Here is a 115,343-nt window from a genome sequence, read left to right as displayed (position 1 = left end):
GTTTTATAACATCGCCATTTATTACATCTGACAACAAATAAGCTCCTGTAATTGATCCTAAAACTCCCGGAATCAACAAATGCTTTACCAGTTTTTTATTGATATTCCCAAATCTATGATGCGAAATCGCAGATGCTCCGGTTGTAAACATTTCTGCAACGTGAACTCCCGTACTACTAATTACCGGTGGTACTCCGTAAGCCAACAAAAAAGAAGTTGAAGTCGCTCCGTAACCCATTCCTAATGTTCCGTCTACCAACTGTGCAAAAACACCAATAAAGAAAAAAACTAAAAACTCCTGATTAAATCCTGAAACAAAATTGTTCCATGAAAATTCAGCATGATGATTATAGACTAATACAGTCAATAAACCTACCAACAAAACAACAGGTATAATAACCCATAGTCTTTCTTTTAATGACGTATCAGACTTAACATCAACACTATTTATTTTTAATTCCTTTTCCATATTTCTACTATTCTTTTTTATAAAAATCCATTACCCTATCGGCTTAGTAGATTACTTTGCAAAAATACTATTTATTTCTAAATATCAAAACAATATTTTTATTTTTTTAACCCTCTAAGAATCCTTTAATTACATCTTAGAGAGATCTTTAAGGCTTTAGCGGATTATTTTAACAAATAATACTTTATTTCGATGTATTCAAACAATAAATACGCAAAGAATATTTGGTTTTTAAATACATTTTTTAAAGTCTACCATTTCCATAGGATAATTATAAAATTGTTGTTATTTTTACGGCAAATTTTTATTATGGATTTTCAAATCGGTCTTGTTATAGCGGGTTTACTCGTTGGTTTTGTAGTGGGGTTGACAGGTGTTGGCGGTGGTTCTTTAATGACACCCATTTTATTGTGGTTTGGTATCCCTCCGACAACAGCCGTTGGTACCGATTTATTATATGCGGCTTTTACTAAAATGGGAGGCGTATTTGTACATCATAAAAAAAGTAATATCAATTGGCAGATAACGGGCTGGCTTACTTTAGGGAGTGTTCCTGCTGCTTTACTTACTTTATGGATTTTACATAGCATTAAAACAGATATTTCTACTATAAATGCCGTAATCAAATACAGTTTAGGCTGGGCACTTCTTTTTACATCAATAGCTATTTTGTTTAAAAAGAAGCTTTTAGTGTTTTCTCAAAAACATGCGGGAGATAAATTTCATAGCGAAAGCCACACTCAAAATATGTTGACTATCGGAATTGGCGTATTGTTAGGAGCAACAGTAACACTTACTTCTATTGGTGCAGGCGCGTTAGGAACCGTTACTTTATTTTTCCTTTATCCGCTTTTACCAACGCCACGTTTGGTTGGGACAGAGATTGCTCATGCCGTACCTCTAACTCTTGTTGCCGGAATAGGGCACGCCTCTATGGGAAATTTAGATTTAGGATTATTAGGCCAATTATTAATGGGATCACTTCCCGGGATTTTTATAGGAAGTATGTTAAGCGGAAAAGTTCCTGATTTATTATTAAGAAACGCTATTGCAGTAATGTTATTTTTGGCCGGATATAAATTGGTTTTTTAGAAGAAAGAATCCATTAAAATATAAAAAAAAGACCTTTTCGATTTCATGATAGTCTTTTTTTATGATTTATTTGGAACAGAATTACTTAAAAAGCAATATCTGCCAAAGAATTACTCTCAAGAATTTTAAGGGTATTATCACGAACCTCAGTCATTAAACGTCTTGCGGCACAGGTTGATTCATCGTCGCAATCATCACATTTTTCATAAAAATTATGACTGGCACAAGGCAAAAGTGCTATTGGCCCTTCGAGAATTCGGTACACTTTGGCCATGCTGATATCTTTTGGATCTTTGATCAGATAATAGCCACCGCCTTTTCCTTTTTTTGCTCCCAGAAAACCAGAGTTCCGAAGTAGCAATAAAATACTTTCCAGAAATTTAATCGAAATATGTTCGCTTTTGGCAATTTCAGCAATTTGTACAGGTTCGTTATTTTCGCGTCTGGCCAAATAAGTTAAAGCTTTAATTCCGTATTTTGTTTTCTTTGAAAGCACGTTTTAAATATTTTAGATTTTAGAATGTAGATTTTAGATTTCTGAAACATACATTCTAGATATTTTTCTGCCACAAAAATATGCTTTTTGAACGAGAAAATAATATAATGAGTAACTATATTCTACTAAATTAGTATAGTTTAACTTAATTCGGTTTCCGGAACACCAATTAAATTGAAATCATGAAACGATTTTACACTTTCATCCAATCCTTTTTTACTTACAACATAGGTATCAGAAATAGAATCATGCCAACCTCTTGAACCTCCTAAAAAAGTAAAGGCATCAAAAGGGATGTAACGACATAAGCTTCTTTTAAAAATTGTTCCAAAGCTAGGTTTTTCTCCATTTTCATCTACAACAACAGAGCCTGTAATAAATTTGCCTACAGACCGGCCAAACAATCCTTCCATAATAGTATAATAAATTATGGACACAGTGATAGCTACAACATTCCATCCCAAATCACCCAAACCGTCGACCCAAAGACCGAGCGCAGTCATTCCTAATAAATTTGTTAAAATTCCTAATACTGCTCCAATTGCAATTAAGACAACAAAAAAAGAGACAAGATCAATAATGTAATTCAAAAAACGTGTTCCACTGGATACCAATAATGTATCATCTAAAATGTAAGTAGAATTGCTCATAAGCGGTTAAGGTTATTTTTAAGGTTAAGAATATTTTTTGATTTCGTTACAAACAAAAATATACTTTTTACTGAAACAATTATTAAATAAAATAACGATTTTCAACAGTAAAATTACAGTCAAAAATCGTTATTCTAAGTATTTATAAGTTGATTTGAGATAGTCTAAAATCTAAAATCAACAATCTGAAATTAAGAAAGTGCCTGATCTAAATCGGCAATAATATCTTTTACTGTTTCTAAACCTACAGAAACACGTACTAAACCTTCTGTAATTCCTACTGCCAGCTTTTCTTCAACAGACAATTTACTATGTGTTGTTGAGGCCGGATGCGTTACAATTGTTTTTACATCCCCAATATTTGCTGAAAGTGAACATAATTTAATTTTATCTAAAAATTTTCGACCTGCTTCAAGACCGCCTTTAATTTCGATTGCAATAATGTTACCGCCTAAAAGCATTTGTTTTTTGGCAATCTCATACTTTGGGTGTGATTTTAAAAACGGGTATTTCACACTATTTACATTTGGATGATTTTCTAAAAACTCAGCCACTTTTAGAGCATTTTCACAATGTCTGTCAACACGAACAGCCAAAGTCTCTAAACTTTTTGACAAAACCCACGCATTAAATGGTGACATTGCCGGACCTGTATTTCTTGAAAACAAATATATTTTGCGAATTAGCTCCGCTTCTCCAACTGCAACTCCTCCCAAAACACGACCTTGTCCATCCATTAATTTTGTTGCTGAATGAATTACTATATGGGCACCATATTTAATAGGTTGTTGAATGTAAGGCGTCGCAAAACAATTATCAATTATTAATATCAAATTATGCTTTTTTGCAATCGCGCCTAACAATTCTAAATCCACTACATCTACACCTGGATTTGTCGGTGTTTCTGCGTATAAAATTTTAGTGTTTGGTTTTATAAAACTTTCAATAGTTTCCGGTTTATTGATATCAAAATAGCTTGTTTCAATTTTCCATTTTGGGAAATAAGTCATGAACAGCGCATGCGTCGATCCGAAAACGCTTCCTGCAGAAACAATGTGATCTCCAGATTCTAACAATGCAGCAAACGTAGAGTATATCGCAGCCATACCGGTTGCAAAGGCATAACCAGCTTCAGCACCTTCCATCGCGCAAACTTTGTCAACAAATTCTGTTGTATTTGGATTGCTAAAACGAGAATAAATATTACGTACTTTTTCTTCTGTAAAAGACGCTCTCATATCTTCTGCATCTTCAAATACAAAACTTGATGATAAATACAACGGAGTTGAATGTTCCTGAAATTGTGTTTTTTCTAAATGTGTACGGATGGCCTGGGTTTCAAAACCAAATTCTTGTTCGTTCATTTTAATTTTTGTTTTTTTTTTGTTTCAAGTTTCAGGTTTCAGGTTTATACGTGAGCAAAAACATGATTTGAAACTTAAACAAGTGAATCTTTTTAGCCAATTTAAAAATTATCTAATTCTCTAATTGACTCATTTTCTAATTTATAGTATTTCGTTGTTCAAGACAACTTTATACTTAATTGTAGCTGTTGGCTCTACAGTTTTGGCAACTGAGCAATATTTCTCGAAAGAAAGTTGTGCTGCTCTTTGTGCTTTTTCTGGATTGATGTCGCCTTCTAAATAGAAAACCACATTAATTTCCTTAAAAGGTTTTGCCTCTTCAATCTGAACACGCTCGCCTTCAACCTCAGCATTAAATGAGGTGATTTCCTGACGTTGTTTCTTTAGAATCGAAATCATATCGATAGCACTGCATCCTGCAACGCCCATCAATACTAATTCCATTGGACTTGCACCTAAATCGCTTCCACCAAATTCGGCTCTGCTATCAACATCAACTACATGACCTCTTTCATTTTTTAGTTTGAAATGAAACGCGTCGTTTACTCTGTTTAAGGTTACTTTCATTTTTTTTGTTTATTGAACGCTGATGACGCGGATTTTCAAACGCGGATCTCAACTGTTTTTTTGTTTTTTGTTTTTGTGGTTCGAGTTCAACAATCTAAAATCAGAACTCTAAAATCTAAAATTATTTTATCCTTTATCCGACAATCTCAAAATATCTCCAAAAACGCCTCTTGCAGTAACTGCAGAACCTGCACCGGCTCCCTGAATTACAATTGGACGATCTCCATAAGATTCTGTATAAATTTCGAAGAAAGAATCAGAACCTTTCAATCCGCCTAGCGCCGTATCTGAAGGGACAGAAACTAATTTTACTTCAAGAATTCCTTTGTCATTCTGCAAATCTCCAGACAATTCTCCAATGTATCTTAATACATGATTTGGCTTTTGATCTGCTTTTATTTTCTCGTAAATTGGATCGAATTCTTTTAGTTTCGTTAAGAAATCAGACACATTTCCGTCACGTAAATGTTCCGGAATTAAATTCTGAATGGAGATCTCTTCAAATTCATTCTGTAAATCTAATTCTCTTGCTAAAATCAATAATTTTCTTCCCACATCATTTCCGCATAAATCCTCACGCGGATCTGGTTCTGTATATCCGTTGTCAATTGCTTCTTTCAAAATTTCGCTAAACGGAACCTCTTTAGCAGAAAAATTATTAAATAAATAACTCAAAGTTCCAGAGAAAACACCTTTTATTTTAGTAATATTTTCTCCTGAAAGGTGTAATAATTTTATAGTATCAATTAATGGTAAGCCAGCACCAACATTGGTTTCATACAAATAATTCTTTTGATTATCTGCCAAAGCTTTTCTTAATTCTTTATAAAAACCATAACTCAATGTATTAGCTACTTTATTCGAAGAAATCAAATCGAAACTACTTTCTACAAGCGGAATATAGTTTTCTACGAAAGTCGCACTTGCGGTATTGTCGATCGCAATTAAATTCTCTAAATGATATTCATTTGCGTAGTCAATAATCTCTTTTATTGTATATCCTTCACCTTTACTGGTAATATCATTTTTCCAGTCTGAAGCTACTCCGTTTTTATTTAAAAGCAGTTTTTTAGAATTCGCAATTGCAAAAACATTCAGCTTAACACCTTTACGTTTTTCAATAGCCGAAGCCGATTCTAAAATCTGGTTGATTAAAGTTCCTCCAACTAACCCGTGTCCGAAAATAGCAATGTTGATTTTTTTAGAAACTCCAAAAATCTCTCCGTGAATTACGTTTAAGGCTTTGTTTAGTTCTTCTTTCTTAACAACTAAACTCACGTTTTTACCCGTTACAGTGTTGTTAAATAAAATTGGAACTATTTTATTTCTGATTAAGGCGGTATAGGGTTTATGGAAAGTACTCAAATCCTGACCAATAATCGAAATTACCGATACATTATCTGTCACCGTAATTTGATTTACATCCTTAGAATAAAAGTCGTTTTCAAACTCTTTTTCTAATTCGACCATTGCAGTTGTTGCTTTTTCAGTTGCCACAACAAGCCCAATTCCTCTTTCTGAAGAACCTTGCGAAATGATACTCACACTGATATTATGATCGCCCATAACTTTGAAAATTCGGGCATCAACTCCGGCTTTTCCAAGCAAACCTCGACCTTCAAGATTTACCAAAGAAACATTTTCTAAAACTGATAAGGTTTTAATTCCTTCTTTAGCAGAATCTGAGGTAATTAAGGTTCCGCGATTTTCATGATTGAACGTATTTAAAATACGAAGCGGTATATTTTTTTCCAATAACGGAATAATGGTTTTTGCATGAAGAATTGTTGCACCAAAATTAGCCAACTCGTTTGCTTCATTAAAAGACAAATATTCGATTTTTTTGGCATCAGCAACTAAATCAGGGTTTGCAGTGTAAATTCCGTCAACGTGTGTAAAGTTTTGAAGTTCTTCGGCATCTAAATAATTTGCAATTAATGATGCTGTGTAATTACTTCCGTTTCTTCCTAAAGTGGTTGTGTCGTTGTTATTATTTGATCCGATGAAACCTGTAACGATATTCACAGTTGAGCCGTTATGAAGCTTGAAATAATTGATTACGTTTTTCTTAGAAAGCTGTTCTAATGGCTGTGCATCACCAAATTTTGAATCGGTTTTAAGTAATTCTCTTGTGTCTACAAAATTTGCCGGAATTCCTTTTCCAACTAAAATTGAAGTCAGTAATTTAGCAGAAAGCAATTCGCCTTTAGACAAAATCTGATCTTTAATTTTATTGCTGTAATCACCAATTAAGCTTACACCTTCAAAAAGCTTATCTAAAATATTAAACTCTTCTGATAAATCGACTTCCGGATAATCTGAAGTCTGATACGCTTTAAAACTTTCTAATAAAGGTTTGTAGTTTCCGTTTTTCGCTGCAATTCTTAAAATATCTTCTAATTCATCTGTAGCATTTCCTCGGGCCGAAACTACAACGGCAATTTTTTCTCCTTGATTTACTTTATCAGAAATGATTGAAACTACTTTGTTTAGTCCTTCTCCGTTTGATAACGATTTACCTCCAAATTTTAATATTTTCATTTTATTTTTCTATTGTTTCTGCCTTAAAAATATCGGCAAGTAAATGATCTAATTGTTTGTACTCGATTAAAAAAGCGTCATGTCCGTGAACCGAATCTATTTCGCTGTAAAAAACATTGTCTTTAAACTTCTTTAACTCCTGAAAGGTTTCCAGGTTTTCTTTTGGTGTAAAAAACAAATCCGAATTGATTCCGATAATATGAATCGATGCATTTGTTTTAGATATTAAAGCTTCGAAATCAGCGCTATTTCGAGTAATGTCTATTGTTTTGAGCAATTGGTTCATCAATTTATAAGATGATAACTGATACCGTTGCTGTAGCTTTTTGCCGTGATGCGCCAACCAGCTTTCTATGTTAAAAATTAAAAGATCCTGATTGATCGTACGCTTAAATTTTTCTTTGAATGATTCTGGAGAGCGATAACACAACATTGCATGAATTCTGGCATCTTCAATTGGTTTTGATGAATTGTTCAGAATTTGTTCCTGGAGATAACAGTTCGCAATCATCCAGTCGGTCGATTTCCAATCAGTTGCAATCGGAATTAAATTTTCGGTAATATTGGGTTCTAATGCCAGGATTTCCCAGGCAATTCCTCCACCAACAGAACCTCCAATAATCGCATAAACCTGCTCAATTTTCAAAGCTTCAATTCCCTTTATAAATATTCGGGCAATATCTCTGGTGGTAAAATCCTGATAGTTTTCAATTATAAATGAATCGTTTCCGTTTCCCGGAACATTAAATGCCAAAACAGTGTATTTTTTGGTGTCAATTGTTTTTTCATCGCCAATTAAATCGTTCCACCAACCATTTTCACCCGTTACCTGTGCATTTCCAGTCAAAGCATGATTGACTAAAACAATAGGCGCAGTATGCAATGGTAAGCCAGAAAGTGTAAAACTTAAGGGTAATGACGGATACGATGCACCACTTTCTGTGATGAAATCCTGAATTATGATGGGGTTTGGTACATTTTCCAATTTCAAATCTGTTGTATTATTGATTTGTATCTGGAAATATTAGAAAGAAAAGCCTAGAGTGAAACTAGAAAAATTCTTGTTGTTATCTTTCCACGTTTGGGCGTGGTAGAATGCAGCACCTTCTTCGCTTTACCGAAGGGTTGCTAAGGATTCATCGGGTCTAATCCCTCGTCCTTTCTTTATAACATTTCAATACGTTTTTGAACTTAAAGGTGCAAATTAACTACTATTTTCTTAAACAAACAAATTTTATCGAAACTGATTCCTCAATTTCATAAATATAATTCAAAACAAAACTAGTATACGCAAAAAATTACCGAACAAATTGCCCAGTAAAATTAAGCAGGTATTCCCCTATTTTATGATACTTTTAGATTTAAATAAAAAGCGTTTCATTTTCTTTTGAATACATCAAAAACAATAAAGAGTTTGGTTCTTTTTTATCTGCTTTTTGATCCGTTTCTGTTATTCCGAATCTTGGATGGATCAATTCGTTTTTTGGAGGAGGATTATTTTTTTTCTTCCTGTTTTTCAATGTTGAAAATGTCCTTGATAAGTAGTTCAATGTGCTCATGATATTTAAGTTTAGTTTAGTTTGTGTATTTATCTTTATTATTCGTTTATTTTAATGTTAACCCAGCTGTATGAAATAAAAAAACCCTTTTGGATCAGGATGCCAAAAGGGTTTAAGTTTTTAAACTCATATATTCTTTTGGAATCAACAGACGCGTACGCAAATAAATGCGACAGTGAACATCTTGTTCATCTGTAGGGATTTATTCATCTGTGATTTATTTATTAATTTAAATTCTTGCATTTTCATATAAAATTAAAAAGCCTCCTAAAATTATTGGGAGGCTTTGCATATAATATTGTTGTTTTCTTACAATTTAAGCAAAAGACTTCCCAACGGTATTAACCGAAATGGCGCAAAACATTTTATAGACATTTAAGTTCATTGATTCAGTAGCTTTTGGGTTTAACAAATATGCAAATATTATTTTAATTACACAAATAAAAAATAATAAATTAATACGAAAATCCGACAAAAAACTACTTTTTTAAGATATAAAACATCTTACAAAACTTTTGTTTTATATAACCAAGGTAAAAAACTTACAAAAACTTGCTTTTACTTAAAATATCTCCACAAATCAGTTTATCAAAGAACTTCACAAAGTCATTTAGACATTGGTTTTTAAAGCCAGACTGCTTCCTTATTTTTAATTTTTTCAGCCACTTTCAAAATATCTGTAATAATTCCTCTTGAAATCGCTTGTTTACAAGGAGACGCGCCCTGAATAACAATTGGAACATTAGCATACGATTGCGTATAAATTTCGAAAATAGCATCAGAACCTTTTAATTGACCAATGGCAGAGGTAATGGGTTCCGAAATTAATTTAACTTCTAATAAATTTCGCTCCACATCAAATTCTCCTACATATCGTAAAACATGATTATCAGCCTGAGTGATTTTTGCAATTTTGAAGGATCTGTCGACTGCCTCTCTATTTAAGATTCCGTTTTTCTCTAAATACTCCTCCTTAATAAGAGAATTGATTTTTATATCTGAAAACTCGAAATCCTTCCCAATTTCTCTTGTCAAAATCAGTAATTTTCTTGCGGTATCATTTCCGGATAAATCTTCCTTAAAAGTAGACCGCATTAATCCTAACAGACTCGCATCTTTTAAGATTGATGAAAAAGAAGATTCTTCAGTAGAAAATCGATTAAAGACATAACTCAGATTGTCTGAGAAAACACCTCTAATTTTTGTGATTTTCTCTCCCGAATAATATAAATCTCTCAGGGTTTGCAAAACCGGAAAACCAGTATCAACCGAAGTTTCATACAAAAACTCTTTATCATACTTTTTAAGATTCTCCCTGATTTCTTTATAAAGATCAATTGGCAGTGTATTGGCTTTTTTATTTACCGCTACAATATTAAATCCGTTTTGTATCAATGTATTATAGTGCCCAATCAATTCGTCGCTGGCCGTAGCATCAACCGCAATCAGATTCTCGAATTCATTTTCTTTAGCAAATTCTACAATATCTTCTATTTTAAAAGGAACAGCCAATTGTCTAAAATTGGTTTCCCAAGCATATCCGACTCCTTCTTTCTCAAAAAAGGCAACTGTAGAATTGGTGATAATCGGGAAATGAAAATCAATATTTTTACTCTGAAGAAAAAATTCCTGGCTTTCAATAATCTGATTAATCAAAGTGCTTCCGATATTTCCAATTCCGAAAAGGATGATGTTTATTTTAAGCTTTGACATAATTTTTATTTATTGAGGTTAATTGAACCATATAAGTCATATAAATGAATTTATATTATCAACTTTGAATATGAGACGCACTGCTGTGCGTCTCTACTTATGGTGAAAATTTATGCTGAATTTCTTTTCATAAAAAATCACCTCTAGCAACACCACATTGCTAAAGGCAATTTTTCAAACAAAAAACAAAAAAACCTAATTCTTATTGATGGTATATTGTGATTGCGTAACGCTTTCGAAAACGGTTTGCAAATCAGCAATAAGATCTTCTATATCTTCAATTCCAACAGAAAGTCGGATCAAATCTTTTGAAACTCCTGTTTCTAACTGTTCGTCATCAGACAATTGCTGATGGGTTGTACTTGCAGGATGAATAATTAACGATTTTGTATCGCCAATATTCGCCAAAAGCGAGAACAATTTAGTTTGATCTACAACCTTTTTAGCTGCTTCAAAACCACCTTTTAATCCAAAAGTGATGATTCCACTTTGTCCTTCCGGCAAATATTGCTGTGCTAAATCATAATATTTATTCGATTTCAAACCTGGATAATTTACCCAAACTACTTCTTCCTGTTTCTCTAACCATTCGGCTAAAGCCAAAGCATTTTCGCTGTGTTTTTTGATTCGGATTGGCAAAGTTTCCAATCCCTGAATAATTTGAAAAGCATTAAACGGACTTAAGGCTGCACCAAAATCACGCAAACCTTCAATTCGCGCTTTCGCAATAAAGGCTGCATTTCCTAAAGCTTCGTGATACACTAATCCGTGATATCCTGCAGAAGGTTCTGTAAATTCAGGGAATTTTCCGTTAGACCAGTCAAAAGTTCCGGCATCGATAATAGCTCCTCCTAATGAAGTTCCGTTTCCGGCAATATATTTCGTTAAGGAATGAATAACGATATTGGCTCCGTACTCAATTGGTTTTAGTAAATAAGAAGTAGCTACCGTATTATCTACAATAAATGGCACTTTGAAATTTTTGGCTTCCGCCGAAATTCCCTTCAAATCCAAAACATCTAATTTCGGATTTCCTAAAGATTCTACAAAGAAAGCACGCGTATTTTCCTTCGCCGCTTTTGTGAAATTTTCCGGTTTTGAAGGATCTACAAAAGTGGTTGTAATCCCTAATCTTGGTAAAGTTACTTTCAGAAGGTTGTAAGTTCCTCCATATAAACTATTCGAAGCCACGATATGATCTCCTGCTTTTAGCAAGGTTAAAAAAGTTGTTGCTATAGCTGAAGCTCCAGATGCCGTCACAACAGCCGCAAGTCCGCCTTCAAGCGCTGCAAGCCGTTGTTCTAAAACATCATTTGTTGGATTATTTAATCTGGTGTAGATAAACCCGGCTTCGGCAAGGCCAAATAAATTGGCAGCGTGATCTGCATTGTTAAAAACATACGAAGATGTTTGATAGATTGGCACTGCTCTTGTGCTTCCGTTTTTTGTTACATCGTGTCCTGCGTGTAATGCGTTTGTTGCAAATTTTTGTGTGCTCATGATTTCTTAATTTTAGGTATTGTTAGTACTATTATATATTGTTATTGAAATTGTTTCGTTGAAATTGAATATTGAGATTCCCTAAACATATAGATCTTCTTCTTCAAGATTATACATATGAAATAATAAAGATTTTTGACCTTTTATATATTGTGCAGGATCATACTTTATAGCCTCATTTGCTGGTTCTTCAGATTTATTATTGTTTTTTTGAGAATCTGTTCTCAATAAGTACTGAAATGCGATTGTATTTATATCTAATGTATTCATGATTTAAAATTTAAAATGTTGAAATGAAAAAGCCCTTCCGGATGGCGACCAAAAGGGCTTATAGTTTAACTATAACAAAGATTCTATCTTTTACTTTTGGCAACAGCAAGATTGGATGCACATTTGCATCATACTACAGCACATCATATTTGTTCTTGCTATTGTTTTCATTTTCATTTTATTTAAAATTAATTCTTTTTTAAATTCTACTAATTTGATAGAGTAAATGTAATAAGTATTTTTCGAACTACCAAATCAAATATTGATATTTAACATTAAAAAATTTATCATTTTAATAATACCATCAATTAGCCAATAAAATTTTGGTTTCATTTCATTTTTTGAACAAAAAAAAACCTCTGCGATGTGCAGAGGTTCTATATATGATGTTTGAAAATAAACTACAATAGCGTCTCTGCGGAAGGCTCCGGCATCATACAAGACATATTGCAAATTGTTAATTTCATTTTTTCTTTTATTTTGATGAGGCAAATGTGCGAACTATTTTTTAATCGACCAAACAAAAATCAAATTAATTTCTATTACCCTATCAATGTAGTATGTTTATGTTAAATTTATGCTTATAAAAATAAAAAAAGTTGAAGTTTAATTTGCAAATCAAAATGGTTTCATACCTTTGCACGCGAATACAGAGGAAAAATTTGAACTGATTGCAACCTCTTCATAATGAAATGGTTCATTATGAATGCTGAAGATTTGATTTCAGTATTAAAAAATGCTAAAGCAGGAATTCTCCTTTAGCCTTTTCAGCAATTATTTCTCCTCGCTTAATTTTAATTTAATAAATTATTATGGCTTATTTATTTACGTCAGAATCTGTTAGTGAAGGGCATCCAGACAAAGTTGCAGATCAAATTTCGGATGCATTAATTGATAACTTTTTGGCATTTGACGCTGACTCAAAAGTAGCTTGTGAAACTCTTGTTACTACAGGTCAGGTAATTTTAGCAGGTGAAGTAAAATCGAATACTTATCTTGATGTGCAGCAAATTGCCCGCGATGTAATCCGTAAAATCGGTTATACAAAAAGCGAGTATATGTTTGAAGCAAATTCTTGTGGAATTTTATCAGCAATTCACGAGCAATCAGCTGATATTAATCAGGGTGTTGACAGAGCTAAGCCAGAAGAGCAAGGTGCAGGTGACCAGGGAATGATGTTTGGTTACGCAACTAACGAAACTGAAAATTACATGCCTTTGGCACTAGATTTATCTCATAAATTATTACAGGAATTAGCAATTCTTAGACGTGAAAACAAAGAAATCACTTATTTACGTCCGGATGCTAAATCTCAGGTAACTTTAGAATATAGCGACGATAACAAACCAACTCGTATTGATGCGATTGTAATCTCAACGCAACACGATGATTTTGATGAAGAAGCTACCATGTTGGCTAAAATCAAAAAAGATATTATCGAAATCCTTATTCCAAGAATTATCGCTAAAAATCCAGCTCACGCTCATTTATTTAATGATAAAATCAACTACCATATTAACCCAACAGGAAAATTCGTTATTGGAGGACCTCACGGAGATACTGGTTTGACAGGAAGAAAAATTATCGTTGATACTTACGGTGGAAAAGGGGCTCACGGTGGTGGTGCTTTCTCTGGAAAAGATCCAAGTAAAGTAGACAGAAGTGCGGCTTATGCTACACGTCATATCGCTAAAAACTTAGTTGCTGCAGGTGTTGCTGACGAAATCTTAGTACAGGTTTCTTACGCAATTGGAGTTGCTGAGCCAATGGGTATTTTTATTGATACTTACGGAACTTCTAAAGTAAACTTAACAAACGGTGAAATCGCTAAAAAAGTAGAAGCTATCTTTGATATGCGTCCTTACTTTATTGAACAACGTTTGAAATTAAGAAACCCAATTTACAGTGAAACTGCTGCTTACGGACATATGGGACGTAAACCAGAAGTAGTAACTAAAACTTTTTCTGCTCCGGGAGGAAATGTAAAAACGGTTACCGTTGAATTGTTTACATGGGAAAAACTTGATTTCGTTGACAAAGTAAAATCAGAATTTGGATTGTAATTCAATCTGAAACATTTATATACAAAAAGAGGCTGTCTAAAATTTTAGACAGCCTCTTTTTATTTTGCGCAAATTTGATTGTTTTTTAAATTAAAAGGAATCCGTTTTAATCCGCGTTTTTACGAAGTAAATCCGTTTAATCCGCGTTCAATAGACTCTATCGCTCTAATTGTACATTCGGCAATGTTTTAGGTCGACCTGCATCATTAGATAAAATCCATCCTGTACGATACATCCACTCGGTCATTTTACGCAGTTTTACGTAATCGATATTCTCCGCTTCATCCATTGGCGTATGGTATTGACTGTGTAAAACACTGGTAAAAAACACCGACGGAATTCCTTTACGGGCGTAAGGCAAATGATCTGAACGAAAGTAAAAATATTCCGGATGTTCTGGTCTGTCCCAAAGTTTATCCAAATCAAATTTTGGTCCTTCATCATTTGCTTTTTTAGCAATAGCCACCAAATCAGAAGAATTTTCATGAGGCGAACTTGAACCTAATAAAGCGGCCTGATTCACGTTATTTCTTCCGATCATGTCTCCGTTTAAAACTGCTACTATATCTTTTTCACGAACCGTAGGATGCGCTGCATACCATCTTGAACCTAACAAACCTCTCTCTTCAGAACCATGAAATACGAACAAAGCCGTTCTTTTTCCTGGTTGTTTTTTATACGCTCTTGCAATGGCCAACATCGCCACACAGGTACTTGCGTTATCATCAGCCCCGTTATAAATTGAATCTTTGCCATATTTTTGTCTTACACCATCATGATCCTGATGGCCGCTGAAAAGCACATATTCGTTTTTTAATTTCGGATCTGTTCCTGCAATAGTTCCCACCACATTTACTGACGGGTATTTATAGGTTTCCGAAACCACTTCTGCAGATAAAATATCTTTCGTATTTTTTAAATAGTCTAATTGATCACCATGTACCCAAAAAACCGGCATTGTTGCACCAATTTTATCACGGAAACCTTCAATTCCATAAATTCCTCTTGTCATTTGTGGTTCGACCTGAGACCAGCTTTGTTCTGCTAATTCATCAGCCACCATAATAAGTGCTACAGCTCCTTTTTTAACTACAAGATCGTAATATTTGTTTCTTACCAATCCGGGATAACGTCTGTCAAAAAGCGAAATATCATCTGCAATTCCTTCTTTTGAAGCCAATAAAACAACTACTTTTCCTTTAACATCGGCTTTCTCGATTTCTTCTTTTGTTGCCGCACCCAGATATACTAAAGAGCCTTCTACTTTTATATTGGTTGTTTCTGCTACCAAAACTTCCTTCCAAAGTTTGTATTCTTTTTGTCCAATTTTAAATTTAGTATTAGGAGTTACCTGATGCCTGAATAGATCAAAAAACTGAAAATAAGTTCCGTCATCTCCTGCCGGAGCCATTCCAGCTTCTTTTGCTTTATTAGCCAGCCACATCGATACTTTTAACTCATCTAATGTTCCTGCCTCACGACCGTTAAAATGGTCACCAGCCATCTCGTACATATCAGTTCTAAGGTCCTTATCAGTTATCGCCGCAACTAAAGGTTTTTTGATTGTTTGCGAAAAAGCAAGTCCTCCACAAATAAGCAAACCTAAGATCATTTTATTTTTCATAAGTTTTAATTTAGTCTTCCAAACTTACTAATTTATCTACAAAAAACGGTCTTTTTAAATTTGAAAGATCCCTAAAGAAAACTATTCTTCTTATAATTAAATAAAAACCCGACAGATTAAAAATGTGTCGGGTTTACTTTTTATGTAATAACAGAAATCTAGTACGTTCCGTCTTGCATCTTAGTTAAGGTCTCATGGATTTCAGTAGCTGTTTCCTGCTCTATCTCAGTGCTTAAATATTTTACTGCCAGTGTTTGAGTTTCGATCGCTTTTTGTTTTTGTCCGTCCTTGTAATATAGCTGAGCCAAAGTATCTAAATAATAAGGATTGTTTTTAGTAACTACCAAACTATATTCAGACCAGGTAATTGCCGACTTTAAAAAGTTAGCATTAGCAGGTTTCAAAACTACAGTCCAGGCAGCAGAATTACATAAATTGGAATGGTATTCTTTAAACACGTTCCATCCATTATAAGAGTAATCAGAAATTGGGTCTAAAGTTGCATACATTTCATCTAATCGTTCAATGGCACTTCCTTTATCCATTGCTAAATTGGCATTGAAATAACTGCTAAATTCCTTTAAGTAACTCGTATTCGAACCATCCTTATCTTCGACTTCACCTAAATAGGCAAAGTAATTTTTATAACATTCAAAGTTTCCTTTCCCGGCAGTAATTAGTTTTTTATAAACTGATATTGTTTTGTCTTTATTTGCTTGTCCGGAAATTCCATCTGCTTCAATATAGGTATTTTGTTGCAGTGCCACAGTAATTTCAGCAATTACATTACCAACCAAATGTATTTCTCCTTCTTTTTCATTAAAAGCTACTCTTTGAGTTTCTATAGCATCAGCATGTTTTATCAAATAATCAATGGCCAGAAAATCAGTATCTGTCAATACTTTATCTTCATTAAAAAATTGCTTGTAAAAACCTTGATTCTTAATTTCTTTCAGAATCGTCTCTACCAAATACATATTTGGTTTTGCATCTTTTTGATGTGCTTCAATTAATTTTTTCCAGGTTTGAGAAACTGTTTTTTTGTCCAGCGCTACTTTTACAAGTTTAAAATCCTCAGGATTCTCCGTACCTGTTTCAGCATAATCATAATCGTAAGGCATTTCGAGAACCGCTGCTTTATTAAAAGCCTTTATCAAATCGACATCCGTAGCTTTTTTATTTTTAATCACTTTATCAAAAAACAGAAGAGCATTTACTCGCTGCGCTTTTTTATAAAATCCGTCATAATAATTAAACTGAGCTTGTTTGTCTTTCAAGTTAGATTTCGAAGTTGCTAAAATATCTCCATTTTCATTTAAAACAACTATACCTGGATTGTCTGTAATTTTATTCGTTTTCAACCATTTTTTATCTTCGGCGGAAGCCAAATAATAATTAAAAAGATCGTATTCAGCATGATAAGCATCATACATAGTATATCCTACTTGCGCTTCCTGATCTTTTATAAAAGTATCAAAATCAGTTTTTGCTGAAGGACTTTTACTATCGACATACACAACCAAAAGCTTGTTTTTAGTGGCTGAAATAGCATTTTTTAAATTGTTTTCAATCTTAAATTTAAAATCAAATTTAGTTGAAGGATAAGAATCTATAGCAACGTTAGCACTATCAACCGTAGCATCTGCACCAAAATTATCACTTATTAGTGCTTCCTTTCCCGGATAAGTCCAGTTCGAAATAGTTTGACTTTCAACTGGAATAACTTTTGAAACTGCAGCCTGAGGGACATCTTTTTCATTTAAAAAAACTAATGGGTTCTTTCCTTTTTGCTCAGAAATTCTCAACTCATTTGTTTTTTGATCAAAAAAACCAGCAAGTTTTAGATCACCTAAAGCGGCTAATTCATAATTAATAGTCACTTCAGAGACATCTTTTGGCAAAGCAAATTTTGACAATTTACTTTCGCCATTGTAATCTTCATAAACCAAATACAAATAATCTGCTTTATCTATTTCAAATTCTAAATTGGTCTGTACAAAATCCGGATCAACTTTAGTTCTAATATCATTGATTTTTTGATACTGAACAGGATCATTTGAATTTTGTGTTCCGATATAGAACGAATAGTAGGAAGGCTCTAAAAACTTAATTTTAATTTTTTGCGCTTTTTTATCAGTTGCAAAAGCAACATCAAAAGCATTTTCTGATTTTACTTTTTGAGTGAATAAAAGTGAATCCCCTTTAATCTCATAATCTCCGGAATAAAAAACCAGCTCGTATTTATTATTCTCTAATAAATTTAATTTGATTTTTTCTCCTTTATTTGCAGAAAGATAAGTTCCTTTTTGAATGCCTTTTGTTTGAGAAAACGAAACAAATGTTACACAAAAAAACAATAAGAAACTCCATTTAAAATTACGCATACTTAAAATTTTTGGCTGTTAATATCATGCGTAAAGATATTGCATTCCTGATTAAACAAATCACAAAAAAGAATCTTTGTAATTAAAATACTATAAATTATACTTCATCGAAAAGATAATGTAACGTGGCTGAACCGTGTATTGTGAAACTCGTGTAGAAAACTGCGAGAAACTGTCATCATTAAGATATCTCGTGTTTAAAAGATTAGTGGCGGCAACTTTATATTCCCATTTACTATCCTTTTTTTGATAAATCAAACTGGCACTTAAAAAATCATATTCATTGTCAACCGTTTTATCAGTATTATAATAATGATAAAATTCATACTCTGAAACAAACGAGAAACTATTCCAAAAGTAATAATCTAATCTTGCAAAAGGTTTGTCTGTATAATAAGTCGAACCACTGTATTGATTGATTAAGGCGTTATATCCTACCTCCAGATTTGGAAAATTTTTATAATTTGTTGATGCCTTTACAGTGTAACTTTGAGTAAAACTTTCCGTCGTGGCCAATGCATTATTTTGAATATTATTGAATTTTGACCAATTGAAACTTGCCACTGCAGATGCTTTATAGTTCTTTAAAAAAGAGCGCCCGTAACTTCCCATTCCTGAAAAAGTTTCATCGGCTAAATTTGAATTGTAAGGAACTGATGATTGATTAATTCCATCGAAATCAGCTTTGGTTTTAATTGCATCTACTTTTTTGGTGTACGTTGCATTGGCAAAAATGTTCTCAAAATTGAACATATTGTATTTGAAATAACGCAGCGAATGGACTTGTGAAGTGGCATTTTCTAAGAAACGATTTCCTCTAAACAAACTACTGTAATCTGATAAAACATAACCAGCTGCCAACTGATTTATATCTGTAAAATCATTCGATAAGGAGAAATTATAAGTCAATGTCTCTGATTTCTTGATTTGATATAAAGCAAAAAAATCAGGCAATATCTTTGTGAAATTTTGAGAATAATCTGTTTCTAACTGTGTGTTTGTCATTGAATAGGAATGCAAAATTACTCCCGGTGTCAATGTAAATTTACCAGACAAAATCTTATAATGAAAGCCTAAAAAAGTATCATTAAAATTATATTTTACCTGATTATTATTTTGAGTATCATTCAAATCATTTCGATCTCCATTATCCAACATCTGAAAAATATGCGAGTTGAAATCCTGATAAGAATAGGTATTTCCTAAAGTGATATTAATATTGCTTTTTGGCGTTACCATATAATAGTAATCCAGTTTTGCATCGAGTTTGTTTGTTTTTACAAAACGATCCTGATTAAGATCGTTTCTATTTTGTTTTGGATCTGTGATATAACCTGACAAATCAAAAGGTAATGTTCTTAAATTGGCATTGTAAAACGGATTTTCATCCTGATACAAATGTTGTATCTCAAAAGCAAAAATATTCTTATCCCTTTGCGTGTAATACAAACTCAAATTTTGGTTTATTGATGTGGGATTTTGCTTTTTATTTGTGAAGATTGTTTCAATTGAAGTTACATTACTTTCTACAGCTTCACGTAATAATTCTGTATCCTCATCTTGTTTGGATAATTTGGTTAAAATATCATAATCAAACTGAAACTTATCATTTGGTTTATACGTTGAACTCAATTTAAAAAGTCCCAAATTATTTTTTTGATGTGTTGATTCGTCTCTTTTTTGCTGATCTCCCGAATCTAAAATAGTCGTTTGGGATTTCGTTTCTAAATCTGTTTTTGAAGCAGATAATATTCCGAAACCACTAATATTCCAGGCTTTTGTAACTGAATAAGCAAAATTGGTTGCTCCAAATTTTGTTTCGATTTCTTTAGCGCGATTATTTCTTAATAGTGAAATTCCAATATCATTTGACGAAACATTAAAATTGCTTCCGCCCTTTTTCATCATATTTTTAAATCCTCCTGTGAATTTAAAATAATCCTGAGCTGTCAAGGGCAATTCTCCAATATTATTAAAATTGGTAATTAAATTAATGGAATATTTTGGACTGTAATAAAATAATTTCGGATTAATTATATAACGGCTGTCGAGTTCTGCGACGCCAATTCCGGCCGTTGCATCACCAAACCAAAAGTTCTTTTTCCCTTCTTTCAGTTTAATATTCATCGCTACATTATCCTGATCGTTTTCTAAACCTTTTAAGGCGCCAACTTCATTATAATTTCGCAAAACCTGAATTTTATCAATCGCATCTGCAGGAATATTTTTAACGCCGAGTTTGGTATCTCCATCAAAGAAATCTTTTCCTTCCACCATCAATTTGCTGACTTTTTTTCCTTCAACTTCAATTTCACCGTCGGCATTTACCTCAACTCCGGGTAATTTTTTTAAGACATCTTCCAGTTTTTTTTCTGTTCCGGACTTAAAAGAATCGGCATTATACACAATTGTATCCCCTTTTATGGAAACTGGCATTTCACGAACAATTTCGACACCTTCGAGTTCAATTCCGGTGCCGTCCATCACAATATTCTGAACTATATTTTCAGTATTCGTTGAGACAGCAATTTCTTTTGATTTCATTCCTAGATAGCTCACCTTAACTGTATACGAAGTATTAGGCTTTAAAGTCAGCTGAAACTTTCCTTTATCATTTGTAATTCCGTATGAATCCATTGCTTTTGTTCCGTTGTTCACGGCCATTATATTAGCCATCTCCAACGGATTTTTCTGTTCGTCCTGAATAACACCATCAAAACGTACAGTTTGGGCAAAGGCTATAGACGTCATTAATAAAATAACGAAGAGAAGTATATTTTTCATGGGAAAAATCTAAAGGATGATGTAGTTAAATTAACGTCTGATCATTACTGGACCTCCACCAGGTCCACCCTCGCGGCCACGGTTCATTTCTCGAAACTCTTCCATTTTTTTAATTACGGTTTCATCGTAATCTTTTTGAGAAATCACTTTGCCTTTTGTAGGTGCTTTTATTTCAGCTTTATCTTTCGCATTCAAAACAATTTTTGAACATAGGATTGTTGTTCTTCCATCATTAACTTCTAAAATCAAGCCGGGCAAACCCCAATAATTTTCAGGTCCCTGATTTACCGGAATCTCCGGAGAATACCAAGCTGTTATGATAATCTCTTTTGGAATTTCAAAATTGTCTGCAAAATTAGTTTTTGTTTCTCCTGAAGTTTTCTTTGTATCTTCTTTTTTATCTTCAGACTTTTTGTCGTTATCATTTTTAGGTCTGAAATTTCTAAAATCGGTTTTACTCGCTTCCTTTACAGCTGTTGCTTTATAACAAGTATAACCTCCAATTTGCTTGGTTTCAGATTCCATTTTCCAGTTTAATTTCGGCAGAGAATCTATAACCAAGAACTCTTTTCCCATAAATTCTTTGTCAACTGTATATGATTTAGTTTTTACATCCTTATAAAAAGTGCCACCGCCACCCATAAAAGAATTCATCATAATACGCATTCCGCCGCCTTGCTGCCCCGGAGTTTCTAATTTTTCTTCTTCTTTATAAATAGAAGCCGATTTATCAAAATTTAAAATAAAGGTTTTCTCCAGCATTTTTTTCATGCGCTCTTCCATATTTTTCTGCATTTCAGGCGTAATATCTCTATTCGCACGCATTCCATCCATTTTAGGAGCCTGCGTTTTTGACTCATAAACAGCCATTCCCTGAAAATCCTTTTGTGCACGCATTTGAGTAAATACAAGCATTAAAGACATATATAAGAATATTTTTTTCATTACATTTTTTTTTAAATTGAGTAAATCAATAAAACTTACTCTCTCAAATGTATTATTAATTTTAAAATACTAAAAATTAAATATATCAATATCAATAACCTATCGACGAAATCAGCTGTTAATTAGACTGTTGCAATTCTGAAACGTTTTAAAGAAAAAATCCAACTTAATAGACTATTTAAACCATTTCGTACATAGTTTTTTGTAATTTGGCTCTTTTGAAACCTAATTTACTATGAACAAAGCAGTGCGCAAAATTTTAATTCTACTTTTTATCGCCTGTTCATTATCAGCTGTTTCGGCACAAAATCAAAAAATAAACGCAACTTTAATCTCACAATTTAATACTGATATTGATGATTTCTTAGGATATGATTCTTTTGGATTCTCTTATTATATTAAAAATAATGTTTTTAGAAAAACTAAAGAAAATGAGGTTTTTGAGTACAAAAATGTTTCATTGGGAAATATTACCAAAGTTGACATTCTAAATCCTCTTAAAATAGTTTTGTTTTATGAAGATTTCAATACCGTTATTTTATTAGACAATCAATTAAATAAAATGACAGAAATTAATTTTTCTCAAAACAGTACTCCTATTGTTGTACCGGCAATTGGAATGTCGACTCAAAATCAGTTGTGGATTTTCAATACCTTAAATCAACAAATTGGTCTATTTGATTATTTAAAAAATGAATATAAAACGGTTTCTACGCCTTTAACAGAAGGTATAAAATATTACCAGACTGACTTTAACACTTTTTATTGGATTGATAAAAAAAACAATTTCTTTTCTTGTGATATTTTTGGAAAAACCACTGCTTTAGGAAAAGTACCTGACTTTGACCAAATCGAAATTATAAATCCAAATTCTTACATTTTCAGGAAAGCTAATCTGCTGTATTTTAAAGACAAAACAAGTGCTGCCTTGGATACCTTTTCTGAAATTGAAATTTTGCAAAAAAGCTTTGATAAATTCTGCTACAAAGACCAAATTTTATCTATTTTTACAGCTAAAGAAATCACCAATTATAAAATCGTAACACCGTAATGCACATAGCAATAGCAGGAAACATAGGCGCTGGAAAAACAACTTTGACTAAATTATTGGCCAAACATTTTAAATGGGAACCCCATTATGAAGATGTTGTTGATAATCCGTACTTAGATGATTTTTACCACCAAATGGAGCGTTGGTCATTTAATTTGCAGATTTACTTCTTAAACAGCAGGTTTCGTCAGGTGCAACAAATACGCGAAAGCGGAAAAAAAATCATTCAGGACAGAACGATTTATGAAGATGCCTATATTTTTGCTCCCAACTTATATTCAATGGGATTAATGACTAGTCGTGATTTCGAAAATTACACTTCTCTTTTTGAATTGATGGAATCGTTGGTAAAAGCTCCTGACTTATTGATTTATTTAAGAAGTTCTATTCCGAATTTAGTAGGACAGATTCACAAACGTGGACGCGAATATGAAAACTCTATTTCTATTGATTATCTAAGCCGATTAAACGAAAGATACGAAGCCTGGGTTCAGACTTATACTAAAGGAAAGCTATTGATTATTGATGTTGACAATATAAACTTTGTTGATAATCCTGAAGACTTAGGAAATATCATTAATAGAATTGATGCTGAATTAAACGGATTGTTTTAGAAACACAAATTCCACGAATTTACACTAAAACAAAAAATGCCTCTAAAATTTTAGAGGCATTTTTTGTTTTTAAAACCTTTGTAAAAGTTTAAAACTTTGAAAGGTATCAGTCATTCTTTATTTCGCAGCTTCAATTTTTGCTTTCACTTCGTCTTCAGTTCCTTCGTAAACTTCAGTCGTTGTTTTTCCATTTTCAGTTTTGGTTACCGTTCCAACTGTAACTCCATTTGTGGTAGACAAATTAACCTCAACTCTATTTTTACTGTATTTGGTTGTATCAAAACAATCTGTTTTTTGATGTATATATTTTCCGTTTGCATCATAATGAGCCAGACATTTTGCTGTTTCATCAGCGGTACATCCTTTTTCTTTGCACATTTTAATACATTCTTCTTTTGTCATTCCGGACAAATCTCCGCATTTAGATACACCACCTGCATGCATCTCCATTTTACAGCAAGAACCTTTTTCGGCCATAGTTGAAGACGAATGGCCTTCTCCTAAAATTGGAGCAATTACCAATCCAATCAAACAAGTTAGTTTAATCAAAATGTTCATTGAAGGTCCCGAAGTATCTTTAAACGGATCTCCAACAGTATCTCCAGTTACAGCAGCTTTGTGTGCATCAGAACCTTTGTATGTCATTTCTCCGTTGATCATAACTCCGGCTTCAAAAGATTTTTTAGCATTATCCCACGCACCTCCTGCATTATTTTGAAAAACTGCCCAAAGCACACCTGAAACTGTAACTCCTGCCATATATCCTCCTAACATTTCAGCAATTAACTGATTGTTATCTCCATAAACCAATTTACCTAATAACACAATTGCAATCGGGAAACCAATTGTCAAAATTCCAGGCAGCATCATTTCGCGTAAAGCGGCTTTAGTAGAAATTTCAACACATTTTCCGTATTCTGGTTTTCCGGTTCCTTCCATAATTCCCGGAATTTCCTTAAACTGGCGACGTACTTCGTACACCATATCCATCGCTGCTTTTCCAACAGAATTCATAGCCAAAGCTGAGAAAACTACCGGAATCATTCCACCGACAAATAACATCGCTAAAACTGGTGCTTTAAAAATATTAATTCCGTCAATTCCTGTAAAAGTTACGTAAGCTGCAAACAATGCTAATGAAGTAAGCGCTGCAGATGCAATTGCAAAACCTTTTCCGGTTGCAGCTGTTGTATTTCCAACTGAATCTAAAATATCTGTTCTGGTACGCACTTCTTTCGGCAATTCACTCATTTCGGCAATTCCTCCGGCATTGTCAGAGATTGGCCCAAAAGCATCAATTGCTAATTGCATGGCTGTAGTTGCCATCATTGCTGAAGCCGCCAGCGCCACTCCGTAAAAACCGGCTAAAGCATAAGAAATCCAGATTGCTGCAGCGAATAATAAAACGGTTGGAAAAGTAGAAATCATTCCTGTTGCCAAACCTGCAATAACGTTTGTTCCAGCTCCAGTTGATGATTTTTGTACAATTGCCATTACTGGTTTTGTACCTAATCCTGTATAATATTCTGTTACTGATGAAATAGCTCCGCCAACAACTAATCCTACCAAAGTCGCATAAAAAACGCGCATTGATGAAATATCTTTAGAACCTTCTCCAAAGAAACTCATTTGCATTGTTTCCGGCAACATATGTTGTACCAGGAAGAAACAAGCAATTGCAGTTAAAGCAATTGAAACCCAGTTTCCTATATTTAATGCTTTTTGTACTTGTGCTTCTTTGGCATTATCATCAGAGATTTTTACCAACATAGTTCCAATAATCGAAAATAAAATTCCGAAACCGGCAATTGCCATTGGTAGTAAAATTGGACCAATTCCTCCAAAAGCATCCTGAATAGAACCGCCCATATCTTTGATCACATAATTCCCTAAAACCATTGCAGCCAAGACAGTTGCAACATATGAACCAAATAAATCGGCTCCCATTCCGGCAACATCTCCCACATTATCACCCACGTTATCAGCAATCGTAGCTGGATTACGAGGGTCATCTTCCGGAATTCCTGCTTCTACTTTACCTACTAAATCGGCACCAACATCAGCTGCTTTCGTGTAAATTCCACCTCCAACTCTCGCAAATAATGCAATAGATTCTGCACCAAGTGAAAATCCGGCTAAAGTCTCTAAAACCTTTGTCATATCTTCAGATGATGTCCAGGTACCGTTCATGAATATTTGAAAGAAAACGATAAAGAAACCCGTTAATCCTAAAACTGCAAGACCTGCAACGCCTAAACCCATTACGGTTCCGCCTCCAAAAGAAACTTTCAAAGCCTGAGGCAAACTTGTACGCGCAGCCTGAGTTGTTCTGACATTCGTTTTAGTTGCTATTTTCATTCCCATATTTCCAGCTAAGGCTGAGAAAAAGGCACCAAAAATAAATGCTACTACTATTAATATATGTGTGGTAGGAACGACAAAAGAAACTCCTGCTAATACTATACTGGCACCAATTACGAAAAAAGTCAATAATCGATATTCAGCTTTTAAAAATGCGAGGGCACCTTCATAAATGTGATCTGAAATTTCTTTCATTTTACCGTCTCCGGCGTCTTGTTTTAAAACCCAAGTCCTTTTTATTCCCATGAAAAGTAATCCTAAAATTGCCATAACAATTGGCAAGTAAATCATAAATGCATTCATAATATAGTAATGGTTTTGGTTAATAGTAAATAAACTAACAAAACGAATTTAAACAAAAAAGCAATACTCCTAACGGAGTATTGCTTTTTTTATAATAGAATAGGGTAAAAATTATTTAATACTAAATAATCCCTCTGGTTTATTTTCGATATCGTCAAAACGCTTTGTACACTCAGCAATAATTGCAAATGCTTCGTTTACATCTCCCCAACCTTCAACATCCACTTTTTTGTTTTCAAGGTCTTTGTAAACCTGGAAGAAATGCTCGATTTCTTTCAATAAGTGTCCGTTAATATCTGAAAGGTCATTTAATGAATTCCAGATTGGATCTGAAACTGGTACACAAATGATTTTTTCGTCTGGTCCTTTATCATCTGCCATGTGGAAAACACCAATTGGCTTTACTTCTATAACACATCCAGGGAAAGTTGGTTCATTTATCAAAACCAATACATCAAGAGGGTCACCGTCAAGAGCTAAAGTTTCCGGAATAAATCCGTAATCAGCCGGGTACATCATTGAAGAGAATAACATTCTGTCAAAACGCATTCTTTTGATCTCAAAATCGTATTCGTATTTATTTCTGCTTCCTCTTGGTATTTCGATTAATACATCGAAAGTCGTTAGTTTGTCTGCGGTCATTTTCGTTTTTTATTATTTCTATAAATTCGATTGCAAAAGTAACCTAAAGAATCCTTTTTTACAATGAAAAAAGTACATTAATCAATGGATTTTATTGATAAATTAATATACTTTCCTTTTATATAACAGATAGTTAATACGTAATTTTTCGATTTCGTTTATTTAAGTAATAATGCCACAATAAATAGGTTGCGTAAGAGCGATAAGGACTCCATTGTTCAGCATGAATTTCCATTTCGTTTTTGTCGTGAATATCTAATAATTCTTTGATTGTATTGACCACTGCAATATCTCCTAGCGGAATCAAATCCGGCTCCTGCAAACAAAACATTAAGTAAATATCAATCGTCCAATTACCGATTCCTTTTAACTTTATGAGTTCTTCCCGAACTTGTTTTGCCGATTTTACAGCTAAACTTTCGATATCCAGTTCTTTATTCAAAACGGCTTCCGAAAGTATTTTGATATATTTTGTTTTTTGTCGACTTACACCTAATGCACGAAATTCTTCATCAGATAAAGCAAACATGTTTTCAGGATTGCAAGTTGTATAGGCTTTGATTTTTAAAAATGTGGCTTTCGCCGAATCTATAGAGACTTGTTGTTCAAGTATCAGCAATACCAACGTTTCAAAACCCTGAGGACGTTTCGGAATTGGCGGCAAACCATATTTCTCAATAATTTCCTGAAATATTGGATTTTTAGTTGATAGAAAATCGATTGCTTCTTGCATTTCTTTGGCTTTAAGTCTATTTCAAAATTAAATAAAAAAAGAATCTCGCAAAGGCGCCAAGTCGCTAAGTTTTAAATTCTTTGCGCCTCTGCGGCTTTGCGAGATTATTAAATTGCAAGCTTTCGCTTTATATTTTAAAAATAAAATCCAAAAGATCCTTTTACTGCAAATTTATTAGCATCCGGAGCGTTTAAATAACTTCCTCTCCAGGAGAAATCAATTCGGAAAACTTTGAAAATATTCCCGATTCCGGCGTTATATTCCCAGTATACATTTTCTGGTGCATTATAAGGCTGATCTGAAGCATTGATTGCTCTGTTAGCATCGGAAATGGTTCCGTAAACTCCTTTTACACCTACAAATTCCCTCCAGTTTAATTTTCTCATAAATGGAATTCTGGCAAATAACCTTCCTCCAAAATCATGATTCCATTGCAAAGTAGTATATTGGTCTGTTATGAACTCGTAGAAATTCAGGTTACTAAACGTATTCTCAATTGTAAAATAAGTCTGGTTACCCGGAATTACACTCATTAATCCTAACGGAATTGTACCAAAAGTTTTACCGGTTTCCAAAATAATATTCGATCTTCCCAGAGCACCAATAATAATAGGTTGTTTGTAGTAAATCTGTATTTTTTCATAAGCAAAATCACTATTGAAAACTCCTTTTAAACCATAGCTAAAATTCACAAAGAAATGACTAAACGGGCTATCAACAAGATCACGTTCTACTCCAAAACCAATAGTTTTTCGGTTTGGCATAAACTCAAACTGAATATTAGCTTCAGATTGTGTTACCCCACTTGCAATAACTCCCGCAGGATTTGAAGGACTTGGTAAAGTAGTATAATAATCTAAACTAAAAGTAGTCGAAGCCGATTCTAAAGTTCTATAGGAAAGACCCGCCTGAACAACAAAATTCTTCATGGGTTCCATTTCAAAGGAAATGTTACTCAAATTAATATTGGTTAATTTTCCGTTACTTCCTGTTGTAAACAACGCAGAAGACGCAAAACTTCGTCCTAAAATATCGTTTGTTGTGGTTAAGCTAGCTCCAATTTGTTCGATGTCGCGCCTGTTTCCTCCAGAAATAATAAATCGCTTTTTCTTATCAAGCATCCATTTTCCGGAAACACCATATTTAAATTTACTGTCATCAAAACCATAGGCCGTATAAGCTTGTACACGCCACGGATCATTTGGTCCAAAATACGTTCTTCCTCCTACGCGAACTCTTAAACCTTCGACTTCATTGTATCCAAATGTGGAGAAAATAGGACCATAATCAAAGTTTTTAAACTCGACGTAACCGCTTCCTAGAATAGAAACTAAACTGTAAAGTTGTTTGAATCGCTTGACAGTTTGCAAGGTGTCTAACATTTTGTAAATACCTTGTTCATCTTTATTTAATTTCTCGAAACGGTTTTCATCCCAAAATTCATCCGGTCGGTCGTAAACGGCATTGTCTATAAAGTTGACTTCTTCTTTATAAAACTTCTCCGGTTTTTGAATGTTGAATTTATGATTTCGATATAAAGTCGTTCGTTTTCCGTAGACTCCTTTTGATTTTTCCTTTTTATTCAAGGCAAAATCAGACATCATATAATCACGGGTCAAAAGGAAAACAGAATCATTTTCTACATCAAATTCCTGTTCGATATAAATATCTTTAACCCAGTTAATATTGGCGCTTTTAGTAACACCCATATTAATTTTCTTGATGGCAAAAGTGGTATCGTTAACCCAGAAATCTCCTTTAAAAGTCAACTCGTTTTTACGTCTTGGATAAAAAACAATATTAAAACACCATTTTTTATCAATATAGGCACTGTCTTTTAAGACATAATTATAGACATCAATTCCGGTTTTTGAAAGCGGACTTGTAAAACTTTTATCAAAAAACGTAAGGTGATTGTCGTAAATATTATAATCTGAATAAAGATCTTTTACAAAAGATAAAATCTGTTGATTTCCATTGAAACCAGAAGTTTTGCTTCCTTTAATATTCTCCTTTACTTTCTTTAATTTATTGTCGCCATAAACGTCATAAACTGATTCATTGATAAAGATTGGCAGATACGTTTTTCCGGTAACATCAGAAGTATCCACATGATCAAACACAAACTCCATTCCTTTAAAGAGCTTATTTTTCATAAAAGCACTATCGATCGTGTTCATGTCAAACTCGACTTTTTCGTACTTCTGCATTTCATACTGATTGAATTGGTACAAACCGTTTTTACGTTTTCTTTCCCAAATTTTCCTCAAAATATCTAATGCCGGGTTATTCTTTTTAGATGTTTTTCCGGTAAAAATTACAACTTCGTTTAAAGCTTCTGCTTCACCTAAAACTATTTTAAAATTATAATTTACAGCTTTTTCTAATGGAATTTCCTTATCCGAAAATCCAGCAGATGTAACTAATAAAGCGGTATAAGTATTGGGTGATTCTAAATAAAAACGACCATCTTCATTGGAAACTATTCCAGTATTTGAACCTTTAAAAACAATATTTGCAAACGGAATAGGTTGATTTAGTTTATCCAAAACAATTCCGCTCACTTTAGTTTGTGCAGTAGCAATATTCGCAAGTGCAAATACAAAAAATAGGCTGAGTAAAATTATTTTCTTCATCATCTGGCAAAAAAAAACTTCATCAATTAATATGACTGATGAAGTTTTATAAGTATTGTTTGTTTGATTATTTGTACATTACTTTCTTTACTGCTTTTACTACATCAGCTGCATTTGGCAACCAGTCTTTTAGTAAAACAGGAGAGTAAGGCGCAGGAGTATCTGCAGTTGTAATACGTTGAATTGGCGCATCTAGAAAATCAAAAGCTTGCTCCTGAACGATATAAGTGATTTCAGATGAAATACTTGCAAATGGCCACGCTTCTTCTAAAATTACCAAACGATTTGTTTTCTTAACTGATTTTAAGATTGCTTCGTTATCCATTGGACGAACTGTTCTTAAATCGATAATCTCACATGAAATTCCTTCTTTAGCTAATTCATCAGCAGCAATAAAAGCTTCTTTGATAATTTTTCCAAAAGAAACGATAGTAACATCTGTTCCTTCACGTTTAACATCAGCAACTCCTAATGGAATTGTATATTCTCCGTCTGGCACTTCTCCTTTGTCACCATACATTTGCTCAGATTCCATAAAAATTACAGGATCATTATCGCGAATAGCCGATTTCAAAAGTCCTTTTGCATCATAAGGAGTAGAAGGTACAATAACTTTAAGACCCGGAGTATTTGCAAACCAGTTTTCTAAAGCCTGAGAGTGAGTAGCTCCTAATTGACCTGCAGAAGCAGTTGGTCCACGAAAAACGATAGGCACATTAAATTGCCCTCCTGTCATTTGACGCATTTTAGCAGCGTTATTTATAATTTGATCAATACCAACTAAACAGAAGTTGAAAGTCATGTACTCAACAATAGGACGACAGCCGTTCATAGCTGATCCTACTGCAATTCCTGTAAAACCAAGCTCAGCAATTGGAGTATCGATTACTCTTTTTTCGCCAAATTCAGCAAGCATTCCTTTTGAAGCTTTGTATGCTCCGTTGTATTCTGCAACTTCTTCGCCCATTAAATATATGGATTCATCGTGACGCATTTCTTCGCTCATCGCTTCGCAAATGGCCTCTCTAAATTGTATTGTTCTCATATTTATATTGTATGTTGAATTTTCTGAAGAGCAAAAATAAATATTTTAAATAACTTAAAAGCATAAATTGAATTTAAAATCACACGAACATCCTCCTCTTCGCTGCTTTTAACTTTTAAAATTTTATTGTGATATTTACGAAATCGATATAATTGTGGTTATTCCGTACATAAAAACATTTTTCAGACAAACTCTGGCTTATTTGTTTAATTCTGATTTCAGCAAATTCCATCGTAATAACGAAATAAATCAAAAAGTAGTATAAATTGCCTTTAAGTTTAACAGTTGTTCAATGAAACACTATTGCAAAATTCCTAAGAATCAGACTAAATAACTGAATTTTCAATTTCATATTCCAACAAAAGCACTTTCAAATTCCATAATCTTCGAAAACGTAATAGTTTTTAAAAAATATTATGCATGCATAGTATATTATTCCGATTTTAATTTCTAAATTTGTCAAAGCATATTATAAATATCAAAATATATACTTATGAAAATATTAGTTTGCATCAGCCATGTGCCTGATACTACTTCAAAAATTAACTTCTCCAATGGTGATTCAGAATTCGATACCAATGGTGTACAATATGTAATTAATCCTAATGATGAGTTTGGTTTAACACGTGCAATTTGGTTTCAGGAACAACAAGGAGCAACTGTAACTGTTGTGAATGTTGGAGGTCCTGATACAGAACCAACTTTGCGTAAAGCATTGGCAATTGGTGCAAACGAAGCTATTCGTGTAAATGCTAATCCAACTGATGGTTTTTTTGTTGCAAAACAATTAGCCGAAGTAATTAAAAACGGAGGTTACGATCTTGTAATTGCCGGAAAAGAATCTTTAGATTATAATGGCGGAATGGTTCCTGGAATGATTGCAGGAATTTTAGGTTCTAACTTTTTAAACTCTTGTACTTCATTAACAGTTGACGGAAGCAATGTAAAAGCAGTTCGTGAAATCGATGGTGGAAAAGAAACTGTTAGTACTACTCTGCCTTTAATTATTGGTGGACAAAAAGGTCTTGTCGAAGAAAAAGATTTGCGTATTCCAAACATGAGAGGAATTATGACAGCAAGAACAAAAGCCCTGACTATTCTTGAGCCAGTTGACGCTCCTGTAAATACAAAAGCAGTGAAATTTGAAAAACCAGCTCCTAAATCAGCAGTGAAATTAGTTTCTCCTGATAATTTAGATGAGTTAGTTAATTTATTACACAACGAGGCTAAAGTGATTTAAGATTGTAGAGTTTAGATTTTAGATTGCATTCGGCAAGGTAAAATCTAAATTAAACATTTGATTCACTTCAAATCTAATCAATAATCTTTTTAGGTTTCATTTTCAAAAAATCTGAAATCTAAAATCTAAAATCTAAAATTATCATGTCAATATTAATATATGCAGAATCTGCAGAAGGAAAATTTAAAAAAGTAGCTTTTGAATTAGCTTCTTACGCTAAAAAAGTAGCAGAATCATTAGGAACAACCGTAACGGCTTTAACTGTAAACACGAGCGATGTAAGTGAATTGTCAAAATACGGAGTTGATAAAGTTCTAAAAGTAAACAACGATAAATTAGCAGGTTTTACAGCTAAGGCTTACGCCGATGTTATAAAACAAGCTGCTGAAAAAGAAGGAACAAAATTAGTATTACTTTCTTCTACAACAGATAGTATTTATCTTTCATCATTAGTTGCAGTGGCGCTAAATGCAGGTTTTGCTTCAAATGTTGTTGGATTGCCAGTTAGCACTTCTCCATTCCAAGTAAAAAGAAATGCTTTCTCAAACAAAGCTTTCAATATTACTGAAATCAGTACAGATGTAAAAGTTCTTGGTTTAGCTAAAAACTCTTATGGAATTTTCGAAAGCGCAGGATCTGCAACTGAAGAAGATTTTAATCCATCTATTGGAGACAATGACTTTGGTGTAAAAGTAGAATCTGTAGAAAAAGTAAGCGGAAAAGTTTCTATCGCTGATGCAGATGTAGTAGTTTCTGGTGGTCGTGGATTAAAAGGTCCTGAAAACTGGGGATTAATCGAAGATTTAGCGGCTGTATTAGGTGCTGCAACAGCATGTTCTAAACCAGTTTCTGATTTGGGATGGAGACCTCACAGCGAGCACGTTGGACAAACAGGAAAACCAGTTGCAACAAACTTATATATTGCAGTTGGAATTTCAGGAGCCATCCAGCATATTGCCGGAATCAACTCTTCAAAAGTAAAAGTAGTAATCAATAGTGATCCTGAAGCACCTTTCTTTAAAGTGGCTGATTATGGTGTTGTGGGAGATGCATTCGAAATTGTACCAAAATTAATTGAGAAATTAAAAGCTTTTAAAGCTCAACATTCTTAATTTAAAATTCTCTATAAAAATATAGCTGCCTAAAAACAAGATAATCGTATCTTTGTTTTAGGTAGCTTTTTTGTTCCATATTTTTTGATTAAAATTGCACCTTTATTTTTCAATCAAAAAAAGTATTAAAATGCGGCATTAATTGCCCTTTTTTACCCACATATATGAGTCTAGTAAAATTGTCCATAAAAGGAATTTCATACAGTCAAACTCAAAATGGCGCTTATGCTCTAATTTTGAATGAAGTTGATGGTGAAAGAAAATTACCAATTGTTATTGGTGCTTTTGAAGCCCAGTCGATTGCTATTGCCTTAGAAAAAGAAATTAAACCTCCTCGTCCATTAACGCACGATCTATTCAAAAACTTCGCTGAAAGATTTGATATTGTTGTAAAACAAGTCATCATTCACAAATTGGTTGACGGTGTTTTTTATTCAAGTCTAATCTGCGAAAGAGATAAAATCGAAGAAATTATTGACGCCAGAACTTCTGACGCAATTGCTTTGGCACTCCGATTTAATGCTCCGATTTTCACTTACAAAAACATTTTGGACAAAGCGGGAATTTACTTAAAATCGAATACTGCTGACACCGATTCCGGCGCTCAGGAAATTGACGACGTTCTTTCTAACCCGGAGACTTTTGGTCATGAAGAAGAAAGCAATCAATCTGGTGATGTGTATGCAAAACATACTTTACAGGAACTAAATGAGCTTTTAGATCAGGCCGTTTCTCAGGAAGATTATGAAAAAGCAGCAAAAATTAGAGACGAAATATCGAAAAGATAATTTTAAGGCTATACGCCGTAAGCTTTAGGCTGTAAGCGTAAAGCGTAAAACATAAAAAACAAGCTACAAGCAATTAGGAAAAAGCCTAAAGCTTATAGCCTAAAGCTTAAAGCAATCATGAAGCAATACTTAGATTTAGTAAAACATGTTTTAGAAACCGGTTGCCAAAAAGGAGACCGAACAGGAACAGGAACAAAAAGTGTTTTTGGTTACCAAATGCGTTTTGATTTAAGTGAAGGTTTCCCAATGGTTACGACCAAAAAACTGCATTTAAAATCTATCATTTACGAATTGCTTTGGTTCTTAAAAGGCGATACCAATATTAAATACCTTCAGGAAAACGGAGTGAAAATTTGGGATGCCTGGGCAGATTCAAATGGAGATTTAGGTCCTGTTTATGGTCATCAATGGCGCAATTGGAATAGCGAAGAAATTGATCAGATTTCTGAGTTGATTACAGAACTAAAAACAAATCCAAATAGCAGAAGAATGCTGGTTTCAGCCTGGAACCCATCTGTTTTGCCGGATACAAAAAAATCATTTGAAGAAAACGTAGCCAATAACAAGGCAGCTTTACCTCCTTGTCATGCCTTTTTTCAATTTTATGTTTCGAGTCCCGATGTTGAAAAAGGTGAGATAAAAGGCAAACTTTCTTGTCAGTTATACCAACGAAGTGCTGATATATTTTTAGGAGTTCCCTTTAATATTGCTTCTTATGCATTGCTAACTATGATGATCGCTCAGGTTTGTGATTTAGAGGCAGGCGAATTCATTCACACCTTTGGAGATGCACATATTTACAACAATCACATTGAGCAATTAGAGCTGCAATTAAGCCGTGAGCCAAAACCATTACCAAAAATGATTTTAAATCCAGAGATTAAAAATATCTTTAATTTTGATTATAACGACTTCACACTTTTAGACTATGAACCACATGCGGGCATAAAAGGAAGTGTTGCTGTATAAATAAAAAAAATCCGCTCACATTAAGCAGATTTTTTATACAACTAAAACACTATTTTCGCTTCCGGCAAAGTCATTCCATTTATAAGAATCAGCTTCGGGATCATTTACATACAATCCGTCAATTACATATTTGAACTCATAAATCGCATCTTTCACTAAGTCATAAGTTGCTTTAAAAGTTCCGTTTTTTAACTTGCTTAAAGTCCCTTCTTCCGGATTCCAATTGTTAAAATCTCCAACTACAGCAGCTGAATTTGCATCTTTAGCTTCCACAGAAAATGTAACTTTACACACTGGTTTTGTTTTGATAAATTGTTTCTTTAGAGACATAACTATTTAGTTTTTAGATTTATACACCTAAATTACAGAAAATCAACTGAACATTCAATAGCCACCTTACCGATTTATGATAATAGCAAAAACAACTATTTTTTTTAGGCTTATTAATAATTTAAACCCCCTAAAATTTTGTGTTTCTCATTTATCATTCACCTGAATACAAATATTCTACACTCAAAAATACTATGATTTCAAAATAAATTCTAACTTTATAACCTTATTATTCATTAATTGTCTTATGGAAAAAGAAGTGCACGAACAATACGAATACGCCCGAAGAAGACTTAGACAAAAAAAAATTCTATATTTCCATTTTGTACTTTTTCTATTAGGCAGTTTATTTTTATTTATTGCGAACAGATTTTTTGGTTTTGGCGCTAACACAGATCAAAATTGGTGTATTTGGGGTATCACAATATGGTTTTTCATCTTCATTCTACACTTTATAAAAGTCTATATTACAGACCGTTTCATGAATAAAAAATGGGAAAGAGAACAAATTGACAGACTTGTTGCTTTACAGCAAAAAAGAATTAGTCAATTAGAGTCCAGAGTAAATGAGGATACTGATAATAAAATTTAGTTAGAATACCATGATTATAATGATAGCGGCTGTTGCCGAAAATAATGCTCTTGGGAAAAATAATGAATTAGTATGGCATTTGCCAAATGATTTCAAAAGATTCAAATCGCTTACAACAAATCATCATATTATTATGGGAAGAAAAACTTTTGAAAGCTTCCCAAAACCATTACCAAACAGAGTTCATGTTGTAATAACACGACAAAAAGATTACAATCCGGAAGGTTGTATTGTTGTTGATAGTATAGAAAAAGCGATTGCTGTTTGCCCTGAAAATGAAGATTCATACATCATTGGCGGAGGGGAAATTTACAATTTAGGAATGGAGCATGCGGATATATTAGAAATAACCAAAGTACACCATAGCTTTGATGCTGATGCTTATTTTCCTGAAATTGATAAAACCGATTGGCAATTAGTGGAATCTGAAGAAAATTTCAAAGATGAAAAACATCTTTATGATTACACTTACGAAACTTACATTCGACGATAAATAAAAAAACATCCTCTTTTGAAGGATGTTTTTTAAAAATGATTGATTTTTTTAGATCTGACTCTTTCAGGAAGTAGTTTTTGTAAAAATCACAAATGTCTAAACATTTGAATTAACTGAATAACATTTAAAGTTATTTGAGAATAAATCTCAAAAAGAGCCTTTAATAACAAATACCACTAAGATATTAAAGGCAAGAAAATTAAAATTTCCAAAAACAAATTTAATCCTAAGAACGTATTTTGCACTAATTTTAAAAAAACAGTATTGTGGTTTAAGACAACACTTTCAAAACTACTTACAAGAACAAATGAAATTACCAGTGCAAGAAAGTATTCATTTGATTTAAGTCATTTTATTCTACCAATCATTAAAATTTTCATCATTTTATCTTTAACAAAAGTGGCCATAAATCAAGAATTGCACAATACCCACTTTTAGTGATTTTTTGAAAATACCTACTTTTAGTGAGAAGCAAAAACACAACTCGGGTGTTTTCTAAAAAGCTTATTCTAAAACATTTGATTTACAAATTAAAAAACGCAATTACAGTTAACACAGTTTGTATTATATTTGCGTAAATAAAAAAAATGTCTGAAAAAATAACCCCATATAAAGACTCTTCTTTAGGTAAAAAAGAACAGGTTGCCCAAATGTTTGATAACATCTCTGGGAATTACGACAATTTGAATCGCGTAATTTCATTTGGGATCGACATTAAATGGCGAAAAAAAGTATTAAAAATCGTATCGGACACTAATCCGAAAATTATTCTTGATATTGCAACAGGAACTGGCGATTTAGCTATTTTAATGGCTCAGACTAAGGCTAAAAAAATCATTGGTTTGGATATTTCGGCAGGAATGCTTGAAGTTGGTAAGAAGAAAGTTGAAGATAAAAACCTTTCTAATATTATAGATTTAGTTTTAGGTGATTCTGAAAATATTCCTTTTGAAGACAATTACTTTGATGCCATTACTGTTGGTTTTGGAGTACGGAATTTTGAAAACTTAGAAAAAGGTTTTTCTGAAATCTTAAGAGTTTTAAAACCAGGCGGCGTATTTGTTATTTTAGAAACTTCAGTTCCGGATAAAACTCCATATAAACAAGGTTATAGATTTTACAGCAAAAATATACTTCCAATAATCGGAAAATTATTTTCAAAAGATAATTCGGCTTACGGCTATTTATCAGAATCTGCAGCCGCTTTTCCTTACGGAGAAGCCTTAAACAATATTTTGAGAAAAATTGGGTTTATAGATGTTGTGGCAATGCCTCAAACTTTTGGAGTTGCAACCATTTATTCTGCTTCTAAAAAATAGTATGAAAAAAACAGTAATCTTACTTTTATTAGTCTTATCGACAAAAGGATATTCGCAATTTGCTAAAAGTATGTTTAGCAAAGACCCTATAATCAATCTTGAAAACTGGCAAAAACAACGCCTGTATTTTGGTTATTATTTAGGTTTTAATAGTTTTGATTTTAAATTTGACTACAAAAATCCCGGTCCTGATATTCAGGTAAAAAAGACTACTGGTTTTAATGTCGGCGTTGTTGCCGATTTAAGATTGCATGAATATATTAATTTACGTTTTGAACCAGGTTTGTATTATACAAAACGTGATTTGTATTATCAAAATATGGCCTCAGAGCAAGATTACTTAAGAGAAGTAAACAGTACTTATATTCACTTTCCTTTGTTATTGAAATTCTCAGCCTTAAGAACTGGGAATATTCGTCCTTATTTAGTTGGCGGAATGTCTACTACATTAAATTTATCAAGCAATTCAAAATCGCAAGATGATAATTTTGAAGGAAAATTTAGAGTTAAACCCTGGACTTCAGCTTATGAAATAGGTTTTGGGATTGATATCTTCTCGGAATATTTTATTTTCTCTCCTTCTATCAGAGGTATGTTTGGAATTACTGACGAATTAATTCGTGATAACCCTGCAAAAGGGCCAAGTCCATGGACAGATAATATCGACTCCATGAAATCACGGGCAATTTTAATTAATTTCACTTTTCATTAAAACAAATTCTTAACTATTTCGTTTAAATTCACTAAGAATAATTGCTGTTGCGGTAGCTACATTTAAACTTTCCGTTTTTTGTAGTTCTCCAAACCTTGGAATTGAGATTCGGCTGGTTACTATTTTTTCAATTTCTGCTGAAATACCATTGGCTTCATTACCCATAATAATGATTCCGTTTTGAGGCAAACCTAATTGATAGATGTTATCACCGTCCATAAAAGTTCCAAAAATCGGTAATTTTGTTTGTGTGATAAAAGTTTTTAAATCAATATAGTTAACATTTACTCTGGCAATAGACCCCATTGTGGCCTGGACTACCTTTGGATTATAAATATCTACTGTTTCTTTAGAGCAAATGATTTGTTTGATACCAAACCAATCACAAAGACGTAAAATTGTTCCCAAATTTCCGGGATCTCTAATATCGTCTAGCGCAATGATTAATCCTGACTCGATTATTTTATTTTCGGCAGGGATTTTGAATACAGCCAAACAAGAATTTGGAGTTGCCAAAGCACTTATTTTTTTAAGTTCCTGCTCATTAACAAGAGTGCGCTTTGAAGACTGAACAGTCTCAAAATCATTTAAAGTCGTGTATAAATGCTCTAATTCAAAATTGGATTGCAACAATTCCTGAATTACTTTTACTCCTTCGGCAAAAAATAATTGATTGGCAAAACGTTGCTTTTTTTGATGCAAACCTGTTATAAGCTTTATTTGGTTTTTACTAACCATAAAATAATGTACTTTTGAATTAAATATTTTAGAACACTTGAAAAATAATTCCACAAAAATAATAGCATTTATTCTAATAGCAATATTTATTTGCGCTTGTGATGCTGTAAAAAGAGTTCCTGATGGAAAAAAGCTTCTTGTAAAAAATAATATTCTTGTTAATGGAAAGAATACCAATGATGAAACTGCATCAAATCAGATGTATCAAAAACCAAATGGTACTCTGTTAGGGTATAAATTGCGTTTAAATTTGTACAATTTAGCCAATTTAAATCCAGATTCTACTTATCAGGCAAAATTTAAAAATCATCCCGGTTTGTACGAGCGTCAGGCAAAATTTTTATCTGCAAAACAAGTGGACCGACTTGGACAATCATTTTTTTACAAAGGTTTCCATGAATTCTTAAAAAACACAGGTGAACCGCCAGTTATTATTGATACTACAAAAACAAAAAAATCTTTATTACGTTTGAAATTCTATTATTTCAATAATGGCTATTTTAATGTAAAAACTGATTACACAATTGATAGCATAGCGCCAAAAAAAGCGAGAATAAATTACAATATTATTACTGGTCCCGGCTACACTTTAGATTCTATCAGAACAACCATTTTAACTCCGGCTTTAGATTCCTTATATAAAACAAATCCGGAACCTTCAGTTTTAAAATCCGGAAAGCAATATAAAACTTCAGATTTTGAAGAAGAAAAAAATCGTATAACCACTTATTTCAGAAATCATGGTGCTTATTTCTTCCAGCCAACTTATATTACTTTTGATATAGATACAATTGGAAAAAAAAATAAGGCAGACATTAATTTAAAAATTAACAATAATAATATTCAGGAAAGAGATTCAAGCAGAACGGAACCATTTAAATTGTACAAAATAAGTGACGTCAATATTTATACTGATTATTCAGCGGCTAATGCAAAAAACAAAATAAACGATAGTACGACTTATAAAAACTTTAATTTGTACAGTTACAAAAAATTAAAATATAAACCGCGTGCCATTACTGATGCCATTTTTATTAATAAAGGAAGCACCTATTCTGACACAAGAACAACACTTTCATCACGTTATTTAAACAACCTGAAGATTTTCAATTATCCATCTATACAATATGAAGTTGATAAACGAGATTCAACAGCTCAGTCATTAATAGCGAATGTTTATCTGACACCAAGGAAAAAATATAGTTTCGGTGCCACCTTTGATCTTACACACTCCAACATTCAGGATTTTGGAATTGGAGCAAGTATTTCAGAAACGATCAGAAATGTCTTCAACAGAGCTGAAACATTAGAGATTTCAGCACGTGTAAATGTCGGATCATCTAAAGACATGGCCAATCCGAATGATAATTTCTTTAATGTTTCGGAATACGGAATTGACACAAAACTTAATTTTCCAAGGATCTTAATGCCTTTTGGGACAGAAAAAATTATTCCGAAAAGAATGATTCCTTCGACCACTATCGCTGCAGGTTTTTCAAAGCAGCGGAATATTGGTTTGGACAAAGAGAATTTTACTGGTGGATTATCTTACAACTGGTCTCCAAAGCGTTTAAATACTGCAAAGCTAGAAGTATTGAATGCACAATTTGTGCGTAACTTAAATCCGGATAATTACTTTAATGTTTATACTTCTTCTTATGATGAACTAAATAACATTGGTAAAGGCTATAATAACAACCCTCTCAACTGGGGAGATGTACCAGAAGAACAAGATAAAAAAAATCTAACTATTCCGAAGGGAACTACTGGCTTTACTAATGATGTTTTAACAGAACAGACAGCCTTAACACCAGCAGATGAGCAATATCAAGACGTAAAGAGTATAGAAGAACGAAGAGTTCGTTTAACTGAAAATGACTTCATTTTGGCTTCAAGCTATACGTTTACCAAAACAACAAAAAAAGATCTTGCAGACAATACTTTTTATCAATTTAAAGCCAAAATAGAATCAGCTGGAACTTTATTATCTGCTGTTTCGAATATAGCAAATCTTCAAAAAAACGTAAATGGCAATTATGAAATATTCAATTTGGAATATTCAGAATATCTTAAAACGGAGTTCGATTATATCAAACACTGGGATTTCGGAAAAGAGAAAGTTTTAGCAGTTCGAAGTTTTTTCGGAATTGCGATTCCTTTTGGCAATTCAGATTATATTCCGTTTTCACGAAGTTATTATTCCGGAGGCTCAAATGATAATCGTGCGTGGCAACCTTACTCATTAGGTCCGGGAAGTACTGATGCTTTGGATGATTTTAATGAGGCAAATATGAAAATTGCACTGAGTGCCGAATTCCGATTCAAAGTTTTCGGAGATGTTAAGGGAGCTATCTTTGCAGACGCCGGAAATATCTGGAATGTGCTCGATAATGTCACCGATGAGAAGGCAAAATTCTCCAACGTAAACGATTTAGCTGAAATTGCTTTAGGTACAGGATTCGGATTACGATACGATTTAAGCTTTTTTGTAATTCGATTAGATTTAGGCTTCAAGACTTATAATCCGGCACATGAGAAGGGAGACCGCTGGTTCAAAGAGTACAATTTTGGCCACTCGGTTTTAAATTTTGGTATAAATTATCCTTTCTAATGCTAATTAATTCTTATTTTTGCAACCTAAAAACCTAAAAACAACTAAAAAAAATTACAATGGCACACAATATTAAACCAGGAGTAGCTACAGGAGATCAGGTACAAGAGATTTTTAATTATGCGAAAGAAAAAGGATTTGCACTTCCAGCAGTAAATGTTACGGGGTCAAGCACAATTAATGGAGTTCTTGAAACTGCAGCGAAACTTAATGCGCCAGTTATCATTCAATTTTCAAACGGAGGAGCACAATTTAACGCAGGAAAAGGATTGTCTAACGCAGGTGAAAAATCAGCAATTGCTGGTGGAATCGCAGGAGCAAAACATATTCACGCATTGGCAGAAGCTTACGGAGCAACTGTAATTTTACACACTGACCACTGTGCAAAAAAATTATTACCTTGGATTGATGGCTTGTTAGATGCATCTGAAAAACATTTTGCAGAAACAGGGAAACCATTATTCAGTTCACATATGATCGATTTGTCTGAGGAGCCAATCGAAGAAAATATTGAGATCTGTAAAGAGTATTTAGCCAGAATGAGTAAAATGGGTATGACATTAGAAATCGAGCTAGGTATTACAGGTGGTGAAGAAGATGGTGTTGACAACTCTGATGTTGACAGTTCAAAATTATACACACAACCAGAAGAAGTAGCTTATGCTTACGAAGAATTATCTAAAGTAAGTCCTAAATTTACAATTGCAGCTGCTTTTGGAAACGTTCACGGGGTTTACAAACCAGGAAACGTAAAATTAACTCCAAAAATCTTAAAAAATTCTCAGGATTTCGTTCAAAACAAATTCAACACTGGACATAACCCGGTAGATTTCGTTTTCCACGGAGGTTCAGGTTCTACACTTGAAGAAATCAGAGAAGGAATCAGCTACGGAGTTATCAAAATGAACATTGATACAGATTTACAATTTGCCTATACTGAAGGAATTCGTGATTATATGGTTAAAAACATTGACTATTTAAAATCTCAAATTGGTAACCCGGAAGGTGCTGATGTTCCTAACAAAAAATATTATGACCCAAGAAGATGGGTTCGTGAAAGCGAAGTGACATTCAATGCAAGACTTGAGCAAGCTTTTGCAGACTTGAATAACGTAAATACACTTTAAATTTTAGATTTTTGAATTTAGATTTCAGACTTCTAAAAAGCCTGGAATCTAAGTTTTAAATCAGATTGAAAAATCTAAACTTTAAAATCTACATTCTAAAATTAAAAAAATGGCTTGGTTTAAAAGACAGGAAAAAGGGATTACAACCGCTACAGAAGACAAAATGGACGTTCCGAAAGGATTGTGGTACAAATCTCCTACCGGAAAAATTATTGATGCTGACGAATTAGCCAGAAACTTATTTGTTAGTCCAGAAGATGATTTTCACGTTCGAATTGGAAGCGCAACCTATTTTGAAATTTTATTCGACAATAATGAATTTGTTGAATTAGATAAAAACATGACATCAAAAGATCCTTTGCATTTTGTGGATACAAAAAAATATGCAGAAAGATTGAAAGATGTAATGGAAAAAACGCACCTTAAAGACGCTGTACGTACGGGAGTTGGAAAATCTAAAGGAAAAGAGCTTGTAATTTGCTGTATGGATTTTGCCTTTATTGGAGGATCTATGGGAGCTGTTGTTGGAGAAAAAATTGCAAGAGGTATTGATCACGCGATCAAAAACAAATTACCTTTTGTTATGATTTCTAAATCAGGTGGAGCTCGTATGATGGAAGCTGCTTATTCGTTAATGCAATTAGCAAAAACATCAGTAAAACTAGCTCAGTTAGCCGAAGCTAAATTACCTTATATTTCTCTTTGTACTGACCCAACAACTGGAGGAACAACTGCATCATATGCTATGTTAGGAGATATTAATATTTCTGAACCCGGTGCTTTGATTGGTTTTGCCGGACCACGTGTTGTTCGTGACACAACTGGTAAAGATTTACCAGAAGGTTTCCAGACTGCTGAATTTCTTTTAGAGCACGGTTTCCTAGACTTTATCACGCCTAGAAAAGAATTGAAAGACAAGATTAACTTGTATATCGATTTGATTCAAAATAATACGATTAGATAGTTTTAAACTTCTAAAAACATAAAAAAAATCCCAGAAAATATTTTCTGGGATTTTTTTTATGTTTTGTCATCTCAAAATCTAAGCCGCACTATTTTTTGGTCTGTTATTTTTTAATTCTTTTTCAGCTAGTTTAAAAGCTAGTTTCTCGCGCCATATCGCATAACGTTCTCTAAAAACTATTTTTATAGCACTATCTACTGCTCCATGCATGAATAAACTCCATACGCTGGCCATTTTTCGGATTATCGATCGATCCCATGCACGAAGACTCAGGGAAAAAGAACCGTCTACATAACGCATCCAATGCCACATTCCGGTTGGCATAAATAAGGTATCTCCGTGTTCCAGAAAAACCTCATAACCTTCGACACCTTTTAAAGCGGGGAATTTTTCAAAATCAGGATTGGCAACATCATAATCTTCTAAGGCATAAGTAGTATTTGGAACGCAATAAAGTCTTTTCTTCCATTTATAATCAAATAATATAATATGTTTTTTTCCTCCAAAGTGCGTGTGAAAAAGATGAGGTAAATCGATGTCATAATGCAAAAAGGTAAAAGCACTTGAGCCTCCAAAAAACATGGCGGGCATACTTTCTATAAAACCGCCCATTAATTCCTTAGGGATTTTCACGTCATTAATTAATTCGGGTCTGTGTTTAAAAAGATTGAAGAAAAAAATGCGTAATTGTGTTGGTTCTCTTTTTATTAAATCAAGGTAATCACCAAATTTCATAGTGGCTATAGAAGCATTAATTATTTTTGTAGGATCTGCTTTGGAATTATCAACTAGTTTCACCTCAATATCTCCTGCAATTTGCTTAAAATAATCCGTTGACCATTTTTCTCTTGCAGGCCAGTCTTTTGTTAATCCTTTTATAATTAAAGGTTTTCTCTTGTCTAAATAGTTTTTTTTAAAATCTTCTCTAGAAATAGACTCAACGGTATCGACGGGTTTCAAGTTAAAGCTCATTTATTTATTGATTTAAATTGCATACCTGCCAGGTAGGTATTTAATTATCTAGTCCTTTAAAAAAAATCACAATTAATAACACAAAAACAATGTACTACATTCCAGTTCGAATTGCCTCAACCGGATCCAAATTGGCTGCAGAAATTGCCGGAAGAATTCCGGATATTAATCCAATAATAGCTGCTAATGTAGTTCCTAAAATTATATTCCCAAAGCTTAAAACAAATTCGAAGTCAAGCACTTTCGTTAAAATCAATGCAATCCCCCAAACCATTAAAAGTCCGATTATTCCCCCAATTACTGAAAGGATTATGGCTTCAAATAAAAACTGAAATAATATAAAACGATTTTTAGCTCCGAGTGATTTTTGAATTCCAATTAAGTTTGTTCGCTCTTTAACCGAAACAAACATAATATTCGCAATTCCGAACCCTCCTACTAAAAGAGAAAATCCACTGATAATCCATCCAACAACATTCATCTGACCTAGAATCCCGTCAATAAAATCTGTAAATCCAGAAAGTACATTAACAAAGAAATTATCAATTTCACCGGCTTTCATACCACGAATAGCTCTTAATTTCTGTGCAACTTCAGCCTTGTAAGCATCCATATCGATTCCTTTCACAGGTTTTAATACAATTACCGGTGTCATCGCATCACTATCACCGTACATCCTACGCAAAAAATTGGCCGGCAAATAAACAGAGGTGTCATTACTATCTCCAAAAAAACCAGCTCCTTGTTTTGTCATAACGCCAATAACAGAAAAACGTTGTCCGTATAAGCGAATACTTTTTCCGATAGGATCATCAGAGCCAAAAAGTCCGTTTGCAATTTCATATCCTAAAACAATTACCGGCGATCCCGAATTCGATTCAGATTCGGTATAAAATCTTCCTTTATCAAAACTCAATCCGTCAATATCAACCATTTCATAAGAAGAAGGAACAATATTTACATCTGCAACAGTTTTCGAATCATACTTTAAACTTTCTCTATTTACAAAAAGCTGATACCCTACCTGTTCTGTATTATTTAAGGAGTTTTTCAAAGCGATATATTCATCATATTTCACATTTGGAAATTGTTCTCTTTTCCATTGTGGAATTTCAGAAGGCCCAAAGCAAAATTTCATTAAATAAATTGTATTTTTATCTAAGCTGCTCAAATCTTTAGAAATTTTACGATCGAGAGAATCAACGGCAGCCAAAACGGCAATAATCGAAAAAATACCAATTGTAACCCCTAACAACGATAATAATGTACGCAATTTGTTATTTCGCAAAGCATTTATGGCAAAGCTCAGACTTTCCTTTAATAATCTTAAATAAAGTAGCATATTTTCGTATTTTTCAATAAAGTAAAATTCAATAAATTAAAATCAAAAACCTAATAAAAGTTAACTTACTCATCAGTAGTTTTTTTTAAGATAATGTTACATTAATTTTCTTTAAAATAATATTTAAAAAAACTACTTTTGCAGTCTGAAAAACATAACTACACAATGAGCACAACAAAAAAAATTCAATCAGCATTAATATCTGTTTTTTCGAAAGATGGACTAGAGCCAATCGTTAGAAAATTGCACGAACAAAACGTAACATTATATTCGACTGGAGGAACTGAAGATTTTATAAAAAACCTTGGAATTCCTGTAGTTCCTGTAGAAGATATTACTTCATTTCCTGAAATTCTTGGAGGAAGAGTAAAAACTTTACACCCGAAAATTTTTGGAGGAATTTTAAATCGTCAGGATAATGAAAGTGATGTTCAGCAAATGAAAGAATTTGATATTCCTCAGATTGATTTGGTAATTGTTGATTTATATCCTTTTGAAAAAACGGTTGCATCAGGTGCAAGCGAACAAGATATTATTGAAAAAATTGATATTGGCGGAATTTCATTAATTCGTGCCGGTGCAAAAAACTTCAAAGACACGGTAATTGTAGCTTCAGTAAATGAGTACAGTTTACTTTTAGATTTGATTACAGAACAAAATGGAGCAACAACATTAGAAAACAGAAGATTGCTTGCTACAAAAGCATTCCATGTTTCTTCTCATTACGATGGTGCTATATTTAATTATTTTAATACTGACGAAACTATTTACAAAGAAAGCATTGCAGGTGGCCAAGTTTTAAGATATGGAGAAAACCCTCATCAAAAAGGATTTTTCTTTGGAGATTTTGACGCAATGTTCAAAAAAGTTCATGGAAAAGAATTGTCCTATAACAATTTGTTAGATGTTGATGCTGCGGTAAATTTAATTAATGAATTTAAAACTGACGGACCAACATTCGCTATTTTAAAACATAATAACGCTTGTGGTTTAGCTTCAAGAAAAACAATTAGCGAAGCTTATTTAGCTGCTTTGGCTTGCGACCCAACATCAGCATTTGGCGGAGTTTTAATTGCAAACACTAAAATCGACTTAGCTACAGCACAGGAAATCAATAAATTATTTTGTGAGGTTGTAATTGCACCAGGTTATGATGACGATGCAATCGCTGTTTTACAAGAAAAGAAAAACAGAATTATATTAATTCAAAATGAAGTTGAATTGCCTTCAAGACAAGTGAGAACATGTCTTAATGGTTTGTTAATTCAGGATAGAAATACTATTACAGATACTAAAGAGCATTTAAAAACCGTTACAACAACAGAGCCAACTGCTCAAGAGATAGAGGATTTGATTTTTGCTTCGAAGATTTGTAAAAACACAAAATCAAATACAATCGTATTTGCTAAAAACGGAACTTTAATTTCATCAGGAACTGGTCAGACATCAAGAGTTGATGCTTTGATGCAGGCTGTTGACAAAGCAAAAGCTTTCGGATTTGATTTAACAGGAGCTTCAATGGCGAGTGACGCATTTTTCCCTTTCCCGGATTGTGTAGAATTAGCTAAAAAAGCAGGAATTACCGCTGTAATTCAGCCTGGTGGATCAATAAAAGATGAATTAAGCATCAATTATTGCAACGAAAATAATCTTGCAATGGTATTTACAGGAACACGTCATTTTAAACATTAATTTGTTTAACTTTGTTCGATAATTATTTATAACATTTTAAACCCCTAAAAAACTTATGGGATTTTTTGATTTCATGACCGAGGATATTGCGATAGACCTTGGTACCGCAAACACTTTAATCATTCATAATGATAAAGTTGTTATTGATAGTCCGTCAATCGTTGCACGTGACAGAATATCAGGCAAAATCATTGCTGTTGGTAAGGAAGCCAACATGATGCAAGGTAAAACGCATGAAAACATCAAGACCATAAGGCCTTTGAAAGATGGTGTAATTGCCGATTTTGATGCTTCAGAAAAAATGATCAATATGTTCATTAAAAGTATTCCGGCATTGAAAAAAAGAATGTTTACTCCAGCTTTACGCATGGTAGTATGTATTCCGTCTGGAATTACTGAGGTTGAAATGAGAGCTGTAAAAGAATCTTGTGAGAGAGTAAACGGAAAAGAAGTTTACTTAATTCATGAGCCGATGGCAGCAGCAATTGGTATTGGCATCGATATCATGCAACCAAAAGGAAACATGATTGTTGATATTGGAGGTGGTACAACTGAAATTGCTGTTATTGCATTAGGTGGAATTGTATGTGATAAATCTGTAAAAATCGCAGGTGACGTTTTCACAAACGATATTGTTTATTACATGCGTACACAACACAACCTTTTTGTGGGAGAAAGTACTGCTGAGAAAATAAAAATTCAGATTGGGGCTGCTATCGAAGATTTAGATGGACCTCCGGAAGATATGTCAGTTCAGGGTAGAGATTTACTAACCGGAAAACCAAAACAAGTAGATGTTTCATATCGTGAAATTGCAAAAGCATTAGATAAATCAATTCAACGTATTGAGGATGCTGTAATGGAGACTTTATCTCAAACTCCTCCTGAATTAGCTGCCGATATTTACAACACAGGTATTTATTTAGCTGGTGGTGGATCTATGTTAAGAGGTCTTGACAAACGTATTTCACTAAAAACAGACTTACCTGTTTACATTGCCGAAGATCCTTTAAGAGCAGTAGTTCGTGGAACCGGAATGGCATTAAAAAACATTGCGAAATTTAAAAGTATCTTAATTAAATAAGATTCAAAATAATAACTAATATTTTTTTCATGAGAGTCAATGATCAAATTTGACTCTCATAAAATTTGAACCCATAAAGCATATCCTGAAACAAAATAACCAAACAAGAAATGCAGCAAATTTTTAATTTCATTATAAGAAACAGTAACCGATTGCTGTTTTTGCTGCTTTTAGGTATTTCGTTGGTTCTCAGCATTCAATCTCATTCCTATCACAGAAGCAAAGTAATCAGTTCAGCTAATTTTTTAAGCGGAGGTGTTTATGAGAAAATTAATCATATTAATGAATATTTGAATCTAAGAACTGAAAACGACGAACTTGTACTTGAAAACGCCAGATTAAAAAGTCTTCTTTTTAACAAAGAGGACACTACTAAAGTACCGCTGGCGGATAGCGTAAAAGGAGTAAAACCTGCTGATATTATTGTTTCAAAAGTAATTCATAACTCTTATAACAGACACGAAAACTATATTACGTTAAATTCCGGATCAAATGACGGCATTAAACCAGACATGGGAGTAATCAATAGTTTAGGAATTATTGGGGTTATAGACAATACATCACCAAGATATTCAACAGTGATAAGTATTTTGAATATGAAATCGCAAATCAACGCGAAGCTAAAAAAATCAAATCACTTTGGCTCATTGACCTGGAATGGAAAAAGTACAGGATTTGTTCAGTTAGAAGATGTTCCCAGGTTAGCTTCTGTAAAAAAAGGAGATACAATCGTTACAGGAGGACAGTCTGTAATTTTTCCTGAAGGAATTAATATTGGAACGGTAGATATTGTATACAAAAAAGAAGGTACAAGTTATTATGTTATAAAAGTTAAGTTATTCAATGATATGACAAATCTTGGACACGTATATATCATTAAAAGCAAGGACAGAGAAGAACTTATTAATTTAGAAAACAAGGAAAAAGATGAATAGCGCATTGTTAGTCAATATTTTTCGATTTATTATGTTACTGACAATTCAGATTGTTATTTTTAATAATATGAATTTTTTAGGATACATAAGTCCTTTTCCGTACATTCTATATATCATTCTTTATCCTGTAAACAGCAATCGATCCGGGTTGATAATTTCAAGCTTTTTACTTGGTCTTACTATGGATATGTTTTGTAATTCGGGAGGTATCCATGCTACTGCGTGTGTTATTCTCGCCTACTACAGACCTTATATTTTTAAATTTTCATTTGGACTGAGTTACGAATATCAGACGATAAAACTAAACGAATCCCTCACACCTGAACGCTTTTCGTTCATTCTGGTCTCTGTATTATTGCATCACATAATATTATTTATACTAGAAGCTTTTCAGTTTAAATTTATTTGGGATATTTTACTCAGAACTCTGTTTAGTACCATTTTTACCATAATTATTTCAATCATAATAATCTATCTTATTAAGCCCAATAAACGATGAGAAAAGTTTTGCTGCCCTCTTTAATTATTATCGCAGCATCTTTGCTGCTGATCAGGGTATTTTATTTGCAAGTTATTGATGATTCATTTAAATTAAAATCAGAAAATAACGCAATAAAAAAACAGTATGACTATCCTGAAAGAGGTTATATTTATGACAGAAATGGTAAATTATTAGTCGCCAATCAGGCTTCTTATGACATCATGGTTATTCCCCGCGACATTAAGAAAGACCTTAATGTTGATGAATTCTGTACTTTACTTAACATTACTAAAGAAGATTACGAAAAAAGAGTTGCTAAAGCGAGAGTATACAGCCCTCGTTTACCTTCTGTATTTTTATCACAATTAAACAAAAGTGAATTTGCTGCTTTTCAGGAGAAAATCAGAAAGTTCGAAGGATTTTATTTCCAAAAAAGATCACTCCGTGATTATGAAGTAGATTATGGCGCTAATATTTTTGGATTTATCACTCAGGTAAACGAAAAATTAATTGCGAAGAACCCTTATTACAATAGTGGGGATTTAATTGGAAAACAAGGTGTCGAAGAAAGCTACGAAGAAATCTTACGCGGTATAAAAGGTGTAAAATACATCCAAAAAGATAAATACAACCGAGAAATAGGTTCCTATAAAAATGGAAAATATGATACGATCGCTGTTGCCGGAGAAGACATAAATTTAACCATTGATTCTGAACTTCAAAAATACGGAGAGGAATTGATGATTAATAAAAGAGGTGGAATTGTTGCTATTGAACCTAAATCTGGTGAAATTTTAGCATTAGTTACTGCGCCATCTTATGATCCTGGTATTTTGGTAGGAAGACAACGATCTAAAAACTATACCCTTTTATATCACGATTCGATTGCAAAACCCTTATATGACAGAGGACTTCTGGCAGAATATCCTCCTGGTTCTCCATTTAAAATCTTAACAGGTTTGGTGGCGCTTCAGGAAGGCGTAATTAATGAGCAAACGACTTTCATGTGTCATCATGGATTTAGTTATGGTAGAGGCCGTTTTATGAAATGCCACGGTTTTGGTCCGCATCAATTGCATAATGGTATTTACAATTCATGTAATACCTATTTTGCAAATGCATACATGCTAACGATTAATAAATATTCAAATCCGGGCAAAGCTGTTGATGTGTGGAGTGATCACGTAAAGAGTTTTGGTTTAGGTCAGTTTATGGGATATGATTTACCAACAGGTAAAAAAGGAAATGTCCCAACATCTAAAACCTACAAGAAAATTTATCCTAATGGAGGTTGGAGAAGCACAACAATTATATCCAATTCTATTGGTCAGGGAGAAGTTTTAATGACGCCTATTCAATTAGCAAATATGATGGCAACAGTTGCCAATCAGGGTTATTATTATACACCTCATATCATTAAAAAGATTGAAGGAAAAAAAATTGATGCTAAGTTCACGACTAAACACGTTACAACAATTGATCAAAAATACTTTCCTCCTGTAATAAGCGGTTTATTTGATGTGTACAACAAAGGAACAGCTTACGCCCTTAGAGTAGAAGGTATTGATATTTGTGGAAAAACAGGAACGGCAGAAAACTTTGCTAAAATAAACGGAAAAAGAACTCAGCTTAAAGATCACTCTATATTTGTGGCTTTTGCTCCAAAAGACAATCCAAAAATAGCTATAGCTATTATGATTGAAAACGGAGGATTTGGTGCAACTGTCGCTGGTCCGATTGCCAGTTTGATGATCGAAAAATATTTGAGAAAGAAAATCACAAGAAATGATTTAGAAATTCGTGTTTTAAACAAAAGCCTTTTAAGCGAGTATGCTAAGGTTGGTGGTATAACGGCAGCGAGTGCAATTGAATCTACTCCAAAAGATTCTGTTATGAGAGCTAAAATTGTAAAACCGAAAGTAGAAGTCAAAAATATACCTGTAGACACCACTAAAGAAAACTAACAAAGATTATTTCAAATGAAAAATCAAAGTGTAAAAAATAACCTGGACTGGATAAGCGTTTTTATCTATATTGCCTTGGTGACATTAGGGTGGCTAAATATTTATTCATCATCACTATTATCGACTGAAGGAACCTATCAAAAGCAATTAATTTTCATTGGTTGTACTATACCTTTAATATTCGTTGTTCTTTTTGTTGATGGAAAATTCTACGAAAAATACGCCAGTATTATTTTCGGAGTTTCATTATTATCATTGGCAGGATTATTTGTATTCGGAAAAACGATTGCCGGACAAAGATGCTGGTATGCAATTGGAAGTTTCACATTACAGCCTTCTGAGTTTGCAAAAGCTGCAACTTCATTGGCATTGGCCAAATATTTAAGTGACACCCAAATAAATCTAAAAGACGTAAACAGGCAAGTTCAGGCTTTAGCAATCGTGTTTTTACCTGTATTATTAATTTTACCTCAGCCCGATCCTGGAAGCGCCCTTATCTACAGTATTTTTATTATCGTATTATATAGAGAAGGTCTGCCGTCATGGTATGTATGGACAGGTTTTATTACCATTTTATTGTTTGTCCTGACACTTGTTTTAGAACCTTATGTAGTTATACTAATCGCTTTAGGAGTATTAATGATTATTCATTTTAAAGGTAGAGTTGTAGACAGAAACATAATTTTAAGCGGATTAATATTAGTTGGGATTTCGGCTTTTGTTTTATCTGTAGATTACGTTTTTGATAACGTTTTTAAACAACACCATAGAGATCGTTTTAATATTTTATTAGGTAAAACAGTCGATATGAAGGGTATCGGATACAATACAAATCAGTCAGAAATTGCTATTGGATCAGGTGGCTGGGTTGGAAAAGGTTTTCTCGAAGGAACCCAAACCAAAGGTGGTTTTGTACCTGAACAGCATACCGATTACATTTTTACAACAGTTGGTGAAGAATGGGGATTTGCCGGGTCGTTTGTGGTAATTGCACTTTTTGTAGGTCTGTTTTTACGTGTAATATACTTAGCTGAGAGACAAAAAACAAAATTCAGCAGGGTCTATGGGTATTGTGTTGCTGCCATTTTATTCACACACTTTTTTGTGAATATTGCAATGGTTATCGGGATTTTTCCAACAATTGGAGTTCCATTACCTTTCTTTTCTTATGGAGGTTCCGGACTCTGGGGCTTTACTATTTTACTGTTTATATTCTTAAAAATGGATGCCAATAAAGTAAATGAATGGTAACAATTAAAAAAATTAATGTTTTCAACTGTGAGATATAATTTCGATTATGATCCCCACGGTTGAAACCGTGGGCTATAATTTAAATACTTTACATAAAATCGACTTGAGAAACTGTAGAGTCCCGCTTTAAGTTTCTTAAACATAAAAAAATCCTAAGTTTTATGAACTTAGGATTTTTTTATACTTGAATTTGTATTTTATATCTTTTCTATTGGTCTTTTCTTTAATAGCTTAAGCAAAACAGGAAAAGTAGATATAATAATTATAATTATGATAATATATTCTATATGTTCTTTTAGATCTATCCCATGCTCTAAAAAGACGCCGTATAAATAATGTCCTGAAAAAATTAATATAAAAGACCATAAAAAAGAGCTCAAAATATTATAGAACATAAATTTCTTTTTATCCATAGAAACAATACCGGCTATAATTGGAGCAAAAGTTCTAAAAATCGGTAAAAAACGAGCGTAAATTATTGCTTTTCCACCGTATTTTTCAAAGAAATCTTTTGATTGTAATAAGTACTTCTTTTTAAACCAAAAACTATCTTCTTTCTTAAATAAATAATAACCGCTTTTAGCACCGAACCAATAACCTGTCATGTTTCCTAAAACACCCATGATGGCCACTAGTGTTGAAAGTAAAAAAACATTTAAAAAATCATTAGGAATATAAAACACATTTTGAATTAAGTCACGACTGTAAATACCTGCTAAAAAAAGTAAACTGTCTCCGGGAAGAAAAAAACCAGCAAAAAGTCCTGTTTCAGCAAAAACGATAAACAGCACTATGTATAAACCAATTTGAAAACCACCGATACTTAAAGTTATATAAAATTCAGGGTTGACTAATTGAGTCCAATCAAAATTATTCATAAAATGAGTTTGGTTACATTTATAAGTTTGTGAAAGTAAGAATAATTTAGTTTAACCACAATAAATTACGGCATTTTAAAGATAAATTAACGATAAAGAAAGCCAAGCATTGGCTTGGCTTTCTAAAAAATATTAGTCTCTTTCGTACTTACAACACGTATGTAAATTATCGTAATCTGTTTGGGTTGCTTTTACCTCTTTTGTATCATGCCCTACTTTCGCAATGGCTTTGTTCAAATCCTCCGGTGAACTTTTTTCTTCATTCAAAATAACCGTCAACTGATGCGAACTAATATCCCAACTGGCAGTCTTAACTCCAGGTACACTAAATGCCGCTTTTTCGATACGCTTTTTACACTGTTCACAGTTACCGTTAACTTCAGTAGTATATTTTAAATTCTTATTTTTTTTAGTTTGAGCCTGAACTGAAAATCCTAAAAAAGCGATCATTGCAATTAAAATTAAATTCTTCATTTTATTATTTATTTAATGTTAGTGATATTGTTATTGTATTTTTATTTTATCTTGAACCGTAACCCTGCATAATACATTTGTCCAAATATTGGGGCATAAGCTACAGAGGCATCAAAGTTGGGACCAAAAGGATCATTGGCTCCTAAAATTGCTTTTTCCTGTTTATAATTTCCAATGTTTTCTCCTCCAATGTACACTTCAAAAACAGGTGAAAAAACTCTGGTAACCTGAAGATTCATCACAGCATATGAAGGTGAAAAATCCGGAAATTGATCTTCTACCGGATTTGATGCGGTATAGGGCAATTGCTGTTTTCCGGACCAATTAAAAGTATAATCAAACTTCCATTGTTTATCATTATTTAATGGAGTCTCATATTCTAAATTTCCTAAAAAACGGTGTTTGGCCTGAAGAGGACGCTGAAAAGTTCCTCTTAAATAATCTGTTTGGATATCATAATATTTGTAGGCCGTTCTCAAATTCAAATTATGAATTAACTCGTAATTGAATTCCAGTTGAAAGCTATTCGCAAATGAACTTCCTTTTAAATTATAAAACAAAACATCCTGTGGACTTTGCATCAAATCGACAACAGCCTGATTTTGGAAATCAGTTCTGTAAAAATCAAAACCAGCTTCGGCATTTTTATTAAAAAGTCTAAATTTCTGCGAAAAACTTACTCCATAATTCCATGCGATTTCAGGATTCAAACCATAAATTTTACCATTATTATCTAGTATTGTAAACGTTCTGGAACTAGCAAAAAGTTGTTGATTTTCGGCAAAAATGTTAGCTGAACGTTTTCCTCTTCCGGCAGAAAAGCGAATCACCCCGTTTTCCCATGGGTTATATCTCATGTGCAAGCGAGGTGTTACAAAAAAACCTAATCGATTATGATTGTCCACTCTTCCACCTAATATTAAACTGAAATTATCTGTATTATCATAAGTGTATTCAAAGAAGACTCCAATTGAGTTGTCAATTCGGCTATAGTCTGTTACGTTTACAAATTCCTGATATTGATCATAACTGAAATTTAAACCTGTTGTAAATTTGTGCTTCGTATTATTTATAATCGAATTGAAAATTAAATTCGAATAAAAACTATTCTGCTTAATATTATACAGATTCAAACCAAAATAAGAGTTCTGATTATGACTGTTAAAAGCATTTTGAAAACCAATACTCTGGTAAGGCATATCTTTAAAAACATACCCAATTTTAGTCGACACATCAAAACGTTCAGTATTAATTTCTGAACCCCAATGATTGGTTGTTCCCCGATCTCTATCTTTATCAAAATCAACTTCTCCGGTTTGTTTTTTATCATTCATATATCTGAAATTGATAAAACTCACCAAACCACTTTCGGGATTATAATATTGATATCGGTTTAAAACATTAATTTGTTTTCCTAATGGATTATCAAGAAATCCATCATTATTCATATCGTTTTTGGCTACACGAGTGTTTCCGTGAACGAATAAACTTGTCGCCCACTTATCAGATATTTTTTTATTGAAATGTGTATTCAATTCAAAACGGGCATCGGTAGATCCGTAAGCATTCAGAAAAAACGGAATATCGCTTAAGGGCTTTAAAAGCTCAGTGTTTATTTGTCCCGAAATACTTTCATAACCATTAATAACACTACCGGCTCCTTTGGTAATCTGAACACTTTCGATCCAGGTTCCGGGTGTAAAAGATAATCCATAAGCCTGAGAAGCTCCACGAACTGACGGAATGTTTTCTTCCGTAATCATTAAATACGGACTTGTTAAACCTAACATTTTTATTTGTTTGGTTCCTGTTAAAGCATCCGAAAAATTGACATCTATTGACGGGTTTGTTTCGAAACTTTCGGCCAGGTTACAACAAGCCGCTTTTAGTAATTCTTTACTTGTAATTACGGTTGTATTGGCAGTAAGTGTATAGGATTTTTTTATTCCTTTTTGCTTTTTAGTCACTTTTACTTCCTGTAAATCTTCTTGTGAAAAAACAGATACTGAAAGCAAAATCATACTAAAAAACATGATATTTTTTTGCATAAAAATGATTTTAATAGTAATTAGAAAACTGTTTAGAGAAACTAAAACAGTGCACTTCAAGCCACAAAAAGACTTGACTCTAAAACATTAAAATCAGGAGTAGAAAATATATTGGTTGTATAATTTGAATAAGGGGGGCGCATTCGCATCAGAGTAATACGAAGTGATTTGATTGCTTTTGAAATTTGGAACAGATAAAAACGCAATTGGTTTATACTCTTGAATTACTGGTGGAAAAGCAATTTGAAAAAAGAACATTTTAAAAGTAGCATTATCCGATTTCTTTTCGATATGCACTACTTTATCTTTACAACAAGATGATTTTTTCTCAGAAGATCCGCAGCAACTCTTTTCTGGAGATGCCGAAACAGACGTATTTAATGAGACAGAGGCAATTTCTCCTCCGCAATAATGCACATCAAAAGCAAACCCAATGTTGGAAACCAACAATAGGAACGCTAAAAATAATCCTGTGCACTTTTTTAAATTCATACTGCAAAACTATTTAAAAAACCGCAGAAAAGATTAAATGAAATGTTATTTTTTAAAATTTACTTGCTGATAATAAAATGCAGGAATGAAAAGCAAAACAAATATCGGTTGAATAATAAACCGTCGCACATAAAAAAGAAGCCAATTCCCGTTAGGGAAATAATTCAGAATCACAAAAAACAACACTAAGAGTAGTCCTAAAAAAAACACATAAAGAAAAGTAGTGAACTTTAAAATCTCCTTATCGCGAAATAGTGCGTAAATAAGTATCAACGATAAAATAGTGTTTAAAAAATACCGAAAGAAAAGTCCGCAAAAAAGCTTAAAAACAGCAACTTGAGGGAATGGTAAATTTTTGAAATCCGACTCGAAATAATCCAGAAATGGATCATAAAACAATTGACTTTCAAAAGTTCTTATCAATCCAAAACACATTACAATAAATATTGCGATTAGAATTTTAATCTTATGTTCCCATAATTTACTTAGCATATTTTGAAAATGTATTAACCCAAAATACCCATAAGATAAAAACTAATCCATAAATAATTAAAGGAAATAAAACGCCATGTAAAATATGTTCATTTTCAGGAAACGAAAATAGCAGAACAGTTAAAATTGCAATGCGAAGCACATTTAAAATATAAATTAAAACACTTCCTGCTATTATGAACAATAAAGTTGTTTTAAATTTTCCGGAAAAAGCAATTACAAAAGAGACAAATAGAATAATAACACTTATTGCATTGCAACCTTCTATAATTCTAATCGTAAATTTTCCATTATACCACACTTCAAAATAAGGATGTAATACACTTTTCTGAATAATGCTATCACAATTAAATAACTGCATTACCTGTTCTACATTATGACTAACAATAGTAGTTATTCCATCAACATCATTGGCAGCAAAGCTGTTTAAATAAAATTTATAAAGTAAGGTCAGCACAATATAAGCCGAAAAGAAAGTGCCTATAAAAATCAAGAAAGGCTTAAATTGTACTAAATATTTTTTCAAGAGAATTTTTTTTCAAATTTATGTATTTTTTGATATTAGCTTTAAATACTTTTGTATAAAATTTTTATATCATGACATTTCAGGAATTACAACCAAAAATAAGCGCTATTGTTGCTGATAATAATAACGTTAGAGACGAAAAATTATTGGCAATATGCCAGTTATTAAACAAAAATGTAGAATACTATAACTGGGTTGGCTTTTATTTTGCGAATCATGAAAATAAAACCTTACATCTTGGTCCTTATGTAGGTGCAGAAACAGATCATACTGTAATTCCTTTTGGAAAAGGTATTTGTGGGCAAGTTGCTGAAAGCAATGCCAATTTTGTTGTTCCTGACGTTGCTGCGCAAGACAATTATATTGCTTGTAGTTTTACAGTAAAATCTGAAATTGTAGTTCCTTTATTTGTGAATGGAGTAAATATTGGCCAAATTGATATTGACAGCCATGTTATTGACCCGTTTACTGAAGCTGATGAACGCTTTTTAGAATTTGTAAATCAGGAAGTTGCTAAATTATTTTAATACCCCTTTTAGCTGTTTTTAAACCTACTTCAATCAATTTATGAAAAACTATTCTTTAGTTATACTCCTATTATTAGTCCCTATTTTTCTTTTCTCTCAAAACGCAACAGATAAAGTTGTTTATTTTGATTCTATTTGGAAAGAAACCACAAAAGAAAATCACAAGTTTTACAGAATCATAAAAGATTATTACGCTAACAAAGAATTCTATAAAGTATTTGATTACTATAAATCTGGTGTTTTGCAAATGCAAGGAACGTCAAAAACAAATAATGGAAATTCAAGAGAAGGGGAATTTATTTACTATTATGAAAACGGAAATAAAAAAATAGCAGAGAATTATTCTAAATCCAGAATAAGTGGAAAATTTTTTGAATGGTACGAAAATGGAAATCCAAAATTAGAGGGTGAACATATAGAATCTGAAAAAGGTTTAAATTCTGACATTAAAATTTATCAGTATTGGGATTCTAAAAACAAACATCTTGTAATAGACGGCAACGGTGATTTTGAAGAAAATGAAGAGGACCGAATTGTAAGAGGAAAAGTAAAAAACGGAGTTAAAGATGGTATATGGACTGGAGTTAATAACAAATACAAGTATAAATATACTGACGTTTACAAAAAAGGTGAATTTATTAACGGGAAGAGTACAGACTCTTCCGGGGTTGAACGCGAATATAATGTTCTCGAATTAAGAGCAGTCCCTAAAAGAGGAATTCAGGACTTCTATAATTATGTAGGTAAAAATTTCACAAAGACCCCAGAGGCAATCCAAAATAAAATAACTGGTAAATTAATTATTTCCTTTATAATTGATAAAGAAGGAAAAATTGTTGAACCTAAAATCCTTAAGTCTTTAGGATACGGACTTGATGAAGAAGCTATAAGAGTAATTAATGGTTATGAAAACTGGATTCCAGGACAACAACGAGGAGTTACTGTTCGGGTACTCTACTCTATACCTATTACTGTTACTTTATAAAAAGCTCTTTTTTGGGTATTTTAAAAATGGCAAAAAAGCAGTAATCGCAGTTTTAGTCTCTTTTTTTCAGATTCTTTTATTTTTGTTTGATTCTTTTGTTTTTTTAAACTAATTTTGCACCCGTCTTACAAAAGTTGTAAAGACATACATAAAAATCATTAAATAATATTGGAATGTATTTAACTAAGGAAAAGAAAGAAGAGATTTTCGCTCAACACGGTGCTGCAACAAACACTGGAAGCGCAGAAGGTCAGATTGCATTGTTCACTTACAGAATTTCACACTTAACTGAGCACTTGAAAAAAAATCGTCACGATTACAACACTGAGCGTTCACTTGTACTATTAGTAGGTAAAAGAAGAGCTTTGTTGGATTACTTGAAAAAGAAAGAGATCAACAGATATCGTGAGATTATCAAAGTATTGAATATCAGAAAATAATCAATATAGAAAAGAGGTGCGAGAGTGCCTCTTTTTGTTTTTACATTACAAGCATTTTAAGAAAAAAAGTTTGGTTTTTCATTGGGTTTTAGAAACAACAACTACACACAACAACTACAACACAACTAAAACCCATTGTATAACCAATAAGGAAAAATTATGATTCCACAATTATTTGTAGAAAAAATCGATTTAGGTGATGGCAGAAGCATCACAATCGAGACAGGACGTTTAGCCAAACAAGCTGATGGTTCTGTAGTAGTAAGAATTGGTAAAACTGTCATTTTAGGAACAGTGGTATCATCAAGAAAAGCAAGCCCAGGTATCGATTTTTTACCATTGACGGTAGATTATCGCGAAAAATTTGCAGCAGCAGGTCGTTTTCCTGGAGGTTTCTTTAAAAGAGAAGCTCGCCCTAGTGATAGCGAAGTATTAACAATGAGATTAGTTGACCGTGTTTTACGTCCACTTTTCCCAAGTGATTATCACGCAGAAGTTCAGGTTATGATTCAATTAATGTCTCATGATGATGAAGTTATGCCAGATGCACTAGCAGGATTGGCAGCTTCGGCAGCACTTGCTTTGTCTGACATTCCTTTTGAAACTTTAATTTCTGAAGCTAGAGTTGGAAGAATTGACGGTCAATTTATCATCAATCCATCTCGTGCACAATTAGAATTATCTGATATTGATATGATGATTGGAGCTTCGACTGATTCTATCGCAATGGTAGAAGGAGAAATGAAAGAAATCTCAGAAGCAGAAATGTTAGAAGCAATTAAATTTGCTCACGAACATATTAAAGTACAAATTGCAGCGCAGGAAAGATTAGCTGCTGCTTTTGGAAAAAAAGAAGTTCGTACTTATGAAACTGAAAAAACAGACGATGCCATTTACGCAAAAGTAAAAGCAGCGGCTTATGATAAGATTTACGCCATTGCAAGCAAAGGTTCAGCTAAACATGAACGTTCTGCTGCATTTGATGCTGTAAAAGAAGAAGTAAAAGCATTATTTACGGAAGAAGAATTGGCAGAAAACGGAGATTTAGTTTCTAAATACTTCTATAAAACTAATAAAGAAGCTGTTCGTAATGTAACTTTAGATTTAGGAACTCGTCTTGACGGAAGAAAGACTACAGAAATCAGACCAATCTGGTGTGAAGTAGATTATTTACCATCTGTTCACGGTTCAGCATTATTTACGCGTGGAGAAACTCAAGCTTTGGCAACAGCAACTTTAGGAACGTCTAGAGAAGCAAACCAAATTGATTCACCATCTGAACAAGGAGAAGAAAAATTTTATTTGCATTATAACTTCCCACCATTTTCTACAGGAGAAGCTCGTCCGTTAAGAGGAACTTCAAGAAGAGAAGTTGGACATGGTAATTTAGCTCAAAGAGCTTTGAAAAACATGATTCCTGTTGAAAATCCATATACAATCAGAGTTGTCTCTGAAGTATTGGAATCAAATGGTTCATCTTCTATGGCAACAGTTTGTGCTGGAACATTAGCATTAATGGATGCTGGTATTCAAATGATTCGTCCAGTTTCTGGAATTGCGATGGGATTGATTACTGATGGTGAGCGTTTTGCAGTTTTATCTGATATTTTAGGTGATGAAGATCATTTAGGAGATATGGATTTCAAGGTAACTGGAACTTCAGAAGGTATTACAGCTTGTCAAATGGACATCAAAATTGACGGATTGAAATACGAAATCATGGAGCAGGCTTTAGCTCAGGCTCGTGATGGACGTTTGCATATTTTAGGAAAATTACTTGAAACTCTTGCAAAACCAAATGCAGATGTTAAAGCACATTCTCCTAAAATCATTACCAGAACTATTCCTGGAAACTTTATTGGAGCATTAATTGGACCTGGAGGAAAAGTAATTCAGGAATTACAAAAAGCTACTGGAACAACTATTGTAATCAACGAAGTAAACGAAGAAGGTGTTATCGAAATCTTAGGTACAGATCCTGCTGGAATTGAAGCAGTATTGGCTAAAATTAAGTCAATCACTTTTAAACCACAAATGGGAGAAGCTTACGAAGTTAAAGTAATTAAAATGCTAGATTTTGGAGCTGTAGTAGAATATACTGCTGCACCAGGAAATGAAGTTTTATTACACGTATCTGAGTTAGCTTGGGAACGTACTGAAAATGTTACTGATGTAGTTAACATGGGTGACGTTTTTGAAGTGAAATATTTAGGTGTTGATCCTAAAACGAAAAAAGAAAAAGTGTCAAGAAAAGCGCTTTTACAAAGACCTCCACGTGAGGAGAAAAAAGAGTAATCAGATCTTAGTTTACTAAAGGTTTATTCATAGAAAACCCCAATTCATTCATTTGAATTGGGGTTTTTCGTTTTAAAAACATATATATTATATTACAATTTAACACTTATACGTGAAATTTATAACATTTTTTTGATACTTTTGAAATTACTAAAACAATTCATCAAAAGCTACAGAATCCTTTGAAAAATTATCAAAAAAAATCGATTTCCCTTACTTTATTTGGATTATTCTTGAATATTTCAATAATTTACAGTCAAACAAACAACGATATCTCTATTTATAATTGGTTTGACAAAATAGTAGGAAAAGAGAATCTGGATATTATTAATGGCATACCCCATACGAATCCTTACAGAGCAATTAACAACAACCATTTGTATTATATCAATCAATACGAATTAGGAAATCTTACCTACGAAGGACTAAATTATTATAATGTAAAGCTGAAATATGACATTTACAGAGACGTGTTAGTTATAAGCCCTTTAAACGAATCCGAAAATTTTGGTGTTAATATTACTACTTACAAGGTTAAATCTTTTTCAATTAAAGATAAAAATTTTGTTAATATTGATAAAAAAGATTCACTAGTTCCTCAATTCGCAACAGGATATTACGAAGAAAACAAAATTGCAACTAATGCCATTTTTTATATTAAACATCGCAAAAATCAACAAAAAGTTATTAATGAAGGTATGCTCTCTTATCTTTTTAAAGAGAATAACTTATATTATCTTAATTTAAAAAATAAAATATATCCAATTAAAAATAAAAACAATCTAATAAAATCTCTTCCAGATCAAAAAAAACAAATCAATGAGTTTTATTTAATGAATAGGGAACTTAGAAAATCTGACGAAAATCAATTTATGAGAAATTTGATGAAGTACATTAGTAATTCTCTTTCTATTGAACCTAAATAAGACAAATGAAAAAATTTATACTCGTCTGGGCAATTTTATTCTCATTTCAATTATCTATTGCCCAAAATTCGAATGAGAGAATATCTATTACATTCAAAGATGATACTTTAGAAAGCGCATTAAAGGCAATTGAAGTAAAAACATCAAACAAATTTTATTTTGATCCTATCTGGTTCAGCTCAAATAAAACTTTGATAAATGAAACTTATACCGATATTAAAATCGATGAGTTACTGGATAAAATTTTAAATCAAACTGATTTAAATTTTATCATTTTAAAAAACAAGATAATCCTGACATTAAACAGGACTATTCACGATGATTTACCTTCCAATTATTTCAGTGATGCTCCAATTGAAACCTTGAGTAATAACAGTAGCGATAATCCTGTTTTTTATCAGCAATATGATTCATTAAACAGTTATAGCGTAACGAAAAAAGCATCAATTGTTTTTATTGGTAAAGAGAATAAAAATATTGCCAAGAATAATTATACTATATCAGGTTCAATAAAAAATGCCGAAACTGGTAAACCTGAAGCCAACATTTACATTAAAGTAAGAAAAAAAAACATCAGTACTTCTAGTGATTCTGATGGAAATTATACTTTACAACTTCCAAGAGGAATTAATGTTATCGAAATACAGTCATTAAATCATAAAGAAGTAACAAAGACTTTAATGGTTTATGATGATGGTACTTTTGATATTAATGTTAACGATAAATCAAATCAGTTAGATGAAGTTGTAATTAATAAAAAAGGGAAAAAACAAATCGAAACCACTGTTTCTGGATTAGTTTCTATTGATATTGAAGGAATAAAAAATGTTCCGTTAATTCTTGGTGAAAGAGACATTTTAAAAGTTGCAACTACTTTTCCAGGTATTAAAACTACCGGCGAAGGATCGGCAGGGTTCAATGTTAGAGGTGGAAAAGATGATCAAAATTTAATACTTTTAGACAATGCAGTACTTTACAACCCACAACACTTTTTAGGTTTTTTCTCATCTATAAATCCGTATACCGTTAAAAAAGCAGACATTTATAAAGGAAGTATTCCTGCAGATTTCGGAGGAAGACTATCATCTGTATTTGATATTAGTACAAAAAACGGAAATGCTGAAAAATTTTCCGGTGAAGGCGCAATTGGTCCAATTACATCAAATCTGACACTTAGTTTACCAATCGAAAAAAACAAATCGAGTATTGTTCTTGGAGGCCGTGCCACTTACTCTGACTGGATATTGAAATCGTTGGATGATGAAAATCTAAAAAATAGTCAAGCCGGATTTTATGACGGAATCCTGAAATACAACAATGCAATTAACAGCAACAACAATATTGAAGCAACAGGATATTATAGTCATGACCGTTTTAGTCTAAGTTCAGATTCTATTTATAAATACAGTAACAGACTTGCTTCATTAAAATGGGATCATACTTTTAACAAAAAAAGTAAAGCCGCTTTAATTTTTACTAATAGTGAATATAAGTTTAATATTGATTATGACTCTGATGATCTTAATTCATTTGATTTTGGATATAAAGTAAACGAGTCGCAATTACAGTTAAAACTAAATTATCAATTAACTCCAAAACATAATTTATCGTACGGAATTTCAAGCAAACTTTATAATATTTCACCAGGATATCAACACTCTAAAAATCCTGAATCTCTTTTAATTTCGACTGATCTTGAAAAGGAGAGAGCTTTAGAATCGGCAATTTACTTAGCAGACAGCTACAAAATAAGCGAGAAATTATTGCTTGATTTAGGTTTGAGATATTCTTATTATACAGCTTTAGGAGAAGCTGATATAAATTCTTATCAGGCAGGCTTACCTTTAAGCGACGAAACTGTAACAGGAACCATACATTATAAAAAAAATGAAGCTATAAAAACATATGGAGGCTTTGAGCCTCGTCTTGCAGCACGTTATTTTATTACGGAAGATTTCTCGATAAAGGCCGGATATGATATGACAAGACAATACATACACCTTTTATCAAGTAATACAACACAATCCCCCACAGATACATGGAAATTATCAGATTCAAATGTTGCTCCTCAAACTGCACAACAAATCTCTTTAGGATTCTTTAAAAATCTAAAAGATGAAGAATATGAAGTTAGTCTTGAAGGATACTATAAAAAATCTAAAAATATTCTTGACTATAAAATTGGTGCACAACTTTTGTTAAATCAAAATGTTGAAACCAAATTATTACAAGGTGAAGGAAAAGCTTATGGAGTTGAACTTTTATTAAAGAAAACTACAGGAAGATTAAATGGATGGATTGGATATACCTATTCCCGTACACTTATTAAACTGGATAGCCAATTTAGTTCCGAAAAGGTAAATAATGGAGATTACTTTCCGGCAAATTTCGACAAGCCTCACGATCTAAGTGCCATTTTAAATTATAAATTTACAAGACGTTACAGTTTATCAACCAATTTCTTGTATCAAACCGGAAGACCTATAACCTATCCTATTGGAACTTATCAATATGGAAATGCGCAATACACATTATATAGCGACAGAAACGCTTATAGAATTCCGGATTATATTCGTTTAGATATGGGAATTAACATTGAAGGAAATCATAAAATAAAAAAACTTGCGCATAGTTTCTGGAACATATCAGTTTATAATGTGTTAGGAAGAAATAATCCGTACTCGATTTATTTTGTTACTGACCAAAGCGGAAAAGTGAAAGGTCATAAAACATCTATCTTTTCTATTCCTGTACCCAGTATAACTTATAATTTTAAATTTTAACATCAGAATCAAATGAATTTAACAAAAATAAGAAGGGTTTTTATTTATCAAATAGTTCTATTATTGCTTTTAAGTTCGATTTTTATTGGTTGTAGTGAAGCATATAATTTACAAACCAATAATTATGAAGAATTATTAGTAGTAGAAGCGACTATAACTAATGAGTTTAAAAAACAAGAGATAAAAATAACTAAGACATCTAAGTTTGAAGATGAAGATGTTCAAGTTGAACTTGGAGCAACCGTAAATGTTTATGACAACAAAGGCAAGAATTATATCTTTAAGGAAGAATCAGGAATTTATGTTTCTGAAAATGAATTTCAGGCAGAGCCCAACATACAATATACACTTAATATTCTTACATCTGATGGAAAAAGATATCAATCATCAAACCAAACTTTAACAACAAAAAATGAAATAGAAAGTATTACTCCGAAGGTTGTTACAAATAATGAAGGAAGGGGTGTGGAAATAAATGTAAAAAGTTATGATCCTACTAATACTTCTAAATATTACAGATACAAATATGAAGAAACATATAAAATAATTGCTCCAAAGTGGAGCGATACCAAAGCAATTGTCACCGGTCCACAACAAATCACCTTAGAACCAAATTCCCTAAATACTAAAACCTGTTACAGCACAAAAAAATCAAATGACATAATTTTAACTAGTACTATAAATTTAAATGAAGATAGAGTAAATTTCCCGGTAAGATTTATTAGCGATCAAAACTATATTATTAGCCATCGATATAGCATTCTTGTGACACAATATGTGCAAAGTTTGGAGTCGTACAATTTTTATAGAATAATGAAGGAAATATCAACCAGCTTAAGCACCTTATCACCAAAGCAACCAGGTATACTAAATGGTAATATCAAATGCATAACTAATAATAATGAAAAGGTAATAGGCTTTTTTGATGTTTCATCTGCTTCGTCGAAGAGAATATTTTTCAATTATAAAGACCTATTTCCTGGTGAAGAAATTCCTCCATATTTCACGGATTGTACATTGTCTACTTATAGATTTTGTTTTGGTTTTGGAGATCCTCCGTGCATGGGTATTACATTAATTAATGGATTAAAGGACAATAGGATAACATATTTCTTTTTAAATCATCCAATAGATTACATTATGGTGCCGGTCGAATGCGGAGATTGCACATCATTTTCATCTAATATAATACCTTCATTTTGGACAGAATAAAACACTTTATCATATTGTTTGTACTAATAAGTACACAATTCGTTGGTGCACAACAAACCATCTTTTTAGACGAGGCTGTTTTTATCCATTCAAATGCCACGACATTTGTTTCGGGTGAAACCTTATTGTTTAAAATTTATTGTTTAAAATCTACAGATAAAACACCAAGCAACATTAGCAAAGTTAGTTACGTAGAACTTGTAGATAATAATAAAAAATCTGTTTTTAAAATAAAGGTTTCTTTAGAAAATGGGATTGGTCAAGGCGATTATTTCGTTCCTACTACTTTAAAAACAGGAAATTACAAACTTATAGGTTACACCAATTGGATGTTAAACAAACCAGTTTCTGAGTTGTTTCAATTAGACATCAATATTGTTAATCCTTACAAGACAACAGAGAAAAGTACTTCTGAAAACACTTTAATTGAAAATGAAGTTAATTCTTCAACTAGTTCTGAAATCTCATCAAATCAAAAAAACATCACAAACGATAATGTCAAACTTAATTTGAAAAAAAAGACATTTTCAAATCGTGAATTAGTTGATTTGAAAATTGAATCTGCAAACGCCAATTTTATAGATGGAAATTATTCTTTATCTGTTAGAAAATTAGACAACATACCTACTATAAGTCAAATCTCTGCTGTAGAATTTGCTATGAAATCATCATATCCGGTCTTGCTTGATTTACAAAATAACGGTCAAAAAATAATTTTGCCGGAACTTAGAGGAGAAACTATTACCGGCAAAATTACAGCTCAAAATATTACTGATAAAGTTAATGATATAAGTATCGGCTTATCTATTCCTGGAAAATCTTTTGCCTTTAAGGTAGTCAAAACAGATACCGAAGGAAATTTTATATTTAGCATTAATAAAACCTATTACACATCAGATATTACTGTTCAAGTTATTGATGAAAAAGCTATTAATTATAATCTGACAATAAACAATCCTCCGGAAATAGATTACTCAAAATTATCTTTTAAGCAAAATGCTAATTTATCGTATACGATTAAGGAAAGTCTTTTAGACAGATCCGTTTCTAGTCAGGTTGAAAACGCATATTACCATAAAAAAATAGATCATATTGAAAAAACGCCAATACTTGAAACTTTCTATTATCCACTTGCCAAAGAATACATTTTAGATGATTATACCAGATTTAAAACATTAAAAGAAACAATGACAGAAGTTGCAACTGAAATTTATCACAAACAAGTAGGCGACAAAGTATATCTACACGTAAACGATCCGAGTGTTTTTCCACAATTAGCAGACCCAGCTTTAGTTTTGGTTGATGGCTTGTACTTAGAAAATCAAAATGGTTTGATGAATTACAACATCAAAAATGTTTATAAGATTGATCTTATTATTGGAAGATATTATGTTGGCTCAAAATCTTTTAATGGTTTAATTAATTTCATCACTTTTGATAAAGATTTTAAAAACACACAAACCGGAAGTTTTATTGCAAAACCAACCGTATTAAGACCACAGCCAAAAAAATTATACAACAAAATTGAGTATACTAATTCTAGCGATAATGCAACAATTCCAGATTTCAGAAATCAATTGTTCTGGAATCCTGAAGTAGTAATAAACAGCAAGAACAATAACTCTTTTTACACATCAGATATTTCCGGAATTTTCGAGGTAAGGCTTGAAGGTTTTGCAAAAAACGGATCGCCGGTTTCTTTAAAAGAAACGATAGAAGTAAAAATGTAATTGCTAATTAAAAACATTTTGTTCTTAAGATAAGTAATCATATTAGTTAATAAAATATTTACAAAAATCCCAATTCATTCATTTGAATTGGGATTTTCCGTTAATAATAACAAATAATTTATCACATTTTAACAATTATAGTCAAAATCTATAACATTTTTTTAATACTTTTGAAATCAACCAAAACAAAACACTAAAACGACCAATCCTTTGAAAAATCATCAACAAAAAACTATTTTCCTTGTTTTATTTGGATTATTCTTAAATATTCACTCTAGCCAAGGTCAAACAAATGATGACATTACAGTCTATAATTGGTTCGATAAAAATTTAGGTTTAGAATCTTTAGATTTCAAAAATGGATTAGCACATTTGAATTTTGACAAGACGGCTACTAATCAAAATCGCTATTTGATTGATGAATTCAAGAAAGGAAGTATTAACTACAATGACCAATTGTATTTTGATTTGTTTCTCAAATACGACATTTATAGTGACGAATTGGTTTTAAGACCTTATGATGAAGCTAACACAACCAAAATCAACCTTGTTAAAGATAAAATCAAGTCTTTTACTATTGGTAATGATAAATTTACTAACCTTAAAGTATTAAACACATCAATCTTCAAAGGTGGATATTATGAGGAAATATTAATTGGAAATAACATTACGCTTTATATCAAATATTACAAAGAAAAAAAGAAAAGCGTTAAAGATGAAATTAATTTAATTGATTATGTACCCAAATACGAGTTTGTCTTATTAAAAGAAAACAAGTATAATTTGATAACTGAAAAAAAAGAAATCATAACGCTGTTTCCTGACGGTAAAAGAAAAATAAATGATTTCTATCTTATGAATAGAGACTTAAGAAAAGTAAATCCTTCCTTATTCATGAAAAACCTTATCAAGTACATTAATAATTAAAATTTGCAGAAATCATCCAAATGAGAATATTCACAATCCTTTTATTATTTTTCGGTTTTAATCAGTTAATGTATTCACAAGTTCAAAAAAACACAATTAACATTAATTACAACAACATCAGCAGAGTTGATGTTTTAAAAAAAATTGAAGCGTCTACTAATTATAAATTTTATTTCCAGGACGATTGGTTCGACAATACTGTTTTAATTTCAGGTGATTATTCAAATAAGACTATTGAAGAATTATTGTCAAAAGTTTTAGAAGACACTGATCTTAATTTTTTTATTAGTAAAAACAAAATCATATTAACAAAAAACAGTGTTATTTATAGCAAATTACCGAGTAACGGAACAAAAGATTCTAATGTACCAATCTTTTTCCAACAATATGATTCTGTCAAAAAAAATAAATTAGAATCAGCTTCTATTGCATTAATCGGTAAAGAAACATTAGATTCAGATGTTGAACTTTATACACTTTCAGGTCATATTACAGATTTAAAAGATGGCAAACCTCTGGCGGATATCACTGTAAAAGCAAAAAATACTGCCATATCTACTATTACAAATACTGAAGGATTTTATAGCTTAAAACTTCCTACCGGTCTGAGTACAATAGAAATCGAGTCCATATTTCACAATAGTACTTCTCGAAAAATCATGATTTATAGTAACGGTACTTTGGATTTTTCAATCATCGAAAAAATTAATCAATTAGATGAAGTATTGGTAAAAGGAAAGGACAGCCAAAATATAAGAACAGCAATTACTGGTGTTACAACTATCGAAGCTGAGGGAATTAAAAATATCCCCTTAGTACTTGGAGAACGGGATATTTTTAAAGTTGCATTAACTATTCCCGGGATCAAAACTGCTGGTGAAGGTTCTTCAGGATTTAATGTCCGAGGAGGAAAAGAAGATCAAAACCTGATATTATTGGACAATGCAACCATCTACAACCCGACACACCTTTTTGGATTTTTCTCCTCTGTTAATCCTTATACTATAAACAAAGTTGACATTTACAAAGGTGGAATACCTCCGGAATTTGGAGGCAGGTTATCATCTGTTTTTGACATTGTTTCTAAAAATGGGAATACCGAAAAAATATCGGGAGAAGGCGGAATCGGTCCAGTAACAAGCAATCTTACGGTTTCAATTCCTGTAGTAAAGGATAAAGCAAGTTTATTAATAGGCGGAAGAGCCACCTATTCAGATTGGATTTTAAAGCAATTGGATGATGAAAACCTGAAAAATAGCCAGGCTTCTTTTTATGATTTATTTGCAAAATACAATCACAAGATAAACAAAAACAATTCGGTAGAAGGAACCGGATATTACAGTAAAGATGTTTATAGTATAACTCCTGACTCTATTTACAGATACAGCAATAGCCTTGTTTCTCTAAAATGGAAACATGCTTTTAATGAAAAAAACAGCAGCGAACTAAACTTTACAAACAGCGAATATAAATTCAGTATTAATTATGAATCTACTAATCCTGAATCATTTATTTTCAAATATAAAATAAATGAGACTCAGGCAAATTTAAAATTCAATAGCGAACTTAATACTAACCATAAATTCACTTACGGAATAACGAGTAAATTATACAAAGTTAATCCGGGAGAATTAAGCCCAAATGGAGACTCTTCAATTGTGACTCCTACAAAAGTAGATAATGAAAAAGGACTGGAATCAGCTGTATTTTTTTCTGATAAATTTCAAATTACTGAAAAGTTATTATTGGATATTGGAGCCCGATATTCTCTTTATGCAGCTTTAGGACCATCCACACAAAAAATTTATGAAGAAGGCGTTCCTATGACTCCTTCGACTGTAACCGCAGAAAAGACATATACTAATAATCAAGTTATCAATACATCTGGTGGATTTGAGCCAAGAATAGGTTTGAGATATATCTTTGATGAAAGTTTATTTGTAAAAGCTGGTCTCGATAAAAATTTCCAATATATTCACTTACTAACAAATAATACAACTCAGTCTCCAACCGATACCTGGAAATTATCTGATTTGAATGTAAAACCAGAAAGTGGATTACAATATTCATTAGGTATTTTTAAAAAATTAGAATACAAAGACCTTGAGCTAAGTCTGGAAGGCTATTATAAAACATCAAAAAACATATTAGATTACAAAGTAGGTGCCAATATTCTTTTAAATAAGGATTTAGAAACTGAGTTATTGCAAGGAGACGGAAAAGCATACGGAGTTGAGTTTTTATTGAAAAAGCCGAACGGAAGACTTAACGGATGGATTGGATATACATATTCTAGAACATTTATAAAATTGGACAGTCAGTTTAATGATGAAAAAGTAAATAACGGTGAATATTTCCCAACCAATTTTGACAAGCCACACGACTTTAGTATTGTAATGAATTATAAATTTACACATCGCTATAGCTTTTCTTCTAATTTTGTATATCAAACCGGCAGACCTGTTACTTACCCAATAGGTAAATATTTTTATCAAGGCGCTGAATATACCATGTACAGCGACCGAAATAAATACCGAATCCCTGATTATTACAGACTTGACATAGGACTTAACATTGAAGGAAATCATAAAATAAAAAAATTAGCACATAGTTTCTGGAATATTTCGATCTACAATGTATTGGGAAGAAACAATCCTTACTCCATCTTTTTTGTAACAAAAGAAGGACAGATTAAAGCCTATCAGACCTCTATTTTTGCAGTTCCGATACCAACTATTACTTATAATTTTAAATTTTAAAGATTATGAAAGTCTTATTCAGATTTCTCACAATATTAATACTCTCAACAACTGTTGGGTGTACCACTCCGTATGAATATCAAACTAACGGATTTGATGATGTTATTACAATAGAGGCCACTATAACTGATCAATATAAAACTCAGGAAATAAAACTTACCAGAACCTATAAGCTTGAAGAAAAAATACCAACATTCGAAACCAAAGCTATTGTTTTTGTGACCGATGATCAGGGAAACAAATACGATTTTAAAGAGAATGCAGCATCTTATACCTCAATAAATGAATTTCAGGCAAGTCCGGGCAGAACTTATGAATTGCATATTCGCACACAAGATGGAAGATCATACGTTTCAAGCGCAGAAAAATTACCACAACAAACCCAGATTGAAAGTGTAAACGTTGCCGCAGTTACCAAAGAAGGAGTTCTTGGAGCAGAAATTACAGTAAATAGTAATGACCCAACTAATTCATCAAAATATTACAGATATGAATATGAAGAAACTTCTCAAATTATTGCACCAAAATGGTACCCACAAGAATTAGTGGTAAATAATGGAGGGGTGACTCTTCAAAACAGAACTAGTGAGGCAAAATTTTGCTATAAAACTGAGAAATCAAACACTTTGCTTTTAACCAGTACAAGCGATTTATCAGAAGATAAAGTAACTAATTTCCCAGTTAGATTCATTCCAAGTGCTGATAAATTTATAAGAAACAGGTATAGCATTTTAGTAAAACAATATATTCAGAGCCTGGCTGCTCATACTTTTTCTGAAACACTAAAAGAAATATCAAATAATGGAAGTATTTTATCTCAAACGCAACCTGGATTTTTTTATGGAAATATTAAATCAGAAAATAATCCATCAGAAAAAGTAATAGGATATTTTGATGTATCGTCATACTCTGAAAAAAGAATATTTTTCAATTTTACAGATCTTTTCCCGAAAGAACGAAGACCAGAATATCAGTATGACTGTCCTACAGAAATACCAGAATCAGATTTTGGGCAGTACTTTTTCAATTATTGCTTTTCTGCAAATCCAAATGCAGGCTGTCAGGGAAATTTGGTAGTAGAATTAATTAGAACAAAAATTAAAGTCTTTTTTCCTAATGAAGGTCCTCAGTATTTATTGTACCCTATAGAATGCGGAGATTGCACATCATTTTCATCAAATATAAAACCATCATTTTGGATAGATTAAAATATATACTAGTCATAGCTTTAATAGTAAGTTATCAGCAAATTTGTTTTGCTCAGAAAAACAATACTATAAACGAACTGAATGAGATAGACAAAAAGTTAAACGAGTCAATTTACGTTAGTACAAATGGAAACTCATTCTTAACCGGAGAAACTTTACTCTACAAGTTTTTCTGTATAAATAGTACAACAAATATTCCATCAAAATATAGTAAAGTAGCCTATCTTAAACTAATAGACAGTAATAAGAAAACCATTTTTACCCATAAATTATTCCTTGAAAATGGAGTCGCAAATGGTGACTTTTTTATTCCAACCACTTTAGAAACCGGAAGCTATAAAATAATTGGTTATACCAGTTGGATGTTGAACAAAAATGCTTCAGTATATTTTAATCAAGATATTTTTATAATAAATCCATACAAAGAAAAATCAAAAAATCTTATCTCTCAGAAAGTTCTCCAGACAGAAGCAATAACAAATGACAATATTTCTTTTGATCTAAAAAGTAAAACATACAAAAACAGAGATAAAATAGAATTTAAAATCAATACCGGTTCTGAGGAATTTGCTAAAGGAAATTATATCTTATCTGTTAGAAAAACAGATGGCTTACTATCTCAAAATAAAATAAATTTCAAAGAATTACAAGCGGAAAATCAAAATAGAAATTTCAGTACCGAAATTAACAATATTGATTTTGCACTTCCTGAATTACGTGGAGAGATAATAAGTGGAAAATTATCCTCTAACACAGCAGAAGTTAAAAATAAAAAAGTGGCACTTTCTATTGTAGGTAAATACAATGATTTGAAATTGACGAAGACAGATGATCAGGGTAAATTTCAATTTAATTTAGAAAAACCGAATGCAAATTCAAACATTCTTGTTCAGGTAATTGAAGACAATAAAGAAGAATATACTGTAGCAATTGACCAAGAGAAAGATATTGATATTTCAAATTTGATGTTCCCCGTTTTTGAGTTTAATTCAGACTTTGTAAATAATGTAACGGAACGTTTAGTTTCTACTCAAATCGAAAATGCCTATTATACCAAAAAGAAAGACAGTATTATAATTCCTAACGATAGTATTGCATTTTATGGTTCTTTATCTAAAGAATTTAAATTGGATGTATTTACAAGATTCCCAACAATGACAGAAACAATTACAGAAGTCGTAGCTGGTGTTTACTTCAAAAAAATCAACAACGATTATTCCATACACGTTTACGATTATGACCCTAATTATGAATCAACAATACCTGCTTTAATAGTCGTTGACGGATTAATTATTCAAAATGTAAATGAATTGTTTACCTATAATCCTAAGAACATTTATAAAGTTAATGTTGTAAAAGGACTTTATTATTATGGCTCAAAATCATTCAACGGAATTGTTGCTTTTACAACCAAAAATGGAGATTATGACACCAGTCTTAAAGGTAATTTTATAATTAGGCCAGAAATTTTAAGGCCTCAATATAAAAAAGAATATTTTCAGCCAGATTATGCAGATAGCAAATATTCAAGAATTCCAGATTACAGGCATCAATTATTATGGATGCCAAAAGTTGATTTGAGTAATTTAGATTCAAAAATATCTTTTTATGCATCTGATGTTTCAGGTAAATATGAAATAATTTTAGAAGGATTTTCGGCTACAGGAAAACCAGTTTTTATAAAAGAAAATATTGAAATACAGGATTTAATCTCAAATTAAAACTTCAATACTTAAAATAAAAAGATCCGTTTCAGCATGTTGAAACGGATCTTTTTATTTTTTTTTATAATTATTGTAACTTTTTTGAAACTTCTTACGTATAACCATTTGTACACTTTAAAAATAAGGAGACAAGAAAATGAGACAACTTAAAATCACCAAGCAGGTAACCAATCGTGAAACTGCATCGTTAGATAAATATCTACAAGAAATCGGAAAAGTTGACCTAATTACCGCTGATGAAGAGGTAGAATTAGCACAAAGAATAAAGGCTGGTGATCAAAGAGCTTTAGAAAAACTTACAAAAGCCAACCTACGTTTCGTAGTATCGGTTGCTAAACAATATCAAAATCAAGGTTTAACGCTTCCTGATTTAATTAACGAAGGAAACTTAGGATTAATTAAAGCAGCTCAACGTTTTGATGAAACTCGTGGTTTTAAATTTATTTCTTACGCAGTTTGGTGGATTCGTCAATCGATCCTTCAGGCTTTGGCAGAACAATCACGTATTGTTCGTTTACCATTAAATAAAATTGGTTCTATCAACAAAATCAACAAAATGTATGCGTTACTAGAGCAATCTAATGAGCGTCCGCCTTCTGCTGAAGAAATTGCAAAAGAACTTGACATGACTGTAAATGACGTAAAAGAGTCTATGAAAAACTCTGGTCGTCACTTATCAATGGATGCACCTCTTGTTGAAGGAGAAGATTCTAACCTTTATGACGTTTTACGTTCTGGAGAATCTCCAAATCCTGACAGAGAGTTAATTCACGAATCATTACGTACTGAAATTGAACGTTCATTAGAAACATTAACTCCAAGAGAAGCTGATGTTGTTCGTTTGTATTTTGGTCTTGGCGATCAGCACCCAATGACATTAGAAGAAATTGGAGAAACTTTCGACTTAACCCGTGAACGTGTACGTCAGATTAAAGAAAAAGCAATCCGCAGATTAAAACATACTTCAAGAAGTAAAATTCTTAAAACTTATCTTGGGTAAAAAACCCACAAAACCCAATATTAGAAATTCCAAATCCCAATTATTTTATTGGAATTTGGAATTTATTGCAAAACTACTTATATTGGACCTTAAAGCAAACAACAGTTTGATTGACTGTTCGTTTTTTGATTGATGATTGAAACTCCGGCTGATTACCGGAGTTTTTTATTGGCCCTAATTGAAGATTTTTTTAACCGCAAAGTTTGCAAAGGTTTTTTTATCTTTTTGAGATTTTCAATAACGTAGAGTTCACAAAGCTTTGCGAACTTTGCGCAAATCCTTGCGAACTTTGCGCTTAAAAATTTATCTTTGCAAAAACAACACACAACTACAAAAAATGAAGAATACACTTATTGCTCCTTCTGTTCTTGCTGCTGATTTTGCTAATTTGCAACGCGATATTGAAATGATCAACAACAGCCAGGCTGATTGGTTTCATATTGATATTATGGACGGAGTTTTTGTTCCGAATATTTCTTTCGGAATGCCTGTTTTGGAAGCCATTTCGAGACATGCTAAAAAAACAATCGACGTACATTTAATGATCGTTGACCCAGATCGTTATATTAAAACTTTTGCAGATTTAGGCGCAAACATTTTAACTGTGCATTATGAGGCTTGCACCCACTTACACAGGACCTTACAAGCTATTAAAGCGGAAGGAATGAAAGCAGGAGTTGCAATCAATCCTCATACTAATATTGATTTATTAGAAGATGTAATCAACGATATTGACTTAGTACTTATTATGAGCGTGAATCCTGGTTTTGGAGGACAATCATTCATCGAAAATACTTATGCTAAAGTTGCGAAGCTTAAAGCTTTAATTACTCGTAAAAACGCTTCAACTATTATTGAAATTGATGGAGGCGTCACCAGCAAAAATGCAAAACAATTAGCAGAAGCCGGAGCCGATGTTTTGGTTGCCGGAAGCTTTGTATTTAAAGCCGAAGATCCAACTCAGACTATAGCTGAATTAAAAGCCCTTACTACTTTCTAAATTTTTCAAATTCGGAAAGAAATCAATTCCGGTCATTTTTTCTAAAGTTTCAATTGGAACAACGAAATCATAAAGTGACTTATCGCTATCTTCATTCGGAACCAAAAAAGCAATTGCTTTGTGTTCTTTTCCTGATTTAGCCAAAATGATTTTATAAAAATATTTAGGAACAGACACTTCTTCTGTTCCTATTTTTTTATCTGAATTTTTCAGAATTCCCCCTGTTACGACATAAATATCATTGTATTTTTCAGCCCAATAACGTGTTTTCTGCTCTAACCTATTCCAGATACCACTATTAAAATCATGTTTTTGAGGAGAAATATTTGAAGTAAAAAAAGTATCCGTATAAGCACTTTTGTCAAACTCCATATCACCGGCAGGACAAAGATGTCCTTTGTCATAACCTGATTTTTTATAATTTCTCCAATCAGCAGAACCGGTGGTTACTTTAGGATCTTCGATAAAATAAGGTCTTTTAAAATCGTTATTTTTGAGATATTCTTTCTTTAACTCATAAGCAACCCATTCAGCCTGCTCGAATTTCTCATTATACGAAAGTGTATAATATTTATGTTTTACAATTTGTTTCGTTGTTGAAGTTGGCAAATAAGCAAAAGTATAAGCCGAATCTGTACGACTCTGATTGGACACAAAATTGGATTCAGTCTCTTTCAAATCATTTTTAACATTACTATTTATCATTTCTTTTTTACAGGAAATCGATAGCAAAATCATCAAACCTAACAAAATATAATTTCTCATCTACAGAATATCTTTATGCCTTAAACTTACAAAAAAAACGCTCCAAAAAATAAACTTTTCTGGAGCGTTTAATAACAAATTATCTTTTATAAAATTAAGATTTTACTAATTTATCTTTTTTCATTTTAGGCGTAACACTATTTTTTACTAACCCTTTAGTTTGTAAATCGTCTAGCACGTTTAATGCTTCTTCAACATAAACATCTTTTGCTAATGACTGATGCCATGCGTCTCTTTTTTCTTTTAAAGTAGCATCGCTATTCATTTCAAGTTCTTCGTACGGTAAAGATTTAAAAACCAGATTGTTTTTGTAATCTGCAATTGGTTTGTATTTTTTACCTTCACTTTCAACTTGTTCCTGAGTCGCTTTAAAGCTATTGATGTTTAAGCTATAAGTGTTTTCTTTGTTTTTAACATCAATCCACTTCGCATTATCCTCAATTAATTTAAACTGAGCATTACCTGCAATTCTACTTCTACTGTTTGCAATCGCCTGATTAAATTTCTCATTTGAAGTCCAGATGTTATAATCTGCCGGATCAATTTTATCCCATGGCATTGCATTGTCAATATCACGTTCACCCATTTTTAAGTAAGCATAACGATCCGGCATAACCACATCACTATGTACACCTTCTAACTGAGTTGAACCACCATTGATTCTATAGAATTTTTGACCAGTAATTTTCAAGGCACCTAAATCTCCATAATTTGCATTACGAACAAATTGATTTAAATCTAAAACGTTTTGCACTGTACCTTTTCCGTAAGTTTGTTTACTTCCAATAATTACGCCACGTTTGTAATCCTGAATTGCAGCTGCCAAAATCTCTGAAGCCGAAGCCGAGAAGCTGTTCACCATAATTACTAATGGTCCGTCCCACTCGATTTTTTTATCTTTATCGTATAAAACTTCTTTCTTTTTCCCTGCAGATTTTACCTGAACAATTGGTCCTTCTTCAATAAACAAACCTGCAATATCAACTACTGTAGATAAAGATCCACCACCATCATCACGAACATCAAGCACAATTCCGTTGATATCTTCTTTTTTCAATCTTTCCACTTCAAGAGCGATATCTTTTCCGGCATCACGACCATCTTTATTTTCAAAATCAATATAGAATTTAGGCAAATAAATTACACCATATTTCAATCCGTTTCTTTCAACAATACTAGATTTTGCGTATGTTTCTTCAATTTCAACCACATCTCTGATAATTGAAATTACTTTTATACTTCCATCAACCTTTTTAACTGTAAGCTTTACTTCAGTTCCTTTGTGACCTTTAATTTTTTTCACAACATCATCCAAACGCATACCTACAACATCTACAGGTTCCTCGTTTCCTTGAGCTACTTTCAAAATTAAATCACCAGCTTCAAGTTGTTTTCCTTTCCATGCTGGTCCTCCTGAAATCAATTCATCAATTTGAGTGAAGTCATTTTTCTTAGTTAATCTCGCTCCGATACCTTCTAATTTTCCACTGATATTTACATCAAAACGATCTTTTTCTTCAGGTGCAAAATAGCTTGTATGCGGATCGAAACGTGTCATAATTGAATTTACGTACACAGAAAACCAATCTTCTTTGTTCAAATCTTTAATTAAACTAAAATTATCATCTAAAGATTTTAAAGAACTCTCGCGAGTTTCTTTTTCCAGAGTTTCAAAAGATTTTGCTTTGTAAGCGGCATCTGTTTTCTTTTTATCTTCTTCTAATTTTTGTTTAGTAACAAGAGATGAAAGTGTAGATAATTTAATCTGTTTTCTCCATCTTTCATTAATTTCGGTTGCATTTTTAGCATACGGAAGATGCTCATAATCCGCATTAAAAGTCTCGTCAACATTATAATTGAAAGGTTGTGCCAAAATCGTTTTGTAACGTTTTTTGCTCTCTTCCATTCTCTTCATTAATCTTGTATAAGTCAGATTGAAAAACGTCAGATCTTTATTCAAAAACTGGTCATCTAATTGCAACTCATATTGTTTAAATTCATCAATATCAGACTGTAAAAAGAACCTTTTTGAAGGATCTAAAGCATCAATATAATCTTTAAAAATTCCTTTAGAGAACTCATCATTTATTTCAGCCGGACTGTAATGTCCTTTTTCAATAACAAAGGCAAGTAATTCTAAAAGTGTTTTATCTCTGTTTGGATCCGGATCTACTGACTTATCTGCATTAATTTTAAAAGCAAATAATGTTAATGACAAGCATAATACGGCTATAAGTATTTTATAATTTCTTTTCATAAATTTAATAATAGCATTCATCAATTTTTTAATCTAAGTTACGGTAAAAACTATGCCAAGACAGCCAAGTTCACTATAATTTTTTGTTAAAGATATAAAAATGTTTGATGTACAAAAACGTTCTTTAATTTAGTTGACAATTTTTATTTATTTGTTAGTAATCTACCGAAATCTGTTACTACATTTGCTTTAACAAGCTTTAATTTTGACAAATCAAAAATGAAATCCCGGCATGAAAAATGAAAAACCTTTAATATTAGTTACTAATGACGACGGAATTTTAGCACCCGGAATCAGAACTTTGATCAGCGTGATGGAAACTATTGGCGATGTAATCGTCGTTGCCCCTGACAAACCTCAAAGCGCAATGGGACATGCCATTACCATCAACAATACTTTATTTCTGGATAAAATTTCAAAAGAAAATGCCGTTATTACCGAATATAGCTGTTCCGGAACACCTGTAGATTGTGTGAAACTGGCAGTAAATGAAATCCTGCACAGGAAACCTGATTTGTGTGTGTCAGGAATCAATCACGGTTCAAATTCTTCTATAAACGTCATTTATTCGGGAACGATGAGTGCCGCAGTTGAGGCAGGAATTGAAGGCATTCAGGCAATTGGTTTTTCTTTATTAGATTTTGACTGGAATGCCGATTTTGAGCCCGTTAAATCATTTGTCAAAAAAATCACACTCGAAACCCTTGCCAATAAACTTCCCGCCGGAGTGGTTTTAAATGTTAATTTTCCGAAATTAAAGGAAAAAGAAATTAAGGGAATAAAAATTTGCCGTCAGGCGAAAGCCTATTATGCTCAAAAATTTGACAAACGCCAAACCCCTTACGGAAAAGATTATTACTGGCTTACAGGAAAATTCACAAACGAAGATAAAGGCGAAGACACTGATGAATGGGCTTTGGAAAATGGATACATTTCAGTCGTTCCCGTACAATTTGATTTAACAGCACATCATACTATGCAACAACTTAATACCTGGAAATTAAATGAATAAAAAAGACATTCTTATTGGTTTTATTATCGGAATTTTTACAGCGCTTCTTGGCAGTTATTTGTTTATCACGTTCTTTACCACTTTTGATCTTTCATCAGGAATTGAGACCATTAAACATTATGGCTATTTAGGAAAAATAATTACTCTGGGTACTCTTTTAGACCTGGCTGTATTTTTAATTTTATTAAAAAGAGACAAAGAATTAATGGCACGAGGCGTTGTTTTAGCTGTGATTGTTTTGGCAATTTCAACTTTGTTTATTTAAATCTTATCTTTGCACTGCAAAAAAAAATCATATGAAATATTACATCATTGCTGGTGAAGCTTCCGGAGATTTACATGGTTCCAATTTAATGAAAGCGTTATATGAGGAAGATTCTCAGGCTGACATTAGATTTTGGGGCGGTGATTTAATGCAAAAAACTGGCGGAACTTTAGTAAAACACTATCGTGAACTGGCATTTATGGGTTTTATTGAAGTGGTTTTTAATTTGAAAACTATTTTAAGCAATATTACTTTTTGTAAAAAAGATATTTTGGAGTTCAAACCTGACGTTATCATATTTATTGATTATCCTGGTTTTAACATGCGTATTGCAAAATGGGCTAAAGAACTGAACTACAAAACACATTATTATATTTCACCTCAAATCTGGGCCTGGAAAGAAAACAGAATTAAAGCCATCAAACAAGATGTCGATAAAATGTATGTGATTTTACCTTTCGAAAAAAGCTTTTATGAAGACAAACATCATTTTCCGGTAGATTTTGTGGGACATCCGTTGATTGATGCGATTCAGAATCAACCTTCTTTTGATGAAACTGTTTTTAGAAAAGAACATCAATTGGGAGAAAAACCAATTATTGCTGTTTTACCGGGAAGCCGTAAGCAGGAAATCACAAAAATGCTAAGCGTAATGCTAAGTGTTGTTGATGATTTTCAGGAATATGAATTTGTAATTGCAGGTGCTCCAAGCCAGGAATACGATTTTTATCAGCAATTTATCAGCAATAAAAACATCAAATTTGTCTCGAATAAAACTTACGATTTATTACGCTCCTCAACAGCAGCGTTAGTAACATCCGGAACAGCAACATTAGAAACAGCTCTTTTTAAAGTTCCAGAAGTAGTTTGTTATAAGGGAAGCACTGTTTCGTATCAAATTGCAAAACGAATTATTACACTGAAATACATTTCGCTTGTCAATTTAATTATGGACCAAGAGGTTGTAACCGAATTAATTCAGGCTGACTGCAACACCAAACGAATTAAAGAAGAACTTCAAAAATTACTTGAACCGCATTATCGAGAAAAACTACTTAAAAATTATGATATTTTGGAACAAAAATTAGGAGGGGTTGGTGCCAGTAAGAAAACCGCAAAACTAATTGTAGCTGATTTAAAGCAACATTAAAAGATTTATTGTTTTGAAAAAAATACTGATTTTTCTTCTTCTCTCTATTGTTTTTACTTCTTGTAAATCAACTTCTACTGCGGTAAACAATAGAGATACTAAACGGGAAAATAAATATATTGTCAATCATTTAGTTGAAAATGCAACTGATAATATTGGAGTAAAATACAAAGCGGGTGGAACCACAAAAAGCGGTTTTGATTGCTCAGGATTAGTATTCACCACTTTCGAATCTGAGAATATAAAATTACCTCGTAGCTCCTATGAGCAATCTAAAATTGGAAAAACAATTAATATTGACGATGCTCAAAAAGGCGATTTAATCTTCTTTAAAACCAATAAAAGCAAACAAATTAATCACGTTGGATTAATCACGGAAATTAAATCTGATGAGATAAAATTTGTGCACTCCTCCACTTCAAAAGGAGTTATCATTTCTTCTACAAAAGAACTTTATTACAAAAATTCTTTTGCTCAGATTAACAGAGTCGTCGAATAAATATTATTTAAATAATATTATTTTTCTTACAATTTTTTAATACTTTTAAGCCATGAAAGTATTAGATTTTCCATTGGCTAAAATAACCTTTAGCTTCGTTTTTGGTATTGTGGCCGCGTATTATTGGCTACCTTCAATTACAATTTCAGTACTATATCTTTTTATTGGCTTAGTGTTTCTTTCAACTTTTTATCTCTTGTCAAAAAAGAATAAAAAACTGAATCTATTCTTCGGTTTAAGTACTTGTTACACTTCATTTTGTATTGGCATAATTGCATTATCAATTAACACCGATTCTTTTCAAAACTCCAATTATACACATTTTAAAAATGCATTCGAAAGTCAGCATTGTATTGACATTACATTGCGCGAAAAACTAAAAAGTAATACTTATAATGATCGTTACATTGCCCTTATAAATAGCATCGATAACAAATATTATTCCGGCAGAATCATAGTAAACATAGCAAAAGACAGTTTCAAAAATTATTTCGTTATTGGAAATAACATCAGAACTAAAACCATCCTTCAACATACCAATTCACCTAAAAACCCAAATCAATTTGATTACGCTCAATATCTTGCCAATAAACAAATATATGCTCAAATCTATACTTCAAAAGTAGAAATTGACGTCAACAAAAAAATCAAAAAAGACATCTGGTTTTATGCTTCTCGTTTAAATACAAGGATAATTCACAATCTTGAAAAAGCTAAATTTAATAATTCAGAAATGAATGTTGCACTTGCATTAATCCTCGGTCAACAGCAAGAAATTTCTTCAGATATTATTCAGGATTATCAATATTCAGGCGCAACTCACGTTTTGTCTGTTTCAGGATTACATGTTGGTTTCATAATGTTATTTATATTATTTATTCTCAAACCAATCCCTAACACTAAGAAAGGTTCTTTTATAAAATTAGTTACAATTTTAATTTCACTAGCCCTTTTTGCAATTATTTCAGGGCTCTCGCCACCCGTTTTGCGATCAGTAGTAATGTTTTCATTTTTAGCTATTGGAAATCATTTGCATAGAAAAAGCAATACTTACCATACCTTATTAGTCTCCATTTTACTAATTTTACTTTTCGAACCTTATTTTTTGTTTGACGTCGGATTCCAATTAAGTTATATCGCATTATTTTCGATACTCTGGTTACAGCCATTATTAAAAAACATTTGGCTTCCTAAAAACAAAATCGTTAAATATATCTGGGAAGGATTAACTGTTTCATTCGCAGCTCAAATTGGGACATTCCCAATTTGCCTTTATTACTTTTATCAGTTTCCGGCACTTTTTTTTGTAACCAATATTCTAATTCTACCAGTGCTATCCTTTATAATGATAGTTGGCATTGTAGTTATGCTCATTTCTGCATTCACAAGCTGCCCTTTGATTCTAATTCAGATTTTTGAAAAAAGCATTTATGTTTTAAATCAAATTATACATTATGTAGCTTCCTTCGAATCATTTGTAATCAAAAATATTAGTTTTAATTCCTACCATTTAATTTCTTTTTACTTGTTTTTAATTGCAGCCATTATTTTGTTTAAAAAACCTTCTCATAATAAACTTATTATCGTCCTTGTCACAATAATTATGATTCAGGTTTCATTTATTCAAACCAAAAAAGAAATCGAAAGCAAGCAAGAATTAATTGTTTACAACGCAAAGAAAAAAAACAGTCATCACTGAAAGAATTGGTAAAGACATCTCACTTTTTACAAGTGATGTTCTTTCAGGAAAAGAATCAAAAAATAACGTTTTGGACGCTTATTTAGTTGCAAACTTCGGGGTTTTAAAATCAATAAATAAAATCAAAAACGTCTTGTTTTTTAATGGAAGAAAGATATTGATAATAGATAGCTCTGGCATCTCTGAAAATAGAATTAAACCAGACATTCTATTGTTGACAGCCTCTCCAAAAATAAACCTCGATCGTGTTTTAAAAGACTTACATCCAAAAATAGTTATTGCGGATGGCTCCAATTCGTATTCACTTCAAAAATACTGGAAAAGTTCTTGTCATAAAAAAAGAATCCCTTTTCACTCTACAAATGAAAAGGGATTCTACAAATTAAATTGAAAAATATTATTCCGGATTCAAAATCAGATTAGACTGCTTTAGCCACGGAATTGCTCCTCCAGGTCTATATGGAAGCTTGCCTAATAAATTGAAAGTAGTTTTCTCCTTTCTGACAGAACCTATGGTAAAACAAACCTCAGGTAATTCATCTACACCAAATGCGCTTTTTAATTTAACATTTTGTTCCCTTTCTGCATCTGAAATCTTAGGATCTGACAAATCAAGCTTTACTAAAATAACATTTTCTCGCGACCAAACTGCAAAATCTGGAGTATTAAATATTTCAGTTTGAATTTTTTGTGGTGCACCTTCAATTGTAAAATATATCAGGAGCGGTTTTTTTTGTTCCATACCTGCAGCAACAGCATCCGTCATAGTCGTTTTCCAAACTAAGTTTTGTGCATGCGTAAGAAATGTACCTAAAAAAAACAGTAAGATAAGTAATTTTTTGATCATAATAATTTGGGTTTTAAGTAGGTTTACGCGACTAAATTAATATAATATCTCTATCAAACAAGTGTTATTTAGACAAAAAAGTTAATAAAAATACAAAAAAACGAAATTTATTAATAAAACATCAAATTTTTAAGGAAATGAAAAAAAATCATGCAATAAATTACAAAACTCTTTGTAACAATTACAATCTATTTCATAAAAAAAATCCCCTTTTACATCAGGCAAAAGGAGATTCTAGAGATTAAATTATGCGACTTAATTCAAAGCATACTATTCACTCGGATGCAATAGTGCGTTTGATTCTGCAATCCACGCTTTTGCTCCACCGGGCTTATAGGCAATTTTCCCTAAAGCACTAAAGGTAGTTTTGTTTTTTCGGATGGATGCCAGTGCAAAACATACTTCAGGTAGCTCTTCAACTCCAAAAGCATTTTTAAGTTTTATGTTTTGTTCCTTATCACCATCAGATGCAGCTGAATCAGACAAATCAAGTTTTACTAAAATGACATTATCGCGCGACCATACCGCAAAGTCGGGCGTTTTAAATATTTCATTTTGAAGATTTTCCCCTACACCTGAGGCAGTAAATAAAATTAACATTGGTTTTCTTTGTTCATTACTGATAGCAATTGCGTCAGTCATATTAGTTCTCCAAACTAGATTCTGAGCATGCGTAAAAAATGAACCTAAAAAAAATAGTAGGATAAGTAATTTTTTGGTCATATGATTTTGGTTTTGGTTAGATTAGTGAGACGAAATTAACATAATATTTTAATTTTCCAATTTTAATTAATATAAAAAATACATAATGTGTTTTTTTAATTACGTTAAAATAACAAATCAACAATATGTCTCAAAATTAAGGATACCTTTTCTTACTAAACAAAAAAAACCCCTATACAAAGTATAAGGGTTTAAAGTATTTTTTTAATTTAATTTTATCTAATTAGTGCTTTTTTGAGTAACAATTCCATTAGCAACTGCTAACCATGCACTAGGTCCGCCGGCAACATATCCTGTTTGACCAAGACCTTTAAAGTTTACCTTTCCGTCTTTCGCTTCTGCGCTTGTAAAATAGATAGTAGGGAATCCCTGAATTCCAAAAGCTTGTTGTAATTCGTTATTCTGATTTTTGATTTCAGGCGTTTGAGGTGTTCTTCTTGGATAATCTAATTCAACTAAAACCACGTTTTCAGAAGCCCATTTTGTAAATTCAGGCGTTTTTAAAACTTCATTCTGAAGACGAATACACCATCCACACCAATCACTTCCTGTAAAAAACATCAACATTGGCTTATGTACTTTATTACTCTCAGTAATAGCTTCTTTTACATCAGTATACCATTTTAACTCTTGTGATTGCATTGCAAACACACCCGTTAAAAAAAAGGTAATCAAAAATATTTTTTTCATACTGCTCTAATTTTTTACAAATTTAAACAAAATATACATTGCAAAATACCGTCTATTTTACTTCTTGCATTAATTTTTTAATTAAAGGCGTAGTTACAATCAAAACGATACCCGCAATAAGCGAATAAAGCGCCAACTGATAATACCCATCTGTATAAGCAATAAGTTTAGACATTAAAGTTGCTCCCGTATTTGCATTTGACATTTCTGAACCTAACTTTCCTGCCGCTAATTGACCAAAAGCACTTGAAAGAAACCATAATCCCATCATCATTCCGAACAAACGTTTAGGCGATAATTTAGTAATTACCGACATTCCAATTGGGCCAATACATAATTCTCCAAGTGTGTAAATCAGGTATCCTAAAGCAAAAACATTTAAAGAACTTAATCCTTCCGGATTAATAAAAAATCTGGCACTGTAAAAAATAAAGAAACCAACTGCCAATAATATAAAAGAAAGTCCAAATTTGATTACGGTATTAGGCTCAATTTTTCTTTTGTAGAGAAAAATCCATAAAATACCAACCAGAGGACTAAAAATAATAACATACAGCGAATTAATACTATTATTAACCACATTTGGATCAATATTAAAAAACAACAATTTGTTTGATAAATTATCTTTTGCAAATAAGGACAAAGATCCTCCCGATTGCTCAGAGATCGCCATAAACATAAAATACCCAAAGATAAAAATGAAAGCCGCTAATAATTTATATTGCTGTTTTCTTTCCTTGATTCTTAATAATTCAAAGAAAAAATATCCTAGTGCAATCACCCCGATAGTATACATGAAATAATCTGTATAATCAGAATTAATCACCATGATATAAATAAACGGAATTACTACTATTGAACCTAGATAAACTGCAATCTCGTTCATTCTTCTCTTTTTAGGAGTCTGTCCTTCTAATGGAGAATTTCCAATTGGAGCCAAATGTTTTTTGGTTAAAAGAAATGTAACCACTCCAATAATCATAACAACCGCCGAAGAAAGAAAACATAAACTCCAGGAATAATTTTTTCCTAAATAAATCGGAATTGCACCTCCAAGCATGCCACCAATATTGATTCCCGCATAAAAAAGCCCGTAACCCGCATCCCTGCGTCCATCGCTTTCATGGTATAATTCACCTACCATTGAAGAAACATTTGGTTTAAAGAAACCTGTTCCTATAATCGATAAAGTTATTCCATAATAAAAGAAGTCATGAGGTGAAGCAGCAATAAGCAAATTCCCCAAAATCATGATAATACCTCCAAAAAGTAATGATTTTTTAAAACCTAAAACTTTATCAGCAAAGATTCCACCAATAAAAGTAAAGGCATAAACAAAAGCCTGAATAGCCCCGTATTGAAGATTAGCTTTTCCTTCAAGTAAACCTAATTGATCAACCATGAAAAACGCCAAAACACCTCTCATTCCGTAGAAACAAAAACGCTCCCACATTTCAACCAAAAACAAGTACCACAATTGTTTTGGGTACTTGCCTTCAAAATTTTGTATTTGTTCTAATGTAATTGTATTGTTTTCCATATTATCTAACCCCGTGCATCATTTTTTTCAGGAATGGAGTCAAGGCAAATAATATAATTGCAGCGATACCTGTAAGAACCACAAATACCATAAAGAACTCATATAAGTTATGAATTTCGAATCCGGCAAAAAAGTGATTATGAGCACTAATCTGATGTTTTTCTAAAAGAGACAATTGCTCTGCAGTCGGCACAATTTTATTATCTAAAACCGCCTGAAGATCGATTCCTAATTCTTTTGCTTTTTCAAATTTATCTCCGGTTGCAGGCAAGATAGAACCTAACGTCCCTCCCAAAGCATAACCCGAGGCATTTGACAAAAAGAATACTCCATAAAGTAATGAAGCAAAGCGCTTTGGAGATAATTTACCTACCAACGACAAACCAATTGGAGACAAACACAACTCAGCACATGTATTTAAGAAATACAATAAAATAAGCCATTTTACTAACAACAATCCAGAAGTTCCAATGTATGAAACCTGAGTTGCGATCATAAAGAAACTGATCGAAATTATTACTAATCCCGCAGCCAATTTTACCGGAGAAATAGGCTCTCTGTCTTTCGCTCTTAGAGTATCCCATAAAATACTAAAAGGAACTGCCATAATCACTACAAATAATCCATTAAAAATCTGAACCATTGACGGAGGCATAAGAAAACCAAAGAAATGTCTGTCAGTTTGATTGTCCGCGATAAAAGTCAATGAAGAACCAGCCTGCTCAAATGCAGCCCAGAAGAAAACAATAAAGAATGACACAATATAAATTACAATAATTCTGTCTCTTTCAATTTTAGTCAATGAAGTATCTGAGATAATTAATCCAGCCAATGCCAAACCACTAGAATAGATTAAAGTATAAATTAAGTTCTGACCTACAACATAGTGAAAAAAGAAACCTAAAGCAATAAATGCAATTCCGGCAATAGTTAATGCTTTAGAAGAAAAATTAGCTTTTTGTGCTTCTCCTTCTTCAAAATCAGCTGCTACATTTTTAGAAGGCAATCCTCCTAATGGTCTTCCTTCCGGAGAAACAACATATTTATTTTTTAAGAAGTAAAAAAGAACTGTTCCGATAAGCATTGCCGCTGAAGCAGCCAAGAATCCCCATCTGAAAGCATGAATATCTCTAATTCCGCCAGCATCTTTTACATCTCCCAACAAAGGACAAATAGACTGCCCTAAGAAAGCCCCCATATTAATTCCCATATAGAAAATCGTGAAAGCGGTATCTAGTTTTGTTTTTTCTTGTTTAGGATACAAACTTCCCACCATACTCGAAATATTTGGCTTGAAGAATCCGTTACCAAAAACAATAACACCTAATCCACAGTACATAATAGCTTTAGCCATTTCTAAATTACCTTCAAAAATACTTCCGCTAGTAAACAACAACATTTGCCCTGTTGCCATTAATAATCCACCTAATAAGATACAATTTCTGTTTCCTAAAAAACGGTCAGCAACAAAACCACCTAACATTGGCGTTAAATAGCACAGCCCTAGAAAACCACCATAAATTAATGAAGCTTCTTCTTCTTTCATTAATAATGAGTTCACAAGAAATAAAGTCAATAAAGCTCGCATTCCATAAAAATTGAATCTCTCCCACATCTCCGTTCCAAACAATACCCAAAGTCCTTTTGGATGCGCAGTTTTTACTTGAGTTTCTCCCATATTATTCATTATTTATTTAAGGTTAAAAGATTTAGATTATAAGTTTTCTTTGATAAAGTTAGTCATTTTATTATAAAGCTGAATTCTCGTTTTACCACCAAAAATACCGTGATTTTTATCTGGATATATCTGAGAATCAAATTGTTTGTTTGCCTGAATTAAGGCTTCCATCATTTGCATTGAGTTTTGCACATGAACGTTGTCATCACCTGATCCGTGAATCAATAAAAATTTACCTTTTAATTTATCAACGTGATTTATTGGAGAATTCTGATCATATCCGCTTGCATTTTCCTGCGGCGTCTGCATGTATCTTTCTGTGTAAACACTATCGTAAAAACGCCAGTTTGTTACCGGAGCTACTGCAATTGCCATTTTAAAAACGTCGTTTCCTTGAAAAATACAGTTTGAAGCCATAAAACCTCCATAACTCCATCCAAAGATTCCAATTCTTGAAGCATCAACATAGGGATATGCTCCAATTACTTTTGCAGCATCAATCTGATCTTCAACTTCATATTTTCCAAGCTCTTTTTGAGTAACTTTTTTGAAATCAGCCCCTTTAAAACCTGTTCCTCTACCATCTACACAAGCAACAATATAACCTTGTTGAGTAAGTGATAAAAACCAATAATCATCAGAATTATTCCAATCGTTATTTACTTGTTGAGATCCCGGACCAGAATATTGGTACATGAAAACAGGATATTTTTTAGAAGGATCAAAATCTTTTGGCTTTAAAATCCATGCATTAAGTTCGTTCCCTTTAGCCGTTTTCAAAACAAAAAATTCTTTTGCAGGAAGATTATACGATTTTAGCTTATCAGCAAGTGCCTGATTATTTTCGATAACCTGTATTTCTTTACCCGTTTTTGCCTCGTTTAAAGTATAAGTTGTAGGCTGTAAATTACTTGAGAAAGTAGTAATGAAGTATTGGAAATTAGGACTAAAAGTTGCCGCGCTTGTTCCGATCTTTGTAGTTAAACGTAATTTGTTTTTTCCGTCTAAACCAATTCTGTAAATATCTCTGTTAATTGAACCATTTTCTGTAGATTGATAGAAAATAGTTTTTGATTTTTCGTCGAAACCGTAGTAAGATACCACTTCCCAGTTTCCTTTTGTAATCTGATTTTTAAGTTTTCCCGTTTTATCATATACATAAATATGATTAAAACCGTCTTTTTCGCTTGTCCAGATAAAACTGTTATCTTTTAAGAATGTCAAATTATCTGTAACGTCTACATAAGCTTTGTCTTTTTCATTTAAAACCACTTTTGCAGCAGCTGTGGTTCCGTCTACAAATAATAAATCAAGATTGTCCTGATGGCGATTTAAAACCTGAGCTGATAATACATTATTATCATTTGTCCATTGTAATCTTGCAATATAAAAGTCATTATAATTTCCTAAATCAACTTTTTTGGTTGCATTTGAAGCTGCATCATATATATGTAATGAAACTACTGAATTTTTTTCTCCTGCCTTTGGATATTTAAACGTTTCAATGGTTGGATACAAATCTTTATGAAACATTGACATAGAAAATTCCGGAACAGCGCTTTCATCAAAACGAATATAAGCTAGTTTTTTACTGTCTTTACTCCAGTCAAAAGCCCGGACAAATGCAAATTCTTCTTCATATACCCAATCCGTAATACCATTAATAACGGCATTTTTCTTTCCATCGGTAGTAACTGCTGTAGATTTTTTAGAAGCTACATCATATACATAAAGGTTATTTTCTTTAGCATAGGCAATTTTAGTTCCATCAGGCGAGAAAGTTGGTTCCTGAACCTGAAAATCAAAAAGTTTAATTAATAATTTTGAGGTGATATCATATAAAAAATAATCTGCAGTAAAGGAGTGACGGAAGATTTTATTCGTATTACAAGCAATTAAAATCTTTTTTTCTGAAGCATCAAAAGTGTAACTGTCAATTCCATTTGAAAGTTCCTTATGATTTTTTGTGTCAATTAAATTAGAAACTTTTTTTAAGGTTGCAAAATCATATAAGTCGATCTGCATGCTTCTGCTGGCCTGATCAACATTTAAAACTGTATATTGATCCGTATTTTTTAGTGATTGAAGTTCATCCATTGCTTTTGCCTTGAATGTCCCTCCATAAATGTTTTCGACAGTAATTTTTTGTTGTCCAAATACAGTAGCAACTAAAAATAAAAGTACTACCGTTATTTTATTTGTATTCATCAGAATTATTTTAAATATAAAAAGAGCCCAATTTTAGTAAAAAAAATAAACATAATACACATTTTAAGTGTTAAATGTTAAAAAAAATAACGATTGCGTATTTTTCAAACTTCAAATAGATTGTAAACAAAACTCTTAAATTGGTATCTTTGTCGCTACATTATTATTTAATATACTGAAAATGAACAATGCTGTTGCCGGATTCTCTAAATTATCCAAAAAAGAAAAAATAAACTGGATCGCCAATGAATATTTCTCTACTCCAAATGAGGCACTTAATATCATAAGAAATTACTGGAATTCAGATGAGAAGCTTCAACAATTGCATGATGAATTCATCGAAAATACTATTACAAATTTTTATATCCCACTGGGAGTTGCTCCTAATTTTTTAATCAACGGAAAATACAAAACAATCCCAATGGCAATTGAAGAAAGTTCAGTTGTTGCCGCAGCTTCAAAATCAGCAAAATATTGGGCTACTCGTGGCGGGTTTAAAACAACAGTTATTAATACCGAAAAAATTGGTCAGGTTCATTTTACATTTAATGGAGATGCAGAAAAATTACAATCTTTCTTTGACCAAATAAAATCTAAATTCTTCTCTGATACCCAAAGCATAACCAAAAATATGCAACAACGTGGCGGTGGAATATTAGACATCAAACTTAAAGACAAAAGAAGTTTATTAGAAAATTATTTCCAGCTTCATGCCACTTTCGAAACGAAAGACAGTATGGGAGCTAATTTCATTAATTCCTGTTTAGAGCAATTTGCGACAACTTTAAAAAATGAATTTCAGGATTCTGATCTTTTTTCAGAAAGCGAAACCATCAAAGTAATTATGAGCATTTTATCCAATTATGTTCCGAATTGCCTTGTTCGAGCTGAAGTTTCCTGCCCAATTGAAGATTTAACTGAAAAACATATCACCGATCCTCAAGATTTTGCTGAACGCTTTGTTCAGGCTGTTCAAATTGCCGAAGTCGAACCTTTTAGAGCTGTAACACATAATAAAGGTATTATGAACGGAGTCGATGCCGTAATTCTTGCCACCGGAAACGACTTTAGAGCAGTTGAAGCCGGCGTTCACGCTTACGCGTCCAGAAATGGCCAATACTCTAGTTTATCGCATGCTAAAATCGAAAACGGAATATTTACTTTTTGGTTAGAAATTCCACTTGCTTTAGGAACTGTTGGCGGATTAACCTCTTTACATCCGTTAGTAAAGCTCTGTTTAGAAATGCTTGAAAAGCCATCGGCACAAGAATTAATGGAAATCGTTGCGGTTGCAGGTCTGGCACAAAACTTTGCGGCCTTACGTTCTTTAACAACAACCGGAATTCAAGAAGGACATATGAAAATGCACTTAAACAATATTATCAATCAATTTGAAGCCAACGAAGAGGAACGCCATTTAATTAAATCACATTTTAAGAAAAATGTCGTCTCACATAGTGCTGTTGTTGAATTTATCGAAAATCTACGAAAATAAAATAAATAAAAAATTTCAAATATTATAGTTTCCAAAAAAATTCCAAATCCCAATTATGTTGGAATTTGGGGTTTCAAAATATTGGAATTTATAAAACATATTTTGGGGCTAAAAAACACAGAATGAAAGAGACCTTTTATAGTAATGGAAAACTTTTAATAACAGGCGAATATCTAGTTTTAGATGGTGCCAAAGCATTTGCATTACCTACAAAATTTGGCCAGAATTTAGTTGTCGAAAATGGCTCAAACAAAGAAATACAATGGAAAAGTTACAATTTTGATAATCACTTGTGGTTTGAAGATTCTATTTCATTTTCTGAAATAATAAATAATGTTGAGGCAAAAATCGAAACTGTAAAAACAACCTTAACTAACATTTTACACGAAGCCTATCTTTTAAATCCCGATTTTATCACTAATTCTGACGGATATAAAATCAGCACTCATCTTACTTTTCCAAAAAAATGGGGATTAGGAACTTCATCAACCTTATTAAACAATGTAGCGCAGTGGACTAAAATTGATCCTTTTACTTTGCTTAAAAACAGTTTTGGAGGTAGTGGTTATGATATTGCCTGCGCTCAAAATAATACTCCTATTATTTATCGATTAGAGCAAAATTTGCCAATCGTAGAAAAGGTAGAATTTAATCCTGAATTTACTAAAAACATATTTTTTGTTTATTTAAATAAAAAACAAAGCAGTAAAATTGCCATCAAAGCTTATTACAACAACAAAAATGAAAATTTAGCCGAAAACATTCTGGATAACAATAAAATTACCAAAGCTATTCTGGAAGCAAAAACACTTAACGAATTTACACATTTTGTAGAAAAACATGAAATACATTTGAGTAACATTCTGGAATTAAAAACCATTAAAGAAATTGCATTTCCAGATTTCAATGGAGTTGTAAAAAGTCTTGGTGCCTGGGGGGGTGATTTTGTAATGGCAATTTCAAAAGAAAATCCAAAAGAATATTTCACCTCACAAGGATATGAAACAATTCTTACTTATGATGAAATGATTTTACAGGAATAAAATTATTGATACGTTTTCAAATAAAAAAAATGAATTTAATAATTCATTTTTTTGTTTTTAATATCTTTTGTCTCCAGGCGACGAACTTTCTGATTTTCCTGTTCATTAGATTCAATAAGCGTATTATGTAAACGTTCTGCCATTTTTTCTATACTGCTATTGATAGAATCATATACCAGTTCCATTCTGCGATGTTTCTCTTCCTTAACCGCTTTTAAAACATCTTCTACAAAAATCTTATCATACTTTTCAGCAACAGAATCGCGTGTATTAGTCAACCTTATAACATAATCATTACTTAATATAGTAACTTTAAAATGCTGTTCTTCATTACTTAAATAGTACTTACCTCCCAGCTCATCTACATTGATGTCGGTACTGCTGACTTTTAAAAGTTCCGTTATTATTCCATAGATATGATTTTCTATTTTGGAATATACTCTCGGTTTTCTTTTAAAAAAACTAAACATTAAATACTTGATTATCAGGGTAGTTTTTTATCATTTCTTCGCGTTTTTTTATTTAACATTCATTAAATCAAATCTACTTTTCTAAAGCAAAAATTCGAGCAAATTAACTGTATAATTTTGAATATCACAAATTTTTTAAATTATATTTCGATTATTCCTACATAATAAAGAAAAGCAATTAGATGTTTATGATAAAAAACAAGTGCTAATCCCATTAAAACCAGAAAAACCCGAAACATTTAAAATGTTTCGGGTTTTCATATTTTATTAAGTACTATTTAGTAGTTAAACTGCAGTCTGTTATCTTCAATTTTAGCATTGTTTTTTAACGCTGGTAAAATTCTACTTGCATCAGATGCGCTTTGAGCTTTTACTTTAGCTACATATTCTGCATGGTTAGCAATTGCCGGAGCTTTTATAGTACTAATGTTTTTTACAACATATACACCTGTATTTCCTTCAATTGGAGCAGAAACTTTATTTGCAGTTAAAGCAAATGCATTTCCAACAACTTTTGGCTCTTGCCCAACTCCACCAGGTAAAACAGGATTATCCATTGTAACGTTAACAGCTTGCTGAACAGCTACACCAGCACTTTTAGCAATAGCTTCAAGGCTTGATCCTGTCAATTTAGCTTTTAACATCTCTGCTTTTTTCTTGTTTTTCAAGATTGGCTCAACATACGGTCTTGCCATAGTTACAGATACTAAACCTGATTTGTTTTCACTTTTGTATTGCGCAATTACGTGACCAATATTAGCTAATTCAAAACGTTTTACATCTCCAATACTAGTTTCTTTGTCAAATGCCCATCTTACGATGTTACGTTGGTTTCCTAACGGTCCAAATGCTTCATCCATAGCTTTTGCAGTTACCGGAGCAGCAACTTTTAAACCTAGTTCTTTAGCTGTAGCAGCAAAATCTTTATTGGCAGCATCCATTTCGAATTTAGTTGCCAATGTAAATACTTTATCAGAAGTAGCTTCAGATGGCTCAATTTTTTGAGCGATTGTAGCTAAACGAATTCCGTCTTGTTTATCTGTAATTTTGATAATGTGGAAACCAAAAGGAGTTTCTACTAAACCAACTTTTCCAATTCCGTTACTGAATACAAAATCATTAAATGGTTTTACCATTTGGTTTGGACCAAAATACCCTAAATCACCACCTTGTTGTGCAGATGAATCATCAGAACTTGTAAAAGCCAACATCATGAAACTATCCGGATTAGCCTGAACCTGAGCTAAAATTTCTTCAGCTTTAGCTTTAGCTTCTTCTTTAGTTCTTTTTTCTTTTTGGTTTGGAGTTTGAGATCCTTCGTAACCAATTAAGATATGACTTGCTTTTGCATTTACTCCAGCTTTAAATCCTAAAGATTTAGAGATAGCGTAGTATCTGCCAAAAACGTAAGGTCCATAAATTGCTCCGGCAGGCAAACTGAATAATTTATCAGCATCAACTGCTGGCAAACTATTTTTAGGCACGTATGTAGAGTCATAAGGAACATCAGAATTTGCATTTACAAATTCAGCAACGTTTGTTGCATTTCTAAAACCAGCTAAAGTATCATTTTTACCGGTTTTAGCATTATATACTACACTTCCGTTTAATAATCCTGTAATTTTAGCTTTAATTTCAGCTTCATCTTCTTTTGAAGCTTTATCTTCTACTAAAACATATTGAATCTCACGAGTTTCATCCGCTTTGAATTTTTTCTCGTTTTTCTTCATATACGCTACAATCTCATCATCAGAAATTTTCACATCACTATCTTTAATAGAAGAATACAATGCACCAACATAAGCAAAGTTCACTTTGTTAGCTTCCATTTGGTATTTCAACTTTCCTTCACTAGCAGTTGTGTAAAGTCCCGATTTAATTAACGTATTGTAGATTTGAAATTTTGCATTTAATTCAGCATCTTTTTCTTTTGCAGAAATATATTGAGCTGCTTCAGGATTTGTTTTGAAATACTCTTTAAATTTCACAATATCAAACATACCTGCTGCATTAAGGAACATTGGGTTTTTTCCAATATTTGGATCTGCTTTCAAAACTTCAATTAAGTGTTTTTCTCCAACTCTCAATCCTAATTTATCAAACTGAGCTGATAATAATGCGATTGAAACTTCTTGATCCCAAACTCTGTTTGCAGCTTCAGTGGAAGTAATTCCTTGCCCACTTTTTTCAACATTACTAACTTTAACTCTAAAGTCTTCAAATGAAATATCTTTTCCATCGATGCTTCCCACATCTTTTGAACTTTGACTAAATGTTCCTTTACCAATTAGATCTTGTATTATAAATGCAAATAATGCAAGTGCAATAACTCCTATCAATAAAGCCGAACGCTGTCTAATTTTTGCTAAAACTGCCATTTTTATTATCGTTAATTTTATATTCAGTTTGCGAAAATACAATTATCTAGTTAATAACAATACAACTAGCAATTTATTTTGCACAATTTTTTTAATTAATAAAAGAAATCACTCTTTTATTGTCATTTTCACCAATTCAATTTTCTTGTTTGTAGCTTCTTCTATCACGAAATGATAGTTATCTATTACAATTTCTTCACCCTTCTGCGGAATTTCCTTCGTAAAATTCACAATAAACCCTCCCAGGGTCCCGTATGAATCTTCTTCAGGGATCATTAATTTATAGGTTTCATTTAGGTATTCAACATCCAATCTTGTAGAAAACAAATACTTACCTTCACCCAATTCCTGCTCGATTAATTCTTCATCTAAATCATGTTCATCCTCAATTTCCCCAAACAATTCCTCTACAATATCTTCTATTGTAATAATTCCGGAAGTGCCTCCATATTCATCTAAAACAACAGCGACATTTTTTCTCTTTTTAATCAAAAGATTCAAGGCATCTTTTATCAAAATAGTTTCAGGAACAAACTCAACTGTCATTAAAACAGATTTGATCGTTTTTGGCTTTTTGAATAAATCAAATGAATGCACATACCCCACAATGTCATCAAGTGAGTTTTGACTGACTACAATCTTAGAATAACCGGTCTCGATAAAAAGTTCTTTAAGATCTGTTATACTGTCAAATAAATCTATATCAACAATTTCGGTACGCGGCGTCATAATATCGCGCGCTTTCACACCTGAAAATTCTAATGCATTCTGGAAGATCTGAATTTCAGAATCTACTTCATCGTCATCTTCAACTGAATTCATTTGCTCTGTAATATAATTACCCAGTTCTACTTTACTAAAATACAATTGTACCTGATCTCCTTCTGTTTTTAAAAATTTTCTCAAAACAAAATCTGAAATCCAGATAAAAAAGGTAGAGATATAATAGAATAATCTGTAAAACAAATACGCTGGAACAGCCAAAATCTTAATTAATGAATTCGCATAAATCTGAAAAAAAACTTTCGGAAGAAATTCAGCAGTAATTAAAACGATAAAAGTTGAAATCAGGGTCTGAATCAATAAACTGGTAATATCTGAAAAATGATATCCTAATTTGGTGATGCATTTTAAAATTAAATCACCCATAAAAAACCCGTAAATAACCAAAGCAACATTATTACCAATAAGCATTGCGGCAATAAATTTTGAGGGATTCTCTGTAAGTTTGGTCAAAATTTGAGAAGCAAAATTATCTTGTTTTTTTTCGATCCCAAGATAAATTTTGTTCGAGGAAATAAAAGCTATTTCCATTCCTGAAAAAAAGGCGGATAGTATTAAACAAAGTATTATAATACTAATTTCCATTTTTACTGTTTTTTATTGCGATCATCAAATTTCCTGACAAATTTTCTTCTGAAGAAAAACATAAAAACTGCCATTCCGGCAATTATAAAGCTCAAGGCATAGTTTTCATTACCTTCATTTAACTTAATAACTCCGTCGTAAATAAAGTAAACTGCAAATGCAATGTAAACGTATTGTGTATATTTCAAGTAACCCATAATTGTTTTATTCGTTGGCTTCTAATTCGCCTGTTATTCGTTGTGAATTTATCACTTTAAAATCTTTACTAAAATCAATTCCCTGACCGTTCGATATTCCTTTAGCATCGGTAAGTTTAAATTTTCTTTCGGTATAAAACCATTCATTTTTCTGATCAAAATACAGTTGTTCTGTTTCGAGCATCTGACCGGTTTCTGAAGTAATTTTTACTTTACCCTGCAAATCTATAATTCCGGTTTGTTTATAGGAAACCGCGTAATTTGCTACTATAAAAGTACGCTTTTGTTTTTTATCATACAGTGTAACATCAATTCCTTTTGGAAATTCAGTAAAAGGAAATTCAAGATTAGAATAATCCAGCATTTTTCGGCTTTTAAGAACTCCTGTAATGCGTCCTGAATCAGTATATTTTATATTAACCGTGTCTGCATCGCTTCCCGGAACAAATTCTGAAAAGTTAATTTTTTGAACTTCCTTAAAATTACTTTCGCACCCAAAAAACAGTGTCACAGCAAGAACTGTGACAGCGTTTATAATATATTTTTTTGGTAAATTCATTTGCCAAATGTAGTAAATTGTAATGAGCTTAAAAAAACATAACCGTTTATGTTTAATTGAATTTACTCTTCACGAACCATCTGTCGTTAAAAGAGAAACTTACACTAAAGTTCATATAATTTTCCTGAATCAAACCTGCAGATGTAGTTCCTCTTTTACCAAATTCAATTCCTAAATTTACATTTGAAAAAGATCCGGTAATTGGGAATCCAGCTCCTAAAGTCATTCCGACATCATTAACTGATTGGTTATTAATCACTAAACCAATTTTTTCATATTTCAAACCAGCTCTATAGGTAATTCTGCTGAAGTAACTTGAAAACGAAGTATAATTCGGAATATAATATCCTCCAACTGCATATTTTGAATACTTCTCATAACGTACATCATCACTAGAGTTATAGTAGTTTGCATATCGTCCATCACCCTGAAAAGCTAATGTAGTACCTACCAACCATTTTCTCGCCTCTCCAATACCAACACCAATCGTTAATTTATTAGGTAGTTTTAAATTAGTTTCTGTTGATGGATATTCATAAGGATCAGGATCGCCGGAAACTGAAATAACTCGCGCATTATCCGATTTTAAAGTACTTGCAAAAGTGTAACTTAAACTAGTAAATAAAGTCGTTTTTTTATAAATCTTTCTTTGATACATAGTACCAATATTAAAATTCACGCCAGATAACTCAGATTGATTCGTTTCTCGGGTTACACTCGCAACGTCTGTAATACCTTCAATACTTGTTGTTGTAATTTGTCCAAAATTATATTGTACATCAGCTCCGATATTCCAATTTGGCAAAATCTTATATCCTAAACCAAAGAATACCTTATTAACACCACCTTTTCCTTCAAACTGGCTATTTGTTGCACCAGTTACATCAGAATTATTATTTATAATTTTATATCCAACAGAAGATAACGGAACCAAACCAAAAGCAGCTCCAAGTTTACCCATCGGAATTCCCACTGCTAAATAATCAAAAGTAGATCTTTGGGCTTTTGCAGATTCATTAGTATTTTTTAATGTAGATGTTCCAAAAGTTCCTCCAATCGTAAATGTAGTTTGTCTTAAACTCGCATAACTTGAAGGGTTATCAATATTCAAGTGAATACTATCCTGCTCTACTGATACGCCACCCATGGATCTGTTTTCAAGAGTACCTTTAAATCTTGCATCACCAATTCCGTAAAAAGAATAAGGAGAAGCTGTACCTTGCTGAGCAAATGAAACGAACGAGATAAGTAAACAAGCACTTATTATAATTTTTTTAATCATTGTCGATTTTATATTGAAATGTTTGGTTCAAACTTTCCAAAAGGAAATTTGAATTGGCAAATATGGTATTTTTTAATCGTTTAGCCAAAAATTCTGCATCGCCGCCCGTTAAAATTATTATAAAATTTGAAAAGTTCTCCCGATATTCATCGATAAAACCATCAATCTCATAGACGAATCCATTGACAACACCAGAATGAATCGCTTCTTTAGTAGAGTTTCCTATATAGGATTCGGGCGTATCTAATGTTAACAAAGGCAATTTGGCCGTGAAATTATGTAATGCTTCATAACGCAATCGCAAACCCGGCGAGATCGCTCCGCCCAGATAATTATCATTTTCGTCGATAAAATCGTAGGTTATACAAGTTCCGGCATCAATTACTAATCTATTTTGTTTTGGGAATTGTAAAGTAGCTCCGGCAGCCAAAACCATTCGATCAATACCTAATGTTTTTGGCGTTGCATATTTATTAATGAAAGGAAAAACATCTTCATGAGTTAAAAAATGAATTTTTAGCTGACCTTCGAATGTCAAAAAAGACTGTTTTTCGACATTTCCAACCGAAGCAACGACCAAATCGGTGCAATTTTGAAATTTTTCTAAAATTATTTTAATTTTTTTTTCGAGTTCATTTTTCTCAAAAACAAAATTTTCAAGGACAGTACTTCCCTCAAAGACAGCCGCTTTAATTCGAGTGTTTCCAACATCAACCGTTAAAACCATGTTTGTTTTTTTATCAACGCGAAGATACGAATTGATTTTTTTAAAAAAATGTTTTGGATAAACGAAAAATGATTCTATCTTTGCACCCGCAATGAGCACAACACGGTACCTTAGCTCAGATGGTAGAGCAATGGACTGAAAATCCATGTGTCCCTGGTTCGATCCCTGGAGGTACCACCAAAACCCACTCAACTGAGTGGGTTTTTTGTTTTTAATATTTTTTCACAAAATGCATTACTTAAATATTCTCTACTCAGATTCATCTCAAAAATTTTATATTGGAGAAACAAACAATATTGAAGAGCGCATTTTAAAACATCAAAATCATTCTTACCAAAATTCTTTTACCAAAATCGCCACTGACTGGAGAATTGTTCTAGCCTTTGATTGCTTAAACAGAGAAGAAGCTATTTATTTGGAAAAGTTTATAAAAAGAATGAAAAGCAAAACTTTTAATAACAAAATAATCACAGATCCGTCTATTTTAAAAGACGTTTTATCCAAAAGAAAATCATAATATGTCCTTGGTTCTCCCGAAGCTTCGGGACCAAATTCCAATAAAGCTTAACCGCAAGGAACGCTAAGTTTTACGCAAAGTTCGCAAGGTTAAATTCCATTTTTTTTAAATTCCAAACTCCAATTAATCTCATTTCAATTATAGCCCAAGGTTTCAACCTCGGGGACGTATCGACGAACGAATTGAGGTATACATATTTTAATGCATGTATATTCACTATCTATTTACATACGGTGTCCCAACGGTTGAAACCGTTGGCTATGTTCTTGCTTATATAGATTTATTTTGATCCTTTTTAATTTTTGAAGAAATAAAAACATCGCGTTCTTTGCGTAAACCTCAGCGGTCTTCGCTGTTAAAATCTTCCTCTTTGAAACTTAAATACTATTAAAAAGTGTAAAGTTAACAATTATAGTGTTTTTGTTAAAAAAGTATCAACTAAATAAAAAAATATCTTATATATTCGTGAAATCATACTTTACTATTTTATTTACTATTAAAAACACAGAGCATTTTATGAGCAAAACTTCGACTAAAGGCATTTGGAAAGTTATTTCGGCTTCCTCGATGGGAACAATGATTGAATGGTATGATTTCTATATTTTTGGAAGCTTAGCTGTTGTAATTTCTACCAAATTTTTTCCAAGTGATAATCCAACTGCTGCTTTTTTATCAACATTAGCGACTTTCGCTGCGGGGTTTGTAGTTCGTCCTTTTGGTGCTTTGTTTTTTGGAAGACTTGGTGATATTATTGGAAGAAAATATACTTTTATGGCTACCTTATTATTAATGGGTGGCTCTACGTTTTTAATAGGATGTATTCCGAGTTATGAAACTATAGGTTTTCTAGCTCCTTTATTAGTCCTAATTCTACGTTTGCTACAAGGACTTGCTCTTGGTGGTGAATATGGAGGAGCAGCAACGTATGTTGCAGAACACGCTCCTGTTGGACAAAAAGGATATTGGACTTCCTGGATTCAAACTACAGCTACTGTTGGCTTGTTCATCTCATTAATGGTCATATTAGCTACTAAAAATGTACTTTCAGCAGAAGATTTTGATGCCTGGGGATGGCGTGTTCCGTTTTGGGTTTCTATCGTGATGGTTGGAGTTTCTTATTTGATAAGAAAAAACATGGATGAATCTCCCGTATTTGCCAAGGCTAAAAAAGAAGGAACAACAAGTACCAATCCGCTTAAAGAAAGTTTTGGTAACCGATACAATTTAAAATTCGTTTTACTGGCCCTTTTTGGAGCAACAATGGGACAAGGTGTTGTTTGGTATACGGGACAGTTTTATGCCATGAGTTTTATGAAAACGGTTATGAATGTAGATTCTTCACAAGTTGATGGGCTTTTAGGAATTGCACTTTTAATAGGAACTCCATTTTTTATAGTTTTTGGATGGCTGAGCGACAAAGTAGGTCGAAAATACATTATGATGTTCGGAATGTTACTCGCGATTTTATCTTACAGATCTATTTACAAGGAAATGTACAACACCACTAATGTGAGTTACAAAACCGAAATCGTTGAAAAAACAACGAAAAATATTGAAACAACGAAAAATAATGATATCGTAACAACTATCTCTAAAACCTTTACAGATGGAACCTCTTACATAGAAAAGAAAACAGATTTTGCCAATAAAAAAGCATCTCAAAGTACTATTTCAATCAAAATAAATTCTGAAGATGAGTGGGCGTTAATTTTTTGGGTTTTTATTCAGGTGTTGTTTGTAACAATGGTTTACGGACCAATTGCGGCATTTTTAGTAGAAATGTTTCCAACAAAAATCAGATACACTTCGATGTCGCTGCCCTATCATGTTGGAAATGGAATTTTTGGAGGTTTGCTTCCTGCAATTTCAACCTATTTTGTAACACATGCAAAAGCCAATGGAAAAGCCGACTTTTATCTTGACGGACTTTGGTACCCCATTATTATTGCTTCGGTCTGCTTTGTAATTGGAATGGTTTACATCGATAATAAAAACAAAACGAATCACCTTTAAAACCTACATAATATGAATACAGTTAAAAAAATTTTAGGTGTTTTGTGGATTATACTATCCATTGCCGCGGCTTATTTTTGTGTCTTTGAATTTGGTTTACCCAAATTCCTATCGGACCAGCAGGATGATTTAGTCTTTGGAATTATTATCCTCTTTGTCCTTACCCCATTAATAGTTTTAGGATTAGGAACTTTTGGTTATTTCTCTGTGATTGGCGAATACGATCAGAAAAAATAACCAAATTAACTTTAAAATTGAAAGGGCTGTCAAAAAATTGACAGCCCTTTCGAATTACTAAACTAACCAAACATCCATCATTAGAAATAATGACTGTGCTTTTAATTTTATTTTTTAATAAATTTCATAACCTGAATCTTATTGTTTTCATCAATTGCTTTCACAATATATAATCCTGTTTTTAATTCGCTTACACCAAACTGAAAATCTGTATTTCCATTTGGAGTAAAACTTTTTACCAATTGACCGGACATTGCATATACCTGAACTTTTGTTGTTGCAATATTTAATGTAAAATGGTTTAAAACCGGATTTGGATATAAATTAACCGTATTGCTTTTTTCGAATTCAGGAATAGTTAAATTGGCTGTTTTATTTCCGTAGATTCTATATTCGCCCGGTGCTAAATTCATTGTTGCATTAACATCGGTAACATTGATAGAAGTATTATCCATTAAATTATACCATGTTCCAGTATATTGAAAACCAGTAGGAACATTTTGTGCTGTCACATCAAAATTGGCCAGAATTAGAACGTCTTTTAATTGTGTTGCTGCAAGAGTACTGTTTGCAATTTTCACATTAACTGTTAGGGTATTTGTATCGGCCATTGTAGCTGTTCCCAAAAATACCGGCTCTGTCACTTTTAAATTGATCATTTTAGCCCAATCGTAATAAATTTTATTTCGATTGGTGTCTCCTAACCAATTTTCATTCCACTGAGGTTGTGGCTTCGTATCTAATTTGCAATCACCAGAAAGTGTTGCCGAAGCATCATTTACAACTCCATCCCTACAGGTAAAAATAGAATCATCCCAGCCTAATTCGCCAAAATGCCAGATCATTTTTGGACCCGGAATCAATAATGAAACTGCTCCAATTGCAGACATTCTTGACAATCCTGTATTTAATGTTTTTACATTGTAAGTTCCCGCCGAATTTCCGTATTGTACATTTTTGTACATCAAACGCTCTTCATCATGACTTTCGGCATAACCCATTAAACGGTTTGCTGTAAAACCACGGCTGGAACTCATCATTCTCGAAATATTGTTGCTTGTTGAATATCCCATTGACAATTGATTGTACTGATCTGTCATTTTTCCCCACATCATAACTCCCTTACTTGGCGTTTCAGTGGTTCTGTAGTTTGCCCATTCCTGTTCTTCTGTATCTGATCCTAAATGCTCAAAAATAGTATAATGTGTTTGGTCTAAACTCCAGGAATAATCGGCATATTTCTTTAAAACCGCAACTCTGTCCGGTCGATATCCGTTAGTACAAGATTCATCTGCAGCAGTACATTCCTGGGTAAATCCTTTGGTTAAATCCCAACGGAAACCATCAATTTTATATTCTTCTATCCATTGTTTCACCACTCGTTCGACATAATATTGTGTTCTAGCCGATTGATGATTAAAATCTTCACCTACACTATAACTGTGTTTTGCTACAGTATTAAAATAAGGATTTTCTGTTGTTGGCGACCCAAAACCATCTCCATCAGGATCATTCATCCACATTCTCACCATCGGATTTCTTCCGAAAGCATGATTTAAAGCTACATCAAGAATAACTGCAATACCATTTTGGTGGCATATATCAATAAGTTCTTTTAATTTATCCGAAGTGCCATAAAACTTATCCAAAGCCATGTGAAATGAAGTATTATAACCCCAGCTTTCATTCCCTTCAAACTCCATTACCGGCATCAATTCGATTGCATTTATTTTCAGTGTTTTGAAATAACCTATTCTGTCAATTAAACTTTGATAATTTCTATTTGCATCAAAATCACGAACCAAAACCTCGTAAACCACCAATTTATCTTTTTCAGGTTTAGTAAAATTAGTTACCTGCCAATTGTACGGAGTTTGTCCTGTTTTAAGCACAGTAACTTCAAAGTTCTGCCCTGCCGGATAAACCGGCATATTTGGATAGGATGCCGAAGGAATCGAAGAATCATCATAAGGAGATAAAACTAAAGTCGAATAAGGATCGGCTGTTTTTACCATTGCCGGCGAATTTGCAAGTGGAGTTGCATCGACAACCCAGTACTGATACGTGTTATTTACGCCAGAAACCAATCCGGTTAATTCCAGCCAAAATTTACCAGAAGTCGGATCTTTTTTCATAGCATAGGTGGTTGAAGGCTGCCAATTATTAAAACTTCCGGCAACATAAACAAAATCTTTCAGGGGTGCATCTAAAACTAAAGTTGCTTTTGTTGCGTCTGTATTATAATTTATTCCGTCGATTAATCCCGCAGGCATAGCTTCGGAAATCGTGTTTGGATTTACTATTACTGAAAACTTTTTTGAGATTGTAACTGTTCCTTGTACAATTACTAATTCATAATTTTGGTTCGTCGTAATAGTAGTAGCTGTATAAGAATAACTTGATGTACTTGCGTTAGTATCGATAGTCATTCCGTTTGCTCTTAATGTATAACTGGCTACACCGTTTGTATTTGTAGCTGCAATATTAAAATTAGATCCGGAGCCAATAATTGTAGCACTATTTTCAGTTGGCGAAGTCAGTGTTACCTGAAAAGAGCCCACTTCGACTAAAATATCCTGAGACTTCTTATCTCCGGTTCCATTTTTTGCTTTTATTAAAAAACCAATTTTACCAATTCCTGTAGTATTATAATACACTGTTGGCGTTATTGTTTTCGTGTAAGTATCAGAACCTGCATTATATGTAAATTTACTAGCTTCGCTTGAAGCCTCCCAACTTCCATTATTTGGAGTTCCCTTTTGAGTTGTATCATTTGTGTCAAAAGCCCAAGCCCATAGATACAGAGAATTATCAGTAACTCCCCAAGAACTTTCATCCAGATTATTTCCATTAATAGTAATGGTAATTGGAGTCGTTTCTTCAAAAGTTGACGGACTTACTGACCAGGTAACTTGTTTCAGCTGTGCAAATGAAAATACTGAAAACAAAAAGAAAAATAATAGTATAATTTTTTTCATAATTAACCTCTTTATTAAAAAAGGCTATCCGTAGATAGCCTCTTTTTATTTAACTCATTACTGTTTTACCATGGTATAAGTGTAATTTCTTGGATTACTTAAATCCAAAGTAATTAAGAAAGTTCCAGCAGTGGTTCCAATATTAGTTCCACCATCTTCTAATTTACCGTCAGCTCCAGTATCTCCAAAATTGAAATCCCAGCTGTTATTTGCTCTAAATTTCAAACCATTATCAGGAGCGGATTGAGCAGTTAAAACAACTGTAATTGTCCATTTTTTAGTAGCTGGATTGTATGTCATAGGAGTATCAGCATCCCATCCTCCAGGAGTAGCATTACCAACAATACCCCATGAAAGTTTAGTTGCAGAATATGTTAATTTTGCAGGATCAGTATCTGCTTTTATTTTATAGTAACCTGGAGCGGCAATTGATAAGTTTCCTCCAGTTGTACTAATGGTACCAGCTGTTGCACCTATTCCATAATTTGTTCCGTCCCAATTTGCCTGAGTAGACAATTTAAATCCTTTTCCATCTTGAGTACCATCTTGTGCAGTTGCAAAATATACATAACCTTCAAAAGCAGTTTTTCCGTAACCTTCAGCTAACAATGTTGGAGCAGAAGAATGTGCCCAATCTGATCCGTAACCACTTGCATTTTGATATCCACCTGGAAGCCATAATCTAGGAGTTTCTGTAGTATAAGCCGTAATAGTTATTGGAGTAGCGTTAGAAAACATAGGATTTGCACCGGCTATGTCAGATTTTACTCTAACTTCATATTCTGCCGATTTAAATGGTGTAGCTGCTAAAGACAAAGCAGCACCATTCATTTGTTCAACAGAAACAGATAATTGATTTTGAGAAATTACAGAACCTAAAACTTTTGCAGTCTTGAACTCATTTCCTTTTTTATCTATTTGAACGGTATAATTAACCTGAACATCACCTCCGTAATTAGCAGATTGCCATGTAAAACGTTCTGCTTGGTTTGCAGCAACCTCTGGAGTCAAAACATAAGCACTTCCTTCAGTAGGAGCTGTTAATACCGGTGTATCAACTCCTTCAATAACAGGTCTATCCTGTACGTCTTCAACGCTGCATGACATTGCAACTAAGGCAAATAAAGCAATTAATGATTTAGTTATATTTTTCATTTTCGTATATTTTTAATTATTAATATCCTGGATTTTGTTGTAGTTTTTGGTTTGATGCTAAAGCATTAGCAGGGATTGGAAATAAATTTCTGTAAGATTGAGTTGGCGCACCACCAGCAACATTACCTTTCCAAGGCCATAAATAACTTCCGCCTGAGAATTTCCCAAAACGAATTAAGTCAGATCTTCTATGACATTCCCAATGCAATTCTCTTGCTCTTTCATCAATAATAAAGTTTAAATTCAAATCTCCCTGAGATATTGTATTTCCTTTAGCTCTTAATCTCAAAGCATTTATATAATCTGTTGCAGTAGATGTGCTTCCTCCAGCTCCTCTTACCGCACATTCTGCATACATTAAATAAGCATCTGCCAATCGAAAGATTGGAAAATCCGAATCTGAAAAATTTCCAGCTTTATCTGATCCCTGAACACCATTTACATCAACGTTTCTAAATTTCTGAATAGCATAACCATCCGTAAAGTTTCCGATGTTAGCGATTTCTTTAGATTGTCCATTAGTATAAAACTGACCTCTTTTATCTGCTGTATTACCATCAAATTTATTTACGAAAGCTGATGTTGTTCGAATACCTCCCCAACCTCCGTTGATACCAAATTCAGATGCAACCATGCTTCCTCCAACAGGTGCATGTGTCAGAAATGTTGTTCCTCCATAAGTTTGAGTATGAAGCCCGTCAAAAGCGACAGCGAAAATAAATTCATTTTGAGAACCATTTTTATCATTATCAGCTAAAAACAACTGATTATAATCTGTATGCAATTTATAAGGTGATGCAATAATTTTATTAATAAGTGGCAAAGCATCTGCATATTTATCAGTTCCAATATATACACCTGAATTCATGTATAATTTTGCTTGTAACATCCATGCACCTGCCTGATCAACTCGATATTGCTCATTTGTTTTTGGTGCTTTTAATAACGGTGTAATTGCCGTTAACTCCTCATCAATAAATTTATATAACTCTGCTCTGGTAGCATATTCCGGATAGTAAAAAGTACTTGGTGAATCTTCTGTAACTAATGAACCTCCTCCGAAATTATCAACTAAATGAAAATATGTCATTGCTCTTAAAAAACGCACCTCAGCTCTATAAGTCTGAATTTCAGCCTTTAATTCAGCACTAACTCCTCTTGCCGCTAATTTCTCATCTGTAGTTTGTCTTAAAAACTCATTACAATTTACAATCTGAAAAGAGAAACGTGCAAAAACTGCCGTGATAAAACGGTCTAAAGAAGTCCAGGTTTGACTGTGCAAATCTTTGATAGTTCCATCATTCCAAGCAATTACCGCTTCATCAGTTGTTAATTCTTCCAACAACCACAATCCCCTAACATATTGACTTTCTCCTTCATCAATTCCTGAAATGTCGGGAGTTCCTGATGGACCTGTTTGTCCTGAAGTAGCAAATCCTGCATATAATTTTGCTAAATTTTGCTTATATGACTCTGGATTACTGAACAATTCATCACCACTAACAGAATCCCCATTATCTGGTGATTGGTTTAAATCATCTGTACATGAAGCAAAAAACGTTAGCATCATTACTAATGAAATTCCCAATAATTTTATTTGTATCTTTTTCATTTTTCTAGTTATTTTATTAGAAACTAACGTTTAAACCTAACGTAAAAGTGATTGGTCTTGGATAGATGTTTTTGTCAATACCATAAGTTTTATCAGTACTTGATGCAACTTCCGGATCTAATCCTTCGTATTTCGTAATAAGTAATACGTTTTGAGCTGCCAAAGTAAGTTTCACTAAAGTATTTGAGTTTTGCTTTTGATTAAAAGTATAACCAACACTAACATTATCTAATCTTACAAATGAAGCATCCTGAACGTAGTAATCTGATTCAAATCTTTTAGAATCTGTTGAAGCAAAATTTGTCTCTAAAACATTTGCAACTCCATTAGATAAATCCGTTTCTCTAAGTAATATATTTTGATATGAACCTTTGCTTGAGTCAACGTTATTGTAATTGTAATTACCCCAAGATCCTCTCCAGTTCATAGACATATCCCAGTTTTTATAGTTTAAAGTAGTATAGAAACCATAAAATACATCAGCTGTTGGTTTATGAAAACGATATTTATCCTGTTCTGTAATTAGTCCGTCTTTATTTCTGTCTACATACACACCATCAAGCGGTTTTCCATTTGCCCCATAAGCTTGCTCGTACACATAAAATGCCCCTGGAGAATATCCAACCTGGTGGTTTTGAATTGTATTTCCAGTTCCGCCTTCATATCCACCATAATTAATACCTGGAGTATTTGGCAAACTAGTAGTCAACTTTGTTATTTTTGAATCCTGAAAAGTAATGTTACCTCCAACAATCCATTCTAATTTATCTGTTTTAACCGGAATAACTTCTCCAGAAATCTCGATACCTTTATTCTCTATAGATCCAATATTGTAGTTATCAGCATTTGAGAACCCAAAGAAAGATGGATTATTTGTAAATAATAATAAGTCATCAGTTGTTCTTTTATACACATCAACTGTACCTGTAATTCTATTATTAAGGAATCCGAAATCTAAACCAACATTCACCGTTGTAGTTTCTTCCCATTTTAAATTACTATTATATGGTTGCGGTCTGTAAGTCGTATAAAAAGTATTTCCAATTTTGTATTGAGCAGTTCCGTTAGAAGCTAAATACAAAGGAATCGATGGATAACTAACTCCAATATCCTGTTGTCCTGTAATACCCCATCCTCCTCTTAATTTTAAAGTAGAAATACTAGTAACATCTTTTAAGAAACTTTCTTCATTTAATTTCCAGGCAACTGCAACAGCTGGGAAATTTGCCCAACGATTCTCTTCTGTAAATCTGGAAGTTCCATCACGTCTGTAAGACAATGTCAATAAATATTTGTCTGCAACAGTTACATTTGCTCTTGCAAAAAATGATTGTAGGTTAATACGAGTTGGAGTAAAAAGCTCTTTATTTGTTATGTCATTTTGAGCATTATAAGATGACTTATTTTTCGACTCTCTAAAATCCTGATAAGAATAACCTCCTGTTACATCAAGTTGTGTATCAATAGAATTGATTTTTGTATTATAATTCAAATACAAATCCATTAACTTATTATTCCTTGTTTCATCATTACTATAAGTATTACGTGCTGTTGAACCACTTAATCCCCCTAAATAATCAGCATCATTTTTACCATATCCTGTTCCGTTTAATTCGTCGTAACCGAAATTAGCAACAGCTTTCAGTTCTGGTAAAAAATGCATTTTATAATCAAACTGAATGTTACTGATACTTCTGAAAGAACTTCCGTATTTATGAATTTGATTAATCAAAGAAACGGGATTTCTTCCTGCTAATTGGTTAAATTCAGTAGGATTAGTCATCCATTGAAAATAAGTTCCATCAGCATTTTTAACTGATTGAGTAGGATCAAAAGAAATAGCAGCACCAATAGCATCTGTATTACTATAATTACTTTTAATATATGAAGTATTACTGTTAACCTGAACTTTTAAATGTTTGTCTAAGAAATCTCCAACAAGACTAGCTCCAAGAGTAGTTCTTTGCATGTTATCATTTTTCAGGATTCCATTTAAATTATTGTATCCTGCAGAAACTCTATAGGTAATATTGTCTTTACCTCCACTTGCAGCAATATTATGATCCTGACCAAATGCGGTTCTATAAATTTCGTCTTGCCAATTTGTATTTGCATCACCCATTAAACCTTGTTGATTGGCGGTTCCATGAGCATTTACGAAATCTCTAAATTGATTACTTGATAAAGCATCCACCGTTTTCTTAGCTTCAGAAACCTGAAAAGTTCCGTTATAGCTAATTTTCAAATCACCAGATTTTCCTTTTTTGGTTGTAATAATAATAACCCCATTAGAAGCTCTTGAACCATAAATAGCCGTCGCAGAAGCATCTTTTAAAACAGCAATAGATTCAATGTTATTTTGATTAATTGTTGACAATGGGTTTTTACCTCCTTCAACTCCTCCAGCGGCAACCGGAATACCATCAATTACATACAAAGGATCATTGTTTGCAGATAAAGAAGATCCGCTTCTGATTCTAATAATAGAACCTTCACCAGGAGAGCCACCATTATTAATAATTTGTAAACCAGCTACTCTACCCTGAATCATCTGATCTGCAGATACAACTGGTCCTTTATTAAAATCTTTAGTTGTAAGCATTGTTACAGCACCTGTTGCGTCTTTTTTCTTAACTGTACCATAACCAACTTGTACCACAACTTCTTTAAGTTGGTTGGTGTCTTCTTCTAAAGAAACGTTTAAAGTTTTTTGCCCATTATAATTAATGGTTTGCGTTGTGTATCCAATAAAAGAAACAACAATTTTATTTCCGTTTTTTACATTTGACAGTTGGTAAGTACCATCAAATCCTGTTGAGGTACCGCTTGGAGTACCTTGCACATTTACATTTACTCCCGGTATTGGCTGACCTGTTGCCTTATCGACAACAGTCCCGCTTAGAGTGCTTTGAGCGAACACAGAAAACGGCAACAATAGGAATAAAAATAACAACTTTTTGTAAATTGTTTTCATACTTTTTGTTTAAATTAGTTTGAGTTTGTGATTGTTAGTTAAGTTTTTAATTTTACTTCGAATTTCAAAATTAGGAATTTATTAACACGAACAACCAGACACCTTTTTTATTGGTTTACGAAAACGTGGTAGTGTTGAAAACTTTCTATTTTTTGTAATCTTTTAAGTCAAAAAATGCTAAATCAGAAAATAAAAGATACCTTTATTATTAATTAGATTTTTTTCAATAATACACATGAAACGCAAAATCACTTTAAAACAGATTGCAAAGGAACTAGACGTCTCTATTTCAACTGTCTCAAAATCACTAAGAAATAGTCTTGAAATAGGAGAAGAAACACGCTTAAAAGTGCAGGCTTTTGCAAAGTTTTACAACTATAAACCCAACAATATTGCCCTTAGTTTAAAAAATCGAAAAACCAAAAGTATTGGTATTATCATTCCGGAAATTGTA

95 protein-coding genes, 1 tRNA gene and 1 riboswitch (2 of these 97 cut by a window edge) are annotated in these 115,343 nt (G+C 32.6%); of the genes, 47 read left to right on the top strand and 49 right to left on the bottom strand.

The features are described 5' to 3' along the window. On the bottom strand, positions 1–469 hold the 5' portion of the coding sequence (locus ASC72_RS09695; protein ID WP_056190241.1) for a sulfite exporter TauE/SafE family protein. Its footprint begins 434 nt before the window's first position; only the first 469 of its 903 coding nucleotides appear in the window; its start codon is at positions 467–469; the stop codon falls past the left edge of the window. A gap of 309 nt (positions 470–778) precedes the next feature. On the opposite strand from ASC72_RS09695, the gene ASC72_RS09690 reads away from it, so the two are divergent. Beyond that, on the top strand, positions 779–1,561 hold the full coding sequence (locus ASC72_RS09690; protein WP_056190239.1) for a sulfite exporter TauE/SafE family protein: 783 nt from the start codon (positions 779–781) through the stop codon (positions 1,559–1,561). Between the two features lie 85 nt (positions 1,562–1,646). Here ASC72_RS09690 and ASC72_RS09685 read toward each other — a convergent pair whose 3' ends face one another. The 10 genes from ASC72_RS09685 to ASC72_RS09640 form a co-directional block, all read right to left on the bottom strand. Beyond that, a complete protein-coding gene (locus ASC72_RS09685; protein WP_012023576.1) occupies positions 1,647–2,057 on the bottom strand; it encodes an Rrf2 family transcriptional regulator in 411 nt (136 codons plus the stop codon). Positions 2,058–2,197: 140 nt separating this feature from the next. Continuing rightward, positions 2,198–2,707, bottom strand: coding sequence for an RDD family protein (locus ASC72_RS09680; protein WP_056190237.1), 510 nt, complete (start codon positions 2,705–2,707; stop codon positions 2,198–2,200). Between the two features lie 191 nt (positions 2,708–2,898). Then, positions 2,899–4,071 (bottom strand): PLP-dependent aspartate aminotransferase family protein, encoded by a 1,173-nt coding sequence (locus ASC72_RS09675; protein WP_056190235.1) that lies wholly within the window; start codon positions 4,069–4,071, stop codon positions 2,899–2,901. Positions 4,072–4,212: 141 nt separating this feature from the next. After that, positions 4,213–4,638 carry an OsmC family protein gene (locus ASC72_RS09670; protein ID WP_056190233.1) on the bottom strand — a complete coding sequence of 142 codons (426 nt, stop codon included), beginning with the start codon at positions 4,636–4,638 and terminating at the stop codon, positions 4,213–4,215. Between the two features lie 126 nt (positions 4,639–4,764). Next, positions 4,765–7,179, bottom strand: a complete 2,415-nt coding sequence (thrA, locus tag ASC72_RS09665) for a bifunctional aspartate kinase/homoserine dehydrogenase I (RefSeq protein ID WP_056190231.1) — start codon at positions 7,177–7,179, stop codon at positions 4,765–4,767. 1 nt (position 7,180) lies between these two features. Further along, a complete protein-coding gene (locus ASC72_RS09660) occupies positions 7,181–8,170 on the bottom strand; it encodes an alpha/beta fold hydrolase (RefSeq protein WP_056190230.1) in 990 nt (329 codons plus the stop codon). A gap of 73 nt (positions 8,171–8,243) precedes the next feature. Next, positions 8,244–8,352, bottom strand: a riboswitch (SAM riboswitch). Positions 8,353–8,540: 188 nt separating this feature from the next. After that, entirely contained in the window at positions 8,541–8,738 is a 198-nt protein-coding gene (locus ASC72_RS09655) for a hypothetical protein (protein ID WP_056190228.1), read from the bottom strand. A gap of 624 nt (positions 8,739–9,362) precedes the next feature. Next, positions 9,363–10,451, bottom strand: a complete 1,089-nt coding sequence (locus ASC72_RS09650) for an aspartate kinase (RefSeq protein ID WP_056190225.1) — start codon at positions 10,449–10,451, stop codon at positions 9,363–9,365. 195 nt (positions 10,452–10,646) lie between these two features. Further along, the gene (locus tag ASC72_RS09645) at positions 10,647–11,951 is read right to left on the bottom strand and encodes an O-acetylhomoserine aminocarboxypropyltransferase/cysteine synthase family protein (protein ID WP_056190224.1); all 1,305 of its coding nucleotides are present in this window, start codon (positions 11,949–11,951) and stop codon (positions 10,647–10,649) included. Between the two features lie 81 nt (positions 11,952–12,032). Further along, the gene (locus ASC72_RS09640; protein ID WP_056190221.1) at positions 12,033–12,221 is read right to left on the bottom strand and encodes a hypothetical protein; all 189 of its coding nucleotides are present in this window, start codon (positions 12,219–12,221) and stop codon (positions 12,033–12,035) included. A gap of 812 nt (positions 12,222–13,033) precedes the next feature. On the opposite strand from ASC72_RS09640, the gene metK reads away from it, so the two are divergent. Continuing rightward, the gene (gene metK / locus ASC72_RS09630; protein ID WP_056190216.1) at positions 13,034–14,284 is read left to right on the top strand and encodes a methionine adenosyltransferase; all 1,251 of its coding nucleotides are present in this window, start codon (positions 13,034–13,036) and stop codon (positions 14,282–14,284) included. A gap of 157 nt (positions 14,285–14,441) precedes the next feature. Here metK and ASC72_RS09625 read toward each other — a convergent pair whose 3' ends face one another. The 4 genes from ASC72_RS09625 to ASC72_RS09610 form a co-directional block, all read right to left on the bottom strand. Then, positions 14,442–15,908, bottom strand: a complete 1,467-nt coding sequence (locus ASC72_RS09625) for a M28 family peptidase (protein ID WP_056190214.1) — start codon at positions 15,906–15,908, stop codon at positions 14,442–14,444. A gap of 158 nt (positions 15,909–16,066) precedes the next feature. Then, positions 16,067–18,292, bottom strand: a complete 2,226-nt coding sequence (locus tag ASC72_RS09620; protein ID WP_056190213.1) for a hypothetical protein — start codon at positions 18,290–18,292, stop codon at positions 16,067–16,069. Positions 18,293–18,382: 90 nt separating this feature from the next. Continuing rightward, positions 18,383–21,076, bottom strand: a complete 2,694-nt coding sequence (locus ASC72_RS09615; RefSeq protein ID WP_056190211.1) for a carboxypeptidase-like regulatory domain-containing protein — start codon at positions 21,074–21,076, stop codon at positions 18,383–18,385. Positions 21,077–21,106: 30 nt separating this feature from the next. Further along, positions 21,107–22,021, bottom strand: a complete 915-nt coding sequence (locus ASC72_RS09610) for a GLPGLI family protein (RefSeq protein WP_056190209.1) — start codon at positions 22,019–22,021, stop codon at positions 21,107–21,109. Positions 22,022–22,256: 235 nt separating this feature from the next. On the opposite strand from ASC72_RS09610, the gene ASC72_RS09605 reads away from it, so the two are divergent. Then, a complete protein-coding gene (locus ASC72_RS09605) occupies positions 22,257–23,072 on the top strand; it encodes a hypothetical protein (protein WP_056190207.1) in 816 nt (271 codons plus the stop codon). Then, positions 23,072–23,686, top strand: a complete 615-nt coding sequence (locus ASC72_RS09600) for a deoxynucleoside kinase (RefSeq protein ID WP_026983862.1) — start codon at positions 23,072–23,074, stop codon at positions 23,684–23,686. The genes ASC72_RS09605 and ASC72_RS09600 overlap by 1 nt, the downstream gene beginning before the upstream one ends. Before the next feature lie 117 nt (positions 23,687–23,803). On the opposite strand, the gene ASC72_RS09595 is transcribed toward ASC72_RS09600, so the two are convergent. The 5 genes from ASC72_RS09595 to ASC72_RS09575 all read right to left on the bottom strand — a co-directional run bounded on the left by ASC72_RS09595 (position 23,804) and on the right by ASC72_RS09575 (position 31,406). Continuing rightward, a complete protein-coding gene (locus ASC72_RS09595) occupies positions 23,804–26,350 on the bottom strand; it encodes a sodium-translocating pyrophosphatase (RefSeq protein WP_056190206.1) in 2,547 nt (848 codons plus the stop codon). 111 nt (positions 26,351–26,461) lie between these two features. Next, complete coding sequence (locus ASC72_RS09590; protein WP_056190205.1) at positions 26,462–26,992, bottom strand: inorganic diphosphatase; 531 nt, start codon at positions 26,990–26,992, stop codon at positions 26,462–26,464. A gap of 133 nt (positions 26,993–27,125) precedes the next feature. Next, the gene (locus ASC72_RS09585; RefSeq protein WP_056190203.1) at positions 27,126–27,725 is read right to left on the bottom strand and encodes a DNA-3-methyladenine glycosylase; all 600 of its coding nucleotides are present in this window, start codon (positions 27,723–27,725) and stop codon (positions 27,126–27,128) included. Positions 27,726–27,859: 134 nt separating this feature from the next. Next, a complete protein-coding gene (locus ASC72_RS09580; protein WP_056190201.1) occupies positions 27,860–30,361 on the bottom strand; it encodes a DUF5686 family protein in 2,502 nt (833 codons plus the stop codon). A gap of 67 nt (positions 30,362–30,428) precedes the next feature. Then, positions 30,429–31,406: a pyruvate dehydrogenase complex E1 component subunit beta gene (locus ASC72_RS09575; protein ID WP_056190200.1), complete on the bottom strand. Its 978-nt coding sequence runs from the start codon at positions 31,404–31,406 to the stop codon at positions 30,429–30,431. Between the two features lie 493 nt (positions 31,407–31,899). On the opposite strand from ASC72_RS09575, the gene ASC72_RS09570 reads away from it, so the two are divergent. The 4 genes from ASC72_RS09570 to ASC72_RS09555 all read left to right on the top strand — a co-directional run bounded on the left by ASC72_RS09570 (position 31,900) and on the right by ASC72_RS09555 (position 35,515). After that, positions 31,900–32,646, top strand: a complete 747-nt coding sequence (locus ASC72_RS09570) for an electron transfer flavoprotein subunit beta/FixA family protein (protein ID WP_056190197.1) — start codon at positions 31,900–31,902, stop codon at positions 32,644–32,646. A 143-nt stretch (positions 32,647–32,789) separates the two neighbouring features. Beyond that, positions 32,790–33,758 carry an electron transfer flavoprotein subunit alpha/FixB family protein gene (locus ASC72_RS09565; RefSeq protein ID WP_056190195.1) on the top strand — a complete coding sequence of 323 codons (969 nt, stop codon included), beginning with the start codon at positions 32,790–32,792 and terminating at the stop codon, positions 33,756–33,758. A gap of 164 nt (positions 33,759–33,922) precedes the next feature. Further along, on the top strand, positions 33,923–34,546 hold the full coding sequence (locus ASC72_RS09560) for a bifunctional nuclease family protein (protein WP_056190192.1): 624 nt from the start codon (positions 33,923–33,925) through the stop codon (positions 34,544–34,546). A 117-nt stretch (positions 34,547–34,663) separates the two neighbouring features. Then, the gene (locus tag ASC72_RS09555) at positions 34,664–35,515 is read left to right on the top strand and encodes a thymidylate synthase (RefSeq protein WP_056190190.1); all 852 of its coding nucleotides are present in this window, start codon (positions 34,664–34,666) and stop codon (positions 35,513–35,515) included. Positions 35,516–35,548: 33 nt separating this feature from the next. Here the strand turns inward: ASC72_RS09555 and ASC72_RS09550 are convergent, their stop codons facing one another. Beyond that, the gene (locus ASC72_RS09550) at positions 35,549–35,845 is read right to left on the bottom strand and encodes an isoamylase early set domain-containing protein (RefSeq protein WP_056190188.1); all 297 of its coding nucleotides are present in this window, start codon (positions 35,843–35,845) and stop codon (positions 35,549–35,551) included. Between the two features lie 247 nt (positions 35,846–36,092). Here ASC72_RS09550 and ASC72_RS09545 point away from each other — a divergent pair, with 247 nt between their 5' ends. The 4 genes from ASC72_RS09545 (at position 36,093) to ASC72_RS09530 (ending at position 38,964) form a co-directional block, all read left to right on the top strand. Continuing rightward, positions 36,093–36,437 (top strand): 2TM domain-containing protein, encoded by a 345-nt coding sequence (locus ASC72_RS09545; RefSeq protein WP_056190186.1) that lies wholly within the window; start codon positions 36,093–36,095, stop codon positions 36,435–36,437. 10 nt (positions 36,438–36,447) lie between these two features. Then, on the top strand, positions 36,448–36,930 hold the full coding sequence (locus tag ASC72_RS09540; protein WP_056190185.1) for a dihydrofolate reductase: 483 nt from the start codon (positions 36,448–36,450) through the stop codon (positions 36,928–36,930). A 590-nt stretch (positions 36,931–37,520) separates the two neighbouring features. Further along, on the top strand, positions 37,521–38,252 hold the full coding sequence (ubiE, locus tag ASC72_RS09535; protein ID WP_056190183.1) for a bifunctional demethylmenaquinone methyltransferase/2-methoxy-6-polyprenyl-1,4-benzoquinol methylase UbiE: 732 nt from the start codon (positions 37,521–37,523) through the stop codon (positions 38,250–38,252). Position 38,253: 1 nt separating this feature from the next. Continuing rightward, complete coding sequence (locus ASC72_RS09530) at positions 38,254–38,964, top strand: porin family protein (protein ID WP_056190181.1); 711 nt, start codon at positions 38,254–38,256, stop codon at positions 38,962–38,964. A gap of 9 nt (positions 38,965–38,973) precedes the next feature. Here the strand turns inward: ASC72_RS09530 and ASC72_RS09525 are convergent, their stop codons facing one another. Further along, positions 38,974–39,702, bottom strand: coding sequence for an RNA methyltransferase (locus ASC72_RS09525; protein ID WP_056190179.1), 729 nt, complete (start codon positions 39,700–39,702; stop codon positions 38,974–38,976). Positions 39,703–39,739: 37 nt separating this feature from the next. On the opposite strand from ASC72_RS09525, the gene ASC72_RS09520 reads away from it, so the two are divergent. The 3 genes from ASC72_RS09520 to accD all read left to right on the top strand — a co-directional run bounded on the left by ASC72_RS09520 (position 39,740) and on the right by accD (position 44,404). Next, positions 39,740–42,313, top strand: coding sequence for a BamA/TamA family outer membrane protein (locus tag ASC72_RS09520; protein ID WP_056190177.1), 2,574 nt, complete (start codon positions 39,740–39,742; stop codon positions 42,311–42,313). Between the two features lie 59 nt (positions 42,314–42,372). After that, complete coding sequence (gene fbaA / locus ASC72_RS09515) at positions 42,373–43,440, top strand: class II fructose-bisphosphate aldolase (RefSeq protein WP_056190175.1); 1,068 nt, start codon at positions 42,373–42,375, stop codon at positions 43,438–43,440. Positions 43,441–43,549: 109 nt separating this feature from the next. Continuing rightward, a complete protein-coding gene (gene accD, locus ASC72_RS09510) occupies positions 43,550–44,404 on the top strand; it encodes an acetyl-CoA carboxylase, carboxyltransferase subunit beta (RefSeq protein ID WP_056190173.1) in 855 nt (284 codons plus the stop codon). A gap of 78 nt (positions 44,405–44,482) precedes the next feature. On the opposite strand, the gene ASC72_RS09505 is transcribed toward accD, so the two are convergent. Both ASC72_RS09505 and ASC72_RS09500 read right to left on the bottom strand, forming a co-directional pair. Beyond that, positions 44,483–45,376, bottom strand: a complete 894-nt coding sequence (locus ASC72_RS09505) for a cupin-like domain-containing protein (RefSeq protein ID WP_056190171.1) — start codon at positions 45,374–45,376, stop codon at positions 44,483–44,485. Positions 45,377–45,470: 94 nt separating this feature from the next. Continuing rightward, the gene (locus tag ASC72_RS09500; protein ID WP_056190169.1) at positions 45,471–46,718 is read right to left on the bottom strand and encodes an ABC transporter permease; all 1,248 of its coding nucleotides are present in this window, start codon (positions 46,716–46,718) and stop codon (positions 45,471–45,473) included. Between the two features lie 165 nt (positions 46,719–46,883). Here ASC72_RS09500 and purH point away from each other — a divergent pair, with 165 nt between their 5' ends. The 6 genes from purH to rodA all read left to right on the top strand — a co-directional run bounded on the left by purH (position 46,884) and on the right by rodA (position 54,125). Further along, positions 46,884–48,410: a bifunctional phosphoribosylaminoimidazolecarboxamide formyltransferase/IMP cyclohydrolase gene (gene purH, locus ASC72_RS09495; protein ID WP_056190166.1), complete on the top strand. Its 1,527-nt coding sequence runs from the start codon at positions 46,884–46,886 to the stop codon at positions 48,408–48,410. Positions 48,411–48,465: 55 nt separating this feature from the next. Continuing rightward, positions 48,466–49,494, top strand: a complete 1,029-nt coding sequence (locus ASC72_RS09490; protein WP_026983887.1) for a rod shape-determining protein — start codon at positions 48,466–48,468, stop codon at positions 49,492–49,494. A gap of 110 nt (positions 49,495–49,604) precedes the next feature. Beyond that, complete coding sequence (gene mreC, locus ASC72_RS09485) at positions 49,605–50,429, top strand: rod shape-determining protein MreC (protein WP_056190163.1); 825 nt, start codon at positions 49,605–49,607, stop codon at positions 50,427–50,429. After that, on the top strand, positions 50,422–50,928 hold the full coding sequence (locus tag ASC72_RS24510) for a hypothetical protein (protein WP_056190160.1): 507 nt from the start codon (positions 50,422–50,424) through the stop codon (positions 50,926–50,928). Before mreC ends, ASC72_RS24510 begins: the two co-directional genes overlap by 8 nt. Further along, a complete protein-coding gene (gene mrdA / locus ASC72_RS09475; RefSeq protein WP_056190158.1) occupies positions 50,925–52,874 on the top strand; it encodes a penicillin-binding protein 2 in 1,950 nt (649 codons plus the stop codon). The genes ASC72_RS24510 and mrdA overlap by 4 nt, the downstream gene beginning before the upstream one ends. A gap of 15 nt (positions 52,875–52,889) precedes the next feature. After that, positions 52,890–54,125: a rod shape-determining protein RodA gene (gene rodA / locus ASC72_RS09470; protein ID WP_056190157.1), complete on the top strand. Its 1,236-nt coding sequence runs from the start codon at positions 52,890–52,892 to the stop codon at positions 54,123–54,125. A gap of 197 nt (positions 54,126–54,322) precedes the next feature. On the opposite strand, the gene ASC72_RS09465 is transcribed toward rodA, so the two are convergent. From ASC72_RS09465 to xrtF, 6 genes are all read right to left on the bottom strand, one after another. Beyond that, a complete protein-coding gene (locus ASC72_RS09465; RefSeq protein WP_056190155.1) occupies positions 54,323–55,003 on the bottom strand; it encodes a DedA family protein in 681 nt (226 codons plus the stop codon). A gap of 132 nt (positions 55,004–55,135) precedes the next feature. Then, entirely contained in the window at positions 55,136–55,477 is a 342-nt protein-coding gene (locus tag ASC72_RS09460) for a heavy-metal-associated domain-containing protein (protein WP_056190153.1), read from the bottom strand. 41 nt (positions 55,478–55,518) lie between these two features. After that, on the bottom strand, positions 55,519–57,525 hold the full coding sequence (locus ASC72_RS09455; RefSeq protein WP_056190151.1) for a TonB-dependent siderophore receptor: 2,007 nt from the start codon (positions 57,523–57,525) through the stop codon (positions 55,519–55,521). Positions 57,526–57,618: 93 nt separating this feature from the next. After that, positions 57,619–58,017 (bottom strand): hypothetical protein, encoded by a 399-nt coding sequence (locus ASC72_RS09450; protein ID WP_056190149.1) that lies wholly within the window; start codon positions 58,015–58,017, stop codon positions 57,619–57,621. 45 nt (positions 58,018–58,062) lie between these two features. Beyond that, complete coding sequence (locus ASC72_RS09445; protein WP_056190146.1) at positions 58,063–58,509, bottom strand: exosortase F system-associated protein; 447 nt, start codon at positions 58,507–58,509, stop codon at positions 58,063–58,065. Beyond that, the gene (gene xrtF / locus ASC72_RS09440) at positions 58,499–59,035 is read right to left on the bottom strand and encodes an exosortase family protein XrtF (RefSeq protein ID WP_056190144.1); all 537 of its coding nucleotides are present in this window, start codon (positions 59,033–59,035) and stop codon (positions 58,499–58,501) included. The genes ASC72_RS09445 and xrtF overlap by 11 nt, the downstream gene beginning before the upstream one ends. Positions 59,036–59,106: 71 nt before the next feature. Here xrtF and ASC72_RS09435 point away from each other — a divergent pair, with 71 nt between their 5' ends. The 14 genes from ASC72_RS09435 (at position 59,107) to rpe (ending at position 78,551) form a co-directional block, all read left to right on the top strand. After that, positions 59,107–59,562: a GAF domain-containing protein gene (locus ASC72_RS09435; protein ID WP_056190141.1), complete on the top strand. Its 456-nt coding sequence runs from the start codon at positions 59,107–59,109 to the stop codon at positions 59,560–59,562. A gap of 40 nt (positions 59,563–59,602) precedes the next feature. Next, a complete protein-coding gene (locus ASC72_RS09430; RefSeq protein WP_056190139.1) occupies positions 59,603–60,547 on the top strand; it encodes an energy transducer TonB in 945 nt (314 codons plus the stop codon). Positions 60,548–60,720: 173 nt separating this feature from the next. Continuing rightward, a complete protein-coding gene (rpsO, locus tag ASC72_RS09425) occupies positions 60,721–60,987 on the top strand; it encodes a 30S ribosomal protein S15 (protein ID WP_026983900.1) in 267 nt (88 codons plus the stop codon). A 159-nt stretch (positions 60,988–61,146) separates the two neighbouring features. Further along, entirely contained in the window at positions 61,147–63,282 is a 2,136-nt protein-coding gene (locus ASC72_RS09420) for a polyribonucleotide nucleotidyltransferase (RefSeq protein WP_056190137.1), read from the top strand. A 182-nt stretch (positions 63,283–63,464) separates the two neighbouring features. Further along, a complete protein-coding gene (locus ASC72_RS09415) occupies positions 63,465–64,208 on the top strand; it encodes a hypothetical protein (RefSeq protein ID WP_056190135.1) in 744 nt (247 codons plus the stop codon). Between the two features lie 5 nt (positions 64,209–64,213). Continuing rightward, positions 64,214–66,991 carry a TonB-dependent receptor domain-containing protein gene (locus tag ASC72_RS09410; RefSeq protein ID WP_056190132.1) on the top strand — a complete coding sequence of 926 codons (2,778 nt, stop codon included), beginning with the start codon at positions 64,214–64,216 and terminating at the stop codon, positions 66,989–66,991. Positions 66,992–67,003: 12 nt separating this feature from the next. After that, positions 67,004–68,203: a DUF4249 domain-containing protein gene (locus ASC72_RS09405; protein ID WP_056190130.1), complete on the top strand. Its 1,200-nt coding sequence runs from the start codon at positions 67,004–67,006 to the stop codon at positions 68,201–68,203. A 14-nt stretch (positions 68,204–68,217) separates the two neighbouring features. Then, the gene (locus ASC72_RS09400; protein ID WP_241775670.1) at positions 68,218–69,933 is read left to right on the top strand and encodes a hypothetical protein; all 1,716 of its coding nucleotides are present in this window, start codon (positions 68,218–68,220) and stop codon (positions 69,931–69,933) included. Positions 69,934–70,143: 210 nt separating this feature from the next. Beyond that, complete coding sequence (locus ASC72_RS09395; protein WP_056190126.1) at positions 70,144–70,860, top strand: hypothetical protein; 717 nt, start codon at positions 70,144–70,146, stop codon at positions 70,858–70,860. Positions 70,861–70,880: 20 nt separating this feature from the next. Further along, positions 70,881–73,619, top strand: coding sequence for a TonB-dependent receptor plug domain-containing protein (locus tag ASC72_RS09390; protein WP_056190124.1), 2,739 nt, complete (start codon positions 70,881–70,883; stop codon positions 73,617–73,619). Between the two features lie 5 nt (positions 73,620–73,624). Beyond that, positions 73,625–74,827, top strand: coding sequence for a DUF4249 domain-containing protein (locus ASC72_RS09385; protein ID WP_056190121.1), 1,203 nt, complete (start codon positions 73,625–73,627; stop codon positions 74,825–74,827). Next, positions 74,815–76,548, top strand: coding sequence for a hypothetical protein (locus ASC72_RS09380; protein ID WP_056190119.1), 1,734 nt, complete (start codon positions 74,815–74,817; stop codon positions 76,546–76,548). Before ASC72_RS09385 ends, ASC72_RS09380 begins: the two co-directional genes overlap by 13 nt. A gap of 139 nt (positions 76,549–76,687) precedes the next feature. Further along, positions 76,688–77,551: an RNA polymerase sigma factor RpoD/SigA gene (locus tag ASC72_RS09375; protein WP_007804760.1), complete on the top strand. Its 864-nt coding sequence runs from the start codon at positions 76,688–76,690 to the stop codon at positions 77,549–77,551. 337 nt (positions 77,552–77,888) lie between these two features. Then, complete coding sequence (rpe, locus tag ASC72_RS09370) at positions 77,889–78,551, top strand: ribulose-phosphate 3-epimerase (RefSeq protein WP_056190117.1); 663 nt, start codon at positions 77,889–77,891, stop codon at positions 78,549–78,551. On the opposite strand, the gene ASC72_RS09365 is transcribed toward rpe, so the two are convergent. Both ASC72_RS09365 and ASC72_RS09360 read right to left on the bottom strand, forming a co-directional pair. After that, complete coding sequence (locus ASC72_RS09365; protein ID WP_056190115.1) at positions 78,528–79,316, bottom strand: DNA/RNA non-specific endonuclease; 789 nt, start codon at positions 79,314–79,316, stop codon at positions 78,528–78,530. The genes rpe and ASC72_RS09365 overlap by 24 nt on opposite strands. Positions 79,317–79,410: 94 nt before the next feature. Further along, entirely contained in the window at positions 79,411–81,594 is a 2,184-nt protein-coding gene (locus ASC72_RS09360; protein WP_056190114.1) for a carboxy terminal-processing peptidase, read from the bottom strand. Positions 81,595–81,805: 211 nt separating this feature from the next. On the opposite strand from ASC72_RS09360, the gene surE reads away from it, so the two are divergent. From surE to ASC72_RS09335, 5 genes are read left to right on the top strand one after another with little or no spacing between them, the layout of a single operon-like run. Beyond that, entirely contained in the window at positions 81,806–82,585 is a 780-nt protein-coding gene (surE, locus tag ASC72_RS09355; RefSeq protein ID WP_056190112.1) for a 5'/3'-nucleotidase SurE, read from the top strand. Continuing rightward, a complete protein-coding gene (locus ASC72_RS09350; protein ID WP_056190111.1) occupies positions 82,578–82,850 on the top strand; it encodes a hypothetical protein in 273 nt (90 codons plus the stop codon). The genes surE and ASC72_RS09350 overlap by 8 nt, the downstream gene beginning before the upstream one ends. A 31-nt stretch (positions 82,851–82,881) precedes the next feature. Then, complete coding sequence (gene lpxB / locus ASC72_RS09345) at positions 82,882–84,000, top strand: lipid-A-disaccharide synthase (protein WP_056190109.1); 1,119 nt, start codon at positions 82,882–82,884, stop codon at positions 83,998–84,000. A 13-nt stretch (positions 84,001–84,013) separates the two neighbouring features. After that, a complete protein-coding gene (locus ASC72_RS09340) occupies positions 84,014–84,499 on the top strand; it encodes a C40 family peptidase (RefSeq protein ID WP_056190108.1) in 486 nt (161 codons plus the stop codon). A gap of 52 nt (positions 84,500–84,551) precedes the next feature. After that, entirely contained in the window at positions 84,552–86,198 is a 1,647-nt protein-coding gene (locus ASC72_RS09335) for a ComEC/Rec2 family competence protein (RefSeq protein ID WP_241775669.1), read from the top strand. 397 nt (positions 86,199–86,595) lie between these two features. Here ASC72_RS09335 and ASC72_RS09330 read toward each other — a convergent pair whose 3' ends face one another. The 6 genes from ASC72_RS09330 to ASC72_RS09305 form a co-directional block, all read right to left on the bottom strand. After that, positions 86,596–87,045 (bottom strand): hypothetical protein, encoded by a 450-nt coding sequence (locus tag ASC72_RS09330; protein ID WP_056190105.1) that lies wholly within the window; start codon positions 87,043–87,045, stop codon positions 86,596–86,598. A 270-nt stretch (positions 87,046–87,315) separates the two neighbouring features. Next, a complete protein-coding gene (locus tag ASC72_RS09325) occupies positions 87,316–87,768 on the bottom strand; it encodes a hypothetical protein (protein WP_056190103.1) in 453 nt (150 codons plus the stop codon). A gap of 219 nt (positions 87,769–87,987) precedes the next feature. After that, on the bottom strand, positions 87,988–88,458 hold the full coding sequence (locus ASC72_RS09320) for a thioredoxin fold domain-containing protein (RefSeq protein ID WP_056190101.1): 471 nt from the start codon (positions 88,456–88,458) through the stop codon (positions 87,988–87,990). 52 nt (positions 88,459–88,510) lie between these two features. Next, positions 88,511–89,998, bottom strand: a complete 1,488-nt coding sequence (locus ASC72_RS09315; RefSeq protein WP_056190099.1) for a peptide MFS transporter — start codon at positions 89,996–89,998, stop codon at positions 88,511–88,513. Position 89,999: 1 nt separating this feature from the next. Continuing rightward, entirely contained in the window at positions 90,000–91,676 is a 1,677-nt protein-coding gene (locus tag ASC72_RS09310) for a peptide MFS transporter (protein ID WP_056190097.1), read from the bottom strand. Positions 91,677–91,712: 36 nt separating this feature from the next. Next, complete coding sequence (locus ASC72_RS09305) at positions 91,713–93,884, bottom strand: S9 family peptidase (protein WP_056190095.1); 2,172 nt, start codon at positions 93,882–93,884, stop codon at positions 91,713–91,715. Between the two features lie 181 nt (positions 93,885–94,065). Here ASC72_RS09305 and ASC72_RS09300 point away from each other — a divergent pair, with 181 nt between their 5' ends. Both ASC72_RS09300 and ASC72_RS09295 read left to right on the top strand, forming a co-directional pair. After that, positions 94,066–95,379 carry a hydroxymethylglutaryl-CoA reductase, degradative gene (locus ASC72_RS09300; RefSeq protein WP_056190092.1) on the top strand — a complete coding sequence of 438 codons (1,314 nt, stop codon included), beginning with the start codon at positions 94,066–94,068 and terminating at the stop codon, positions 95,377–95,379. Between the two features lie 122 nt (positions 95,380–95,501). Continuing rightward, positions 95,502–96,422 (top strand): GYDIA family GHMP kinase, encoded by a 921-nt coding sequence (locus tag ASC72_RS09295; RefSeq protein ID WP_056190090.1) that lies wholly within the window; start codon positions 95,502–95,504, stop codon positions 96,420–96,422. Between the two features lie 35 nt (positions 96,423–96,457). On the opposite strand, the gene ASC72_RS09290 is transcribed toward ASC72_RS09295, so the two are convergent. The 7 genes from ASC72_RS09290 to ASC72_RS09260 all read right to left on the bottom strand — a co-directional run bounded on the left by ASC72_RS09290 (position 96,458) and on the right by ASC72_RS09260 (position 103,403). Beyond that, complete coding sequence (locus ASC72_RS09290; RefSeq protein ID WP_056190088.1) at positions 96,458–96,892, bottom strand: hypothetical protein; 435 nt, start codon at positions 96,890–96,892, stop codon at positions 96,458–96,460. A gap of 278 nt (positions 96,893–97,170) precedes the next feature. Next, the gene (locus tag ASC72_RS09285) at positions 97,171–99,270 is read right to left on the bottom strand and encodes a peptidylprolyl isomerase (RefSeq protein ID WP_056190086.1); all 2,100 of its coding nucleotides are present in this window, start codon (positions 99,268–99,270) and stop codon (positions 97,171–97,173) included. A 108-nt stretch (positions 99,271–99,378) separates the two neighbouring features. Beyond that, positions 99,379–100,638, bottom strand: a complete 1,260-nt coding sequence (locus ASC72_RS09280) for a hemolysin family protein (protein WP_056190085.1) — start codon at positions 100,636–100,638, stop codon at positions 99,379–99,381. Between the two features lie 2 nt (positions 100,639–100,640). Next, positions 100,641–100,835 carry a hypothetical protein gene (locus tag ASC72_RS09275; protein WP_056190083.1) on the bottom strand — a complete coding sequence of 65 codons (195 nt, stop codon included), beginning with the start codon at positions 100,833–100,835 and terminating at the stop codon, positions 100,641–100,643. Positions 100,836–100,842: 7 nt separating this feature from the next. Further along, complete coding sequence (gene lptC, locus ASC72_RS09270; RefSeq protein ID WP_056190081.1) at positions 100,843–101,394, bottom strand: LPS export ABC transporter periplasmic protein LptC; 552 nt, start codon at positions 101,392–101,394, stop codon at positions 100,843–100,845. A gap of 52 nt (positions 101,395–101,446) precedes the next feature. Then, positions 101,447–102,676 (bottom strand): hypothetical protein, encoded by a 1,230-nt coding sequence (locus ASC72_RS09265; protein WP_056190079.1) that lies wholly within the window; start codon positions 102,674–102,676, stop codon positions 101,447–101,449. After that, the gene (locus ASC72_RS09260; protein WP_056190506.1) at positions 102,669–103,403 is read right to left on the bottom strand and encodes a type III pantothenate kinase; all 735 of its coding nucleotides are present in this window, start codon (positions 103,401–103,403) and stop codon (positions 102,669–102,671) included. The genes ASC72_RS09265 and ASC72_RS09260 overlap by 8 nt, the downstream gene beginning before the upstream one ends. Before the next feature lie 104 nt (positions 103,404–103,507). Here ASC72_RS09260 and ASC72_RS09255 point away from each other — a divergent pair. The 4 genes from ASC72_RS09255 to ASC72_RS09240 all read left to right on the top strand — a co-directional run bounded on the left by ASC72_RS09255 (position 103,508) and on the right by ASC72_RS09240 (position 106,170). Further along, positions 103,508–103,583 (top strand) — tRNA-Phe (locus ASC72_RS09255). Between the two features lie 49 nt (positions 103,584–103,632). After that, positions 103,633–103,920: a GIY-YIG nuclease family protein gene (locus ASC72_RS09250; protein ID WP_056190076.1), complete on the top strand. Its 288-nt coding sequence runs from the start codon at positions 103,633–103,635 to the stop codon at positions 103,918–103,920. Positions 103,921–104,436: 516 nt separating this feature from the next. Next, the gene (locus ASC72_RS09245) at positions 104,437–105,933 is read left to right on the top strand and encodes an MFS transporter (RefSeq protein ID WP_056190074.1); all 1,497 of its coding nucleotides are present in this window, start codon (positions 104,437–104,439) and stop codon (positions 105,931–105,933) included. Between the two features lie 12 nt (positions 105,934–105,945). After that, positions 105,946–106,170 (top strand): DUF6814 family protein, encoded by a 225-nt coding sequence (locus ASC72_RS09240; protein WP_056190073.1) that lies wholly within the window; start codon positions 105,946–105,948, stop codon positions 106,168–106,170. Positions 106,171–106,277: 107 nt separating this feature from the next. On the opposite strand, the gene ASC72_RS09235 is transcribed toward ASC72_RS09240, so the two are convergent. Genes ASC72_RS09235 through ASC72_RS09220 form a run of 4 tightly spaced genes read right to left on the bottom strand, consistent with a single transcriptional unit; the run spans position 106,278 to position 114,889 of the window. Beyond that, the gene (locus ASC72_RS09235) at positions 106,278–109,148 is read right to left on the bottom strand and encodes an alpha-amylase family glycosyl hydrolase (protein ID WP_056190071.1); all 2,871 of its coding nucleotides are present in this window, start codon (positions 109,146–109,148) and stop codon (positions 106,278–106,280) included. 57 nt (positions 109,149–109,205) lie between these two features. Further along, positions 109,206–110,303 (bottom strand): SusE domain-containing protein, encoded by a 1,098-nt coding sequence (locus ASC72_RS09230; RefSeq protein WP_056190069.1) that lies wholly within the window; start codon positions 110,301–110,303, stop codon positions 109,206–109,208. Positions 110,304–110,322: 19 nt separating this feature from the next. Then, complete coding sequence (locus tag ASC72_RS09225) at positions 110,323–111,915, bottom strand: RagB/SusD family nutrient uptake outer membrane protein (protein ID WP_056190067.1); 1,593 nt, start codon at positions 111,913–111,915, stop codon at positions 110,323–110,325. 16 nt (positions 111,916–111,931) lie between these two features. Then, a complete protein-coding gene (locus tag ASC72_RS09220) occupies positions 111,932–114,889 on the bottom strand; it encodes a TonB-dependent receptor (RefSeq protein WP_056190065.1) in 2,958 nt (985 codons plus the stop codon). A 235-nt stretch (positions 114,890–115,124) separates the two neighbouring features. Here ASC72_RS09220 and ASC72_RS09215 point away from each other — a divergent pair, with 235 nt between their 5' ends. Then, positions 115,125–115,343, top strand: partial view of a LacI family DNA-binding transcriptional regulator gene (locus tag ASC72_RS09215; RefSeq protein WP_056190062.1) — the 5' end (the start) only. The gene runs 813 nt beyond the window's last position; only the first 219 of its 1,032 coding nucleotides appear in the window; its start codon is at positions 115,125–115,127; its stop codon lies beyond the right edge, outside the window.

This window comes from Flavobacterium sp. Root420 (assembly GCF_001427905.1).
Lineage (GTDB): Bacteria > Bacteroidota > Bacteroidia > Flavobacteriales > Flavobacteriaceae > Flavobacterium.
This window is presented reverse-complemented; position numbering and strand designations above follow the sequence as displayed.

What these genes read in the sequence shown, in the direction of transcription:
- ASC72_RS09690 (WP_056190239.1), top strand. Translation starts at nt 779, where the DNA reads ATGGATTTTCAAATCGGTCTTGTTATAGCGGGTTTACTCGTTGGTTTT.
- ASC72_RS09680 (WP_056190237.1), bottom strand. Translation starts at nt 2,707, where the DNA reads ATGAGCAATTCTACTTACATTTTAGATGATACATTATTGGTATCCAGT.
- ASC72_RS09675 (WP_056190235.1), bottom strand. Translation starts at nt 4,071, where the DNA reads ATGAACGAACAAGAATTTGGTTTTGAAACCCAGGCCATCCGTACACAT.
- ASC72_RS09670 (WP_056190233.1), bottom strand. Translation starts at nt 4,638, where the DNA reads ATGAAAGTAACCTTAAACAGAGTAAACGACGCGTTTCATTTCAAACTA.
- thrA (WP_056190231.1), bottom strand. Translation starts at nt 7,179, where the DNA reads ATGAAAATATTAAAATTTGGAGGTAAATCGTTATCAAACGGAGAAGGA.
- ASC72_RS09655 (WP_056190228.1), bottom strand. Translation starts at nt 8,738, where the DNA reads ATGAGCACATTGAACTACTTATCAAGGACATTTTCAACATTGAAAAAC.
- ASC72_RS09650 (WP_056190225.1), bottom strand. Translation starts at nt 10,451, where the DNA reads ATGTCAAAGCTTAAAATAAACATCATCCTTTTCGGAATTGGAAATATC.
- ASC72_RS09645 (WP_056190224.1), bottom strand. Translation starts at nt 11,951, where the DNA reads ATGAGCACACAAAAATTTGCAACAAACGCATTACACGCAGGACACGAT.
- ASC72_RS09640 (WP_056190221.1), bottom strand. Translation starts at nt 12,221, where the DNA reads ATGAATACATTAGATATAAATACAATCGCATTTCAGTACTTATTGAGA.
- metK (WP_056190216.1), top strand. Translation starts at nt 13,034, where the DNA reads ATGGCTTATTTATTTACGTCAGAATCTGTTAGTGAAGGGCATCCAGAC.
- ASC72_RS09625 (WP_056190214.1), bottom strand. Translation starts at nt 15,908, where the DNA reads ATGAAAAATAAAATGATCTTAGGTTTGCTTATTTGTGGAGGACTTGCT.
- ASC72_RS09620 (WP_056190213.1), bottom strand. Translation starts at nt 18,292, where the DNA reads ATGCGTAATTTTAAATGGAGTTTCTTATTGTTTTTTTGTGTAACATTT.
- ASC72_RS09615 (WP_056190211.1), bottom strand. Translation starts at nt 21,076, where the DNA reads ATGAAAAATATACTTCTCTTCGTTATTTTATTAATGACGTCTATAGCC.
- ASC72_RS09610 (WP_056190209.1), bottom strand. Translation starts at nt 22,021, where the DNA reads ATGAAAAAAATATTCTTATATATGTCTTTAATGCTTGTATTTACTCAA.
- ASC72_RS09605 (WP_056190207.1), top strand. Translation starts at nt 22,257, where the DNA reads ATGAACAAAGCAGTGCGCAAAATTTTAATTCTACTTTTTATCGCCTGT.
- ASC72_RS09600 (WP_026983862.1), top strand. Translation starts at nt 23,072, where the DNA reads ATGCACATAGCAATAGCAGGAAACATAGGCGCTGGAAAAACAACTTTG.
- ASC72_RS09595 (WP_056190206.1), bottom strand. Translation starts at nt 26,350, where the DNA reads ATGAATGCATTTATGATTTACTTGCCAATTGTTATGGCAATTTTAGGA.
- ASC72_RS09590 (WP_056190205.1), bottom strand. Translation starts at nt 26,992, where the DNA reads ATGACCGCAGACAAACTAACGACTTTCGATGTATTAATCGAAATACCA.
- ASC72_RS09585 (WP_056190203.1), bottom strand. Translation starts at nt 27,725, where the DNA reads ATGCAAGAAGCAATCGATTTTCTATCAACTAAAAATCCAATATTTCAG.
- ASC72_RS09580 (WP_056190201.1), bottom strand. Translation starts at nt 30,361, where the DNA reads ATGAAGAAAATAATTTTACTCAGCCTATTTTTTGTATTTGCACTTGCG.
- ASC72_RS09575 (WP_056190200.1), bottom strand. Translation starts at nt 31,406, where the DNA reads ATGAGAACAATACAATTTAGAGAGGCCATTTGCGAAGCGATGAGCGAA.
- ASC72_RS09570 (WP_056190197.1), top strand. Translation starts at nt 31,900, where the DNA reads ATGAAAATATTAGTTTGCATCAGCCATGTGCCTGATACTACTTCAAAA.
- ASC72_RS09565 (WP_056190195.1), top strand. Translation starts at nt 32,790, where the DNA reads ATGTCAATATTAATATATGCAGAATCTGCAGAAGGAAAATTTAAAAAA.
- ASC72_RS09560 (WP_056190192.1), top strand. Translation starts at nt 33,923, where the DNA reads ATGAGTCTAGTAAAATTGTCCATAAAAGGAATTTCATACAGTCAAACT.
- ASC72_RS09555 (WP_056190190.1), top strand. Translation starts at nt 34,664, where the DNA reads ATGAAGCAATACTTAGATTTAGTAAAACATGTTTTAGAAACCGGTTGC.
- ASC72_RS09550 (WP_056190188.1), bottom strand. Translation starts at nt 35,845, where the DNA reads ATGTCTCTAAAGAAACAATTTATCAAAACAAAACCAGTGTGTAAAGTT.
- ASC72_RS09545 (WP_056190186.1), top strand. Translation starts at nt 36,093, where the DNA reads ATGGAAAAAGAAGTGCACGAACAATACGAATACGCCCGAAGAAGACTT.
- ASC72_RS09540 (WP_056190185.1), top strand. Translation starts at nt 36,448, where the DNA reads ATGATTATAATGATAGCGGCTGTTGCCGAAAATAATGCTCTTGGGAAA.
- ubiE (WP_056190183.1), top strand. Translation starts at nt 37,521, where the DNA reads ATGTCTGAAAAAATAACCCCATATAAAGACTCTTCTTTAGGTAAAAAA.
- ASC72_RS09530 (WP_056190181.1), top strand. Translation starts at nt 38,254, where the DNA reads ATGAAAAAAACAGTAATCTTACTTTTATTAGTCTTATCGACAAAAGGA.
- ASC72_RS09525 (WP_056190179.1), bottom strand. Translation starts at nt 39,702, where the DNA reads ATGGTTAGTAAAAACCAAATAAAGCTTATAACAGGTTTGCATCAAAAA.
- fbaA (WP_056190175.1), top strand. Translation starts at nt 42,373, where the DNA reads ATGGCACACAATATTAAACCAGGAGTAGCTACAGGAGATCAGGTACAA.
- accD (WP_056190173.1), top strand. Translation starts at nt 43,550, where the DNA reads ATGGCTTGGTTTAAAAGACAGGAAAAAGGGATTACAACCGCTACAGAA.
- ASC72_RS09505 (WP_056190171.1), bottom strand. Translation starts at nt 45,376, where the DNA reads ATGAGCTTTAACTTGAAACCCGTCGATACCGTTGAGTCTATTTCTAGA.
- ASC72_RS09500 (WP_056190169.1), bottom strand. Translation starts at nt 46,718, where the DNA reads ATGCTACTTTATTTAAGATTATTAAAGGAAAGTCTGAGCTTTGCCATA.
- purH (WP_056190166.1), top strand. Translation starts at nt 46,884, where the DNA reads ATGAGCACAACAAAAAAAATTCAATCAGCATTAATATCTGTTTTTTCG.
- ASC72_RS09490 (WP_026983887.1), top strand. Translation starts at nt 48,466, where the DNA reads ATGGGATTTTTTGATTTCATGACCGAGGATATTGCGATAGACCTTGGT.
- mreC (WP_056190163.1), top strand. Translation starts at nt 49,605, where the DNA reads ATGCAGCAAATTTTTAATTTCATTATAAGAAACAGTAACCGATTGCTG.
- ASC72_RS24510 (WP_056190160.1), top strand. Translation starts at nt 50,422, where the DNA reads ATGAATAGCGCATTGTTAGTCAATATTTTTCGATTTATTATGTTACTG.
- mrdA (WP_056190158.1), top strand. Translation starts at nt 50,925, where the DNA reads ATGAGAAAAGTTTTGCTGCCCTCTTTAATTATTATCGCAGCATCTTTG.
- rodA (WP_056190157.1), top strand. Translation starts at nt 52,890, where the DNA reads ATGAAAAATCAAAGTGTAAAAAATAACCTGGACTGGATAAGCGTTTTT.
- ASC72_RS09465 (WP_056190155.1), bottom strand. Translation starts at nt 55,003, where the DNA reads ATGAATAATTTTGATTGGACTCAATTAGTCAACCCTGAATTTTATATA.
- ASC72_RS09460 (WP_056190153.1), bottom strand. Translation starts at nt 55,477, where the DNA reads ATGAAGAATTTAATTTTAATTGCAATGATCGCTTTTTTAGGATTTTCA.
- ASC72_RS09455 (WP_056190151.1), bottom strand. Translation starts at nt 57,525, where the DNA reads ATGCAAAAAAATATCATGTTTTTTAGTATGATTTTGCTTTCAGTATCT.
- ASC72_RS09450 (WP_056190149.1), bottom strand. Translation starts at nt 58,017, where the DNA reads ATGAATTTAAAAAAGTGCACAGGATTATTTTTAGCGTTCCTATTGTTG.
- ASC72_RS09445 (WP_056190146.1), bottom strand. Translation starts at nt 58,509, where the DNA reads ATGCTAAGTAAATTATGGGAACATAAGATTAAAATTCTAATCGCAATA.
- ASC72_RS09435 (WP_056190141.1), top strand. Translation starts at nt 59,107, where the DNA reads ATGACATTTCAGGAATTACAACCAAAAATAAGCGCTATTGTTGCTGAT.
- ASC72_RS09430 (WP_056190139.1), top strand. Translation starts at nt 59,603, where the DNA reads ATGAAAAACTATTCTTTAGTTATACTCCTATTATTAGTCCCTATTTTT.
- rpsO (WP_026983900.1), top strand. Translation starts at nt 60,721, where the DNA reads ATGTATTTAACTAAGGAAAAGAAAGAAGAGATTTTCGCTCAACACGGT.
- ASC72_RS09420 (WP_056190137.1), top strand. Translation starts at nt 61,147, where the DNA reads ATGATTCCACAATTATTTGTAGAAAAAATCGATTTAGGTGATGGCAGA.
- ASC72_RS09410 (WP_056190132.1), top strand. Translation starts at nt 64,214, where the DNA reads ATGAAAAAATTTATACTCGTCTGGGCAATTTTATTCTCATTTCAATTA.
- ASC72_RS09405 (WP_056190130.1), top strand. Translation starts at nt 67,004, where the DNA reads ATGAATTTAACAAAAATAAGAAGGGTTTTTATTTATCAAATAGTTCTA.
- ASC72_RS09390 (WP_056190124.1), top strand. Translation starts at nt 70,881, where the DNA reads ATGAGAATATTCACAATCCTTTTATTATTTTTCGGTTTTAATCAGTTA.
- ASC72_RS09385 (WP_056190121.1), top strand. Translation starts at nt 73,625, where the DNA reads ATGAAAGTCTTATTCAGATTTCTCACAATATTAATACTCTCAACAACT.
- ASC72_RS09375 (WP_007804760.1), top strand. Translation starts at nt 76,688, where the DNA reads ATGAGACAACTTAAAATCACCAAGCAGGTAACCAATCGTGAAACTGCA.
- rpe (WP_056190117.1), top strand. Translation starts at nt 77,889, where the DNA reads ATGAAGAATACACTTATTGCTCCTTCTGTTCTTGCTGCTGATTTTGCT.
- ASC72_RS09365 (WP_056190115.1), bottom strand. Translation starts at nt 79,316, where the DNA reads ATGAGAAATTATATTTTGTTAGGTTTGATGATTTTGCTATCGATTTCC.
- ASC72_RS09360 (WP_056190114.1), bottom strand. Translation starts at nt 81,594, where the DNA reads ATGAATGCTATTATTAAATTTATGAAAAGAAATTATAAAATACTTATA.
- surE (WP_056190112.1), top strand. Translation starts at nt 81,806, where the DNA reads ATGAAAAATGAAAAACCTTTAATATTAGTTACTAATGACGACGGAATT.
- ASC72_RS09350 (WP_056190111.1), top strand. Translation starts at nt 82,578, where the DNA reads ATGAATAAAAAAGACATTCTTATTGGTTTTATTATCGGAATTTTTACA.
- lpxB (WP_056190109.1), top strand. Translation starts at nt 82,882, where the DNA reads ATGAAATATTACATCATTGCTGGTGAAGCTTCCGGAGATTTACATGGT.
- ASC72_RS09335 (WP_241775669.1), top strand. Translation starts at nt 84,552, where the DNA reads ATGAAAGTATTAGATTTTCCATTGGCTAAAATAACCTTTAGCTTCGTT.
- ASC72_RS09330 (WP_056190105.1), bottom strand. Translation starts at nt 87,045, where the DNA reads ATGATCAAAAAATTACTTATCTTACTGTTTTTTTTAGGTACATTTCTT.
- ASC72_RS09325 (WP_056190103.1), bottom strand. Translation starts at nt 87,768, where the DNA reads ATGACCAAAAAATTACTTATCCTACTATTTTTTTTAGGTTCATTTTTT.
- ASC72_RS09320 (WP_056190101.1), bottom strand. Translation starts at nt 88,458, where the DNA reads ATGAAAAAAATATTTTTGATTACCTTTTTTTTAACGGGTGTGTTTGCA.
- ASC72_RS09315 (WP_056190099.1), bottom strand. Translation starts at nt 89,998, where the DNA reads ATGGAAAACAATACAATTACATTAGAACAAATACAAAATTTTGAAGGC.
- ASC72_RS09310 (WP_056190097.1), bottom strand. Translation starts at nt 91,676, where the DNA reads ATGGGAGAAACTCAAGTAAAAACTGCGCATCCAAAAGGACTTTGGGTA.
- ASC72_RS09305 (WP_056190095.1), bottom strand. Translation starts at nt 93,884, where the DNA reads ATGAATACAAATAAAATAACGGTAGTACTTTTATTTTTAGTTGCTACT.
- ASC72_RS09300 (WP_056190092.1), top strand. Translation starts at nt 94,066, where the DNA reads ATGAACAATGCTGTTGCCGGATTCTCTAAATTATCCAAAAAAGAAAAA.
- ASC72_RS09295 (WP_056190090.1), top strand. Translation starts at nt 95,502, where the DNA reads ATGAAAGAGACCTTTTATAGTAATGGAAAACTTTTAATAACAGGCGAA.
- ASC72_RS09290 (WP_056190088.1), bottom strand. Translation starts at nt 96,892, where the DNA reads ATGTTTAGTTTTTTTAAAAGAAAACCGAGAGTATATTCCAAAATAGAA.
- ASC72_RS09285 (WP_056190086.1), bottom strand. Translation starts at nt 99,270, where the DNA reads ATGGCAGTTTTAGCAAAAATTAGACAGCGTTCGGCTTTATTGATAGGA.
- ASC72_RS09280 (WP_056190085.1), bottom strand. Translation starts at nt 100,638, where the DNA reads ATGGAAATTAGTATTATAATACTTTGTTTAATACTATCCGCCTTTTTT.
- ASC72_RS09275 (WP_056190083.1), bottom strand. Translation starts at nt 100,835, where the DNA reads ATGGGTTACTTGAAATATACACAATACGTTTACATTGCATTTGCAGTT.
- lptC (WP_056190081.1), bottom strand. Translation starts at nt 101,394, where the DNA reads ATGAATTTACCAAAAAAATATATTATAAACGCTGTCACAGTTCTTGCT.
- ASC72_RS09265 (WP_056190079.1), bottom strand. Translation starts at nt 102,676, where the DNA reads ATGATTAAAAAAATTATAATAAGTGCTTGTTTACTTATCTCGTTCGTT.
- ASC72_RS09260 (WP_056190506.1), bottom strand. Translation starts at nt 103,403, where the DNA reads ATGGTTTTAACGGTTGATGTTGGAAACACTCGAATTAAAGCGGCTGTC.
- ASC72_RS09250 (WP_056190076.1), top strand. Translation starts at nt 103,633, where the DNA reads ATGCATTACTTAAATATTCTCTACTCAGATTCATCTCAAAAATTTTAT.
- ASC72_RS09245 (WP_056190074.1), top strand. Translation starts at nt 104,437, where the DNA reads ATGAGCAAAACTTCGACTAAAGGCATTTGGAAAGTTATTTCGGCTTCC.
- ASC72_RS09240 (WP_056190073.1), top strand. Translation starts at nt 105,946, where the DNA reads ATGAATACAGTTAAAAAAATTTTAGGTGTTTTGTGGATTATACTATCC.
- ASC72_RS09235 (WP_056190071.1), bottom strand. Translation starts at nt 109,148, where the DNA reads ATGAAAAAAATTATACTATTATTTTTCTTTTTGTTTTCAGTATTTTCA.
- ASC72_RS09230 (WP_056190069.1), bottom strand. Translation starts at nt 110,303, where the DNA reads ATGAAAAATATAACTAAATCATTAATTGCTTTATTTGCCTTAGTTGCA.
- ASC72_RS09225 (WP_056190067.1), bottom strand. Translation starts at nt 111,915, where the DNA reads ATGAAAAAGATACAAATAAAATTATTGGGAATTTCATTAGTAATGATG.
- ASC72_RS09220 (WP_056190065.1), bottom strand. Translation starts at nt 114,889, where the DNA reads ATGAAAACAATTTACAAAAAGTTGTTATTTTTATTCCTATTGTTGCCG.